This window comes from Variovorax sp. DXTD-1, from assembly GCF_003984625.1.
Lineage (GTDB): Bacteria > Pseudomonadota > Gammaproteobacteria > Burkholderiales > Burkholderiaceae_C > Variovorax.
On the sequence record NZ_RWKH01000013.1, the window covers coordinates 54,449 to 162,220 of the forward strand.

93 protein-coding genes and 1 pseudogene (1 of these 94 running past the window's edge) are annotated in these 107,772 nt (G+C 66.7%); 47 read left to right on the forward strand and 47 right to left on the reverse strand.

From position 1 onward, the window contains the following. A protein-coding gene (locus tag EJI00_RS13990) for an NADP-dependent malic enzyme (RefSeq protein WP_126748110.1) crosses the window boundary here: on the reverse strand, positions 1-1,671 show its 5' portion. The gene continues 633 nt to the left of window position 1, outside the view; the window shows 1,671 of its 2,304 coding nt (coding positions 1-1,671); the start codon lies at positions 1,669-1,671; its stop codon lies beyond the left edge, outside the window. A 247-nt stretch (positions 1,672-1,918) separates the two neighbouring features. Here EJI00_RS13990 and EJI00_RS13995 point away from each other — a divergent pair, with 247 nt between their 5' ends. After that, complete coding sequence (locus EJI00_RS13995) at positions 1,919-3,259, forward strand: NAD(P)/FAD-dependent oxidoreductase (RefSeq protein ID WP_126748111.1); 1,341 nt, start codon at positions 1,919-1,921, stop codon at positions 3,257-3,259. A gap of 9 nt (positions 3,260-3,268) precedes the next feature. Here EJI00_RS13995 and EJI00_RS14000 read toward each other — a convergent pair whose 3' ends face one another. The 3 genes from EJI00_RS14000 to gcl are packed head-to-tail and all read right to left on the reverse strand — an operon-like array spanning position 3,269 to position 6,806. Continuing rightward, positions 3,269-4,177, reverse strand: a complete 909-nt coding sequence (locus tag EJI00_RS14000) for a 2-hydroxy-3-oxopropionate reductase (protein ID WP_126748112.1) — start codon at positions 4,175-4,177, stop codon at positions 3,269-3,271. 32 nt (positions 4,178-4,209) lie between these two features. Continuing rightward, complete coding sequence (hyi, locus tag EJI00_RS14005; RefSeq protein WP_126748113.1) at positions 4,210-4,995, reverse strand: hydroxypyruvate isomerase; 786 nt, start codon at positions 4,993-4,995, stop codon at positions 4,210-4,212. A 17-nt stretch (positions 4,996-5,012) separates the two neighbouring features. Then, positions 5,013-6,806: a glyoxylate carboligase gene (gene gcl / locus EJI00_RS14010; RefSeq protein WP_126748114.1), complete on the reverse strand. Its 1,794-nt coding sequence runs from the start codon at positions 6,804-6,806 to the stop codon at positions 5,013-5,015. 112 nt (positions 6,807-6,918) lie between these two features. Between gcl and EJI00_RS14015 the strand changes: the two genes are divergently transcribed. After that, positions 6,919-7,821, forward strand: coding sequence for a LysR family transcriptional regulator (locus EJI00_RS14015; protein ID WP_126748115.1), 903 nt, complete (start codon positions 6,919-6,921; stop codon positions 7,819-7,821). 22 nt (positions 7,822-7,843) lie between these two features. Here the strand turns inward: EJI00_RS14015 and EJI00_RS14020 are convergent, their stop codons facing one another. The 7 genes from EJI00_RS14020 to EJI00_RS14050 form a co-directional block, all read right to left on the reverse strand. Beyond that, positions 7,844-9,343, reverse strand: a complete 1,500-nt coding sequence (locus EJI00_RS14020; RefSeq protein ID WP_126748116.1) for a carotenoid oxygenase family protein — start codon at positions 9,341-9,343, stop codon at positions 7,844-7,846. A gap of 7 nt (positions 9,344-9,350) precedes the next feature. Continuing rightward, the gene (locus tag EJI00_RS14025; RefSeq protein WP_126748117.1) at positions 9,351-9,788 is read right to left on the reverse strand and encodes a DUF2141 domain-containing protein; all 438 of its coding nucleotides are present in this window, start codon (positions 9,786-9,788) and stop codon (positions 9,351-9,353) included. Between the two features lie 164 nt (positions 9,789-9,952). Beyond that, positions 9,953-11,044, reverse strand: coding sequence for an AI-2E family transporter (locus EJI00_RS14030; RefSeq protein WP_126748118.1), 1,092 nt, complete (start codon positions 11,042-11,044; stop codon positions 9,953-9,955). A 62-nt stretch (positions 11,045-11,106) separates the two neighbouring features. Continuing rightward, positions 11,107-11,814, reverse strand: coding sequence for a GntR family transcriptional regulator (locus EJI00_RS14035; RefSeq protein WP_126748119.1), 708 nt, complete (start codon positions 11,812-11,814; stop codon positions 11,107-11,109). An 8-nt stretch (positions 11,815-11,822) separates the two neighbouring features. Then, entirely contained in the window at positions 11,823-13,151 is a 1,329-nt protein-coding gene (locus EJI00_RS14040) for a C4-dicarboxylate transporter DctA (RefSeq protein WP_126748120.1), read from the reverse strand. Positions 13,152-13,327: 176 nt separating this feature from the next. After that, positions 13,328-13,540, reverse strand: coding sequence for a hypothetical protein (locus tag EJI00_RS14045; RefSeq protein WP_260590723.1), 213 nt, complete (start codon positions 13,538-13,540; stop codon positions 13,328-13,330). A gap of 115 nt (positions 13,541-13,655) precedes the next feature. Next, a complete protein-coding gene (locus EJI00_RS14050; RefSeq protein ID WP_126748121.1) occupies positions 13,656-14,063 on the reverse strand; it encodes a Fur family transcriptional regulator in 408 nt (135 codons plus the stop codon). 74 nt (positions 14,064-14,137) lie between these two features. Between EJI00_RS14050 and EJI00_RS25600 the strand changes: the two genes are divergently transcribed. The 6 genes from EJI00_RS25600 to EJI00_RS14075 all read left to right on the forward strand — a co-directional run bounded on the left by EJI00_RS25600 (position 14,138) and on the right by EJI00_RS14075 (position 21,595). After that, positions 14,138-14,500, forward strand: coding sequence for a DUF2946 family protein (locus EJI00_RS25600; RefSeq protein WP_409514022.1), 363 nt, complete (start codon positions 14,138-14,140; stop codon positions 14,498-14,500). Positions 14,501-14,628: 128 nt separating this feature from the next. Further along, the gene (locus EJI00_RS14055) at positions 14,629-16,683 is read left to right on the forward strand and encodes a TonB-dependent receptor (RefSeq protein WP_260590724.1); all 2,055 of its coding nucleotides are present in this window, start codon (positions 14,629-14,631) and stop codon (positions 16,681-16,683) included. 8 nt (positions 16,684-16,691) lie between these two features. Further along, positions 16,692-17,426: an ABC transporter ATP-binding protein gene (locus EJI00_RS14060; protein WP_126748123.1), complete on the forward strand. Its 735-nt coding sequence runs from the start codon at positions 16,692-16,694 to the stop codon at positions 17,424-17,426. Then, entirely contained in the window at positions 17,423-18,844 is a 1,422-nt protein-coding gene (locus EJI00_RS14065) for an ABC transporter permease (protein WP_126748124.1), read from the forward strand. Before EJI00_RS14060 ends, EJI00_RS14065 begins: the two co-directional genes overlap by 4 nt. Then, positions 18,841-20,241, forward strand: coding sequence for a DUF3526 domain-containing protein (locus EJI00_RS14070; RefSeq protein WP_126748125.1), 1,401 nt, complete (start codon positions 18,841-18,843; stop codon positions 20,239-20,241). Before EJI00_RS14065 ends, EJI00_RS14070 begins: the two co-directional genes overlap by 4 nt. A gap of 496 nt (positions 20,242-20,737) precedes the next feature. Then, positions 20,738-21,595, forward strand: coding sequence for an aldo/keto reductase (locus EJI00_RS14075; protein WP_126748126.1), 858 nt, complete (start codon positions 20,738-20,740; stop codon positions 21,593-21,595). Positions 21,596-21,610: 15 nt separating this feature from the next. Here the strand turns inward: EJI00_RS14075 and EJI00_RS14080 are convergent, their stop codons facing one another. The 7 genes from EJI00_RS14080 to EJI00_RS14110 all read right to left on the reverse strand — a co-directional run bounded on the left by EJI00_RS14080 (position 21,611) and on the right by EJI00_RS14110 (position 29,130). Beyond that, entirely contained in the window at positions 21,611-23,107 is a 1,497-nt protein-coding gene (locus EJI00_RS14080; protein ID WP_126748127.1) for a nucleobase:cation symporter-2 family protein, read from the reverse strand. Between the two features lie 140 nt (positions 23,108-23,247). Then, a complete protein-coding gene (locus EJI00_RS14085; RefSeq protein WP_126748128.1) occupies positions 23,248-24,012 on the reverse strand; it encodes a GntR family transcriptional regulator in 765 nt (254 codons plus the stop codon). A gap of 48 nt (positions 24,013-24,060) precedes the next feature. Beyond that, on the reverse strand, positions 24,061-24,798 hold the full coding sequence (locus EJI00_RS14090; RefSeq protein ID WP_126748129.1) for an aspartate/glutamate racemase family protein: 738 nt from the start codon (positions 24,796-24,798) through the stop codon (positions 24,061-24,063). Between the two features lie 29 nt (positions 24,799-24,827). Beyond that, positions 24,828-26,318 carry an NCS1 family nucleobase:cation symporter-1 gene (locus tag EJI00_RS14095; RefSeq protein ID WP_126748130.1) on the reverse strand — a complete coding sequence of 497 codons (1,491 nt, stop codon included), beginning with the start codon at positions 26,316-26,318 and terminating at the stop codon, positions 24,828-24,830. A 379-nt stretch (positions 26,319-26,697) separates the two neighbouring features. Next, a complete protein-coding gene (locus EJI00_RS14100; RefSeq protein ID WP_126748131.1) occupies positions 26,698-27,897 on the reverse strand; it encodes an MFS transporter in 1,200 nt (399 codons plus the stop codon). A 22-nt stretch (positions 27,898-27,919) separates the two neighbouring features. Beyond that, complete coding sequence (locus EJI00_RS14105) at positions 27,920-28,816, reverse strand: TauD/TfdA dioxygenase family protein (protein WP_126748132.1); 897 nt, start codon at positions 28,814-28,816, stop codon at positions 27,920-27,922. Positions 28,817-28,839: 23 nt separating this feature from the next. Beyond that, entirely contained in the window at positions 28,840-29,130 is a 291-nt protein-coding gene (locus tag EJI00_RS14110; protein ID WP_126748133.1) for a hypothetical protein, read from the reverse strand. Positions 29,131-29,402: 272 nt separating this feature from the next. On the opposite strand from EJI00_RS14110, the gene EJI00_RS14115 reads away from it, so the two are divergent. From EJI00_RS14115 to EJI00_RS14140, 6 genes are all read left to right on the forward strand, one after another. Continuing rightward, entirely contained in the window at positions 29,403-30,350 is a 948-nt protein-coding gene (locus EJI00_RS14115; protein WP_260590725.1) for a LysR substrate-binding domain-containing protein, read from the forward strand. A gap of 207 nt (positions 30,351-30,557) precedes the next feature. Continuing rightward, a complete protein-coding gene (locus tag EJI00_RS14120) occupies positions 30,558-30,911 on the forward strand; it encodes a cupin domain-containing protein (RefSeq protein ID WP_126748134.1) in 354 nt (117 codons plus the stop codon). 33 nt (positions 30,912-30,944) lie between these two features. Further along, positions 30,945-32,363, forward strand: coding sequence for an aldehyde dehydrogenase family protein (locus EJI00_RS14125; protein WP_126748135.1), 1,419 nt, complete (start codon positions 30,945-30,947; stop codon positions 32,361-32,363). A 35-nt stretch (positions 32,364-32,398) separates the two neighbouring features. Next, positions 32,399-33,724 carry an NAD(P)/FAD-dependent oxidoreductase gene (locus tag EJI00_RS14130; RefSeq protein ID WP_126748136.1) on the forward strand — a complete coding sequence of 442 codons (1,326 nt, stop codon included), beginning with the start codon at positions 32,399-32,401 and terminating at the stop codon, positions 33,722-33,724. Positions 33,725-33,732: 8 nt separating this feature from the next. Next, positions 33,733-34,623, forward strand: coding sequence for a GNAT family N-acetyltransferase (locus tag EJI00_RS14135; protein ID WP_126748137.1), 891 nt, complete (start codon positions 33,733-33,735; stop codon positions 34,621-34,623). 52 nt (positions 34,624-34,675) lie between these two features. Next, a complete protein-coding gene (locus EJI00_RS14140; RefSeq protein WP_126748138.1) occupies positions 34,676-35,953 on the forward strand; it encodes an NAD(P)/FAD-dependent oxidoreductase in 1,278 nt (425 codons plus the stop codon). Positions 35,954-35,974: 21 nt separating this feature from the next. Here EJI00_RS14140 and EJI00_RS14145 read toward each other — a convergent pair whose 3' ends face one another. Both EJI00_RS14145 and EJI00_RS14150 read right to left on the reverse strand, forming a co-directional pair. Further along, positions 35,975-36,445: an SET domain-containing protein gene (locus EJI00_RS14145; RefSeq protein WP_185868136.1), complete on the reverse strand. Its 471-nt coding sequence runs from the start codon at positions 36,443-36,445 to the stop codon at positions 35,975-35,977. Between the two features lie 28 nt (positions 36,446-36,473). Continuing rightward, positions 36,474-37,418, reverse strand: a complete 945-nt coding sequence (locus EJI00_RS14150; protein ID WP_126748201.1) for a LysR family transcriptional regulator — start codon at positions 37,416-37,418, stop codon at positions 36,474-36,476. 146 nt (positions 37,419-37,564) lie between these two features. Between EJI00_RS14150 and EJI00_RS14155 the strand changes: the two genes are divergently transcribed. Next, complete coding sequence (locus EJI00_RS14155; RefSeq protein WP_126748139.1) at positions 37,565-38,458, forward strand: amino acid ABC transporter substrate-binding protein; 894 nt, start codon at positions 37,565-37,567, stop codon at positions 38,456-38,458. 2 nt (positions 38,459-38,460) lie between these two features. Further along, positions 38,461-39,777, forward strand: a complete 1,317-nt coding sequence (locus EJI00_RS14160; RefSeq protein ID WP_126748140.1) for an aminotransferase class V-fold PLP-dependent enzyme — start codon at positions 38,461-38,463, stop codon at positions 39,775-39,777. Here EJI00_RS14160 and EJI00_RS14165 read toward each other — a convergent pair. The 5 genes from EJI00_RS14165 to EJI00_RS14185 form a co-directional block, all read right to left on the reverse strand. Then, a complete protein-coding gene (locus EJI00_RS14165) occupies positions 39,740-40,654 on the reverse strand; it encodes an alpha/beta fold hydrolase (RefSeq protein ID WP_126748141.1) in 915 nt (304 codons plus the stop codon). The genes EJI00_RS14160 and EJI00_RS14165 overlap by 38 nt on opposite strands. 109 nt (positions 40,655-40,763) lie before the next feature. Next, entirely contained in the window at positions 40,764-41,990 is a 1,227-nt protein-coding gene (locus EJI00_RS14170) for a M20 family metallopeptidase (RefSeq protein ID WP_126748142.1), read from the reverse strand. Between the two features lie 11 nt (positions 41,991-42,001). Then, entirely contained in the window at positions 42,002-43,780 is a 1,779-nt protein-coding gene (gene uraD / locus EJI00_RS14175; RefSeq protein WP_126748143.1) for a 2-oxo-4-hydroxy-4-carboxy-5-ureidoimidazoline decarboxylase, read from the reverse strand. Then, entirely contained in the window at positions 43,777-44,748 is a 972-nt protein-coding gene (gene puuE, locus EJI00_RS14180) for an allantoinase PuuE (protein ID WP_126748144.1), read from the reverse strand. The genes uraD and puuE overlap by 4 nt, the downstream gene beginning before the upstream one ends. 15 nt (positions 44,749-44,763) lie before the next feature. Next, on the reverse strand, positions 44,764-45,429 hold the full coding sequence (locus EJI00_RS14185; protein ID WP_225612662.1) for a GntR family transcriptional regulator: 666 nt from the start codon (positions 45,427-45,429) through the stop codon (positions 44,764-44,766). A gap of 103 nt (positions 45,430-45,532) precedes the next feature. On the opposite strand from EJI00_RS14185, the gene uraH reads away from it, so the two are divergent. Then, entirely contained in the window at positions 45,533-45,883 is a 351-nt protein-coding gene (gene uraH / locus EJI00_RS14190) for a hydroxyisourate hydrolase (protein WP_126748146.1), read from the forward strand. 3 nt (positions 45,884-45,886) lie between these two features. Here uraH and EJI00_RS14195 read toward each other — a convergent pair whose 3' ends face one another. Continuing rightward, the gene (locus tag EJI00_RS14195) at positions 45,887-46,390 is read right to left on the reverse strand and encodes a hypothetical protein (protein ID WP_185868137.1); all 504 of its coding nucleotides are present in this window, start codon (positions 46,388-46,390) and stop codon (positions 45,887-45,889) included. Between the two features lie 53 nt (positions 46,391-46,443). Here EJI00_RS14195 and xdhC point away from each other — a divergent pair, with 53 nt between their 5' ends. From xdhC to EJI00_RS14215, 4 genes are all read left to right on the forward strand, one after another. Then, entirely contained in the window at positions 46,444-47,250 is an 807-nt protein-coding gene (xdhC, locus tag EJI00_RS14200) for a xanthine dehydrogenase accessory protein XdhC (protein WP_126748148.1), read from the forward strand. 223 nt (positions 47,251-47,473) lie between these two features. After that, entirely contained in the window at positions 47,474-48,679 is a 1,206-nt protein-coding gene (locus tag EJI00_RS14205; RefSeq protein ID WP_126748149.1) for a urate hydroxylase PuuD, read from the forward strand. 84 nt (positions 48,680-48,763) lie between these two features. Further along, entirely contained in the window at positions 48,764-50,104 is a 1,341-nt protein-coding gene (locus EJI00_RS14210) for a glycerate kinase (protein WP_126748150.1), read from the forward strand. Positions 50,105-50,278: 174 nt separating this feature from the next. Next, positions 50,279-51,721: an NAD-dependent succinate-semialdehyde dehydrogenase gene (locus tag EJI00_RS14215; RefSeq protein ID WP_126748151.1), complete on the forward strand. Its 1,443-nt coding sequence runs from the start codon at positions 50,279-50,281 to the stop codon at positions 51,719-51,721. A 367-nt stretch (positions 51,722-52,088) separates the two neighbouring features. Here EJI00_RS14215 and mgtA read toward each other — a convergent pair whose 3' ends face one another. From mgtA to EJI00_RS14260, 9 genes are all read right to left on the reverse strand, one after another. Further along, positions 52,089-54,815, reverse strand: coding sequence for a magnesium-translocating P-type ATPase (gene mgtA / locus EJI00_RS14220; protein ID WP_126748152.1), 2,727 nt, complete (start codon positions 54,813-54,815; stop codon positions 52,089-52,091). A 203-nt stretch (positions 54,816-55,018) separates the two neighbouring features. Then, positions 55,019-55,225 carry a hypothetical protein gene (locus EJI00_RS14225; protein WP_126748153.1) on the reverse strand — a complete coding sequence of 69 codons (207 nt, stop codon included), beginning with the start codon at positions 55,223-55,225 and terminating at the stop codon, positions 55,019-55,021. 358 nt (positions 55,226-55,583) lie between these two features. Then, the gene (locus tag EJI00_RS14230) at positions 55,584-55,796 is read right to left on the reverse strand and encodes a hypothetical protein (RefSeq protein ID WP_126748154.1); all 213 of its coding nucleotides are present in this window, start codon (positions 55,794-55,796) and stop codon (positions 55,584-55,586) included. 62 nt (positions 55,797-55,858) lie between these two features. Further along, positions 55,859-56,278, reverse strand: a complete 420-nt coding sequence (locus EJI00_RS14235) for an acyl-CoA thioesterase (protein ID WP_126748155.1) — start codon at positions 56,276-56,278, stop codon at positions 55,859-55,861. Positions 56,279-56,299: 21 nt separating this feature from the next. Then, entirely contained in the window at positions 56,300-57,301 is a 1,002-nt protein-coding gene (locus tag EJI00_RS14240; protein WP_126748156.1) for a Bug family tripartite tricarboxylate transporter substrate binding protein, read from the reverse strand. Positions 57,302-57,336: 35 nt separating this feature from the next. Next, positions 57,337-58,953, reverse strand: a complete 1,617-nt coding sequence (locus EJI00_RS14245) for an indolepyruvate oxidoreductase subunit beta family protein (RefSeq protein WP_126748157.1) — start codon at positions 58,951-58,953, stop codon at positions 57,337-57,339. Between the two features lie 8 nt (positions 58,954-58,961). Continuing rightward, positions 58,962-61,121 carry an indolepyruvate ferredoxin oxidoreductase subunit alpha gene (locus tag EJI00_RS14250; protein ID WP_126748158.1) on the reverse strand — a complete coding sequence of 720 codons (2,160 nt, stop codon included), beginning with the start codon at positions 61,119-61,121 and terminating at the stop codon, positions 58,962-58,964. A 102-nt stretch (positions 61,122-61,223) separates the two neighbouring features. Further along, complete coding sequence (locus EJI00_RS14255; RefSeq protein ID WP_185868138.1) at positions 61,224-61,835, reverse strand: c-type cytochrome; 612 nt, start codon at positions 61,833-61,835, stop codon at positions 61,224-61,226. A 44-nt stretch (positions 61,836-61,879) separates the two neighbouring features. Continuing rightward, entirely contained in the window at positions 61,880-63,079 is a 1,200-nt protein-coding gene (locus EJI00_RS14260; protein WP_185868139.1) for a sorbosone dehydrogenase family protein, read from the reverse strand. 129 nt (positions 63,080-63,208) lie between these two features. Between EJI00_RS14260 and EJI00_RS14265 the strand changes: the two genes are divergently transcribed. The 9 genes from EJI00_RS14265 to EJI00_RS14305 all read left to right on the forward strand — a co-directional run bounded on the left by EJI00_RS14265 (position 63,209) and on the right by EJI00_RS14305 (position 75,870). Further along, positions 63,209-64,114 carry a LysR family transcriptional regulator gene (locus EJI00_RS14265; protein WP_409514023.1) on the forward strand — a complete coding sequence of 302 codons (906 nt, stop codon included), beginning with the start codon at positions 63,209-63,211 and terminating at the stop codon, positions 64,112-64,114. A gap of 198 nt (positions 64,115-64,312) precedes the next feature. Then, positions 64,313-65,926, forward strand: a complete 1,614-nt coding sequence (xdhA, locus tag EJI00_RS14270) for a xanthine dehydrogenase small subunit (protein ID WP_126748161.1) — start codon at positions 64,313-64,315, stop codon at positions 65,924-65,926. A 2-nt stretch (positions 65,927-65,928) separates the two neighbouring features. Then, positions 65,929-68,394 (forward strand): xanthine dehydrogenase molybdopterin binding subunit, encoded by a 2,466-nt coding sequence (gene xdhB / locus EJI00_RS14275; protein WP_126748162.1) that lies wholly within the window; start codon positions 65,929-65,931, stop codon positions 68,392-68,394. A gap of 112 nt (positions 68,395-68,506) precedes the next feature. Further along, complete coding sequence (locus EJI00_RS14280) at positions 68,507-69,490, forward strand: LysR family transcriptional regulator (protein WP_126748163.1); 984 nt, start codon at positions 68,507-68,509, stop codon at positions 69,488-69,490. 176 nt (positions 69,491-69,666) lie between these two features. Then, positions 69,667-70,950 (forward strand): NCS2 family permease, encoded by a 1,284-nt coding sequence (locus tag EJI00_RS14285; RefSeq protein ID WP_185868140.1) that lies wholly within the window; start codon positions 69,667-69,669, stop codon positions 70,948-70,950. Between the two features lie 101 nt (positions 70,951-71,051). Further along, positions 71,052-72,581 (forward strand): ABC transporter ATP-binding protein, encoded by a 1,530-nt coding sequence (locus EJI00_RS14290; RefSeq protein WP_126748165.1) that lies wholly within the window; start codon positions 71,052-71,054, stop codon positions 72,579-72,581. Continuing rightward, positions 72,574-73,722, forward strand: a complete 1,149-nt coding sequence (locus tag EJI00_RS14295) for an ABC transporter permease (RefSeq protein ID WP_126748166.1) — start codon at positions 72,574-72,576, stop codon at positions 73,720-73,722. The genes EJI00_RS14290 and EJI00_RS14295 overlap by 8 nt, the downstream gene beginning before the upstream one ends. 1 nt (position 73,723) lies before the next feature. Continuing rightward, positions 73,724-74,644 (forward strand): ABC transporter permease, encoded by a 921-nt coding sequence (locus tag EJI00_RS14300; RefSeq protein ID WP_126748167.1) that lies wholly within the window; start codon positions 73,724-73,726, stop codon positions 74,642-74,644. A gap of 50 nt (positions 74,645-74,694) precedes the next feature. After that, the gene (locus tag EJI00_RS14305) at positions 74,695-75,870 is read left to right on the forward strand and encodes a BMP family ABC transporter substrate-binding protein (RefSeq protein WP_126748168.1); all 1,176 of its coding nucleotides are present in this window, start codon (positions 74,695-74,697) and stop codon (positions 75,868-75,870) included. Positions 75,871-75,957: 87 nt separating this feature from the next. Here EJI00_RS14305 and EJI00_RS14310 read toward each other — a convergent pair. Then, positions 75,958-76,902, reverse strand: a pseudogene (locus tag EJI00_RS14310) (DJ-1/PfpI family protein); the annotation flags it as partial. 37 nt (positions 76,903-76,939) lie between these two features. On the opposite strand from EJI00_RS14310, the gene EJI00_RS14315 reads away from it, so the two are divergent. Then, the gene (locus tag EJI00_RS14315; protein ID WP_126748203.1) at positions 76,940-77,938 is read left to right on the forward strand and encodes a GlxA family transcriptional regulator; all 999 of its coding nucleotides are present in this window, start codon (positions 76,940-76,942) and stop codon (positions 77,936-77,938) included. After that, positions 77,925-79,109, forward strand: a complete 1,185-nt coding sequence (locus tag EJI00_RS14320; protein WP_126748170.1) for an amylo-alpha-1,6-glucosidase — start codon at positions 77,925-77,927, stop codon at positions 79,107-79,109. Before EJI00_RS14315 ends, EJI00_RS14320 begins: the two co-directional genes overlap by 14 nt. A gap of 1 nt (position 79,110) precedes the next feature. On the opposite strand, the gene EJI00_RS14325 is transcribed toward EJI00_RS14320, so the two are convergent. After that, positions 79,111-80,124 (reverse strand): zinc-dependent alcohol dehydrogenase family protein, encoded by a 1,014-nt coding sequence (locus tag EJI00_RS14325; protein WP_126748171.1) that lies wholly within the window; start codon positions 80,122-80,124, stop codon positions 79,111-79,113. 136 nt (positions 80,125-80,260) lie between these two features. Here EJI00_RS14325 and EJI00_RS14330 point away from each other — a divergent pair, with 136 nt between their 5' ends. Then, positions 80,261-81,163 (forward strand): LysR family transcriptional regulator, encoded by a 903-nt coding sequence (locus EJI00_RS14330; protein WP_126748172.1) that lies wholly within the window; start codon positions 80,261-80,263, stop codon positions 81,161-81,163. 44 nt (positions 81,164-81,207) lie between these two features. After that, positions 81,208-82,758, forward strand: coding sequence for a serine hydrolase domain-containing protein (locus EJI00_RS14335; protein WP_126748173.1), 1,551 nt, complete (start codon positions 81,208-81,210; stop codon positions 82,756-82,758). 14 nt (positions 82,759-82,772) lie between these two features. Here the strand turns inward: EJI00_RS14335 and EJI00_RS14340 are convergent, their stop codons facing one another. The 3 genes from EJI00_RS14340 to EJI00_RS14350 form a co-directional block, all read right to left on the reverse strand. After that, entirely contained in the window at positions 82,773-84,011 is a 1,239-nt protein-coding gene (locus tag EJI00_RS14340) for a glycosyltransferase (protein WP_126748174.1), read from the reverse strand. Further along, entirely contained in the window at positions 84,008-84,652 is a 645-nt protein-coding gene (locus EJI00_RS14345; RefSeq protein WP_260590727.1) for a TetR/AcrR family transcriptional regulator, read from the reverse strand. Before EJI00_RS14345 ends, EJI00_RS14340 begins: the two co-directional genes overlap by 4 nt. Before the next feature lie 127 nt (positions 84,653-84,779). Then, positions 84,780-85,676: an amidohydrolase family protein gene (locus EJI00_RS14350; protein ID WP_126748175.1), complete on the reverse strand. Its 897-nt coding sequence runs from the start codon at positions 85,674-85,676 to the stop codon at positions 84,780-84,782. 109 nt (positions 85,677-85,785) lie between these two features. Between EJI00_RS14350 and EJI00_RS14355 the strand changes: the two genes are divergently transcribed. Next, positions 85,786-86,847: an adenosine deaminase gene (locus EJI00_RS14355; protein ID WP_126748176.1), complete on the forward strand. Its 1,062-nt coding sequence runs from the start codon at positions 85,786-85,788 to the stop codon at positions 86,845-86,847. Here the strand turns inward: EJI00_RS14355 and EJI00_RS14360 are convergent. Further along, positions 86,808-88,121, reverse strand: a complete 1,314-nt coding sequence (locus EJI00_RS14360; protein WP_126748177.1) for an MFS transporter — start codon at positions 88,119-88,121, stop codon at positions 86,808-86,810. The two genes, EJI00_RS14355 and EJI00_RS14360, sit on opposite strands and share 40 nt — an antisense overlap. Positions 88,122-88,217: 96 nt before the next feature. On the opposite strand from EJI00_RS14360, the gene EJI00_RS14365 reads away from it, so the two are divergent. The 6 genes from EJI00_RS14365 to EJI00_RS14390 all read left to right on the forward strand — a co-directional run bounded on the left by EJI00_RS14365 (position 88,218) and on the right by EJI00_RS14390 (position 95,006). After that, the gene (locus EJI00_RS14365) at positions 88,218-89,162 is read left to right on the forward strand and encodes a LysR substrate-binding domain-containing protein (RefSeq protein WP_126748178.1); all 945 of its coding nucleotides are present in this window, start codon (positions 88,218-88,220) and stop codon (positions 89,160-89,162) included. Positions 89,163-89,249: 87 nt separating this feature from the next. Beyond that, the gene (locus EJI00_RS14370; protein ID WP_126748179.1) at positions 89,250-90,350 is read left to right on the forward strand and encodes a BMP family ABC transporter substrate-binding protein; all 1,101 of its coding nucleotides are present in this window, start codon (positions 89,250-89,252) and stop codon (positions 90,348-90,350) included. 95 nt (positions 90,351-90,445) lie between these two features. Next, the gene (gene guaD / locus EJI00_RS14375) at positions 90,446-91,732 is read left to right on the forward strand and encodes a guanine deaminase (RefSeq protein ID WP_126748180.1); all 1,287 of its coding nucleotides are present in this window, start codon (positions 90,446-90,448) and stop codon (positions 91,730-91,732) included. 77 nt (positions 91,733-91,809) lie between these two features. Beyond that, positions 91,810-92,376, forward strand: a complete 567-nt coding sequence (gene dcd, locus EJI00_RS14380) for a dCTP deaminase (RefSeq protein ID WP_013542862.1) — start codon at positions 91,810-91,812, stop codon at positions 92,374-92,376. 150 nt (positions 92,377-92,526) lie between these two features. Next, positions 92,527-93,408 carry a neutral zinc metallopeptidase gene (locus EJI00_RS14385; RefSeq protein WP_126748181.1) on the forward strand — a complete coding sequence of 294 codons (882 nt, stop codon included), beginning with the start codon at positions 92,527-92,529 and terminating at the stop codon, positions 93,406-93,408. Positions 93,409-93,539: 131 nt separating this feature from the next. Continuing rightward, positions 93,540-95,006 carry a DEAD/DEAH box helicase gene (locus tag EJI00_RS14390; protein ID WP_126748182.1) on the forward strand — a complete coding sequence of 489 codons (1,467 nt, stop codon included), beginning with the start codon at positions 93,540-93,542 and terminating at the stop codon, positions 95,004-95,006. Between the two features lie 96 nt (positions 95,007-95,102). Here the strand turns inward: EJI00_RS14390 and EJI00_RS14395 are convergent, their stop codons facing one another. Genes EJI00_RS14395 through EJI00_RS14410 form a run of 4 tightly spaced genes read right to left on the reverse strand, consistent with a single transcriptional unit; the run spans position 95,103 to position 99,563 of the window. Next, entirely contained in the window at positions 95,103-96,725 is a 1,623-nt protein-coding gene (locus EJI00_RS14395) for a rhodanese-related sulfurtransferase (protein WP_126748183.1), read from the reverse strand. Beyond that, positions 96,722-97,342 carry a cysteine dioxygenase gene (locus EJI00_RS14400; RefSeq protein ID WP_126748184.1) on the reverse strand — a complete coding sequence of 207 codons (621 nt, stop codon included), beginning with the start codon at positions 97,340-97,342 and terminating at the stop codon, positions 96,722-96,724. Before EJI00_RS14400 ends, EJI00_RS14395 begins: the two co-directional genes overlap by 4 nt. Further along, entirely contained in the window at positions 97,339-98,322 is a 984-nt protein-coding gene (locus EJI00_RS14405; protein WP_126748185.1) for an ABC transporter substrate-binding protein, read from the reverse strand. Before EJI00_RS14405 ends, EJI00_RS14400 begins: the two co-directional genes overlap by 4 nt. Continuing rightward, positions 98,319-99,563, reverse strand: a complete 1,245-nt coding sequence (locus tag EJI00_RS14410; protein WP_126748186.1) for an acyl-CoA dehydrogenase family protein — start codon at positions 99,561-99,563, stop codon at positions 98,319-98,321. Before EJI00_RS14410 ends, EJI00_RS14405 begins: the two co-directional genes overlap by 4 nt. 109 nt (positions 99,564-99,672) lie before the next feature. Here EJI00_RS14410 and EJI00_RS14415 point away from each other — a divergent pair, with 109 nt between their 5' ends. The 4 genes from EJI00_RS14415 to EJI00_RS14430 are packed head-to-tail and all read left to right on the forward strand — an operon-like array spanning position 99,673 to position 103,656. Then, positions 99,673-100,677 carry an ABC transporter substrate-binding protein gene (locus EJI00_RS14415; RefSeq protein WP_126748187.1) on the forward strand — a complete coding sequence of 335 codons (1,005 nt, stop codon included), beginning with the start codon at positions 99,673-99,675 and terminating at the stop codon, positions 100,675-100,677. A 35-nt stretch (positions 100,678-100,712) separates the two neighbouring features. Continuing rightward, positions 100,713-101,822 carry an LLM class flavin-dependent oxidoreductase gene (locus EJI00_RS14420; protein ID WP_126748188.1) on the forward strand — a complete coding sequence of 370 codons (1,110 nt, stop codon included), beginning with the start codon at positions 100,713-100,715 and terminating at the stop codon, positions 101,820-101,822. 3 nt (positions 101,823-101,825) lie between these two features. Next, entirely contained in the window at positions 101,826-102,650 is an 825-nt protein-coding gene (locus tag EJI00_RS14425; RefSeq protein WP_126748189.1) for a class II aldolase/adducin family protein, read from the forward strand. Positions 102,651-102,678: 28 nt separating this feature from the next. Then, positions 102,679-103,656, forward strand: coding sequence for an ABC transporter substrate-binding protein (locus EJI00_RS14430; protein ID WP_126748190.1), 978 nt, complete (start codon positions 102,679-102,681; stop codon positions 103,654-103,656). Positions 103,657-103,669: 13 nt separating this feature from the next. On the opposite strand, the gene EJI00_RS14435 is transcribed toward EJI00_RS14430, so the two are convergent. Next, positions 103,670-104,512: a symmetrical bis(5'-nucleosyl)-tetraphosphatase gene (locus tag EJI00_RS14435; protein ID WP_126748191.1), complete on the reverse strand. Its 843-nt coding sequence runs from the start codon at positions 104,510-104,512 to the stop codon at positions 103,670-103,672. Between the two features lie 23 nt (positions 104,513-104,535). Between EJI00_RS14435 and EJI00_RS14440 the strand changes: the two genes are divergently transcribed. Continuing rightward, positions 104,536-105,846: a hemolysin family protein gene (locus tag EJI00_RS14440; protein WP_126748192.1), complete on the forward strand. Its 1,311-nt coding sequence runs from the start codon at positions 104,536-104,538 to the stop codon at positions 105,844-105,846. Between the two features lie 47 nt (positions 105,847-105,893). Next, positions 105,894-106,565, forward strand: coding sequence for an FABP family protein (locus EJI00_RS14445; RefSeq protein ID WP_260590728.1), 672 nt, complete (start codon positions 105,894-105,896; stop codon positions 106,563-106,565). A gap of 12 nt (positions 106,566-106,577) precedes the next feature. Here EJI00_RS14445 and EJI00_RS14450 read toward each other — a convergent pair. Further along, positions 106,578-107,772 (reverse strand): autotransporter outer membrane beta-barrel domain-containing protein (locus EJI00_RS14450; RefSeq protein WP_126748193.1); only part of this gene is annotated, 1,195 nt, incomplete at its 5' end.

Genomic DNA, 107,772 nt, shown 5'->3' on the forward strand with positions numbered 1-107,772 from the left:
TGCATCGCCCAGGTGCAGCATCAGCGCGGCAATGATGGTGTTGGAGCGGCGCACCATGGTCTTGGCGGCCTCGGGCGTCACGCCGCTGCGGCCCATGAGCTTGTGGAAGCTCTCCCAGTAGATGCGAAAGCGCGGATCGTCCTCGGGATCGACAATTTCTACATCAGTGCCCACGCGGATGTGCAGGCCGGCCTTCTTGATGCGCGCCTCGATCACCGCGGGGCGGCCGACCAGGATGGGCTGCGCCAAGCCTTCGTCCACGGCCAGTTGCGCCGCGCGCAGCACGCGCTCGTCTTCGCCTTCGGCATAGGCCACGCGCTTGGCGGCCGCGATCTTGGCGGCGCTGAACACCGGGCGCATGAACATGCCGGTCTGATAGACGAAGCGCGTCAGGTGCTGGCGGTAGGCGTCCATGTCTTCGATGGGCCGCGCGGCCACGCCCGATGCATGCGCCGCCTTGGCCACGGCCGGCGCAATGCGCAGGATGAGCCGCGAATCGAAGGGCTTGGGAATGATGTAGTCGGGCCCGAACGACAGCTCTTGACCGGCATAGGCGGTGGCCACTTCTTCGCTGATGTCGGCCTTGGTGAGCTCGGCGATCTCGCGCACGCAGGCCAGCTTCATTTCTTCCGTGATCTTGCTGGCGCCGCAGTCGAGGGCGCCGCGGAAGATGTACGGAAAGCACAGCACGTTGTTGACCTGGTTCGGGTAGTCCGAACGGCCGGTGGCAATGATGCAGTCGGGCCGCACGGCCTTGGCAAGTTCGGGCCGGATCTCGGGCTCGGGGTTGGCCAGGGCCAGGATGATCGGCTGCGTGCCCATGGTCTTCACCATCTCGGCGCTCATCACGCCGGGGGCCGAGCAGCCGAGAAAAACGTCGGCGTCCTTCACCACGTCGGCCAGGGTGCGGGCGCCGGTGTCTTTTTGCGCGTAGCGTGCCTTGGAGTCGTCGAAGCCGCCCGCGCGGCCCATGTAGATCAGGCCCTTGGAGTCACAGGCGTAGATGTTGGCCGGCTTGGCGCCCAGGCCCACCATCACGTCGAGGCAGGCGATGGCCGCCGCCCCGGCACCCGAAACAGCGATCTTCACGTCCTCGATCTTCTTGCCGACCAGCTCGAGCCCGTTGATCAGCGCCGCGGCCGAGATGATGGCCGTGCCGTGCTGGTCGTCGTGGAACACCGGAATGTTCATGCGCTCGCGCAGCTTCTTCTCGATGTAGAAGCACTCGGGGGCCTTGATGTCCTCGAGGTTGATGCCGCCCAGCGTGGGCTCCAGCGCCGCAATGATGTCGACCAGCTTGTCGGGGTCGGTCTCGGCCAGTTCGATGTCGAACACGTCGATGCCGGCAAATTTCTTGAACAGGCAGCCCTTGCCCTCCATGACCGGCTTGGCGGCCAGCGGGCCGATGTTGCCCAGGCCCAGCACCGCCGTGCCGTTGGTGACCACGCCCACCAGGTTGCCGCGCGCGGTGAAGTCGGCCGCCAGCGAAGGGTCGGCCGCGATATCGAGGCAGGGGTAGGCCACGCCGGGCGAATAGGCCAGCGACAGGTCGCGCTGGTTCAGGAGCGGCTTGGTCGGCGTGATGGAAATCTTGCCCTTGACGGGCGAGCGGTGGTATTCGCGCGCTGCATCGCGAAGAGCTTCTTCTGCGGGGGAGAGGGGTGCAGCCATGAAATGTCTCCTTGTTTCTGACGGGCAATGAGGCTACCGCAAAAGCATGGCTTGTTCCCAAAAGGGAAATGCCGAAAACGCCTGAACCCATAGCCTGCGCGGAACCGAAGCGCCGGTTCGCTAAACTCCGAAAGTGTTAGCCAAGGTCACCCAAGGTTAAACAAGGCAAGGCAATGCAAGGCCGTGCAGCCAAGGCCGCCGGCCATCGTCAATCAAGACACACAAAAGACAACGAAGAGGGCAGCGCATGACACCCGGAGCTTTCACCACCACCGACCCCGACGTCGTGGTCATCGGCGGCGGGCCTTCGGGCTCCACCGTGGCGGCGCTGCTCGCGGACAAGGGGCACGACGTGGTGCTGATCGAAAAGGCGCAGCATCCGCGCTTTCACATCGGCGAATCGCTGCTCCCCATGAACATGCCGCTGTTCGACCGGCTGGGCGTGCGCACCGAGGTCGAGGCGATCGGCATCAAGAAGCATGGCGCCGAGTTTGTCTCGCCCTGGCACGACCATTCGAGCCATTTCGACTTCGGCGAGGCAATGGACAAGAGCTTTCCGTACGCCGTGCACGTGCGCCGCTCCGAGTTCGACGAACTGCTGTTCCGCCACGCCGGCAAGCTCGGCGCGCGCACCTTCGAAGGCCAGCGGGTTACCGGTGTCGACATGGACGCCGGCAAGGGCACGGCCGACAACCGCCCGCTGGTGAAGGTCAAGGCCGACGACGGCACCGAAACCCAGTGGCGCCCGCGCTTCGTCATCGATGCGAGCGGCCGCGACACGCTGCTGTCGAGCCAGTTCGACGCCAAGCAGCGCAACCGCAAGCACGCAAGCGCCGCGCTCTACGGCCACTTTGCCAATGCGGAGCGCCGCTCCGGCCGCTTCGAGGGCAACATCTCGCTCTTCTGGTTCGACCACGGCTGGTTCTGGTACATCCCGCTGAAGGACGGCACCGTGAGCGTCGGTGCCGTGGCCTCGCCTGCGTACTTCAAGGGCCGCCAGGGCAAGTCGCTCGAAGACTTCCTGATGGAGACGATTGCGCTTGCGCCCAAGCTGGCCGCGCGCCTGAAGAGCGCCACGCTGATGGAAGGCGCCACCGCCACCGGCAACTACGCCTACGACTCCAAGTTCTGCCGCGGCGACCGATTCATGATGGTGGGCGATGCCTACGCCTTCGTCGACCCGATGTTCTCGTCGGGCGTGTACCTGGCGATGAACAGCGGCTTCGAGGCCGCCAAGGCAGCCGACCTGTGGCTCAAGGGTGAGGCGAAGGAGGCCGAAAAGGCCTTCCGCCACTACGAGAAGGTGATGAAGCGCGGACCGAAGATGTTCTCGTGGTTCATCTACCGCATCACTTCGCCGGCCATTCGGCGGCTGTTCATGGCGCCGCGCAACATCTGGCGCATGCAGGAGGCGCTCTTGTCCATATTGGCGGGCGACCTGTTCCGCGACACGCCCATCGGCCCCCGCTTCTGGGGCTTCAAGGTGACGTACTACGCCTCGTGCATCGGCATCCTGCCGCAGGCCGTGAAGACCTGGGCATGGCGCCGGCGCAACCTCAAGGAATCCCTGGAGGCTGCAAAGACCTGAGCCGCAGGCTCAGTCCGGCGTGACGGTGTGCTGGGCGAGCGCCTCGAGCGCGCGCACCAGCGCCGAGTGGTCCTGCTGGCCATGGCCGAGGGCCGCACAGGCATTCATCAGCTGCGCCGCGCCCGCCGTCTGCGGCAGGGCCACACCCAGGGCCCGCGCACTCTGCAGCGCCAGGTTCAGGTCTTTCTGGTGCAGCGAGATGCGAAAGCCCGGTGCAAAGGTGCGCTTGATCATGCGCTCGCCATGCACTTCGAGAATGCGCGAGCTGGCAAAGCCGCCCATCAGCGCCTGTCGCACCTTGGCCGGATCGGCGCCGGCTTTGGAGGCGAACAGCAGCGCCTCGCCCACGGCCGCGATATTCAGCGCCACGATGATCTGGTTGGCCACCTTGCAGACCTGGCCGTCGCCCACGTTGCCGACCAGCGTGACGTTCTTGCCCATCTTCTCGAGCAGGGGCCGCACCTGGCCGAAGGTGCCTTCATCGCCGCCGCACATGATGGTGAGGCTTGCGGCCTTGGCGCCCACTTCGCCGCCCGAAACCGGCGCGTCGATGTAGCCGCAGCCCAGCGCGATGATGCGCTTGGCGAAACCCTTGGTGGCAATCGGATCGATGGAGCTGCAGTCGACCACGATCTTGCCGCGCGAATCCTTCAGGCCTTCGGCCACGCCCTGCGTGCCCGGCTCGCCGAACAGCACTTTCTCCACGTCGGGCGTGTCGGGCACCATGATGAAGATCACGTCGGCCTGGCGCGCCACGTCGGCGGCCGAGGCGCAGATGGTCGCCTTGGAGATGAAAGGCTCGGGCGTGTTGCCCTGGGTGTTCACGAACAGCTGGTAGCCCGCTTCGAGCAGATGGCCCGCCATGGGCGCACCCATGATGCCGAGGCCGATGAATCCGATTTTTTGAGATTGCGACATGTCTTCAGTTTCCTTGGATGCTGTTGTCTGGTTCACTTCTGCTGCGTCAGGGCCTGCTGCCATCCGAGACCGTCGACGGTGTCGCTGCGCGGCTTGTATTCGCAGCCGATCCAGCCGTCGTAGCCGATCGAATCGATGTGCCCGAAGAGCCACGGGTAATTGATTTCTCCCGTGCCCGGTTCGCCGCGCCCGGGGTTGTCGGCCAACTGGATGTGGCCGATGCGCGCGAGGTTCTTCGACAGCGTATTGCCGAGCTCGCCTTCCATGCGCTGCGCGTGATAGATGTCGTACTGCACCCGCAGGTTGGAAGAGCCCACCTCGTCGATCAACGCCAGCGCCTGGTCGGTGCGCGTGAGAAAGAAGCCCGGAATGTCGAAGGTGTTGATGGGCTCGATCAAGAGCCGGAGACCTGCCGCCTCGAGCTCTCCGGCAGCAAGGCGCAGGTTCTCGACCACGGTCTTGTGCGCGGCCTCGGTGCTCACGCCGGCCGGCAGCTTGCCGACCAGGCAGTTGAGCTGCGGGCAGCCCAGGGCCGTGGCGTAGTCGATGGCCATGGCAATGCCTTCGCGGAATTCGCCGGTGCGGTCCGGGTGGCAGGCAATGCCGCGCTCGCCCTTGTCCCAGTCGCCGGCGGGCAGGTTGTGCAGCACCTGCTGCAAACCGTTGGCCCGCAGCGCGGCAGTGAGCTCCTTCTTTTCGAAGGGGTAGGGAAACAGGTATTCCACCGCTTCGAAGCCTGCCTTGGCGGCGGCTTCGAAGCGCTGCATGAACGGCAGCTCCGTAAAGAGCATCGTGAGATTGGCTGCAAACTTGGGCATGGTGCGTGTCTCCTTGCTCAGTCCAGCATCTCGGCCGCAACGGCCGTCGGTGCATCGGCCGGGTGTTCGGCCAGGGGCTCGAACTCGGTGATGTTGTCGATCTCGGTGCCCATTGCGATGTTGGTCACGCGCTCGAGCATCACCTCGATGACGACCGGCACGCTGAACTCGGCCATCAGCGCTTCGGCGCGCTGGATGGCTGGTGCGATCTCTTCCTGCTTGTTGACGCGGATCGCTTTGCAGCCCAGGCCCTCGACCACTTTCAGGTGGTCCACGCCGTAGCTGCTCTCGATGCCCGCATCAGGGCCCGCGTTGATGTTGTCGAACGCGAGCTGCACGCAGTAGTCCATCTCGAAACCGCGCTGCGCCTGGCGGATGAGGCCGAGGTACGAGTTGTTGACCACGATGTGGATGTAAGGCAGCTTGAACTGCGCGCCCACCGCCAACTCTTCGATCATGAACTGGAAGTCGTAGTCGCCCGAGAGCGCGACGATCTTGCGCGACGGGTCTGCGGCGCGCACGCCCAGTGCGGCGGGAATGGTCCAGCCCAGCGGCCCGGCCTGGCCGCAGTTGATCCAGTGGCGCGGGTTGTACACATGCAGGAACTGCGCAGCCGCGATCTGCGAGAGCCCGATGGTGCTCACGTAGCAGGTGTCGTTGCTGAAGTTGTTGTTCATGCACTGGTACACGCGCTGCGGCTTCATCGGCACTTCATCGAAGTTGGTCTTGCGCAGCATGGTTTTCTTGCGCTCGATGCAATCCTTTGCCCATTGCCGGCGCTCGGGCAGCTTGCCCGCGGCCTTCATCTCCTCGGCCACGGCCACGAACTGCTCGAGTGCGGCCTTGGCGTCCGACACGATGCCGAAGTCGGGCGTGAACACGCGGCCGATCTGCGTGGGTTCGATGTCCACGTGCACGAATTTGCGGCCCTTGGTGTACACATCGACCGAACCCGTGTGCCGGTTGGCCCAGCGGTTGCCAATGCCGAGCACGAAGTCGCTGGCGAGCATCGTCGCGTTGCCGTATCGGTGGCTGGTCTGCAGGCCGCACATGCCCGCCATCAGCGGATGGTCGTCGGGAATCGCGCCCCAGCCCATCAAGGTGGGTATCACCGGAACGCCGGTGATCTCGGCAAAGCGCACCAGCAGGTCGGACGCATCGGCGTTGATGATGCCGCCACCGGCCACGATCAGCGGGCGCTCGGCCGCGTTGAGCATGCCGATGGCTTTTTCGATCTGCGCCCGCGTGGCGGCGGGCTTGTAAGGCACGAGCGGCTGGTAGGCGTCGATGTCGAACTCGATCTCTGCCATCTGCACGTCGAAGGGCAGGTCGACCAGCACCGGGCCGGGGCGGCCCGAGCGCATCAGGTGAAAGGCCTGCTGGAACACCTGCGGCACCTGACCCGGCTCACGCACGGTCACGGACCACTTGGTGACCGGCTTGGAGATCGACTCGATATCGACCGCCTGGAAGTCTTCCTTGTAGAGCCGTGCGCGGGGCGCCTGGCCGGTGATGCAGAGGATGGGAATCGAATCGGCCCAGGCCGAATACAGGCCCGTGATCATGTCGGTGCCCGCCGGCCCCGAGGTGCCGATGCACACGCCGATGTTGCCCGCCACGGCGCGGGTGTAGCCCTCGGCCATGTGCGAAGCGCCCTCGACGTGGCGCGCGAGGATGTGCGAAATGCTCCCGCGCTGGCGCAGCGCCGAATACATCGGGTTGATGGCCGCGCCGGGCACGCCGAAGGCCTGCGTCACGCCTTCTTTTTCCATCACCAGTACTGCGGCCTGAACCGCTTTCATCTTTGCCATTGGACTGTCTCCTTGAGTGGAGCCCACTGTAGGAAGCACGGGCCATTCGAAGAAGACGGCTGTGGACCATATAGCCTATTCCAGATTGGAATAAATGATTAGGATGCCGACCATGGACAGATTGTTGGCAATGGAAATGTTCGTGCGCGTGGTCGAGACCGGCAGCTTCTCGAAAGCGGCCCTCGAGTTCCACACCACGCAGCCCACCGTCACCAAGCAGGTTGCGGCCACCGAGGCGCGCCTGAAGGTGCGGCTGCTCAACCGCAACACGCGCGGCGTGAGCCTGACCGAACCCGGCGCGCTCTACTACGAAAAGTGCAAGAACATCGTGCGCGAGTCCGAGGAGGCCGAAAGCATCGTGCAGCTGCGGCAGAACCAGGCCCAGGGCCTCTTGCGCGTGGGCACCTCGGTGGCCTTCGGGCGGCGGGTGGTGGTGCCGCTGGCGCTCGAGTACATGCGCCGGCATCCGCAGGTGCAGCTCGACCTGAGCTTCGAGGACCGCTATGTCGATTTGATTGCACAGGGCATCGACGTGGCCATTCGCATGGGCAAGCTGGCCGATTCGTCGCTGGGTGCACGCTACCTTGGCACCAACCCCTGGGCCATGGTGGCGGCGCCGGGCTACCTGAAGAAGCACGGCACGCCCAAGCGCGCGCAGGACCTGAGCGCGCACGTGGCGCTCATCTACAGCAGCGTGGTGGGCGACGAGTTCTGGCGCATGCACACGCCCAAGGGCGATCCGGTGACGGTGCCGGTCTCCGGGCGCTTTCGCTCGAACAACCTTTCCGCGGTGTTGGCCGCGGCGCGCGACGGCCTGGGCATTGCGCTCATGCCGCGCTACGTGGCGAGCGAATCGCTGGCCTCGGGCAAGGTGATCGAAGTGCTCGGCGACCATGCGTTGCCCGAGCAGGAAATCCACGCCGTCTTTCCCTCGCCGAAGCTGGTGCCGGGCAAGGTGTCGGGCTTCGTGGCTTTTCTGCAGGGGCGGTTTGCCGAAGGGTGGTGGGGCGGCTGACGCGCTCCACCATCTTCTTCTTTCAGGCCGGCACGAAGGCGCCGTGCAGGCCCAGCGGCAGCGCATAAGGCAGCGTGGCCTGCGCCACCGGGCCGGCCGCCAACCTGTCGGCCGCAAAGCACGAGAGCAGGGTCTTCTGCTGGCCGAAGTCGAGCACCGTGCCCAGAACCCAGCCTGGCTTGGTTCCATCCGGAATGAAGACGTGCTCTTCCACGATGGCCTGCTTGCCGTAGGCAAAGCGTTGGCTGCGGCCGGTCTCCACGTTGGTGCGCGCCACCGCGGCAAAGCCGGGGCGGTCCGGCATGCCTTGTGTTGCGTGGATCAGGTGGCGGTGGCGCAGGCCAACGCGGCGCGGATCGATGCGCGGAAACTCGGCGTCGAGCGCCAGTGCGTTCTGGCTGGCACGCCCGGTGCGCAGGTTCAACGTGGCGACTGTCAGGTGCGGGTCGGCGCGCTTCACCCAGCGCCCGCGCATCACCTCGCGGTTGGTGGTGAACACCGGGTCGGGGTTGTCCGAGCGCATGTAGTCGATGTGGATCAGCGTGCCGCCGGGCGTGTCTTCCTCCCAGGCGTTGCCCACGTGAAAGAGAAAGCCGGCCGGCAGCGTCAGTAGCTGGCGGCGGTCCCAGTCTTTCTTGTCGACCACCATCACGCGCATCCCGAGCTCGGGCCGCCAGACATGCGCATCGAGAAAGCTCGCACCGGCTTCCTTGCGCTTGCCGTCGTACACCAGCGGCGGCATCAGAAAGACCAGGTGCCGCTCGGTCACGGCAAAGTCGTGAATCATCGGCAGGTCGGCCACCGGCGTGGCGCTTGCGCGGCGCAGCGCCCCGTCGGGCGCGATCTCGTAGAGCGCCAGCATGCTCTGGCCGGCGCTTACGCCGAAGTTCCACACGGTGCCGTCCGGATCGACCCTGGGATGGGCCGAGAAGGGCATGCCCGCGAGATCGGGGCGCCAGGTTTTCACGCCCAGCGTTTCCAGCGTGCGCGCGTCCAGCCGCGTGGCCGAACCGCCTTCCCACAGCGCCAGCAGCTCGCCCTGCATCGGCAGCACGTTGATGTTGGCCACGTTGATGCTGTCCGGTGAGCTTGGCGGTTCGGCGCCTGGCGGCATGGTGCCGAAGCCTTCGGTCAGCCGGCGGTCGGCCCTCAGTTCGGCCACGCGCTTGGGCGTGGCGACATAGCGGCCCTGATGCCGCACGTCAGTGCCTTCGATCATGAAGCGGTGCACCATGCCGTCGCCGTCGAACCAGTGTCGGTAGCGCTGGCCGCCCAGGTCGTGCCCCGCGGGGCCGTTGCGAAACAGCGTGCCGGCGACGGCATCGGGAAAGCGGCCGCGCACCTTGGCGCGGGTGAGCGGCAGGTCGTCGGCCGGCGTGGCGAAGCCGGATTTCCACGGCGTGCCGGCGGCATCGAATTCGGCCTGCCAGGCGTCCGGGCCCTCGGCGGCGCGGGCAAGGGCGGGCAGCAGGGGCAGGGCGCTGGCCGTTGCCAGCAGGCGCAGAAGTTCGCGTCGTTCCATGCGAACCTCAGCGCAGGTGAATGACGGTCTGCACGTCGGCTTCGACATTGAGCGCGGCGGCTTCGAAGTCCGGCGCGCCGCGGTTGCCCTTGGCGTCGTTCGAGAAGCCGTAGCGCTCGATGGGCATGCCCACGGGGTTGGTGTCGAGCTTGCCGTTGCCGTTTTCGTCGGCGAACACGCGCAGCGCGTAGCGGCCGGGCGCCAGCCCGGTGAACCGGAGTTGGGCCGCGCCGCCGCGCAGGGGCGTGGTCTGGGCCGCGAGCGACTTGCTGCCGGCAAAGCCCGCGGCGCTGTCGTACAGCGCCACGTAGAGCGTGGCTTCGGCGGCGGGCCCGTCGGCCACGCTCAGGCTCAGGTCGCCGGCAAGCGCGCCCAGCGGCGCGAGAAGTACGGCGCCGCACAGGACGTGGGCGCCAGGCCGGGGCAGGAGGGCAAGAAAGTGCATTGGGAGACCTCGTCTTGGAAGTTGGAGGTCCCGACGATCCCGCAGGCGCCTTGTGCTGCCCAGCGCCATGCGACGAAATGCAAAAACACCCGCGCCAAATGCACGCTGCAGGCGCAAGGCGCGCCCGCTCCAGCCGCTCCAGGCTGGCGGCGGCGCGGCGTGGTTCAGCTGTTCTTCTTGTCGTCGCCCGCGTCGGCGGGCGGGTTTTCCCATTGGCCCGATTCCACGAACAGGCTCCATGCCGCCATGAAGAGCGCGGCAATCACCGGGCCGACCACGAAGCCGTTGATGCCGAAGATCGCCATGCCGCCGATGGTCGACATCAGCACGATGTAGTCGGGCATCTGCGTGTCCTTGCCCACCAGCACGGGCCGCAGGATGTTGTCGACCAGCCCGATCACGAACACGCCCACGAAGATCAGGATGCCGCCCTGCCAGAAGTGGCCCGTGGCAAGGAAGTAGATGGCCACCGGCCCCCAGATGAGCGCCGCGCCCACCGCCGGCAGCAGCGAGAGAAACGCCATCAGCACAGCCCACAGCAGCGCGCCCTGCACGCCCAGCAGCCAGAAGGCGATACCGCCGATGGCGCCCTGCGCAATGGCCACTGCCACGTTGCCCTTCACGGTGGCGCGGATCACGGTCGTGAACTTGTTGAGCAGGTAGTGCGTGTGCGGCTTGGCAAGCGGTACTGCTTCGCGCATGGTCTTGGAAAGCGCCGAGCCGTCGCGCACCAGGAAGTACAGCAGGTACAGCATCACGAAGAAGCTGATGAGGAAGTCGAAGGTGTTCTGGCCGATGGTGAGCGCCTGGCCCGCGATGAGCTGGCTGCCCTGCGCCGCGCCGGCGGAAATGCGCTCCTGCCAGGCTTCCATATCGCCCAGGTTGAAGCGGTCGAAGATGTTCATCAGCCATTGCGGCATGGCGTTGAGGATCTGCTGGAAATAGGCCGCGAAGTTGATCTGCCCCGAACGGATGCTCTGCGTGACCTGCACGATTTCCTGCACCAGCGACACCCCGACCATGGCCAGCGGAAGAATCACGATGAAGAGGCAGATGGCCAGCGTCGAGAGCGCTGCGGCGTTGTGCCAGCCGGGCATTTTCTTCAGCAGCCGCTTGTAGAGCGGCGTGAACAGGATGGCCAGCGCAACCCCCCACAGCACTGCGCCGAAGAACGGCATCAGCACCCAGAGGAAGGCGACAGTAACGATGGCGAGCAGGGCGAGGAACACGCCGCGCTGGAGTTGGGGTGAATTCATAGGTGATTCGGACTGTAGCCGAGCCTGAACGCACCTTTGTGTCGGTCGAAATGCCTAGTCGGCTAGCGCCTTGCGCGCGGCAGCGCCACCGGCGACAGGGTGGCGCGCAGGCGGGCCGGCGCGTCGGGCGCGGCGGCGGTGTCTACCTCGAGCGAACGCTCGACATTGCCGATGTGGTCGATCATCAGCTTGCGCGCGGTGGCGGTGTCGCCGGCCTCCAGCGCGGCGACGATGGCGCCGTGCTCCGCGCAAGACTGCCCGGCCTCGTGCTTCGACTGGTAGAGCGTGGCCGCCAGCGTGGTGCGGGCCGTGAGGTCGCGCAGCACGTCGACCAGCAGCTGGTGCCCCATCTGCTCGGCCAGGCACACGTGAAAGTCGGCCAGCAGAAACGCGCGCGTGGCGGCGTCGGCCCCCTCGATGGCGCGCCGCTCGTCGGCAATGTGGTCGCGCAGCTTGCGTATGACTTTTTGCAGCGGCCGGCCTTCGCTTTCGGCCAGGATGCCCGCTTCGACGATGCGGCGCGCCGAAAAGGCATCGCGCGCTTCGTCGGCCGAAGGCTCCACCACGTACCAGCCGCGGCGCGACTGCACCTCGACGAAGCCGCGCGCCTGCAACTGCATGAGCGCCTCGCGCACCATGGTTCGGCTCACCGCGAAGTTCTCGGCCAGCGCCTGCTCGCCCAGCCGCTCGCCCGGCGCGAGTTTTTGCGCCAGGATGGCCTCGACCACCCGCTCGGCAATGGACGTGGGGTTGACGGCGTCGGCGGTCATCGTTGTTTTCAACGGCCGCCCGCGCCCAGCGGCGCCGTCGGCAGTTCGGGCTCGGCCAGCGGTTCGTCGTCGGGCGAGTAGGAGCCGTCGAGCACGGCATGGGCGCGCTCGCGGTCGATGTCGCCCTCCCAGGCCGCGATGGCCACCGTGGCCACGCAGTTGCCGATCAGGTTGCCCAGCGCGCGGGCAATGCCCATGAACCAGTCGACCGAGAGCACCAGCACCAGCCCGATGGCCGGTATGGCGGGAATCGCGTGCAGCGTGGCGGCCAGCACCACGATGGCCGAGCCCGGCACGCCGTGCGCGCCCTTGGACGTGACCAGCGCAATGGCCAGGATGGTCAGCAGGTCCGCCATCGAAATGGGTGTGTTGGTGGCCTGCGCAATGAACACTGCCGCGAGGGTGATGTAGATCGAAAACGCGTCCAGGTTGAACGAGTAGCCCGTGGGAATCACCAGGCCCACTGTGGAATCGCGAATGCCCATGCGACGCAGCTTGGCCATGATCTGCGGCAGCACGCTGTCCGACGAGGTGGTGGCGAAGACGATGGCAAGCTCTTCGCGCAGGTAGCGCAGCAGCTTCCACAGGCTGAAGCCCGACATGCGCATGACCAGCCCGAGCACCACGAACACGAAGACCAGCACCGCGCCGTAGAAGAGGGCCACCAGCATGCCCAGCTGCTTGAGCGAGCCGATGCCGTACTTGCCCACCGTGAAGGCAATGGCGCCCAGCACGCCGAGCGGCGCCAGCTTGATGATGATGCCCATGATCTTGAACAGCACCAGCGAAAGCGCGTCCACCACCACGCCCACCGGCTTGCCGCGCTCGCCCAGCAGCGACAGCGCGCAGCCGAACAGCACGGCGAACAGCAGCACCTGAAGCACGTCGCCGGTGGCAAAGGCGGCGACCACCGTGGTGGGAATCAGCTTCATCAGGAACTCGACCGTGCCGCCGCTGGTGAGCTTGTCGGCGTTCGAGGCATAGGCGCTCATGGCGGCGGCGTCGAGCTTGCCCGGGTCCACGTTCATGCCCACGCCGGGCTCGAACACGAAGGCCAGCACCAGGCCCATGGCGAGCGCAATGGTGGTCAGCACCTCGAAGTAGATCAGCGCCTTCACACCGACCCGGCCCACGCGCTTCAGGTCGCCCGCGCCCGCGATGCCGTGCACCACCACGCAGAACACCAGCACCGGGATGATCATCTTGATCAGCTTGATGAAGCCGTCGCCGAGTGGCTTGAGCTTGACGGCGAACTCCGGCACGAAGAGGCCGGCCAGCACGCCGAGCACCAGCGCGATGACGACCTGGCCGAAAAGGGATTTGACGAAGCGGGGCATGGAGGAACCTTCCATTGGGTTGAATGCAAGATTGCGGAAATCTTGTATGCAAGCAATGTAGGCAAGAATACGTCGAAGTGCAGCAGGGTATTCCCGGCTGGGAGGTGGCTACGAATTCAATTGACGCGGCATACGGCGTGAGGTTGATCCCGTTGCATCTCACGTTGCAGCGCGCATCAGCCTATTCGGATTGCCGCGGGCCTTGGTACCTCGATGCGCGCCAGCCACAATCCACTCGCAACGATCAACGCGCCGCCACCCGGCGTCCATGCATCGGGCGTGGCTTGCCAGAATGCCCAGTCCAGCACAAGCGCCCAGGCGAGGGCGCTGTATTCGAAGGGGGCGATGGCCGCGGCCTGGCCGTGGCGGAAGGCTCCGGCGATGGCCATCTGCCCCAGAAAGCCGCTGATGGAGTCGGCCCAGCATGTTCGACAGCGCGTAGCAGACTGCGGCCACCAGGATCGCCAGAGCGCCCACAGAGTTCCTGTCGAGGCATGCTCAGCGTCACCTGCGGGAGCGGGCACTCGCGCAATCCGCGCATCGCCCGTGCAGCGTCAGATCGTGGTGCTGCACCAGAAAACCCTGGGGCGCCAGGTCTTCCATGCGCCCGGGGCAGCCGTGAATCGGAAACACGCGCCCGCAGCCGCCGCAGTGGAAGTGATGGTGATGGTGGCCGGGCTCGCCATGATCGGACTCGCACAGCGCCTCGTAGCGCGTGGCCTGGCCCGGCAAATCGACGCCCACGATTTCGCCGTCCTCCAGCAGGCTCTTCAGCTGCCGATAGACCGTTGAAAGGCTCAGGCGTGGGACCGAGCGCTGCGCAAGCTCGCAGATCTCCTGCGGGGTAAGAGACCGCCGGCTGTCGGACAGCGCGGCCAGCACCGAATCGCGTTGGCGTGTATGACGTTCCACGCGCCCATGGTAATCGCAAATGAGAATGGATTTGCAATTAGCGGGTTCGTCGCTATGATCCACGCTTTTCCGCCATGCGCATTTCTCGTTTTCTCCTCTGGCTGGTTCTTGCGGTCGCGTTCATCAGCGCGGGCGCGGGCACGCCGCATGGTGCGGAAACGGGGGGCGGACATCAGGCTTCGGCGTCCGGGCATTTCCAGCATCTCCACAGCGCGGATGGCGGAAGCGAAGACGGCGGCGACGAAGGTGCCGAGGCTCCCTGCCATTGCAGCGGATGCATGGCGCACGCCCATCAGGTGCTGCTGGCTTCCAGGCCTGAGCTTCCGGCCAGCCCACCGCCTGCACGTCTTCAGCGCCAGCGCCAGGCGCCGGCGCACGTCATTGCAGCCCCCGTGTATCGGGGCGCCTCGCCTCGGGGCCCGCCACAGAGCGTCTGAGGCCGCCGCGCAAGCCGCGCGGCCTGTCCGAGTTCGTTGCAGACGCTGGCCGCGCGCCAGCGTGGCTGCTGCCTGACGTCTTCTTTCCTCCTTTCATGAACTCACCATCTCCGGGGTGCCGGGCACCCATGGCTTTCGCATTCGCCCTTGCGACGCCGCTGCTTGCTTCAGCGCAGGCACAAGCGCCGGCCGGAACGCTGAACGAAGTGCGCGTGACCGCCGAAGGCGACCGTGTCGACCTTCAAGGCAAGCGCACGCAAGTCACCACCGACAGCACCGGCCTGCCCGCGGGCGTCACCGTCATCACGCCCGAAGAGCTCGGCACGCTCAACGTCGGGCGGGACATCTCGAACATCTTTCGCCGCGTGCCCGGCGTGGTCGCCAACAACATCGACCAAGGCGACACGGGCAACGGCTTTCGCATGCGCGGTTTCGCCACGCAGGGAACGCACGGCGCGGACACCGCGGTGTACGTGGACGGCGTGCCCCAGAACATGCCGTCGAGCCAGGCCGGCGCCGGCCATGGACCGGCATTCCTTGAATGGCTGACGCCGGACATGATCGGGCGCATCGACGTGATCAAAGGGCCCGTTTCGGCGTTGTACGGAGACCAGAACCGCGCCGGCGCGGTGGGCATCACGACGCAGACGGTTCCCGCCTCGTCGAGCGTCGGGGTCTCGCTCGAAAGCTACGGCGGGCGCCGCGGGTCGCTGGTGCTGTCCAACCGCTTCAACAACGTGCAGTCGCTCTTCATCGCCGATGCCTACCGCACCGACAGCTATCGGCGTGATGGCCGCATCGAGCGGGACAACCTGTTCTGGAAGCTTTCGACCCAGCTGGGCGATGGCCTGTACAGCCTGCGCGTGAACCACTACCGCTCCGAGTCGAGAGCGCCCGGCTACCTGCTGCTGTCCGATCTGCAGCGCGGTACCGTGGACCCCCGATCGACCCAATTCAACCTGCCGGGCTTCGGCAGCGGCGAACGCACGGCACTGGTCTTCAATCGCACACCGGCCAGCGGCGAAGCGGGCTGGTATGCCACGGCCTACGGCGAGACTTTTGAACGGGTGCGCGGCACCTCGACGAGCAGCGTGCTGCAAACGGTGGGCGAGGACGACCGCCATTTTTACGGCGGGCGGCTGGCGCAGAACTTCGTCTTCGGTGATGCGGCCTCGCTTTTCGTGGGCGGCGAACTGCGGCGCGACAAGGGCGATGCGCTGCGCCGCGTGTGGCGCAATGGCGTGCCGACGGCCAGCTACATCAACAACCAGGAGCTGGATCTGCTGACCTATGGCCTGTTTGCCCAAGGGCAGTACAAGCTCGCGCAGAACTTCAAGCTGCTCGGCGGTGTGCGGCGCGACTGGTTCGACTACGACATCGGAAACCGCAAACTGCCCGCTGCCTCCACCGGCTACACCCGTGCCGTGACAACACCGAAGATCGGCGCTGTGTGGAGCGTGACGCCAACGCTCGACATCTTCGCCAACATTGCCGAGGGCTTTCGATCACCCGCCGCGGAGCAGATCAGCAGCAGCGGCGCCACCGGACCGCTGGGCGCGCGGGGTGGCACGGTGTTCGACGTGGCGCCTTCGAAGGTCAAGTCCCATGACCTGGGTTTCACGGTGTCGCCCACCGCATCGTGGAGCGCTTCGGGCGTGGTCTATCACACGCTCAACCAGGATGAAATCGTCGCGCAGGCGGACGGCTCGTTCAAGTCTGTGGGCGAGACCACGCGCAAGGGCTTCGAGCTCGAGTCGCGGCTGCGGATCGACAGCGCATGGTCGGTCTACGGCAGCTACGGCCGCGTGCTCGAGGCGCGCGTCAACAACCCGCTGCCCAACACCGGCGAACGGCTGTCGGTGCCGCGGCACCAGGTCAAGCTGGGGGCGGAGTACCGCCGGCGTCTGGGCGAAGGCCGGCTCACCGTCAATGCCGACGCGTATCTGACGTCCGGCAATCCGTACTACGAAGGCACGCCGCAGACCCAGCTGCGGACCATGCCGACCTATACCCGCTACGACCTCAAGGCAACCTACGACTGGCAGCAGTTCCAGTTCTCGGTCTTCGCGATCTTTCAGCCGCGGCGGTTTGCGAGCGACATCGCCTACGGCACCGCGGCCGGCTTGCTGGTGTCGCCGCAGCCGCGCACACAGGTCGGCGCGTCCATGCGCTATTTTTTCTGAGGCGCCGCATGAATCAGGAAGTGCTCTCGGCGCGAGGGCTGGTCGTCACCTTGGCCGGGCGCCGCGCAATCGACGGACTCGACTTGAGCGTGCCGGCCGGCAGCGTCTACGCGCTGCTCGGCGGCAACGGGGCGGGCAAGACAACCACGCTGAACGCACTGCTGGGTTTCGTGGCGCCGGCCGCCGGAAGCGTCCAGGTCGCCGGGGTCGATCTGCGCCGCAACGCTGCTGCGGCGCGGCGCCATCTGGCCTATCTGCCCGAGAACGTGGCGTTGTATCCGTACCTGAGCGGCATCGAGAACCTTCAGTACTTCTGTGCACTGGGTGGCGTGCCGCTGGCCGACGCGGCCGCACGTGCCCTGCTGGACCAGGCCGGCCTGCAAGCGGCGTCGCACGCAGCGCGTGTCGCGACGTACTCGAAGGGCATGCGGCAAAAGGTCGGCCTCGCCATTGCGCATGCCAAACGTGCGAAGGCGATGCTGCTCGACGAGCCCACCTCGGGCCTCGACCCTGGTGCCGCGAACGACTTTGCACAGCGCGTGCGCGCCGCTGCCGATACCGGCATGGCCGTGCTGATGGCCACGCACGATCTGTTCAACGCCAAGCAGGTCGCGGACTGCATCGGAATCATGAAGGAAGGGCGTCTCGTCGCGCAGTTCGATACGCACACCGTCAGCCACGACGAGCTGGAGCGCGCCTATCTGGCCCACACGCGCGCGGCGCCCTTGGAGCGGGCCGCATGACGGCCGCCGCCGTGCTGCGAAAGGAATTGCGCGCGCTCGTTCGAGACGGGCGTTTCGTTGTGCTTGCCGTCTCGATATCGCTGCTGCTGGCCGGCCTGCTGTTCGCTTCGGCGCAGCAGCAGCAACGCCTCGCGCACGAGAAGGCGCAAGTCAGCGAACTGGTGCGCCAGCAGTGGGATTCGCAGGGCGACAAGCACCCTCATCGCGGGGCGCATTTCGGCCTCTACGCATTCCGCCCCGACTCGCCGCTGGCCGTGGTCGACCCCGGGCTCGGCCCCTACCTGGGCCAGGCGCTCTGGCTCGAACCGCATCGGCGCAACATGACGCGCTTTCGTCCTGCGGCCGACGAGCCGCCGTCGGTGCGCTTCGGGTCCTTCACGCCGGCCTTCGTGCTGCAGGCGCTGCTGCCGCTGCTGATCGTCGCCCTGGGTTTCAACGCCGTCAGCCTGGAACGGGAAAGCGGAACCTTGCGCATGCTGCACAGCGCCGGCTTGCCCGGCCGCGCGCTGCTGGCGGGAAAGTTCCTGGCGCTGCTCGCGGTGGTCTCGCTGGTTCCGCTGGCCGCAGTGGGGGCGGGTCTTGCCCTGGTGACGGCAGGCGCAGGGCCTGGCGCGGACACTGTATGGCGCGCAATCGTTCTGGCGGGCACCTTCTTGATCTACTGCGGTGTCTTTGCAGCCTTGGCACTGGCGGTGTCAACCATGGTGGCGAGCAGCCGGCGCGCGCTGTTCGTCTTGCTGGGCCTGTGGATCGCCTTCGTCTTCGTCGTGCCGCGCCTGGGTGCCGCGGGCGCGCAGGCCGCTGCACCGCTGCCGACGGCCGAGCGCTTCTGGGGCGACATCCAGCGCGACTACGCCGAAGGCCTGCCGGGCGATGGCGCGCTGGCCGTGCGCAACGAACGTTTCGATGCGGAACTTCTGCGCCGGCACAACGTGCGTCGCCTGGAAGACCTGCCCTTCGGCGCCTATGCGCTGCGCCGGATGGAGCGCGACGCCTACGCCGACCGCGTGCACGCGATTCACTTCGGCCGCCTCTGGGACCGCTACGCAATGCAGGAGAGAATTGCGCGCGTTGCCTCGGCACTCAGTCCGACGACGGCCATGCGTGCCATTTCGATGAAGCTCTCGGGCACCGACCTCGCGCATCAGCGCCACTTCGAGGAGGCAGCCGAGCAGTACCGCCGCCGCGTGAACATCAAGATCGACCAGTGGGACATGGACAACACCCGCGGGCTGACCTCGTTCGAGGACAAGTACGCCGACGACACGTTGTGGCGGTCGGTCGGCGCGTTCCACTACACGCCGCCCAACATCGCTTTCGCATTGCGCGCGGCATTGCCCGACCTTGGCGTGCTGCTCGCCTGGGCGATGACGGCCTGCGGCTTGCTGGTGCTTGCAGCGCGGAGGCTGCGGCCATGATGAACCTCATCTTGCGTGCGGAATGGCGGCGCTTCGTTCGCCAGCACACGCATCTCTGGGTGTCCGGTGTTTTCGCCGCGCTGCTGTGCGTGAGTGCGCTCTGGTCAGGGCTTGCCGCCAGGGAATTGCGGCTCCTGGATGCGCAGCAGATGGCCACGTGGGAACAGGCGCGAACACAGGCGCGCGACGCGGCAGCCAAAACGGGCGCCGCCACGCCGGGGGGCGACACCAAGGCAATGATGGCCGCATTCCAGTTCGCCCGGCTCAATGCGCCTCCCGTGCATCTGCCAGCGCTCGGCGGCCTTGCCCTTGGAACCGGAACATTCGATCTGCTGAGCCCGACGATGCGCGTCACGGTCGAGAGCCGGCACACCGACACCCGCAAGAGCGACCGGATCTCGAACCCGCTGCTCGAAGACCTGGGTCCGCCTGATTTCGCGACACTGGTCGCGCTGCTGCTGCCGCTCGCCATCCTGGGGCTTTGCTACGGACTGGTGCAAGAGGACCGGGAGCAAGGTAGGTGGCGGCTCGTGGTCGCGCAATGCGCGCAACCCTGGAAAGTGCTCGCGATTGCGCTTTGTATTCGCGCGGCGGCGGCCTGGTCATTGGCCGCCAGCGCGTCGTTGCTGGCGTTCGCGCTGGACCCGGGCTCGACCTGGCACGCCGGGGTGGTCTGGCTGGCGACGCTGGGTGCGTTCACCGTCTGCTGGACTGCGTTGGCCGGGCTGTTCTGCCTGCTGCCGGTGTCGTCCGGCGCTGCGGCACTCGGCATGCTCGGTGCGTGGCTGCTGGCCACGTTCGTCGTACCTGCGGCCTTGGCGGGCATTGCCGACAGTGAAGCACCGATGCCATCGCGGCTGACGGCGGTTGCCGAACTGCGCGCCGCGCAGCAGGACGCCGAAGTGCATATGGAGGAGCACCTGGCCGCCTGGTACGCGGCCCACCCGGCTGACCGGCCGGCCGGGCGCAGCACCCACACCTGGCCAGTCAGCTTCCTGCCGAGGTACCTGGCCCAGGACCGCGAGATCCGGCCACTGATGGCGGCGTTCGACGAAACCCGCGCGCGCCGTTTTGTTCTGCTCGAGCGATGGTCCTGGCTTTCGCCTGGCATGGCGCTCGCGATGACGGCCGACCGGCTTGCCGGCATCGATGCTCCACGCTACGCGCGGCATGTGAAAGCCGTGAATTCATACGAAGACGCCTGGCGTGCCTATTTCGTGCCCCGGGTCATGAGCTACCGCGGGTTGACCGCGGAGCATTACGACAAGCTGCCCATGTTCGAGCCTGTGGCAGCAAGCCCGGATAGTGCGGCCTGGCGAAGTGCGATGGCGTTGAGCATTCTCGCGATCGGGCTGATTGCCGCCTTAGGCCTTGCGCGCGCCGGCCTTCGTCCTTGAAGGCGGAGCCGCCGCCTCCGCGTCAGTTCATTTCTTCGAGGCACCACATGATTTCAGCGACGACTGTGCCGGCTTTGCGTTCGCCTCAGAGGATGCGAATATCTCCGTTTGGACAAGCGCCTGTCGCAAATTGCGCGCGTGTTGACCCCGTCTTAGGGGTGCGTGCCTGCGTGCCGGGAGGATGGGTGTTGGTGGCCCATTGTGTTCTCCTCGTGATGGCGGAACGGGCGAGGGGCGTGGTGTGCTTTTCATGTCATGCGCTTTGGCCCACGAGCGCGGCTCATTGGCTTGTCCGCCGGCATGTCTGGCTGCGGGTACATCGTGCCTGCTCTATTCCACAAAAAGCACTGTCCGGACCCAGAGGAGCTCACCACGTCCGAAACCAGACTGCGCCGTTGGAGCCTTGGCTTCTGTCAGCGGGATGCTGAAGCCGTGTAGGAAATGACCCGACAACCGACGGTCTTGCCTTGGGCATGCGACCCGCTACGATTTGGCCATGCGAACACTCCCTCTCTCCAATGCCCGCGACATTCCGGTGCTCGGTCTCGGCACCTGGCGCATGGGCGAGGCGGCGAACCGCCGCGCGGCGGAAGTGGCAGCGGTGCGCGAGGCCATCGCCATGGGCTACCGGCTGATCGACACCGCCGAGATGTACGGCGAAGGCGGCGCCGAAACCGTGCTCGGCCAGGCGGTGGCCGAAGCCCTGCGCGCCGGCGACGTGCGGCGCGACGAGCTCTTCATCGTCAGCAAGGTCTACCCGCACAATGCAAGCCGCCGCGGCACGCCCGAAGCCTGCGAGCGCAGCCTGAAGCGCCTGGGGCTCGACACGATCGACCTCTACCTGCTGCACTGGCGCGGCAGCCATCCGCTGCGCGAAACGGTCGATGCGATGCAGGCGCTGGCGGCCAAGGAGCGCATCGGCCACTGGGGCGTCAGCAACTTCGACACGGACGACATGGAAGAACTCGCGCAGGCCGTGGGCCCAGGCCCTGGCTGCGCGGCCAACCAGGTCTACCTTTCGCTCGGTGAACGCGGCCCGGAATTCAGCCTGTTGCCCTGGCTGCGCGAACGCGGCATGCCGCTGATGGCCTACAGCCCGATCGACCAGGGCGCGCTTGCTTCGGACAAGGCTTTGGGAGCGTTGGCTGCGCGCCTTGGCGTGACCGCCGCGCAGCTCGCCCTTGCGGCCGTGATCGCCAGGCCCGGCGTGGTCGCCATTCCGAAGGCGGTGCGCAGCGCCCATCTGCAGGAGAACCTCGCTGCCGCCGACCTCGAGCTGGACGCGGCAACGCTCGCCGAACTCGACCGCCTCCATCCACCGCCCCGGCGCAAGGCGCCGCTCGCGATGATCTGACCTGACGGGCGGCGGCTAGTGCGCTTCGGCCTGCTTGGCCGCGGCAATCACCGCCTGCTCGTCGTGCTTCGCACCGTTCAGGAACAGGTTCAGCAGCACCGCGCTGATCGAGGCCAGCAGAATGCCCGATTCGACCAGCGAGTGGATCGCATGCGGCATCCACTGCTTGAAGTTGGGTGCAATGAGCGGAATCATGCCGATGCCGATCGACACCGCAACGATCATCGCGTTGTGACGGTTGCCCTTGAAGTCCACGCCCGAAAGAATGCGGATGCCGGTGGCGGCCACCATGCCGAACATCACCAGCCCCGCGCCGCCAAGCACCACCGTGGGCAGCGATTCGATCAGCGCCGCCATCTTGGGCAGCAGGCCGAGCACGACGAGGATCACGCCGCCGGCCACGCAGACAAAGCGGCTCTTCACGCCCGTGACGGCCACCAGCCCCACGTTCTGCGAAAAGCTGGTGTACGGAAAGGTGTTGAAGATGCCCCCGATGAGCGTGCCCAGGCCGTCGGTGCGCAGGCCCTTGGCAAGTTCCTTCTGCGTGATCTTGCGGTCGGTCATTTCGCCGAGCGCGAGGAACATGCCGGTCGACTCGATCATCACCACGATCATGATGAGCGTCATCGTGAGGATCAGGACCGGGTCGAACTGCGGCATGCCGAAGTGAAAGGGCAGCACCACGTCCACCCAGGCCGCCTTGCCCACCTTCTCGTAGGTCATGAGGCCCGTGATGGAGGCCACCACCGCGCCGATCACGATGCCCAGCAGCACCGAGATGTTGGCGATGAAGCCCTTGGCGTACTTCACGATCAGCAGGATGGACACCAGCACCAGCGCCGCCACGCCGAAGCCCGGGAGGTCCGCGTACTTGGGGTTGGGCACCGTGGGCATGATGGCAAAGCCCTTGGGCACCGCCGGGATCGAACTGCCCGGCGACGTGACCTCTGCGAGCCATTTGGCGTACACCGGGTCCACCAGCGCGGGCGCGGTCGGCCCCACCGGATTGCCGAAGATCCAGTTGATGCCCACGCGCATCAGGCTGATGCCGATCACCGCGATGATGGTGCCCGTGACCACCGGCGGAAAGAAGCGCAGCATGCGGCTCACCAGCGGCGCGATGAGTATCGACACCACGCCCGCGCCGATGATCGCGCCGAACAGCAGCTGGGCACCGTTCTGCCCGGGGTTGGCGTTGGCAATGGCCACCATGGGCGCCACCGACGCGAAGGTCACGCCCATCATCACCGGCAGCTTGATGCCGAACCACTGCGTGGCGCCCAGCGCCTGGATCAGCGTAGCAATGCCGCAGCAGAACAAGTCGGCCGAGATCAGCAGCGCGACCTCGTCAGGCGACAGCTTGAGCGCGCGCCCCACGATGAGCGGCACCGCGACGGCGCCCGCATACATCACCAGCACATGCTGAAGGCCGAGCGCCGCGAACTTGCCTGAAGGCAGCCGCTGGTCCACCGGATGAACTGTGTGAACAGGGGAAGAGGTCTCGGCCGTCATCGTGCATCTCCTGGCGAAGCAAGGGAAACATGCGTGGGCGGCGCGGCTTGGCGTGGCGTCCACAATGTGTGTACGCCAAACTGTATACAATTTATGCCGCAATCTGGATGCAGGAAAACCCGCACCGCGGCGGCTGCTTTCTAGGCGAGCAGCGCCTTCACCAGGTCGAGCTGCCGGTCGGGCTTTTCGGTGCCCAGTTCCAGGCTGGCCTCGATGCGCTGCAGATGGTCGATCATGCAAAGCACCGCACCTTCCACATCGCCCTTGCGGCAGATGCGCAGAAACTCCGAGTGCTCGTCCGACGAGCAATGCGGGTCGTTCGACGAGTGGTAGAGCATGGCTATGAGCGAACTGCGCGCCACCAGTTCGCGCACCAGTTCGGCCAGGGTCTTGTTGCCCGTGGCCTCGGCCAGCGCCACATGAAAATCGCCCAGCACCTTTTCGCGCACGGTGCCCGTGGTGGTGGTCTGGCGCAGGGCCGTGCGCTCGAAGCGGATGTGCTGCTCCAGCACCTGGTAGTCGCGCGTGCGGGCGTTGGCAATGAACAGGCGCACCACTTCGCTTTCGAGAATGCGGCGCACCGCGAACACCTCGCGTGCCTCTTGCACCGTGGGCTGGCACACGAACGCACCCTTGTCGGGAATGATTTCGATGAGCTTGTCCTTCGACAGCATGAGCAGGGCGGCCCTGATCTTGGTGCGGCTCACCGCATAGACGCGGCCCAGCGCTTCTTCACGCAGCCAGGTGCCGGGAGGCAGGCGCTTCTCGACGATGGCGGTGGCAATGTCCTGCGCGATGCTTTCGATGGAACTTCCCTTGTCCGCGGCAGGTGTGCCGTTTTCTGCCGCGGCGGCAGCAGCATCAGGAGTGGGAGAGGCGGATGGTTTGGAGCTGGCGCGAGGCATGCGGAGATTGTGGCCCAGCAAGGCCGTTGCCGCGTCCCGAACGCCCCGCTACCTGGGCAGGGTAAAACCCTCGAGCGCACCCTTCATGGTCTTGGGCAGCGGATGGGCCAGTTCGCCGCGCTTGCTGGTTTGCAGCTTCAGCGTCACCAGCGACTCGATGAGCTTGGTGCCCGCGGCCACGCCATCGATCACCGGCACGCCGAGCAGCCCGCCGATGTGCTCGCACAGGTCGGTCATGCCGGCGCATCCGAGCACGATGCAGTCGGAACCGTCTTCCTCCAGCGAGCGGCGGCATTCGTCCACGATGCGCTCGCGCGCGTTGGAGCCGGGCTCTTCGAGTTCGAGCACCGGCAGTTCGCAGGCGCGCACGTTGGCGCAAAAGCGCTCCATGCCGTAGATCTCGGCCAAGTGCCAGGCCTGCCCCATGGTGCGGCCCAGCGTGGTCACCACGCTGAAGCGGCTTGCCACCATGCTGGCCAGGTGCATCGCGGCCTCGGCAATGCCCACCACCGGCCCGCGCGCCAGTTCGCGTGCGGCCTTCAGGCCCGGGTCGCCGAAGCAGGCGATCACGTAGCCGTCGATGCCCTCGCGCTCGCCGGCCGCAATTTCCTGCAGCAGGCCGGGCACGGCCAGCGCCTCGTCGTAGTGGCTTTCGATGGAAACCGGCCCCATGGCCGGGCTCACAGCGACGATTTCGGTTCCGGAGTGCGCCACCGCTCGGGCGCAGGCGCCGATCTTCTCGGTCATGCTCCAGGTGGTGTTGGGATTGATGATCTTGATGCGCACGGCGCGGCCCTTTCTTCTCTTTCAGTATTTCAGGTCTTGCTGCGGTTCAGCAGGGCATAGATGACAAAGCCCAGGCCCATGCCGATGAACCATGCATAGTTCGCGCCACCCCGTAGCGCGGGCACCATCACGCAAAGAATCGGCACCAGCGCGGATGGGATCATGGCTTGTATGGCCTTCGGGTTGTAGCCGCCGCTGTACCAGTACTCGCCCTTGGGGCTCATGGTGTAGAGGGCGTCCACGTCGATGCGCTGCTTGCGCACGATGTAGTAGTCGGCAATCAGGATGCCGAACAGCGGGCCGATGAACGAGCCCAGCACGTCCAGCGTGTAGTGAATGACCTCGGGGCTGTTGTAGAGGTTCCACGGCGTGAGGAACACCGAGCCCACCGCGGCGATCATGCCGCCCGTGCGCCAGCTGATGTGCTGTGGCGCCACGTTGGAGAAGTCGAAGGCCGGCGAGACGAAGTTGGCCACGATGTTGATGCCGATGGTGGCGATCATGAAGGTCAGCGCGCCCAGCACCACAGCCGTGGTGCTGTCGATCTTGCCCACGGTGTGCACCGGATCGGTGATCAGTTCGCCGAACACCGGCAGCGTGGCGGCGGTGGTGATCACCGTCAGCAGCGAGAAGAACACGAAGTTGATCGGCAGGCCCCAGAAGTTGCCCTTCTTCACCGCGTCGAAGGTCTTGCCGTAGCGCGAGAAGTCGCCAAAGTTGAGCATCGGGCCGCTGAAGTAGCTCACCACCAGCGCAATGGCCGAGAGCATCACGGGCAGCGCGTCCCAGCCCTGGAACTTGATGCCGCCCAGGTTCAGGTCGATGTTGCGCCAGCCCGCCTTCCACACCAGCCAGCCGCAGAGAATGGCCATCACCACATACACGGCCGGGCCGGCCCAGTCGATGAACTTGCGGATCGCTTCCATGCCGTGCCAGAACACGAAGGCCTGCAGCACCCACATGATCATGAACGCCACCCAGCCCAGCGTCGACAGGCCCGCAAAGCCGTGCTGCGCCACGTCGGCATAGGGTGCGAGGTTGGGGAACATGTGCAGTGCCAGCACCATGAAGGCCGCCGACGCGAGGTACGTTTGCACGCCGTACCAGGCCACCGCAATCAGCCCGCGGATGATGGCCGGGATGTTGGCGCCCAGCACGCCGAACGAGGCGCGGCACACCACGGGGTAGGGCACGCCCGTCACCTGGCTGGGCTTGGCCACCAGGTTGCAGAAGAACTGCACGATCACGATGCCCACCAGCAGCGACACCAGCACCTGCCAGCTGGAGAGGCCCAGCGCAAACAGGCTGCCGGCCGTGATGTAGCCGCCCACGCTGTGCACGTCGGACATCCAGAACGCAAAGATGTTGTATTGGCCCCAGGTCTGTTTCTTGAGGGGAGCCAGGTCTTCGTTGGTCAGCCGCGGGTGGTAGCCCGGCTTGATCAGCGCGTTGGATTCGGCATGCGGCGCATGGCCGGCTTCGCTCGCCCCCGCGGGGGCCTGGCTGACAACTGTGCTCATGGTCTTTCCTCGTGCGAATGGTGGGTTGAGGGACCGCTTTTCCGGCGCAAGTGGGGCGCCGTGGAATCGGGTGCGTTATTTGTATACAAAAACAGTGTGCAATCAACCCCATCCGGCAAATCATATATCCGTAGATTCCCTGAGATCCCGTCGCGGTGCTCCTCCTGAATAAGGCGCGTCGGGAAAACAAGGGTGTCGACAAAACGGTCCCAGCGGTGCACCTGCGGTTTGTGAGGCGCAAGCGATGGACCGTGTCCGGTCATTCAGAGGGGCAGCTCACCGACTGTGTGGCTGCTACCAGGGTTGGCGCGGCTTGGGACCGAGTAGAGCGTTTGCTGCATGGCAAAGCCCGCGCTATGCCCGCCACGTTCAACTGAATTCACGCACGAAGCGCTGCTCCCGTGTTCGAGGGTGCCAAGGCCAGAAGAGCGAAAAGCGGAACGAAAGCCAAGAACAATGGCTGAGGCGCAATCCAATGTTCCATCAAGCCGCCCAGCAGGCCCCCGAAGACGCCTCCGCTGGGACCCGCAAGCGCGTTGACCGATGCGGCCTGACTGAAGCCGATCGTCTCGCCCAAAGCGGCGAACTCCGTGAGGTTGATGATCTGCAATAGACCCAGAGCACACCCCAGCAACGAGGCGTACAAATACATCTCCGCCGTCGCACTTGATGTTGCGAGCCCGATCAGGGCGCCCATCACCATCAATCCGCCAAGAATCCGGCCGCCGCGCGGGTAGACGATCGCGATTTTTCCGGCCATCACCAACGTGAAGACGAACGCCAGGCCTTGTGCCGCGACCAAGAAACCGGCCGCGCGCGCGGGCATATGCAAGTAGCGCAATGCGATGATCACGATGTAGAAGGCAAAGTAGGCATTCAGCGACTGGATAGAAAATTCCTTGATCGCCACCTGTTTTGCAAGTGTCGACTTGAACAGCTGCCGCAACGAACTTCGCCTGCCCGTTCGTTGATCGTCGTGTTTCGCCGTCCTGTCGCGACCGATGCCCAGCAGGAACACCACGATGTTCAGGCCAAAGATCAAAGCGGCTCCCCAGAAGGCAAGTACCGGTCCATACATAGGAAACAGCGTGGTCGCCAGCACCGCGCCCAAAAACGTCATGCCGATGACATGAGCCGCGCGAAACCATCCGGCGCGTTGTTTGCCAAGTTCCTGGAGCCGACTGAGAAAGATGGTGTTGATCGACACGAACCGAGGTGGCATGGCCAGGCTTGCGGCTGCGGTGAACAGCAGCAGTGCTGCGAAGTTCGGTACCAGCGGCGTCAGCAGACAGACGCCCATGCCCCATGCCGATCCCACAATGAAGACGGCACGTGCGCCGTGAGCATCAACCCACCGCCCGGCCGACGTGGCCAGTATCAGCATGCCGATGCTCTGGGACACGGCGACTGCGGCAAGCATCCAGCCCTGCGCGTCCATTTTTACGGCGTAGAGCGTCGTGATCACCCGGGAATAGCCGATGCTCAAGCCCATCAACAAGGACAGGCCGACCAGCCCGTGCAAGAAGCCACGTGTGCCCGACACGCTGGGCGCATTGCTTCCGGTGGCATGACTGGTCATGGCAGCCAGCGGCAGCTACGCGTCATTGCTCATGCACTCGACTCGAAGAACCATCCAAAGATACTGGCACATCCCCCACGATCGTGACGCGCCGCATCACACGGGTCCTGTCGCCATAGTCATTGATCGCGTAGTGCTGCGTCGACCGGTTGTCCCACATGGCCACGTCGCCCGGTGCCCAACGCCACCGGATGGTGTTCTCCAGGCGGGTGATGTGCGCCTGGAAGATCTCGTACAGACGGTCTGACTCGAAGGTGTTGCAGTTCACGAAGCGCTGGGCGTAGTGGCCCAAAAGCAGGCTCCTCTCACCTGTGTCGGGGTGCACACGCACGACGGGGTGCTCGGTCTTGATGACCTGCGCGGCATACTGCCGACGGTACTTCTTGGATGTCTCGTCATGCAGCAGCTCGACGCGGCTCGCGGCGTAGTCGAAGTCATTGCCATGCACCGCCCAAAGCTCTTCTGCCAACGCCTTCAGGTTGCTGGGCAACCGGTCGTATGCGGCGACCGTGTTCGCCCACACTGTGTCGCCTCCAAGGTCAGGGAGCGTGACAGCGCGAAGAATGGAGAGCTTGGGTGGGCGCAGATCGAAGGTGACGTCGGTATGCCACGAGTTGGCGCGCCCGCCGCGGTGCGAGTGGAGTTCGAGGATCGCCGGCTCTTCCTGGGCGGCGACCGTCGGATGGCTGACGATCTCGCCGAAGTTGCGGGCGAAATCCCTTTGCGACTGGTCCGTGATCTGGTGCTGATTTCTGAAAAATAGCACCCGATGCTTCAAAAGCATCTGATAGATGAAGTGAACTTCTTCTTGCGGCATATGGCTGTGAATGAACACGCCGCGCAATTCGGCTCCAAGGCCGCCGGAAATTGGAAGAGCCCGCAAAGGCTCTTCTTGCCGAACAGTTGCAGTACCCGACATTGTCAATTTCCCTTCGTTATTGGTTATTTGTAATGAGCCAGTCCGTCGAGGGCTGCATCACACTTCGCTTTAATTGAAAATATGGCTTGAGTGTCCGTTGCTCCTGGATTTTTCTTGCGGACAAAGGAGATGGCTGCGTCCATCGCTGCCTGGTAGCGCGTCAGGAAAGTCCCGCTCTCGTTTTCCGGGAGGGAGGCCATGTATGCACAGAACTCTTTATCGGCAACGAACTTATCCACGGGCGACTGCGGCGCAGACATTGCGCTCGCCGCCCAGCAGGCACCGATAAGGAGGATTGCAAATTTCTTGATCATTTATGGCGTTAACTAAGGTTGCTGATGTGTCTCTTCTTGAAAGCATCGTATTTGTTGGCGCTGGGGTGCGGCAAACAATTAATGTTTATGCATCGCATAACGGTTCGTGATGTTCTTCAAGATCTGAGCAACTCCCTATTTGATGTCGAAGGCAACCAAAGCCGAGTGTGAGCGCTGAAATCGCCGTCTCATTGGCACTGCGGTGCATGCGCATTCGGCTGGCGCGTTCGCGTAAACTGACCTCGTGGGGAGTAGCTGAAGGGACAAAAGAGATGACCGCAGACGCCGAATTGCAACCGCCGTTGTGCCCGAGGGAGCAAGGCCAGGCTGCGGATCGCAAGGACATGCTCCGAGGTCGCCTGTTAGCTCCTGAACTGCTGCGGGCGTTTGTTGCGGTGGTCGAATGCAACGGCTACACGCCCGCAGCGCAATACCTGCATCGCACCCAGGCTGCGATCAGCCAACAGATCGCGCGCCTTGAAGATTGCACCGGAATCGATCTGTTCGAGAAACCGACAAGGCAGCTGAGGTTGACGGAGCAGGGCAGGGTGCTGCTCGACTACGCCCGGCGATTGCTGGCCCTGAACAACGAGGCGATGGACAAGTTGCGGCCTGGCGTTGTCAGTGGCTCGGTCCGCATGGGAGCGACGAATCTCTATGCAACCACTGTGCTGCCGTCCCTGCTGGCCGAGTTCTCTGAGCTCTATCCGGCCATTCACATCGACTTGCAGGTGGGCGTGGCCGAAGAAATGCAACGAAAGCTCGGACCGGCGTTCGATCTCACGATCAACGCTTTTCGGGGCGGTGAAGGCAACGGTCTCCTTCTTCGCAAAGATCCGGTGGTGTGGGCAATTTCGAAGAGAGCTTCGCCTCAGCACAAGCGGCCCGTCCCCCTCGCGCTGCTCCCACAAGGATCGCTTCTCAGGCGATGGGCGGAGGAGGCGCTGACGGCTGTCGGACAGCCCTGGGTGGTGGTGCAGGAGAGTTCCAGCGTCGAGGTGCTGAAGGCCTCCGTTCTGGCGGGATTGGCGGTGGGGGTTTTCCAAGAAGCGACGATTCGCCCTGTAGCGGACATGCGGGTGTTGACGCCCGAGGAAGGCTTCCCGAAGTTGCCATCTTCCGAAATGTGGCTGGAACGGGCGAACCGAGAACTGCCGAGAGCGGCCAAGTGCCTGTACGAGTTCCTGTTGGAGCAGTTGCCTCCGTGGGTTGCTGAATGACAGTGTTTCCCAAGCCTAGACGGTAAAGATTGCGAATCCAAGGGGCGCTGCAGCGCCCCTTTTTTCAAAGGCAGCAGCGGCACGATCCACTGTTGGACGCCCGCAATCGCACATTTCGCGCCTTTACAGGGGCCCGGTTCAGCATCGGCCCGGCCGGTGCTTTCTTTAGCATTGGCCCACCATCAGACCTCTGCGAACAGGCACCCAATGTCCAATCTTCTCGTCCCCTTCAAACTCGACCAGCTCGGTGAACCGCGTGAATACCGCCCGCCGGCGGAGCGCGTCATCGAGGGCGATGTCGTGTGCCGCAACTGGGACGTCGACAGCGCGAAGGACGGCGCGGTGCGCGCCGGCGTGTTCGAGTCGACCGTCGGCGTCAACCACTCCATCAAGGGCGACACCTGGGAGTTCTGCCACATTCTTTCCGGCGTGGTCGAGATCACCGAGCAAGGCCAGCCGCCGCAGACCTACAGGGCCGGCGACTGCTTCATCATGAAGCCGGGCTACGTCGGCACATGGCGCACCATCGAGACCGTGCGCAAGGTGTGGGTCACCGCCTGAGCGGAAAGCACCGTGATTACAGCCGAGCCACGCATGGACGACACCCGCTTCTACATCGACGGGGCCTGGCAGGACCGGGCCAATGCCGCACGCATTGCGGTCGTCAACCCGTTTTCCGAAGAGATCGCCGGGCACGTTGCGGCCGGCTCGCCGACGGATGTCGATCTTGCCGTTGCGGCGGCCCGGCGCGCCTTTGAGAGGTTTTCGCAAAGCACCGTCCGCGACCGGATAGCACTGCTGGGCCGCATCCTGGCGCTGCTGGAAGAGCGCGCGGAGCTTTTCGCGCAAGCCATCGTGGCGGAAATGGGCGCTCCCATCGCCTTCGCCCGAGCCGCCCATGTGCCGTTTGCGATCGCGCACGTCCGCACCCAGATGGAAGTGCTGCAACGCTACGGGTTTCTTTCCGTTCAAGAGGGCTTCGCCATTTCGAAAGAACCGATCGGCGTGTGCGCGCTGATCACGCCGTGGAACTGGCCGCTGTACCAGATCACCGCCAAGGTCGCCCCCGCAATTGCCGCGGGCTGCACGATCGTGCTGAAGCCCAGCGAGCTGTCTCCCTACAGCGCGCAGCTCTTCGCGCAAGTGATGCACGATGCCGGCGCGCCACCCGGTGTGTTCAACCTGGTCGGCGGCACGGGCGAGGTTGTCGGTGCGGCATTGGCGGCGCACCCCGGTGTCGACATGATCTCCATCACCGGATCGACGCGCGCGGGCGTGCTCGTGGCCCAGGCGGCGGCGGTGACGGTCAAGCGCGTGGTGCAGGAACTGGGCGGCAAGTCGCCGAACGTGTTTCTCGACGACGCCGATTTTGAACAGGGTGTCGCCAAGGGCGTGCTGGCCGGCATGCGCAACGCGGGCCAGTCGTGCAGCGCGCCAACGCGCATGCTGGTGCCCGCGTCGCGCCTGGCCGAGGTGGAAGCATTGGCCGCAGCAGCCGCGGCCGGCATCACGCTCGGCGACCCGCGCGACGGACAAACGACGATGGGCCCCATTGCAAATGCCGCGCAATACGCGAGGGTGCAGGCGATGATTGCCACCGGCATCGAAGAGGGCGCCAGGCTGGTGTGCGGCGGCCTGGGCAGGCCTGCCGGCCTGGCGCACGGCTACTTTGCGCGCCCCACGGTGTTCTCCGGCGTGACACCCGACATGCGGGTGGCACAGGAAGAAATATTCGGCCCCGTGCTGGTCATCATTCCCTACCGCGACGAGGCCGAGGCGATCGCAATTGCGAACGACACGGTCTATGGCCTCGGCGCCAGCGTGCAGTCTGGCGACCGCGAGCGGGCACGGCGCGTGGCGGGACAACTGCGCGCAGGCCAGGTGCACATCAATTACCCGCCACGAAGCAGCCATGCGCCGTTCGGGGGATACAAGCGGTCCGGCAACGGGCGCGAATACGGCGTGCATGGTCTCGAGGAATATCTCGAGACCAAGGCGGTCGTCGGCTACTGACCAGTTTCATCGATCCCTCAACGGACATCCCGAGAATGCCTGCACCTCTATTTCCAGTCGAGTCGAGCCCGGACCTGCCGACGCATGCGGACGTCGTCGTGATCGGCGGCGGCATCATCGGCGCCTTTGCCGCCTACTACATGGCCAAGCGCGGCATGAAGGTCGCGCTGGTGGAAAAGGGACGCGTCGGCGCCGAGCAATCGAGCCGAAACTGGGGCTGGTGCCGCCAGCAGAACCGCGATGCGCGCGAATTGCCGATGGCCACGAAAAGCCTGGACCTGTGGGAACAGTTCACCGCAGAAACCGGCGAGGTGACGGGCTTCCGGAGATGCGGGTTGCTCTACCTCAGCAACAGCGAGAAAGAGCTGGAAGGCTGGGCGCGGTGGGGCGAGTTTGCGCGCACCGTCGATGTCAAGACCCAGATGCTGACCGCGGACGAAGCGGCGCAGCGCGGCCGCGCAACCGGCAAGCGCTGGAAGGGCGGCGTCTTTGCGCCGACCGACGGCACTGCCGACCCATCGCGTGCGGCGCCGGCCGTGGCGCGGGCTTTCATGAGATTGGGCGGCACGGTCCACCAAGGCTGCGCCGCGCGCGGCGTCGAAACCGAGGGCGGCCGGCTCTCGGCGGTGGTCACCGAAAAGGGAACCATCCGCACCAAGGTCGCGGTGCTCGCCGGCGGCGCCTGGGCGTCCTCGTTCTGCCGCCAGTACGGCATCCGGTTTCCGCAGGCCGCCATCCGGCAGACGGTGCTGTCGGTTACCACGGGCGGCAAGGACATACCGGCTGCGCTCCACACGACGGGCGTTTCCATGACGCGGCGCGTGGACGGCGGATATACCCTGGCCATCAGCGGCCGGGGACGCGTGGATCCCACGCCGCAGCTGCTGCGCTTTGCGCCGCAGTTTTTGCCCATGTTCCAGCGGCGGTGGCGCAATCTCGCGCCCGGCGGGCTCGAAGGCGTCCGCTCGGGGCATGAGGGCTGGTCCCGCTGGCGGCTCGACAAGCCGACGCCGATGGAGCGCATGCGCGTTCTCGACCCGAAGGTGGACGCATCGGTGGTGAGCCTCACCTACAAGCGCGCGGTGGAGCTGGTGCCGGAGCTGAAGCAGAGTTCGGTCAGCGCTGCCTGGGCCGGCTATGTCGACAGCACACCCGACGGCGTTCCCGGAATCGGCGAGATGTCGAACCTGCCCGGCTTCGTGCTGGCGGCCGGGTTCAGCGGCCATGGCTTCGGCATCGGCCCCGGGGCCGGCCATCTGATTGCCGATATCGTCAGCGGCGCCGAACCCATCGTCGATCCGCGCCCCTACCACCCGGACAGATTCCTGTCGTCGGCGTGGGGCAAGGTCGCGGACTTCTAAAGACAGCCATGACGCCGCGGCTCACCGCGCTGCGCGCGGATCACTTGCCCGACGCTGTCCGGCAATCGGCCGCACTGGGGTGGCCCTATCGCGAGGCCGACTGGCGCTTTGCCTTCGATCTCGGCGGGGGCTTCGCGGCGGAAGCCGATGGCCGCCTGGTGGCCACGGCGATGTGGTGGCCCTATGGCGAGGCCCATGGCTCGGTGGGCATGATCATCGTCGACCCCGCCATGCAGGGGCGCGGCCTGGGACGTGCCCTGATGGAGAAGCTGCTCCACGAGGCAGGCAACCGCACCGTGTTCCTCAACTCCACCCAGGAAGGGCTTCCGCTCTATACGCAACTCGGGTTTGTCGCCTGCGGGCAGGTGTTCCAGCACCAGGCTGCACTGCCGCCTGAAGCCGCTCTGCCTGCCGCGCTGTCGCACCTGCGGCCCATGCAGCCGGCAGACGGCGAGAGCCTGCGCCGGCTGGATCGGGCTGCCACGGGGATGGACCGAACCGCTTTGCTCGATGCATTGCTCGCGGCCGGAACGACGATGGTCGTCGACCGCGGTGCCGGTGTGTCGGCCTACGCCTCGGCAAGGGAGTTCGGGCACGGCGTGGTGATCGGCCCGGTGGTCGCATCGGGCGCCAGCAGCGCGGCCGATTCGAGGGACCTCATCGCCGCGCTCGCCGGCCGCTTTCGCGGCCGGTTCGTTCGCATCGACGTGACGGAGGGCAGCGGCCTGTCTCCGTGGCTTATCCGGACGGGGCTGCCCTGCGTCGGCCACGCGGTGCCGATGGTGCGCGATGTCCAGCGTCGCACGACCGACGCCGGTCCTGTCGCAGATGCCCTGGCAGATGCCCTGGCAGGTGCGCACCCGCGCCTGTTCGCCCTTTCGAACCAGTCGTTCGGCTGAGCCGCCGACTCGGCACACCCAAGCGTCTCCCTGACATGACGGAGATCCACTTATGAAGCTGATGCCCTACTGGCTGGATACCGCGCCCAGGTTTACCGGCGGCCACGCCGAGGCGCCCGGCGGCGATGTCGATGTGGCGGTGGTCGGTGCGGGCTTCACCGGCTTGTCCGCGGCCATCGCACTGGCCAAGAAGGGCGCAAGCGTTGCGGTGTTCGACGCCGGAAACGTGGGCAGTGCCGCCTCGGGCCGCAATGGCGGCATGTGCAACAACGGCTTCGCGCAAGACTATTGCGCGCTGTCGGGCAAGCTCGGGCGCGCGCGGGCCAACATGCTCTATCGCGCGTTCGACGCGGGCGTTTCCAAGGTGGAGTCGCTGATCGCGGAGGAGGGCATCGATTGCGACTTCAAGCGTGTCGGCAAGCTCAAGCTCGCCGCCAAGCCGGAACACTACGACAAGCTGGCCCGCTCGCAAGCGCTGATGGCCAAGGAATGCGATCCCGACACCCACATGGTGACGCGGGCCGAACTGCGCAGCGAGATCGGGTCGGACCAATATTTCGGCGGCATGGTCTTCGGCAAGAGCGCGGGCATGCACGTGGGGCGCTACGGCCATGGCCTTGCCGTAGCGGCCGCGAAGCGCGGCGTGCGCATCTACGAGAACGCGCCCGTCGTCGGCCTCAAGCGGCAGGGCGGTTCGGTGCATCGGGTCGAAACACCCGGCGGCAGCATCCGCGCCCGGCAGGTGCTGCTTGCGACCGGGACATCGGCCGTGGGGCCGCTCGCGTGGTTCCGCCGCCGCATCGTGCCCGTGGGCGCATTCATCATCGTGACCGAGCCGCTCCCGGTCGAAGTGCTCGACCGGCTGACGCCGCGCCGCCGCATGACGACGGACACGAAGAACTTCGTCAACTACTTTCGCGTGACGCCGGACAACCGCCTGCTGTTCGGTGGCCGCGCGCGTTTTGCGGCGACCAACCCCAAGTCGGACGTGAAGAGCGGCGCCATCCTGCAGCGGTCGCTCGTGCAGGTCTTTCCCGAGTTGAGAGACACCCGCATCGACTACTGCTGGGGCGGCATGGTCGACATGACGCGCGACCGCCTGCCGCGCGCCGGAGAGCGCAACGGGCTTTTCTATTCCATGGGCTACAGCGGGCACGGAACCCACATGTCGACCTACATGGGCGCGATCATGGCGGAGGTGCTGGACGGCCGCGCTGATCTGAACCCGTGGCGCGATTTCGACTGGCCCGCGATTCCCGGGCATTTCGGCAAGCCGTGGTTTCTTCCGATCGTCGGTGCCTACTACCGCTTCCAGGACCTGGTGCGCTGAACAGCTTCCGCGCCCAGGCGGTCATTCCGCCTCGACCGGCGCCAGCATGGTGCCGCGGCAGTTGGGCGAGCCGCAATGGCAGGGGTATTTGGAGGCCGGCGAACCGTCGTCGGCGGTCAGGGAATAGTCGATGAACAGCTCGTCGCCCGCGTCCACCGGCACGATGGTCTGGAACTTCAGCACCAGCTCGCCCGCATCGTCGTACTCTTCGACCGCCTCGCAGTTGGGATCGCAGGCATGGTTGAGGTGGCGCGTGCCGTTGCCGCCCTTGCCGCCGTCGATGGTCTCGTGATTGGAGAGGGTGAACAGGTAGGTGAGCTGGTCGTTCCACGCGCCGGCGGCGATCTCCTGCTGCGTGTAGCGGCGGCCTTCGTAGAGCCCGAGGAATGCGTAGGCGGGCAAGTCGCGCGTTGCAAAGGCGCCGAGCCCATGCACTCCGCTGGGCCCGACGCGGATGAACGGCGTGGACGAGGTTTGCTTGCGGCGTTTCATGGGCCCCAGTGTGCACCAGCCACCTTGCTCAGGGCTTGCGTTCTTCCTCGCGCTTTTTGTCATGCTCTTCATCGGCTTGGGCCTGGAACATGCGCGTGAAGTCGCAGCACTCCTGCGCCAGCATCACGATCGACGAGGTGAGCGCGCTGCGGTGCTCGCCCTTGTGCATGGCCACGTAATGCACCGCGGGTAGCGCGGGCACCACGTCGATCACGGCGAGCATGCCGGCCGAAACGAGCGGGTCGAGGCACTGGCGCGGCAGGTAGCTCACCCCCAGGCCCGATACCGTGAGCCCCGTCAGCGCCACGAGGTTGCTCACCACGATGGTGTCGGAAGGCTGCACGCCCTGGTCCTTCATCCACGCGTCGTAGGCGCGGCCCGTGCCTGAGTTGCTGCCTTGCACCAGCATGCGGTGCCGGGCGAGTTCGTGCAGTCGCACGGTGCCGGCGGCGGCCACCACGCCCGGCTTGCACATCCAGGCGCTCTGCACCTTGCCGATGGCCTTGCTCTGCATGCGCGAATCGGCAAAGGTGTCGGGCACGATCACCAGGTCGAGTTCGTCCGCCAGCAGCTTGTCGCGCAACTGCAGGCTGTCGTCCACGTCGGGCTCGAGAATGACCTTGGGGTAGTGCCGCTGGATCAGCCCCACCAGCCGGGGCAGCCAGGTCATTGCGGTGAGCTCCGTCACGCCGATGCGCAGCCGCCGCTCCACCACGCCCGGCTTGCTGAACTGCTCGACGGCGGCATCGCGCTGCTCGAGCAGCCGGGCCGCAAGCACGAACATCTCTTCGCCTTTTTCGGTCAACCGTGCGGTGCGCTGGGTTCGGTCGAAAAGCTCGGTGTCGAACAGCAGCTCGAGTTCATGCACCCGCTTGGACACGGCCGATTGCGAGGTGTGAAGCTGATTGGCCGCCTGCGCAAAGCCGCCGAGCCTGGCGATCCAGTACAGGGCCTCAAGCTGCTTGAAGGTCATCACGTGCGTGCGGCTCCTTAACTGAATACTTTTATTCATGTAATTCAATCACAAAAAATCGCTTTTGGAAATTTGAAGCCGCGCCGAAGATTTGCACCGTGCTGCTGCTCCGTGTACTTCCTGCTTCATCTTCAAAGGAACATTCCATGAACTTCAAACTGTCCCTCCTGCTTGGCGCCGGCATCGCGCTGGCTTGCGGTGCCGCGGCGGCGCAAGAAAGCCCCACGCTGCGCAAGATCAAGGAAAGCGGCACGGTGCAGATCGGCAGCCGCGACACGCAGATTCCGTTCTCCTACAAGACGGGCGCCGAGAGCGCGCCCATCGGCTTCACCAACGAGATCTGCCTGAAGGTGGTCGACGCCATCAAGGCCAAGCTGGGCATGCAGAAGATCGACGTGCGCTACACGCTGCTCAACTCCACCAACCGCATTCCGCTGGTGCAGAACGGCACGGTCGACCTGGATTGCGCGACCACCACCAACACCGTGCAGCGCCAGCAGCAGGTCGACTTTGCGCCGAGCCACTTCGTCACCAACATCACCGCCGCGGTCAAGAAGAACTCGGGCATCAACTCGATTGCCGACCTGCAGGGCAAGACCGTGGCCACGGTGGCCGGCAGCACCTCGATGCAGCTGCTGCGCGGCTTCCGCAAGACCGAGAACATCGAGGTGCAGGAGATCGCGGGCAAGGACACGGCCGACGCCTTCCTGCTGCTGGCGAGCGACCGCGCCGTGGCCTACGTGCTCGACGACGTGCAGCTGGCCGGCCTCATTGCCAACCAGCCCAATGCCTCCGACTACAAGCTGCTGAAGGACGTGCTGCGGCAAGAGCCCTACGGCATCATGATGCGCAAGGACGACCCCGAGTTCAAGGCCATCGTCGACCAGGCCGTGACCGAATTGATGAAGTCGGGCGCCATCGACAAGCTCTACGCCAAGTGGTTCATGTCGCCCATTCCGCCGCGCAACGTGAACCTGAATTTCCCGATGTCCGACGCGGTGCGCGAGGCCTACAAGAACCCGAACAACAAGGGCGTTTGAGGATGCCGGCCACCAAACACCATGCCAACGGGCTGGCGTTTCCCGAAGCGCTCATGCGCGCGGTGAAGCAGCGCTTTCTCAACGTCGACCACGACCACCACGGGCGCGAGCGCCTCTACTTCGACAACGCGGGCGGCTCGTTCCGGCTGAAGGCGGCCGTCGAGCGGTTTGCGCAGGTCGACGCCATTCCCGACAACGCGGAGCGCATTCACGCCACCGCTGCCGAGCTGCAAGAGATCCAGGCCCGGGGCACGGCCGACGTACGCACCATCTTCAATGCGCAGGGCGGCAGCGTCTATGCATCGCTCACCGCATCGGGCGCCATGTTCGACATGGTGCGCGCGGTGGCCGAGAACGTGCCCGGCACGAACATGGTTACCACCGTGCTCGAGCATCCCTCGTCGTTCGACGCGATGAGCCTCTATGCCCAACGGGCTGGCCGCGAGCTGCGGGTAGCCAGGAGCAACCCCGAGACCGGCGGCGTCGATGCCGACGAGATCGTGCGGCTGGTCGACAAGGAAACCTGCCTGCTCAACGTCATCTACGCATCGAACATCTCTGGCGCCAAGCTCGACCTGGAGCAGATCGTGCGGCGCGCAAGGGAGATCAAGCCCGACCTCTACATTGTGGTCGACGCGGTGCAGCATGCGCCGCACGGGCTGATCGACCTGCAGAAGACGCCGGTGGACGGCATCAACATGGCGCCGTACAAGTTCTTCGGTTGCCGGGGCTCGGGCCTGTCGTGGGTGTCGGACCGTGCGGCGCTGCTGCCGCACCACAAGCTTGCAGGCAAGAAGCCCGACTTCTGGGACCTGGGAAGCTCGGCCCCATGGCAGTTTGCGGTGGTTACCGAAGTCGTCGACCACGTGTGCTGGCTCGGCGGCCATTTTTCGGACGCTGTCGAGCGGCGGGCGCTGTTCGAGGCGGGCATCGCGCACATCGAACTGCACGAGCGGGCCTTGCTCGCGGCGCTGCTCGACGGAAGCGGCGAGGCTACGGGCCTGCGCAATATCGAAGGCGTGAAGGTCTTCCTCGATCACCCGGACCTGACGAAGCGCGACCTGATCATTGGCATCGGCTTCGATCACCTGGATTGCACGCAGGCCGTGCTCGAGTACGGCAAGCGCGGCGTAACGGTGTACGAGCGCGTGGCAAGCAGCATCTACTCCAAGCGCATGCTCGACTCCTTCGGGCTCGAAGGCACGGTGCGCGTCTCACCGCTGCATTGCAACTCGCTGGCCGACATGGAGAAGTTTCTCCATGTGACGCAGGAGATTGCCCTCAGCGCGAAAGGGCTGCGGACAGGAACCGCCGGATGACGGGAACCACCTGCTCGAGGTGCGTTTCGAGCAGCCAGTGCCCGCCGTCGGTCAGCACCAGCTCGGCTTTCGGAATGTCGCGCAGGTAGGCACGTGCGGAAGCCTCGGGCATGTAGCCGTCGTTCGGCCCCCAGACGATGAGGGCGGACGGCTGGTGTTCGCGCAGATAGGCCTGGTAGCGCGGAAACCACTCGAGGTTCTGCTTCAGGCCTTCCATCAGGTTGAGCGACAGCTTGCGCCGCGGCGGCGTGTTCATCAGCGGCCAATGCAGCTTCCACAGGTCGGGCGGGATCTGCGCAGCCTGCGCTTCGGACACCTCGCCAACGAACTCCGCGCGAAAGCCCTCCTCGCTCACCGCCTCTTCGAGCACCGCCCGGTTCTTTGCCGACGGATCGCGCCAGAATTCCTGGATGGCCTTGTACTTGGGGCCGAGCGTGTCTTCGTAGATATCGCCGTTCTGGATGATGAGCGCAGTGACGCGCTCAGGATGGCGAATCGCCAGGCGCAGGCCGATCTGCGAGCCGTAGTCGTGCAGGTACAGGCCGTACCTGCCGATCTCCAGCTTGTTGCAGAAGGCCTCGAGAAAGCCCGCATAGGCGTCGAAGTCGAATCCGAAGGCGTTGGCAGGCGGTGTGTCGCTCAGACCAAAGCCGGGATAGTCCGGCGCCACCAGGCGCCACTTGTCGGCCAGGGCCGGCATGAGCCGGCGGTACTGGAAAGACGAGCACGGATAGCCGTGCGGAAGCAGCAACACCGGCGCATCCCGCGGGCCGGCTTCGCGGTAGAAGATCTGCGTCCCGTCGACATCGATGAAGCGATGCGAAACCGCATGCGCATCGGCGGGCAGCGGGGACGTGGAGGAACTGCGTTCGGTCATGCGCCCCATGCTGCGCGCCGGTGCCTGCCGGCGGGTGTAGGTGGCCGCTGATGCGCTGCGTCGGACGGCCGCAACGCAGGCCGGTGGGCAGATGGCCCCGCCCGGAGGCTCAGGCCAGCAGGTCGCTCAGCGTGCGGGCAATCACCTTGGTGGCGCGGCGCAGGTCCTCGAGCACCACGCGTTCATCGCTGCGCTTGGCATGCGATTCGAGCACCGTGCGCGGGCCGGCGCCGTAGATCACGCCCGGAATGCCGGCTTCGCCATACAGGCGCACGTCGGTGTAAAGGGGCGTGCCCATGGCCTTGATCGGTTCGCCGAACACGTCGTGGCCGTGCTTCTGGATGGCATCGACCAGCGGCTTGTTGCCCGCGAGCGGCTTCATCGAGTTAGCGAGCAGCAGGCGCTTGATCTCGACCGTGATGCCGGTGCTCTGCGCGGCCGCATCCGCAATCACCTTGCGGATCGTGGCTTCGACCTCGACCGGGTTTTCTTCGGGAATCATGCGGCGGTCGAGCTTGAACACCACCTTGCCGGGAACCACGTTGGTGTTGGTGCCGCCTTCGATGCGGCCCACGTTGAGGTACGGGTGCGTGATGCCCTCGACCTTCGATGTCACCTGCTGGTAGAGCGTGTTCTGCGCATACAGCGCGTTGAGGATCTTCACCGCGCCCTGCAGCGCATCGACGCCGGTGGTGGGAATGGCCGCATGGGCCATCTTGCCGTGCACCGTCACTTCCATCTGCAGGCAGCCGTTGTGGGCGGTGACCACTTCGTAGCTGAAGCCGGCCGCGATCATCAGGTCGGGCTTGGTGAGCCCCTGCTTGAGCAGCCAGCCCGGGCCGAGGATGCCGCCGAACTCTTCGTCGTAGGTGAAGTGCAGTTCCACGCTGCCCTTGGTCGGCTTGGCCACGGCTTCGAGCGCGCGCAGCGCGAAGGTAAAGCTCGCGAAGTCGCTCTTGCTCACGGCGGCCGCGCGGCCGTAAAGGCTGCCGTCGGCAATTTCGCCGCCGTACGGGTCATGCGTCCAGCCTTCGCCGGGGGGCACCACGTCGCCGTGCGCATTGAGGGCCACGGTGCGGCCGCCGGCGCCGTAGGGGCGGCGCACGATCAGGTTGGTGATCGACTCGAGGCCGTAGTCCTTCACCTCTTGCTCCGGCACGGCGTGCTTCTCGGCGTCCAGGCCGAAGTCCTTCAGCAGTTCGGCCGTGCGCTCGGCGTGCGGTGCGTTGTTGCCGGGCGGGGTGTCGGTGGGCACGCGCACCAGTTGCTGCAGGAACTGCACTTCTTCGTCGAAGTGGGCGTCGATCCAGGCGTCGAGCTTGGCGTAGTCGGTCATGTGTTTTCTTTTCAGTGCGCTTGTTCGGCGGCGAGGTCGTTCAGCAGGTTCTGGAACGCCTGCACCGCGAGCTGAATGTCGTCGTTGGTGCTCGATTCGAGCGGGTTGTGGCTGATGCCCGAGTTGATGCCGCGCACGAAGAGCATGGCCTGCGGCATCACCTCGTGCAGCTTCATTGCGTCATGGCCGGCGCCGCTGGGCATGCGAAAGAGCGGAATGCCCAGTGCATCGACTGCCTTTTCCCAGCGCTGCTGCCAGTCCGGCGCGCTGGGCGCGGCGGACGCGCGCATCGTTTCTTCGAGCTCATGGCGCACGCCGCGGCGTTCGCAGATGGCCTTGAGTTCGGCCAGCACATCGTCGGCCAGCGCATCGCGCTGCGCATTGTTCGGCGCGCGCAGGTCGAGGCTGAACTTGCAGCGCCCCGGCACCACGTTGATCGACCCGCTGGGCACTTCGAGCATGCCCACGGTGCCGACTGAGTCGCCGTCTTTCGCGGCGCGCTGCTCGGTGTACAGAATGAGTTCGGCCACCGCGGCGGCCGCGTCGCGGCGGCGGTCCATGGGCGTGGTGCCCGCGTGGCTGGCCGTGCCGATGATCTCGCCTACGTAGCGCACGCCGCCGTTGATGGCCGTGACGATGCCCAGCGGCAGGTCGAGCTCGGTGAGCACCGGGCCCTGTTCGATGTGCACTTCGACAAAACCGAGATACCGCGCCGGGTCGCGCTGGATCTTCGGAATGTCGGCTTCGTCCAGGCCCGCGTGCCGCATGGCTTCGCGCATGGTGATGCCGCCGGCGTCCTTCTGGTCGAGCCAGCGCGGATCGAAGTGCCCGATGAGCGCGCCCGAGCCCAGGAAGGTGGCCTTGTACCGCTGGCCTTCTTCCTCGGCAAAGCCCACCACCTCGAAGGCGAAGGGCAGGCGCCGGCCCTGGCGCTTGAGTTCGCGCACGCAGGCCATGGGCACGAAGATACCCAGGCGACCGTCGTACTTGCCGCCGTTGCGCACGGTGTCGTAGTGCGAGCCGGTGAGCAGGGTCTTGGCATCGGGCGTTGAGCCTTCATAGCGGCCGACCACGTTGCCGACCGCATCGATGTGCACGGAGTCGAAGCCGCAATCGCGCATCCAGCTCGAAATCTGCTGCGCGCAGGCGCGGTGCGCGTCGGTCAGGTAGGTCACGGTGAGCTGGCCTTTTTCGGCGTAGCCCGGGTCGGTGTGCGCCGAGAGTGCCTCGTGCCAGTCCCACACGTCGTTGCCAAGCGAGATGTCGGCGCCGAACTTGTCGTCCAGGCGAATCTCGGCAATGCGGTGGATGTTGCGCAGCGCCTCGCCGAGTTCGAATTCGGGGTGGTTGAAGAGGCGGCGCTCGAAGGTGTCGATGATCTCGCGCTTCGAAAGACCCGTGCCGCGCGGCCCACGCACCGCAAGAATGAAGGGAAAGCCGAACTTCGCGTTGTAGTCGGCGTTGAGCTTCTGGATTTTCGCGAACTCTTCGGGCGTGCAGTCGGTGAGGCCGGCCTTGCTCTGCTCGTTGGTCGATTCTGCCGTGAGCGTCTTGCTCACCATGGCCTTGCCCGCGAGCTCGGGGTGGGCGCGAATGAGGCCGATCTTTTCGTCGGCCGACGAGGCGGCCAATGCCTGCACCAGCGCATGCTTCAGGTGCGCAAGCGAGCGGAAGGGGCGCGCGGCGAGTGCGCGTTGCGCAATCCAGGGCGAGTGCTCGTAGATGCCGTCGAGCAGGGCCACGGCTTCGGCCGGTACGGCCGCGTTGAGTTGGGCAATGGTGAGGCTCATGGTCGGCTTCCTGAGGCGGCAGATTCGAAGGGATGCGCCTGCTTCCAGTGCCGCGCGATGTCGACGCGCCGGCAGACCCACACGCGGTCGTGCTGGCCGATGTGGTCGAGAAAGCGCTGCAGCGCGGTAATGCGGCCGGGCCGCCCGAGCAGCCGGCAGTGCATGCCGATGCTCATCATCTTGGGGCTGTTGTCGCCGGCGGGGTCGCCTTCGGCATAGAGCGCGTCGAAAGTGTCCTTCATGTACTGGAAGAACGGGTCGGCATGCGAGTAGCCCTGCGGCAGCGCAAAGCGCATGTCGTTGCAGTCGAGCGTGTAGGGCACGATGAGCTGCGGCACCACGGTGCCGTCGGTCTTCCGCACCTTCATCCAGAAGGGCAGGTCGTCGCCGTAGTAGTCGCTGTCGTATTCGAAGCCGCCGTAGTCGGCCACGAGGCGGCGGGTGCGCGGGCTGTCGCGGCCGGTGTACCAGCCGAGCGCGCGCTCGCCGGTCAGCTTTTCGATCGCTTCCATGCCCAGGCGCATGTGCTCGCGCTCGGTGGCTTCGTCCAGGTTCTGGTAGTGAATCCAGCGCCAGCCGTGGCAGGCGATTTCATGGCCGAGTTCCTTGAAGGCGGTGGTGAGCTCGGGGTAGCGTTCCAGCGCCATGCCCACGCCGAACACCGTGAGCGGCAGGCCGCGCTTCTCGAATTCGCGCAGGATGCGCCACACGCCAGCACGCGAGCCGTACTCGTAGATGCCTTCCATGCTGATGTGCCGGTCCGGAAAGCTCGCCGGGTTGAACATTTCGGAAAGGAACTGCTCGGAGCCCGCGTCGCCGTGCAGCGTGGCGTTCTCGCCGCCCTCTTCGTAGTTGAGGACGAACTGCACCGCAATGCGCGCGCCGCCAGGCCATTGGGCATGCGGCGGGTTGCGGCCGTAGCCGACGAGGTCGCGCGGGTAGGGCAGGGTGGTGTCGTAGACGGTCATGAGGTCAAAGGCTTTTCAGGACAGTGCAAGCGAGATGTCGTTGGTCGGAACCTTGCGGTCGAACGTGAGGTTGGCCTCGACGTGTTCCAGGTGTTCGGTCATGAGGCGCACGGCGCGCTCTTCGTCGCGGGCGGCCAGTGCCTTCACGATGTCGGCGTGCTCGTCGTTGGAGTGCTCGGCGGCGCTGGTGCTCTGGTACATGAGCGTGATGAGGGCACAGCGCGAGATCAGCTCGCCGAGTATTTGCGCCAGCACCTGGTTGCCCATGAGCTCGGCCATGCGCACGTGGAAGTCGCCCAGCAGCTCGGTGCGGCCCGAAATGTCTTCGCCCGACACGGCGGACTTTTCGAGCGCCACGTGTTCCTTCAGCGCCTTGATCTTCGCGGGCGTGACGGTGCGCACGAACTCGCGCGTCATCTCGGCCTCGAGCATTCGGCGCACCGCGAACACCTGGCGTGCCTCGTCGACCGCCGGTGCCGCCACGAAGGCACCGCGCGCGGGCTCGAGGCGAATGAGCTTGTTTTGCGACAGCTGGAACAAGGCCTGGCGCACCAGCGTGCGCGACACACCGAAGTGGTCGGCCAGCTTCTGCTCGGCCAGCTTGGTGCCGGGCTGCAGCCGGTGCTCGACGATCGCCTTGGTGAGCGCGTCGACGATCGAACGGGTGGTGGAGGACTCCATGTTTTTCATGATAGACCCAAAGCCGGTAACTGTATACACTTTTGTCCACCGGAATTTCCCGCCCCGACCGGAACCTCAAGGTTCATCATTGAAGGAGCGCCCCATGGGCCTGAGCACCCACGTACTCGACACGATGCACGGCGGCCCCGCCGCCGGCATGGAGGTGGCGCTGTACACCACCCAAGGCGACGATGCGACGCTGGTGAAGCGTTTCACGCTGAATTCGGACGGCCGCAGCGACGGGCCGCTCTACGACAACAACTCGCTCAAGGCCGGCACCTACAGGCTGGTGTTCGACGTGGCGGGTTACTTCAAGGCGCGCGGCGTGAAGCTGCCCGAGCCCAATTTCCTGAACAAGGTGTCGCTGGACTTCGGCGTGGCGCACACCGACCAGCACTACCACGTGCCGCTGCTCGTGAGCCCGTGGAGCTACTCCACGTACCGCGGCTCCTGAGGGTCAGTCGCCTTGCAGCTGCCCTTCGGTGAGCGTGTCGAGCTGGAAGCGCCCGCTCTTGTCCCACAGCCAGGTGTCGGTCCACGTGACCGCGCCGAGGCGCGTGGCCGCAGGGAAGGGCGCGGCCTGCAGCACGAAGCGTTCGATCTCGGCGATGACCTCGGGCGCGTGCTTGGGCGCGCGCATCCAGTGCAGCGACACCACCTTGCCGCCGGCATCGAGGTTGACCTGCAGCGTGCCGACCGCGTACAGCAGGGGCGGCAGCTGGCCGCTGTAGATGCGCGACCTGTTGGCTTCGTAGATGTGGCGCGCGGCATCGCGGCGGTACTCGCGCGCGGTGGCGGCATTCGACGCACGGGGCAGGGCACCCGCTCCGCCGCGATCGGTCTTGACGTCGCTCAGCTGTCCCGGAACAGTGCCGGTGCTCCCGCAGCCGGCAAGCCAGAGAGCGCAAGAAAGAACGGATGCCGCCAAGGCAAGGCGACGGGGCGTAAGCTGACGATTCATCGCCGGGTTTATACCGTGAGTCTCGTGCAACCCCGCAACCGAAGGTATCGGAAATGAACGGCATGGTCGATCAATTGCTGGCGCGCCTTGCGCGCGAAGACGCGGTGCTGGTGCGCGTCGAATCGACCCAAGGATCGGCGCCGCGCGAGGCGGGCACCTGGATGGCGGTGTGGGCCGAAGGGCTCACGGGCACCATCGGCGGCGGCCAGCTCGAGTTCCAGGCCACGCAGGAAGCGCGCGAACTGCTCGCGGGCCAGCGCGCCATCGACGGCACCCAGCGCTATCCGCTCGGCCCGAGCCTGGGCCAGTGCTGCGGCGGTGTGGTGTTTCTCTCGTACCGCCGCATCACGGCCGCCGATGCGCCCGTGTTGCAACGCGACCTGGTCGCGCAGCTCAAGCCCGTGGCGCTGTTCGGCGGCGGCCACGTGGGCGCGGCGCTCGCGCGGCTGCTGGCCACCCTGCCGTTTACCGTGCGCTGGATCGACAGCCGCGACGGCGTGTTCCCCGGGGCGCTGCCGGCGCAGATCGACACCGAGCATTCCGAGCCCGTGCAAAACGCCGTGGCCGCGCTTGCGCCGGGCAGCCGCGTGCTGATCATGAGCTTCAGCCATGCCGAAGACCTGGACATCGTCATCGCGTGCCTCAAGCGTTTGCGCACGCGCAACGACCTGCCCTACATCGGCCTGATCGGCAGCAAGACCAAGTGGGCCACCTTCAGCCATCGGCTCGAGGCGCGGGGCTTCACGCCCGAAGAACTGGCGCGCATCACCTGCCCGATCGGCGTGCCCGGCATCACCGGCAAGGAGCCGGAAGTGATTGCCGTGGCGGTGGCGGCACAGTTGTTGCAATCGCTGGGTTGAACAGGGTTTTCCCGGCGGCGACGCCTTCAAAAAAGCAAACCGCCACTTGCCAAAACTGTATACACTTTCAGTCCACAACAAGCCGCAGCGGAGCGAGGCCCATGTCATGGAGCCTGCGTTCGCGGCACTTTCTCTGCTTACAGCGCCCGCAGTGGTGAGCAGGCTGAAGAAACCCCTTGGCGGCGCCCCCACGCGCCCAAGGGGTTGAGAGAGAGCACCTCACATGGAAAGTTACTACCTCGACTGGGCCAACCTGCTGCTGCGCTGGGTCCACGTCATCACCGCGATTGCCTGGATCGGCGCCTCCTTCTACTTCGTGATGCTGGACAACAGCCTCGAGAAGCCGCAGGACCCCGAGTCGCTCGACAAGGGCGTGGGCGGCGAGCAGTGGGCCGTGCACGGCGGCGGCTTCTACAACATGCAGAAGTACGCGCTGGCGCCCAAGAAGCTGCCGGACCACCTGCACTGGTCGTACTGGGAGAGCTACAGCACATGGATCACGGGCTTTGCGCTCTTCACCATGTCGTACCTGTGGAACGCCAGCACCTACCTGATCGACAAGAGCAAGATGGACTGGCAGCCCGGCGCGGCCATCAGCGTGGCGCTGGCCTTCTTCGTCGTGTTCTGGATGGTGTACGACGGCATCTGCCAGATCTTCGGGCGCCGCAAGCACGGCGACACCATCGTGGGCGTGCTGATCGCCATCTTCATCGTCTTCGCAACCTGGCTTGCCTGCCAATGGTTTGCGGGCCGCGCGGCCTTCCTGCTGGTGGGCGCCATGATGGCCACCACGATGAGCGGCAATGTGTTCTTCTGGATCATTCCGGGCCAGCGCAAGAACGTGCAGGCACTGCGCGAAGGCCGGCCGGTCGATCCGGTGCACGGGCAGCGCGGCAAGCAGCGCAGCGTGCACAACACCTACTTCACGCTGCCGGTGCTGTTTGCCATGCTGAGCAACCACTACAGCTTTACCTACACGCACAAGTACAACTGGATCGTGCTGCTGCTCATCATGCTGGGCGGCGCGGCCATTCGCCAGTTCTTCGTGGTGCGTCATCGGTTCAAGCTCGGCAACGCGGGCAACCCGCTGCCTTACGCGCTCATCGGCATCGTGGTGCTGGGGCTCACCATCGTGTGGATGAAGCCCGAGCCGGCTGCCGCACCCGCGGCTGCCGCAGCAGCGCCCGCCGTGGCGTTCAAGGACGTGCAGAAGGTGCTCGAGCAGCGCTGCTTCATGTGCCACGGCGCGGCCACGCAAATGAAGAACGTGCGTGTCGACACGCCCGACCAGGTGGCGGCGCATGCCCAGGCCATCTACCAGCAGGTGGTGGTCACCAAGATCATGCCGATGAACAACGCAACCGGCATGACGGATGAAGAGCGCGCGCTGGTTGGCCGGTGGTTCCAGGCCGGCGCCAAGACGAACTAGGTAGAGAGACAGAAGAGATAGACCGCGGTCAAGAGAGCCGGCCGCCGTTCGCCGCACAATCGCCGGATGGAGACAAAGCAAGCCATGACCGCATCGAGCCCTTCTTTCGGCCCCACGCCCGATCCGCGCGAAGCACCGCGCGCCTTCCTCGAACATCTCTACCGCGTGGCGGTGGACCGCGCATTGCCGCTTTCCACCCTGGGTGCCCATCTGCCGAAACCGCCCAAGGGCCGCACGCTGGTGCTCGGCGCGGGCAAGGCAGGCGGCTCGATGGTGCAGGCGCTCGAAGCCCTGTGGCCGGGCGACGCGCCGCTGTCGGGCCTCGTCGTCACGCGCTACGACCACATTCCACCGCGGCCCGAAGGCGTGCCCGAGCGTATCGAACTCGTCGAAGCTGCGCACCCGGTGCCCGATGCGGCGGGGCAGCAGGCGGCGGAGCGCATCCTTGCGCTGACCCAAGGCCTTACGGCCGACGACCTGGTGCTGTGCCTCATATCGGGCGGTGGCTCGTCGCTGCTGGTGCTGCCGGCCGAAGGCCTCACGCTGGAAGACAAGCAGCGCATCAACAAGCAATTGCTCGACAGCGGCGCGCACATCGGCGAGATGAACTGCGTGCGCAAGCACCTTTCGCGCATCAAGGGCGGCCGGCTGGCCGCGGCCTGCGCGCCGGCGCGCGTGGTCACGCTCACCATCAGCGACGTGCCGGGCGACGATGCGGCCGTCATTGCGAGCGGCCCCACGGTTCCAGACGCCACCACCTGCGCCGAGGCGCTGGCCATCCTCGACCGCTACGGCATCGAGGTGCCGGCGCCGGTGCGCGCGCAACTCGAAAGCGGCGAACTCGAAACCCCGAAGCCGGGCGATGCGGTGTTCAACGGCCATGAAGTCCACATGATCGCCACGCCGCAGCAGTCGCTCGAAGCCGCGGCCAAGGCGGCGCGCGAGGCCGGCATCGAGGCGCACATCCTCAGCGACGAAATCGAAGGCGAATCGCGAGAGGTCGGCAAGATGCACGCCGCGCTCGCACGGGCCGTGGCGAACCGCGGCCAGCCCTTTGCGCGGCCGTGCGTCATTCTTTCGGGCGGCGAAACCACAGTGACCATCCGGCCGCGGCAGCCCGGGCAGGCCAAGGGCAGGGGCGGGCGTGCCGGCGAGCTTTGCATGGGCCTGGCCGGCGCGCTCATGGGCCAGCCGCAGGTGTGGGCGCTGGCGGCGGACACCGACGGTATCGACGGCGTGGAAGACAACGCGGGCGCCTTCGTCACGCCCGACACGCTGGCGCGCGCGGCCACGGCCGGCCGCAAGCTGTCGGACCACCTGGACCGCAACGATGCGTACGGCTACTTCGACGCGATCGGCGACCTCTTCGTGACCGGGCCCACGAACACCAACGTCAACGACTTTCGCGCGCTGCTGATCCTGTAGCAGCAGGAGGGGCCGGTTTCCCGGCGCCTGCGGGCTTCGCGAACTCGGGTTAATCTATGCACCCGGCGGCAAATTGCCGCCGCTGTCGCAAGCGCACCTGTCGGGTGCCGCGCCGCGCACCCCAGATTTTCCCCCTTTTTTCACCATCATCCAGTCCCGAAGGAAAAGTTCGCCATGACCGCCACCTACACCGACACCCGCCTGCTGATCGACAACGAATGGGTCGACGCCACCGGCGGCAAGACGCTGGACGTCGTGAACCCGGCCACCGGCAAGGCCATCGGCAAGGTGGCGCATGCGAGCATTGCCGACCTCGACCGTGCCCTGGCCGCCGCCCAGCGCGGCTTTGAAAAATGGCGCAACACGCCCGCCAATGAGCGCGCCGCCATCATGCGCCGCGCCGCCGGCCTGATCCGCGAACGCGCCCCTGAAATCGCCAAGCTGCTCACGCAAGAGCAGGGCAAGCCGCTGGCCGAAGCCAAGGGCGAAACGCTGGCCGCCGCCGACATCATCGAATGGTTCGCCGACGAAGGCCGCCGCGTCTACGGCCGCATCGTGCCCTCGCGCAACCTGGCTGCACAGCAACTGGTGATCAAGGAGCCGCTCGGCCCCGTCGCCGCCTTCACGCCCTGGAACTTCCCCATCAACCAGATCGTGCGCAAGCTCGGCGCCGCGCTGGCCACCGGCTGCTCGTTCCTGGTGAAGGCGCCCGAGGAAACCCCGGCATCCCCCGCCGCGCTGCTGCAGGCTTTTGTCGATGCCGGCATTCCGCCCGGCACGGTGGGCCTGGTGTTCGGCAACCCGGCCGAAATCTCGAACTACCTGATCTCGCACCCGATCATCCGCAAGGTGACCTTCACGGGCTCCACGCCCGTCGGCAAGCAGCTGGCCGCGCTGGCCGGCGCGCACATGAAGCGCGTCACCATGGAACTGGGCGGCCACGCACCGGTCATCGTCGCTGAAGACGCCGACGTCGCCCTGGCCGTCAAGGCCGCGGGCGCCGCCAAGTTCCGCAATGCAGGCCAGGTCTGCATTTCTCCCACCCGCTTCCTGGTGCACAACAGCCTGCGCGAAGAATTCGCCCGCACGCTGGTCAAGTACACCGAAGGCCTGAAGCTCGGCGACGGCCTCGCCGAAGGCACCACCCTCGGCCCGCTCGCCAACGCACGCCGCCTCACGGCCATGGCCCATGTGCTGGACGATGCGCGCAAGAAGGGCGCAACCATTGCAGCCGGCGGCGAACGCGTCGGCGACACGGGCAACTTCTTCGCCCCCACGGTGCTGACCGACGTGCCGCTCGATGCCGACGTGTTCAACAACGAGCCCTTCGGTCCCATCGCAGCGATCCGCGGTTTCGACACGCTCGAAGAAGCCATCACCGAAGCCAACCGCCTGCCGTTCGGCCTGGCCGGCTATGCGTTCACCAAGTCGATCAAGAACGCGCATCTGCTGAGCCAGCGGCTCGAACTCGGCATGCTGTGGATCAACCAGCCGGCCGCACCTTCGCCGGAAATGCCGTTCGGCGGCGTGAAGGATTCGGGCTACGGCTCCGAAGGCGGCCCCGAGGCGCTCGAGGCTTACCTGAACACCAAGGCTGTTTCGATCATGAGCATCTGAGCGGTTCGCTCAGATCGCCCAGGTTTTTTTGTAAGGCGGCATCGCTTCGGCGGTGCCGCTTTTTTTGTGCTGTCGTTGTTCAGGGCGGCGCACCCGCCGACGGGGTACCTTGCTCCGCGAATGTCCCCCGGCCTGCGGCCTCCTCCTTTATTTCGCTGCGCAAGGCACCCCGCCAGCGGGTGCGATGCAAAGAGCGGTCGTTGATCAGCGAAGCACCAGCAGCGTGCCCAAGTGCACAGGGCATCGGGTGCTCCGCGCAGCGAAATAAAGGAGGAGGGGCGCAGCCCCGGGGGACATTCGCGGAGGGGAGTACCCGGTGGCCTTTGCACAAGCCCTGAACTGCAGCACCCGGAACAGCGCCAAAAAATCACTGCCACCCATACCGCCGCGCATACCACCCCTTGACCGCCTGCGTCAGCGTCGCATACCCAGCCAGCATCACCGCCAGCCACGGAAAGTAAGCCAGCGGAAGCGCCTGCAGCCTGAAGTAGTGTGCGAACCGACCCATTGGCAGCCAGATGCCCGCTGCGGCGATGGCGGCGCCCATTGCCAGCAGCGGCCATGCGGCGCGGCTCTGCAGGAACGGGATCTTTCGCGTGCGGATCAGGTGCACGATCAGCGTCTGCGACAGCAGACCTTCGACGAACCAGCCCGACTGGAACAAGGTCTGGTGAGCAACAGTGTTGGCCGAGAACACGAACCACATCACTGCGTAGGTCAGGATGTCGAACACCGAACTCAGCGGCCCGAAGAACACCATGAACCGGCCCAGGTCTGCCGGGTTCCAGCTCTGTGGCTTGCGCAAGAATTCCGGGTCGACGTTATCGAACGGAATCGCGATCTGCGACACGTCGTACAGCAGGTTCTGCACCAGCAAGTGCAGCGGCAGCATCGGCAAGAAGGGCAAGAATGCGCTCGCCACCAGCACCGAGAACACATTGCCGAAATTCGAGCTCGCCGTGAGCTTGATGTACTTGAGCATGTTGGCGAACGTGCGGCGCCCCTCGATCACGCCCTGCTCCAGCACCATCAGGCTCTTCTCCAGCAGGATGATGTCCGCCGATTCCTTGGCCACGTCCACCGCGCCGTCCACCGAAATGCCGATGTCCGCCGCACGCAGCGCAGGCGCATCGTTGATGCCGTCGCCCATGAAGCCGACCACATGCCCGTTTGCATGCAGCGCGTGCACGATGCGCTCCTTGTGCGCCGGCGTGAGCTTGGCGAACACCTGGTGCTGCTCGACCAGCTTGCGCAACCCCGCGTCGTCCAGCGCCTCGATCTCGCGGCCGAGCACCACATGGCCGGCCTCGATGCCCACGTCGCCGCAAACCTTGCGCGCAACCAGTTCGTTGTCGCCCGTGAGCACCTTCACCGCCACGCCATGCTCGGCCAATGCTCGCAGCGCAGGCGCGGTCGATTCCTTCGGCGGATCCAGGAAAGCGACGTACCCCAGCAGCGTGAGCCCTGATTCATCGGCCACGCCGTAGGCAGGCTTGCGGGCGTCGGCTCTCAGTGCACGGCTGGCAACGGCCACCACGCGCAGCCCTTGCGCGTTCAGCTCCGATGCCACGCGGTGGATGCTCGCCAGCAAATCACTGTCGAGCGCAAGCACTTCCGCGCCGCGCTCGACCGCGGTGCACACCGAAAGAATTTCTTCCAGCGCACCCTTGCAGATCAGCAGGTGCTCGCTGCCACCGTTCTCCACCACCACCGACATGCGGCGGCGCGAAAAGTCGAACGGCACTTCGTCGATCTTGCGCCAGGCCGTCTGCAGGCGGGTCTCGGGCTGCATCTCGGCGTGGTTCAGCACGGCCTTGTCGAGCAGGTTCTTGAGACCCGTCTGATGAGAGCTGTTCAGGTAGGCCAGTTGCAGCACGCGGTTCGAGGCCTCCCCCCAGGCGTTGGTATGGCGCTCCAGCACGATGCGGTCCTGCGTCAGCGTGCCGGTCTTGTCCGTGCACAGCACGTCCATGGTGCCGAAGTTGTGAATCGCCTCGAGCCGCTTCACGATCACTTTCTGGCGCGACATCACCACCGCGCCCTTGGCCAGCGTGGCGGTCACGATCATCGGCAGCATCTCGGGCGTGAGGCCGACGGCAATGGAGAGTGCGAATAGCGCCGCCTCCCACCAGTCGCCCTTGGAGAGGCCGTTGATCACCAGCACCAGCGGCGCCATCACCAGCATGAAGCGGATCAGCACCCAGCTCACGCGGTTGATGCCGGCCTGGAACGCGCTCGTGCCCTGGTCGGCCGCGGCCACGCGCTGCGCGAGCGCGCCGAAGAAGGTGCGGTTGCCGGTGTGCACGATCAGCGCGGTGGCGGTGCCGCTGATCACGCTGGTGCCCATGAACAGAAGGTTCTCGCGCTCCAGCACGCCGGCTTCGGGGCTGCCCCGGTCGGTGGCGGGAAATTTTTCGACCGGCATGGCTTCGCCCGTCAGCGCGGACTGGCTGATGAACAGGTCCTTGGCGCCCAGCAGGCGGCAGTCGGCCGGAATCATGTCGCCGGCCGAAAGCGCGATCACGTCGCCCGGCACCAAGTCGCGCATCGGCACTTCGACGCGCGGCGCGCTCGCGGCGCCGGGGGCCGGCCGCAGCACGGTGGCGGTGTTGCTCACCATGGCCTTGAGCCGCTCGGCCGCCTTGTTGGAGCGCGACTCCTGCAGAAAGCGCAGTACTGTCGACAGCCCCACCATGCTGCCGATCACGAGCGCGGCCTTCATGTCCTCGGTCACGTACGAAACCAGCGCCAGCACCGTGAGCAGCAGGTTGAACGGATTGCGGTAGCACTGCCACAGGTGCGTCCACCACGGCAGCGGCTGCTCGTGGCGCACCTCGTTGCCGCCAAGGCGCTTGCGCAGCGCCTGTGCCTGGTCTTCGCCCAGGCCCTGGGGCGAACTGCCGAGCGCTGCGAGCAACTCGCCGGCATCGGCATGCGATGCGGCGGCCAGCGCCTTTGCAATGTCGGTCGGCATGGCGGCGGAGGCTACGCCGGCGGGCTTCGAGCCCAGCATGGTTTGCCAGCGCTCGAAGTGATGCAGCATGCGGCGGCTGCGCAGGAAGCTCTCGAAAACGGACTTCAGGACGTTCTTCATTCTTTTTTCCTTCACGGCGCGGGCCGCGAAGGGAAGAACCTCCCGCGTCAATCAGGCGTGGGAATCCCCTTGCGGCGCGATGCGCTGCAAACTGTTGTTATCGATGGGTCGGAACATGGGCGGCGCGCAGGGGCGCCAATGAGAAGCGGGGTCCATGGAAGGCCTCCTTGTTTCGTGCGTGCCGGGCTGTGCGGTGCGGCGCTTCAGCGTTGCGTGGTGCGGGAGGGTTGCTCCAGCAGCAGGAAGAAGCTGCGGATGCGCCGCGTGGTCCAGAGCGCGGCGGCGCGGTCCAGCATCTCGTTGTCGAGGTCCTGCCTGCTGGCCGCTCCGCGCGCAGGAACGTGCGCCGACGGGCGAGCGGCGTCCTGCACCGGCTGCGGGTGCTGCTGACGAGATTGGAATTGACGCATGGCAAGGCTCCTTCGCGGTGAAGGGCCTCGCGCACGGACGCACGCAAGCTGACTGAAAAAGTCAGTGACACAGAACGGCGGGATTCGGAAGGGGAGAACCGCTGGCCAGATTGGCGAACGGGTCACGCTGCGTGCACGGCGGCCGCAGCGCAAGAGAGCCTGCGCTAGAGGGCCGGATGTGTCACGCCTGCCGAGGCACGCGTCTTGTCACTGATCCAACTGGCACTGTCCACGCACGAGGCTCCGAAGTGAAGATCTTGCGATTGTTGCACTGCGTCATGAGTCGCGTCAACCCTTGGCGGCATATTCCGCGCCGCCAGCACGGTGGCTCCGGCGGTGCGGGAGCGGCCTGCTGGCTTCAGTCCGCGATGCACTGGAACAGCACGCCCGATTCGGCCGGCGCCCTGCCGAGCCACTTGGGCGTTGCATTGCGTGCGCTGCAGTAGTCGGTGGCCTGCACATAGGTAACGGCGCGCAGCACGCCGTCGCGGAACGGCACCACCTGGTTGGGAGGCGAGGAGCAGCCGGTGACGACAAGCAAGGCGAGCGGGAAAAGGAGGTGCCGGTTCATCCGGCCATTCTAAGTAAGAGAGAGTAAGAGCAGGCGCTTCGCCGCCCGGCGGCGCGGCGCACTTATTCGCACAGCGCGCGAATTTCCGGCGGAATCGGCACCGCGCGGATGCCGCCGCCCTCGCGCCTGGCCGCAAAGATGCGCACTTCCTCGCACTCGAGAATCAGCTCGCCGCCCCGCGCCACGCGGTAGGTCTGCACAAAGCTCTTGTCGCGCCACTCGGCAACGCGCACCGCAATGTGCAGCGTGTCGCCGTAGCTCGCCGCCTTGACGAAGCGCGTGTGCGTGTCGACCAGGGGCGTGCCGATCACGCCGAGCGTTCTGGTGGTTTCTTCCCAGCGCGGCACGCCGCATTCCGCAAAGAAGTGACGCGAGGCCGCATCGATCCAGCGGAAGAAGTTGGGAAACCAGACGATGCCGGCCGGGTCGCAGTCGCCGAACTCGACGCGCGCGGTGTAGGTGATTTCTTTGCTGCTGCTCATCTGTTCATTGTCGCGGTGTGCTCAGTCGGCAACGATTTTCCGTTCGCGGATCAGCGCGCCGAAGCGCTGCGAATCGGCCGCGGCGCGCTGCTGGAACTCGGCCGGCGAGCCCGGCAAGGCTTCGCCGCCCAGTGCGGCAATGCGCTCCTTCACGGCCGGCAGCGCGAGCGCGCGGTTGATCTGCGTGTTGAGCTGCGCCACCACTTCGGGCGGCGTGCCCGCCGGCGCGTAGAAGCCGAACACCGTGTCGGCGTCGAAGCCGCGCAACCCGGCCTCGTCGAGCGTGGGCACGTCGGGAAACTGCGGCGACCGGTGGGGGCTGCCCACCGCCAGCAGCCGGAGCTTGCCGGCGCGCACCTGTTGCAGGCCGATGCCTGGATCGAACGCATAGTCGATCTGCCCCGCGAGCAAATCCTGCAGCGCGGGCGCCGCGCCGCGGTAGGGCACATGCAGCGCGAAGACGCCGGCCTGGCTCTTGAACATTTCGCCCGCCAAGTGCGGCGAGCTGCCGTTGCCCGGTGAGCCGTACGAGAGCTTGCCCGGGTTGGCCTTGAGGTACGAGATGAACTCGCGCACGTTGGTGGGCGGCAGCGAAGGCTTGGCCACCAGAAAGACAAGCACGCGCGCGGCGGCGGCCACCGGTACCAGGTCCTTGGCCGGGTCGAAGCTCATGCGCGAATACAGGTGCGGGTTGACCGACACCATGCCGCCCGAACTCATGAGCAGCGTGTAGCCGTCGGCCGGCGCGCGCGCCACCGACTCGCCGCCGACGTTGCCGTTGGCACCGGCGCGGTTCTCGATGACCACGGGTTGCTTCAGCGACTCCTGCAGCGGCTGCGAAACCGCGCGCGCTATCTGGTCCGCGGCGCCGCCTGGCGGAAAGTTGACGACGACCTTGATCGGCTTGGCGGGCCATGCGCCGGGTTGCGCCTGGGCATGCGTCTGCGCATGCGTGCAGGCCAGCAGCGCGCCGGCGGCGGTCAAAAGAAGGCGGCGTCGCCAGGGAAGGGCGGAATGGGGCATGGTGTTATGTCTCCTTGGTTGTTATGAAAATCGCATCAGGCGGTGGTGGAGGGCGGCCGTTTCATCCAGCGGACAGGCTGCGCCTGCAACGGCCTTGGCGCGGCGCCGTGGCGCACCAGCGCAGCGTCGAGCGCCTTGCCGCCTTCGTCTGCCAGGGCCGCCTCGCGCGCTGAGGCAATCGCCTCCGCGCGCTTCGTTGCAGGCAAAGTCGTACGGCTCGCGAGTTCGTCGATCACGTGCAGCAGGTTGTGCTTGCCTCGCTCGTTGGTGCTGCCGTAGCCCTTGATGAGCCGCCCGCACAGGGCCACTTCCCGGCCCAGCGCCCAGGCTTCGCGCGTGCCGCTTTCCACGGCCGCGAGCCAGCGTTCGATCAGCGCCTGTTCCTCCGCAAAGCGCTGGCCTCTGCGGCGCAGCCATTTGAGCGAAGACAGAAGGCGCAGCGACGCCATGCCGAACACCGAGTGGCTGCCCACCTTGAGCGGCAGCGCCCAAGGCTCGCGGCCGCGCGCCTGGCGGGCGCGGTCCCACGCGGTCACGCGGCGCGAAAGGCCGGGCGGCAGCAGTGCGGCGAACTCGGCCGCGCCGGGCTTGAAGTGGTCGTAGACCTTCACGATGTCTTCATCGGTGGCTCGCACCTCCTGCCGCACGCGCTGCGCACGGCTTGCACGGCCCTTGAGCGCGGCCACGCGAACGATGTCGTCGAAGGCCATCCACAGCGCGAGCCAGCGCGCGGCCTCGCGGGTGACGGCAAAGCCCTGTGCACCGGCCGGGTCGGCGGCGCGCTCGGCATCGAGCACCCTGGCCAGCCGATCGGCATAGAGCGCGGCGTAGGCAGCGTCCTGGTAGTCGAGCACGCGCGCATGGCCGAGCGCGAGCATGTCGTGCACCGCCGTCGGAAAGCGCCGGGCCACGTCGTCGGGCAGCGCGCGCGCCGGTGGGGGCGCGTCGGCCGTGTCGCCGGACAGCACGCTGCTCACAAAGGCGGCCTGCGCGCGCGGCGCGCTTACCGCCTCGAAGGCGGCGGCAAAGCCGCGCAGGCTCGCCGCCGCCATCTTGTTGAGCTTTTCGGGCGCGCTGGTGTCGCCGCCGCGCACCACGTGCTCATACGCTTCACGTGGGAACGGAAAGAGGCCGCTGCCCGCAATGGCGCCGAGCATCACGGCGCTGACCACCGTGCCGGTCTCCCGCGCCACGGCGTTCATGTCGAACACATGGTGCTCGCGGCTGAAGGCCTTGACCACGTCGAGCAGGTGCTGCGCGTCGGCGCGGCCATCGCCGGGCGGCATGCGCTCGGCCGTTGTGAGGATGCGCGCCGAAGAGCTGATGACCAGCGTGCGCAGCGGCGCGCTCATGCCGTTGCCGATCTGCCGCGCGGTCTCGAGCAGTTCCGACGACACGATGGCGTCGAGCGCACCCGGCACCGGGCTCAGGCTGAACACCGGCCGCCTGCCGGCGAGCTGCGCGAGCGGCACCGGAAACACTTCGATGTAGTAGGTGGTGGCGCCGGTGCGCTGCGCGACGCCGGGAATCGAGGTGCTCTGCGCGGCATAGCCGGCGTGGCGGGCAATGTCGACCAGCCATTCGGTGAGTACACCGCCGCCTTCGCCGCCCAGGGCGCAGACGAGAAGGGTGATGGGCCGGTTCTTTTCCATGGCGTATCTCATGCGGGTTGCAGTGCACGCACCACCGCACCGCGTAGGCCGTGCAGCAGGCGTTCGTGCCATTTCGGGTTCTGCACCACCTCGGCCCGATAGAAGCTGGGGCACAGCGTGGCCGCGTGCGCGTTCTCCCCGCACAGGCCGCAGCCCACGCAGCCGTCGATCACGGTAGCCACCGGGTCGACCTTGAGCGGATCGGGGTTGTCCTTGAGCGTGAGAGTGGGGCAGCCCGAAAGGCGGATGCATGCGTGGTCGCCGTTGCACACGTCTTCGTCGACGCCGTATTTCACTCGCACCACGCGCTTGCCTTTTTTGAGCAGGCTTGCAATCCAGGGCTTGATGCGGCGCTGGCGCTCCAGCTGGCACTCGCCCTCGGCAATCACCACCTTCAGGCCGTTGAAGTCGCTGGTGAGCGCCTCCGTCAGCGTCTTGCGCATGCGCTCCACGTCGTAGGTGGTCACGGTGCGCATCCACTTCACGCCCAGGCCCGTCAACGTGGCTTCGATGGTCTGGTTCTTGTCGACCAGGCTCTGCTGCTTGTCGACCGCACGTTCCTTCATCTCTTCGTCGGGCGTGGAGATGATGTCCTGCGTGCCCGTCGCGGAGGTGTAGCCGTTCTTGAAGATCAGCAGCACCGCATCGTCGCCGTTGAAGAGCGCGCTCTGCACCCCGGTGAGCAGGCCGTTGTGCCAGAACCCGCCGTCGCCCATGATCGACAGCGTGCGGCGGTTCATCATCGGCGCCACGCCCGCGCGGCTTGCCAGGCTCATGCCGTAGCCGAGGATCGAATGCCCCATCGAGAACGGTTCGAAGGTGCCGAAGGCATGGCAACCGATGTCGGCCGCAATGTGCACGGGACCCGTCTGCTGCTGGGCAAGCTTCAGGGCCGAGAACACCGGACGCTCCGGGCAGCCGACGCAAAAGCTCGGCGGCCGGTTGGGCAGCGGCGTGGAGAGCTGGCGCGCCACGGCCTCGCGCCGCTCGCGGTTGCCGGCCAGCCAAGCCGCGGCGGACGAAGAGGCTTCGCCCGGCCCGATGTATTTGGCCGCGAACACGCCGATGCCGCCCGCGAGCACTTCCACCCCGTATTCACCCGCCGACGGCAGCATGTCCTTGCCGTGCAGCGGCGTCTGGATGTCGCGCCGGCGCAGCAGGGTGGCGATGTCTTGCTCGATGTATTCGGGCTGGCCTTCTTCCACCACCAGCACCGCGCGCTTGCCCACGCAGAAGTCGGCCACCTGCTCGGGCACCAGCGGGTAGGTCACGTTGAGCACCAGGATCGGGATGTCCGTCTCGCCGAAGGCGTCGGCCAGGCCCTGCTGCTGCAGGCTGCGGATCAGCGCGTTGTACAGCCCGCCCTGCACCACGATGCCGAGGTCCGCATGGCGCCCGCCCGGAACGAGTTCGTTGAGCCCGTGCGCCACGATGTAGCGCCGCGCCGCCGGAATCCGCTCATCGCCCTTGAGCTTTTCGTGGCGAAAGGTGACGGGCGGGTGCGCCAGCCGCATGTAGTCGAAACCCGCGGGTTCCGTCATCAGCGCCCGGGTCGAGACGGCGGGCGCGATGTTGTCCTTGCATTCGAAGCTGCCGCGCACGTGGCAGGTGCGGATGCGCAGCTCCATGAGGCAGGGCATGTTCGATGCTTCCGAGAGGCGGAAGCCGTGTTCGACCATGCGCACCATCTGGCCGAGGTCGGGCCGCGGATCGAGCAGGCACATGCTCGATTTGAGCGCGTAGGCATGCGTGCGCTCCTGGATCACGCTCGCGCCTTCGCCGTAGTCCTCGCCCACCACCACCAGCACGCCGCCCGTCACGCCGGGCGACGAGAGATTGGAAAGCGCATCGGCCGCCACGTTGGTGCCGACGATGGACTTCCATGTCACGGCGCCGCGCAGCGGGTAGTGGATGGATGCGCCGAGCATCGCGGCCGCGGAGGCTTCGTTGGAGCAGGCCTCCACGTGCACGCCCAGCTCGTCCATGTATGTCTTGGCCTGCACCATCACGTCAAGCAGGTGCGAAACCGGCGCGCCCTGGTAGCCGCCGACATAGGCCACGCCCGATTGCAGCAGGCCTTTGGTGATCGCGAGAATGCCCTCGCCGTGGAATGTGTCGCCGGCGCCCAGGCGCAGCGATTGCACTTCCTTGCTGAATGAAACTTCCAAGAGATTCGGCTCCGTTGGGTTGATGTGGGTTGAAGGGTTCAAGGCGAAGGCACGCGTCCCCCGCGCCGCGCTTGCGCCGGCGTTGCGCTGCGGTATCGGTGGCTACTTGCCGGGCGGCTTGGCGGGTGCGCCGGGAAAGCGCGCCACGTAGTAGGCAAGGGTGTCCAGGTCCTCCGGCGGGATGCCGCTCACGGCTTCGGTCATCGCCTGCGTGTAGCCGGGCCGCTTGCCGGTGCGAAAGCCGTGCAGCGTCATCTGCAGGTAGTCCTCGCGCTGCTGCGCGATGCGCGGCACCTGCTGCCCGCCGCTCAGGTCGGCGCCGTGGCAGATCACGCAGCGGTGCGTTTGCGCCAGCGCCTGCCCGCGCGCCATGCGGGCGGCATCGGGCGGCGCGGCAGCGGGCGGCGCGGGCACGGCCGGCAGTGTGGCGATGAACTCCGAGAATCCGCGCAGGTCTTCGTCCTTCATGGTCTTTGCCACCGCCGTCATCGCGGGGTTGTCGCGCCGGCCTTCGCGAAACAGGAACAGCTGCGTGATGGCATAGAACGAATGCTGGCCCGCGAGCACCGGTGTTCCCGCCATGTCGCTGCGCCCGTTGGCACCGTGGCACGAGGCGCACACCGCCGCATAGCGCTGCGCATAGGTGCCCTGCGCGGCCTGCGTGGCTTGGGCACTGGCGGAAGGCGCAGCCGAAGCGAGGAGCGTCATGGCCATGGCTGCGACTGCCTGCATGAAAGCCGCAAGAACGACACCCCTGCTCATCGGCCGCCGTAGCTGATGCGGTAGATCGCGCCCGCGTGGTCGTCGCTCACGAGCATGGAGCCGTCCTTCAGCACCAGGAAGTCCACCGGCCGGCCCAGGTAGTTGTTGTTCTCGACAAAGCCCGTCATGAACGGCTCGACCTTCGCGCCGCCCTTGCCGTCCGGCCAAGCCACGGCAATGTCGGCGTACTTGACGGTGCGGTTCCACGGACCATGGCGTGCGATGAACATGGCGCCGCGGTACTTGGTCGGGAACATCTTTCCCTTGTAGAAGGCGAGGCCCAGCCCGGCCGCATGCGGGCCGAGCAGCGCGGCGGGCTTGGTGTATTCGCCGCAGTTCTTGCCCCAGCCGAACTCGGGGTCGGCAATGTTGCCCTGGTGGCAGTACGGGTAGCCGAAGTGCTGGTTGGGCGCCGTCACCACGTTCAGTTCGTCGTTCGGCAGATCTTCGCTGAGCCAGTCCCGCCCGTTCTCCGTGAACCAGAGATTGCCCGTCTTCGGGTCGAAGTCGAAGCCCACCGTATTGCGCACGCCGCGGGCCACCGTCTCGATGCCGCTGCCGTCCAGGTTCATGCGAAAGATGCGCGCATGCGCCTCGTCCGGGTCGCAGATGTTGCAGGGCGCACCGATCGCGTAGTAGAGCTTGTCGTTGTGCACCCGCAGGTAGCGCCAGCTGTGGTCCTGTCCGCCGGGCAGCTTGTCGTTGAGTACCACTGGCGTGCCGGCGTTGTCGAGCTTGTCCTCGATGCCGTCGTAGCGAACGATCTGCTTGTGCGTGGCAAGGTACAGCGCGCCCTTGTGATATTCGATGCCGGTGGCGAATTCGGTCTTGTCGACGATGGTCTTCGGCTTGCGGTCGCCCTTCTCGGCGATGGCATACACCTTGTTGCCCACGAAGAGCGTGCTCACGAACACCGTGCCCTTGTCCCCCTGGCGCAGCGACCGTGCATCCAGCACGCCCGAGGCCCAGGTCTCCACCTTGAAGCCCGGCGGCAGCTTGAACTTGGCGGTGGGCAACTGGTCGGCCGCAGTGGGAATGGGGAAGGAAGGCACCGGCGCCATGCGCGTGGCCGCCTCGGTCTTGGGACGCCCCTTGGCCCAGCCCGGCTCTTCGGCCGGAGGCTGCTGGGCCCATGCGGCGGTGGTGGCAATGCAAAGCAGGGCGGCAATTGCCGCATGCGGACGCAGTCTGGCCATGTCTTGTCTCCTTCTCGTGGGTGGGCTCTTCGTGTTCGCCGAACGTCGGATCGACCGGCAACGGCGGCCAGTGTGCGAGCCCTGCGCCGGGTCTTCAATAAAATAATCGAGCTAAGTAATATGCATGTCATGCATATACAAACGATAGACCTCAACCTCCTGCGCCTGTTCGATGCGGTCTATCGCGCGCGCAGCGTGAGCCGCGCCGCCGAAGAGCTGGGCCTCACGCAGCCCGCCGCGAGCCACGGCCTCGGCCGCCTGCGCCTGCTGCTGAAAGACGCGCTCTTCACGCGTGCGCCCGGCGGGGTTGCGCCTACGCCCCGCGCCGATCGGCTGGCCGTTGCGGTGCAGGCTGCGCTCAATACACTGGAAGAAGCACTCCAGGAGCCCGGCCGCTTCGACCCGCAGGCCTCGCGCAAGACCTTTCGCATTCACATGAGCGACATCGGCGAAGGCCGCTTTCTGCCTTCGCTCATGGCGCGGCTTGGCGAGCTGGCGCCCGGCCTGCGCGTGGAGACCCTGCCGCTGGCGCCCACTGAAATAGCGCCCGCGCTCGACAGCGGCCGCATCGACTTTGCCTTCGGCTTCTTGCCCAAGGTGCGCGACACGCAGCGCAAGCACCTGCTGAAAGACCGCTATATCGTGCTGCTGCGCAAAGGCCATCCGTTTGCACGCGGGCGGCGCAACAGCCAGGCGCTCATCGAGGCGCTGCAAACGCTCGAATACGTGGCTGTGCGCACGCATGCGGAAACGCTGCGCATATTGCAGTTGCTCAACCTGGAAGAGCGGGTACGGCTCACCACCGAGCACTTCATGGTGCTGCCCGCCATCGTTCGCGCCACCGACCTTGCGGTGGTGATGCCGCGCAACATTGCGCGCGGGTTTGCAGAAGAGGGCGGCTACGCCATCGTGGAGCCGGCCTTTCCGCTGCGCGACTTCACGGTGTCGCTGCATTGGAGCAAGCGCTTCGAGGCCGATCCGGCCAACCGGTGGCTGCGGCAGGTGATCGAGGGGCTGTTTTCGGACGGCGTTTGACGAGAAACGGTGCCCCAGCACGAGATGGTCCGGGAAGGGCCCGTCTGGCCCAGGAATTGCTCACTGGCTCAAGGGTTTCCCCGTAGCTTGCATACCAGCCCCCACATACGCAATATGGGCGCTGCGGTATGTACCCGGCGGCGCAAGCCGCTAACGTCAACGCTTGGCCGAAACGAGCCGCCCACGAGCACGAAGAGCATGAGCACCGAGAGCAGCAACAAGATCCAACCCATCCGGTTTTTCCACCGCGGAAAAACCGTCGACGTCAGCGGCGTCCACCCCACGCGCTCCGTGCTCGACTGGCTGCGCGAGGACGCGCACTGCACAGGCACCAAGGAAGGCTGCAACGAAGGCGACTGCGGCGCCTGCACCGTGGTGATCGGCGAGCTGGCCGAGGCCGGCGGCCTCAAGCTGCAAACGGTCAACGCCTGCATCCAGTTCTTGCCCACCTTGCATGGCAAGGCACTCTTCACGGTCGAAGACCTGAAGGACCAGTGCCAGGCCCATGCGGCCGGTGAGACCGAAGTGCAGGCGCAGGACAAGCGCCCGCATCCCGTGCACCGCCTGCACCCGGTGCAGCAGGCCATGGTCGATTGCCACGGCTCGCAGTGCGGCTTTTGCACCCCGGGGTTCGTGATGTCGCTGTGGTCCACCTACGAGCATCACCAAGCCGAGGGCACGCTGCCCACGCGGCAGCAGCTGGCCGACGATCTTTCGGGCAACCTGTGCCGCTGCACCGGCTACCGGCCGATTCTCGATGCCGGCCAGCGCATGTTCGACCTGCCGTCGATGCGGCTCGATGCGCAGCCGGTGGTGGCCGCGCTCGCAGCCCTGCAAGGGAATTTGCAGCAAGAGGGCCTCGACTACGCCGCGCCGCTCGGCGCCCGCATCGACCGCTTTCATGCACCCAGAACGCTCGCGCAGCTGGCGGCACTGCGCGTGCAGAAGCCGGGTGCGCAGCTGCTCTCGGGCTCCACCGACGTCGGCCTGTGGGTCAACAAGCAGTTTCGCGACCTGGGCGACATCATCTACGTGGGCGACGTGGCTGAAATGAAGATCGTCGAGGCCCGTGCCGAGGAGCTCTACATCGGTGCCGGCGCATCGCTCGAATCCGCATTCGAAGCCCTGGTGCAGCGCGTGCCCAGCCTGCAGGACGTGTGGCTGCGCTTTGCGTCGCCGCCCATCCGCCATGCCGGCACCATGGGCGGCAACGTGGCCAATGGTTCGCCCATCGGCGATTCGCCGCCGGTGCTGATGTCGCTCGACGCAGAGATCGAGCTGCGCCGCGGCGACGTGGTGCGCCGCATGCCGCTGCCCGATTTCTATATCGACTACATGAAGAACCAGCTGCAGCCCGGCGAGTTCGTGCAGGGGCTGGCGGTTCCGCTCGCGGCCATGCGCCGCCAGGTGCGCGCCTACAAGATCAGCAAGCGCTTCGACTGCGACATCTCCGCGCTGTGCGCCGGCTTTGCGGTGGAGCTGGAAGAGGGCGACGACACGGTAAAGGCCGTGCGCCTGGCTTTCGGCGGCATGGCCGCCACCGTGAAACGGGCCGCCCAGGCCGAGGCCGCGCTCGTGGGCAAGCCCTGGACGCAAGCCAGCGTGAACGCCGCCAAGCTTGCGCTCGCGCAAGACTTCAAGCCGCTGTCGGACATGCGCGCATCGGCCGACTACCGGCTGCAGGTGGCGCAGAACCTCATCCAGCGCCTCTGGCTCGAAACCCGCGCCGACGACGCACTCTCGCTCGAAGAGACCAGCGTCTGGAGCGTGATGCCCCATGCCTCGGCCAAGGCCGCGGCGGAAGGAGTCTGACCATGAACAAGCCTATCGACGCCCGCCTGCTGCAGCCCGCCGAGCCCTTTGCCGACTACCTCAAGAACACCGCCGCGCGCATCGACCCCGCGGCCGAGGCGGTGGCGCACGAACTCGGCGCGCGTGTCGGCATCAGCCGCCCGCACGAATCGGCGCACCTGCACGTGGCCGGCGAGGCCACCTACATCGACGACATTCCCGAGATTGCCGGCACGCTGCACTGCGCGCTGGGCCTCTCGCCCGCAGCCAACGGCCGGGTGACGGCGCTGTCGCTCGACGCCATCCGCGCGATGCCGGGCGTGGTGTCGGTGCTGACAGCCGACGACATTCCTGGCACCAACGACTGCGGCTCGATCGTGCACGACGACCCGATATTGCTTTCGCTGAAGGACGGCGGCCAGATCCGCTACCTGGGCCAGCCGGTGTTTGCGGTGATTGCCGAAAGCCGCGATGCCGCGCGCCGCGCCGCCGCGAAGGCGAAGGACGCCATCGCCGTCGAGGCCGAACCGCCCGTGCTCACGCCGCAAGAGGCGCACGCCCGCGGCCAGTACGTGGTGCCGCCAATGCACATCGTGCGCAGCGGCGGCGCGGCCAACGAAGGCGACGAGGCGGCGGTGCGCGCAGCCATTGCCGCGGCGCCGCACCGCCACAAGGCCACGCTCGACGTGGGCGGGCAGGAGCAGTTCTATCTCGAGGGCCAGATCAGCTACGCCATCCCGAAGGAGGGCGGCGCGCTGCACATTCATTGCTCCACACAGCACCCGAGCGAGATGCAGCACCTGGTGGCGCATGCACTGCACCTGCAGTCGAACGAGGTGCATGTCGAGTGCCGGCGCATGGGTGGCGGCTTCGGCGGCAAGGAGTCGCAATCGGCGCTGTTCGCCTGCGTGGCCGCGGTGGCGGCCAGCAAGCTGCGCCGCCCGGTCAAGCTCAGGCTCGACCGCGACGACGACTTCATGATCACCGGCCGTCGCCATTGCTTCTGGTACGAGTACGACGTGGGCTACGACGACGAGGGCCGCATCCTCGGCGCGGAGATCACCATGGTCTCGCGCGCCGGCCACTCGGCCGACCTTTCGGGCCCCGTGATGACGCGGGCGCTCTGCCACTTCGACAACGCCTACTGGCTGCCCAACGTGGCGATGCACGGCTTTTCGGGCAAGACCAACACGCAGAGCAACACGGCCTTTCGCGGCTTTGGCGGCCCGCAGGGCGCCATTGCCGTCGAGAACATCCTCGACTCGATCGCGCGCGAGCTGAAGAAAGACCCGCTCGATGTGCGGCGCGTCAACTTCTACGGAAAGGCGGAGAACAACGTCACGCCCTACCGGCAGACGGTGACCGACAACATCGTGCACGAGCTGGTGGCCGAGCTCGAAACGAGCAGCGACTACCGCGCGCGGCGCGAAGAAATCGCCGCCTTCAACCGGAAGAGCGTGGTGCTCAAGCGCGGCCTGGCGCTGGCACCGCTCAAGTTCGGCATCTCGTTCAACGTCAAGCACTTCAACCAGGCCGGTGCGCTGGTGCATGTGTACACCGACGGCTCCATTCTGGTGAACCACGGCGGAACCGAGATGGGGCAGGGCCTCAACACCAAGGTGGCGCAGGTGGTGGCGCATGAACTGGGCGTGAGCTTCGAGCGCGTGCGCGTGACCGCGACGGACACCACCAAGGTGGCCAACACCTCGGCCACGGCCGCATCGACCGGCGCCGACCTGAACGGCAAGGCCGCGCAAGATGCGGCGCGGCAGATCCGCGAGCGGCTTGCGCAAAGCGCGGCCGAACGCCATGGCGGCAAGGCGGGCGAAGTGCGCTTTGCCAACGACAAGGTCGAGGTCAACGGCCGCACGCTGGCCTTCAGCACCGTGGTGGGGGAGGCGTATCTCGACCGCAAGCAGCTCTGGTCCGACGGCTTCTACGCGACCCCCGGCCTCAGCTGGGACAAGGAAAAGATGCAGGGCCGCCCGTTCTACTACTACGCCTATGGCGCGGCGGTGAGCGAGGTGGTCGTCGACACGCTCACCGGCGAATGGAAGCTGTTGCGCGCCGACATCCTGCACGACGCGGGCAAGTCGCTGAACCCGGCCGTGGACATCGGCCAGGTCGAAGGCGCCTTCATCCAGGGCATGGGCTGGCTCACCACCGAGGAGCTGGTGTGGCATCCTGCCGACGGCTCCAGGAACGCGGGCAAGCTCACCACGCACGCACCTAGCACCTACAAGATTCCGACCGCGAACGACTGCCCACCCATCTTCAACGTGCGCCTGTTCGAGGGCCAGAACGTCGAGGACTCCATTCACCGCAGCAAGGCCGTGGGCGAACCGCCGCTGCTGCTGCCGTTCTCGGTGTTCTTCGCGATCCGCGACGCGGTGTCGGCGGCCGGCGGCCACAGGGTCGATCCGCCGCTGAAGGCGCCGGCCACGAGCGAATCGATTCTTCGCGCCATCACGGCCGTCCAGTCCGCATAGTCCACCCGTAGACTTTGGCGCATGTCCAAAGTTCTTCCAATGCCCTATTCCCTGATCTCCTTCGCGAAACACCGCGGAACCGGCTTCGCCGGGCCGGGGGAGGGAGAGCGCCATGCGTGACCAGGCGCTTTTCGACAAGATCGATCTGCACCTCATCCGGGTGCTGCACACCGTGCTGACCGACCGCAGCGTTTCTCGCGCCGCCATTCGCCTGGGCATGTACCAGCCGGCCGTGTCGGCCGCGCTGAAGCGCCTGCGCGAACTCTCGGGCGATCCGCTCCTGGTGCGCTCGGGCTCGGGCATGGTGCCGACCGATGCGGGGCTGCGGATGATCGAGCCTGCGGCCAGCATCTTGCGCGCGGCCGAGATGCTGTTCTCCGATGCACGCGGTTTCGAGCCGCAGTCGGCGGCCACCACCTTTCGCATCGCGGCCAGCGACTACATGGACCCGCTCTTCCTGCCGATGCTGGTGGCGCACGTGAAGCGCGAGGCGCCGCTGTGCCAGATCGAGATCCATGCGCTCACACCCGATTCGGACTATCACGGCCACCTCGCGCTCGGCCAGGTCGACCTGGTGATCGGCAACTGGCTCAAGCCGCCCGAAGACCTGCACATGGCCCGGCTCTTCGGCGACGAGGTGGTGTCGCTGGTCAACCAGGACCATCCGGCCGTGCGCCGCGGCTGGGACCTGGAGACCTGGCTTGCGGCCGAGCACATCGCGCCCACGCCCATGCACCCGGGCGGGCGCGGCATCATCGACCAGATGCTCGACGAGCTCGGGCGGCAGCGCAACATCACCGCGCGCTGCGCGCACTTCAGCCTCATTCCGGACATGGTGGCCTCGAGCCTCCTGGTGCTCACCACCGGGCGCCAGTATTGCGAGCGCTTTGCCGCACGCCTCCCGGTGAAGATTCTCGATTGCCCGGTGGCGCTGCCGCGCCTCATGTACTACCAGCTCTGGCACGAGCGCACCCATTCGTCGAGCTCCGCGCGCTGGCTGCGCGAATGCATCAAGGACGTGGCGGCCTCGCTGCGGCCCGCCTTCACCACGCCGGGCCAGCGGGCCCTCGCAGCGGAGGCTCCCGACCCGCCCTGACGAATCCTTCGGCCGCGCCGGCGTCGCGGCCGGGGCGACGATGAACGAACCGCCAAATACAACAGCTGGAGACAAGCGACATGAACAGGTTTGAAGAGGTGCCCAAGGTCACCGATCCCCACGCCTCGGGGACAGCCGCGCGCACGGCGCCGCGTAATGCGGGCTTGCTTGAACGCATGTTCAAGCTCACCGAGCACAACACCACCGTGCGCACCGAGGTCATCGCAGGGCTCACCACCTTCCTGACGATGGCCTACATCATCTTCGTGAACCCGTCGATCCTCGGCGACGCGGGCATGCCGAAGGGCGCGGTGTTCGTGGCCACGTGCCTGATCGCGGCGCTGGGCACGCTGATCATGGGCCTGTATGCCAACTACCCGATTGCCATGGCGCCGGGCATGGGCCTGAACGCCTACTTCGCCTACGTGGTGGTGCTGGGCATGGGCTACACATGGCAAGTGGCGCTGGGTGCGGTGTTCATCTCGGGCTGCCTGTTCCTCATCGTCACGGTCACCGGGTTGCGGGAGCTGTTCATACAGGGCATACCGCAGTCGCTTCGAACGGCAATCACCGTGGGCATCGGCATGTTCCTTGCGCTCATCGCGCTCAAGAGCGCGGGCGTGGTGGCTGCTTCGCCGGCCACCTTCGTCACGCTGGGCGACCTGCATTCGCCGCCGGTGGTGCTGGCCACGGTGGGCTTCCTGGTGATCGTGGCGCTCGACCGGCTCAAGGTGCGTGGCGCGATATTGATCGGCATCATGCTGGTGACGGTGCTGTCGTTCTTCTTCGGCGGCAACAAGTTCCATGGCGTGTTCGATGCGCCGCCGTCCATTGCGCCCACGTTCATGCAGCTGGACATCCTGGGCGCGCTGAAGGGCGGCATCCTGAACGTGGTGCTGGTGTTCTTCCTGGTCGAAATGTTCGACGCCACCGGCACGCTGATGGGCGTGGCCAAGCGCGCGGGCCTGCTGGTGCCCGGCAAGATGGAGCGAATGAACAAGGCGCTCCTGGCGGACAGCGGCGCCATCTTCGCGGGCTCGCTGCTGGGCACATCGAGCACCACGGCCTACGTGGAAAGCGCCGCCGGGGTGCAGGCCGGCGGCCGCACCGGGCTTACCGCGGTGGTGGTGGCGGCGCTCTTTCTTGCCTGCCTGATGATCTCGCCGCTCGCGGGCTCGGTGCCAGCCTACGCTACCGCCCCGGCACTGCTCTTCGTGGGCTGCCTGATGCTGCGCGACCTGGTCGAGCTCGACTGGGAAGACACCACCGAGGTGATTCCCGCGGCGGTGACCGCGCTGGCCATGCCTTTTACCTACTCGATTGCCAACGGCCTGGCCTTCGGCTTCATCACGTATGCGGTGCTCAAGCTGTTCACCGGCCGGGCACGGGAAGTGCATGCGATGGTCTGGGTGATCGCGGCGATTTTCCTGTTCAAGTTCGCCTACATCGGCGGACACTGATCGAAGCGCCGTCGGGCGCCGATGGATGCGGAAGCCGCTATTAAACTTATAGCTGCTTCCGCTTTGTTGCTGTTGAACGAGACAAACCCACGAAACCCGGCATGACAACCCCCAGACTCCAGCTCGCGAACATCACCAAGCGCTACCCCGCGGTGGTGGCGAACAGCGACATCTCGCTGGCCGTGGCGCCCGGCGAAATCCATGCCGTGCTCGGCGAGAACGGCGCCGGCAAGTCGACGTTGATGAAGATCATCTACGGCTCGGTCAAGCCCGACGAAGGCACGGTCGTCTTCGACGGCCAGACCGTCAACCTGCGCAACCCGCAGCAGGCGAGGGCGCTGGGCATCAGCATGGTGTTCCAGCACTTCAGCCTGTTCGACACGCTCACCGTGGCCGAAAACGTGTGGCTGGGCCTCGACAAGTCGCTGCAGCTGGCCGAAGTGGCGCGCAGCATCACGGCCAAGGCGAGCGAATACGGGCTCGACATCGATCCTTCGCGCCCGGTGCACACGCTCTCGGTGGGGGAGATGCAGCGCGTGGAGATCATCCGCGCGCTGCTCACCAACCCCAAGCTGCTGATCCTCGACGAACCCACCTCGGTGCTCACGCCGCAGGCGGTGGTCAAGCTCTTCGGCGTGCTGAACAAGCTGGCTTCGGAGGGCTGCAGCATTCTCTACATCAGCCACAAGCTGCACGAGATCCGCGAGCTGTGCACGGCGTGCACGGTGCTGCGCGGCGGCAAGGTCACGGGCGTGTGCAATCCGCAGAACGAAAGCAACGAGTCGCTCTCGCGGCTGATGATCGGCGCCGAGCCGCCGCCGCTCAAGCACCGGCCCGTGCATGCGGGCGCGGTGGCGCTGCATGTCGACAAACTGTCCCTCGCGCGTGAAGACCAGTTCGGCGTCGACCTCGACGGCATTTCGTTCGAAGTGCGGGCCGGCGAGGTGGTCGGCATTGCGGGCGTGTCCGGCAACGGCCAGAAGGAACTGCTCTACGCGCTCTCGGGCGAAGACGCGCGTGCCGAGCCCGCGATGGTGCGGGTGTTCGACAAGCAGGCCGGCCGGCTCAGGCCCCGTGCGCGGCGCGCGCTCGGCCTGCACTTTGTGCCCGAAGAACGGCTGGGCCGCGGCGCGGTGCCCACGCTAGGCCTTGCGCACAACCTCCTGCTCACGCGCGGCAATGCGGTGGGCAAGGGCGGCTGGATCCGCACCTCGGCGCTCGAAAAACAGGCCCGCGGCATCATCGAGCGCTTCAACGTGAAGGCCGGCGGACCGAATGCGGCTGCGCGGTCGCTTTCGGGCGGCAACCTGCAGAAGTTCATCGTCGGCCGCGAGATCGACGCCAACCCCAAGCTCTTCATCGTCGCGCAGCCGACCTGGGGCGTGGACGTGGGCGCCGCCGCGCTCATTCGCAGCGAAATTCTCGCGCTGCGCGATGCGGGCTGCGCCGTGCTGGTGGTGAGCGAAGAGCTCGACGAGCTGTTCGACATCAGCGACCGGCTGCACGTGATTGCCAAGGGCCGGCTTTCTCCTTCGATCGACCGCGCGGCCGCCACGCTGCCGCAGATCGGCGAGTGGATGAGCGGCCTTTGGGATAACAAGAACAACAACAAGGAGGCGGCCCATGCTTAAGCTCGAACCTCGTCCGGAGCTTTCGCGCTTCTGGACCTTCGCCTCGCCGATCCTGGCGCTGCTGATCACCGTGCTCATCGGCGTGGCACTGTTCGCCGCACTGGGCAAAGACCCCGTCAAGGGCCTGCTGGTGTTCTTCTACGAGCCCATCAAGAGCGGCTACGCCATCGGCGAGCTCACGATCAAGGCCACGCCGCTGCTCATCATCGCGCTCGGCCTGGCGGTGTGCTTTCGCTCCAACGTGTGGAACATCGGCGCCGAGGGGCAGTTCGTGTTCGGCGCCATTGCCGCAGGCGGCGTCGCGCTCATGGCCGACAAGACCACCGGCTCATGGATCGTGGTGGCCATTTTGGTTGCGGGCACCCTCGGCGGCATGGTGTGGGCCGGCATCGTGGCGTTCTTGCGCGACAAGTTCAACGCCAACGAAATCCTCGTGAGCCTGATGCTGGTGTACGTGGCCACGCTGCTGCTCGGCTACATGGTGTTCGGCCCGTGGAAAGATCCGCAGGGCTACAACTTTCCGCAGTCCAAGACCTTCGAAGCCGTGACGCAGATTCCGCGGCTCTTCAAGGGGTCGCGCGTGAGCATCGGCCTGATCATCGCGCTTTTAGGCGTGGGTGCGCTGTGGGTGTTCCTGTTCCGCACCCGGGCGGGTTTCGCGCAGCAGGTCGGCGGGCTTGCACCGGCGGCCGCACGCTACGCGGGCTTCTCGGCACGGCGCGCCATCTGGATCGCGCTGCTCACCTCGGGCGGCGCGGCGGGCCTGGCCGGCGCGCTCGAAGTGGCCGGCCCTCTCGGCCAGCTCACGCCGTACGTGCCGGCGGGCTACGGCTTCGCGGCCATCATCGTGGCCTTCGTCGGCCGGTTGCATCCGGTCGGCATGGTGTTCTCGGCCATCCTCATGAGCATGTTCTACATCGGCGGCGAGCTCGCGCAATCGCGCCTCGGCCTGCCCAAGTCGCTCACCGGCGTCTTCCAGGGCCTCCTGCTCTTCACGCTCCTGGCCTGCGACACGCTCATTGCCTACCGCATCCGCCGCAAGGCAGCGACCAAGGCCGCCGCCACCCACGCAACGAGCTCGCTGCAAGCCAGCACGCCGCTCACGGCTCCCGCCGCGCGGTCGACCGAAGGAGCCCTCTGACATGGACAGCTACGCACTCCTGCTGGGTTCGACCCTCAGCGCCGGCACCGTGCTCGCCATCGCGGCACTGGGCCTCCTCATCAACGAGAAAGCCGGCATCGTCAACCTCGGCGCCGAAGGCATGATGCTCTGCGCCGCCATCGCGGGCTTTGCGACGGTGGTCATCACGCACAACCCCTGGCTCGGCTTCCTGGCCGGCATGGCGGCCGGCGCATTGCTTGCGGCCTTCTTCGGCGTGCTGGTGATCTGGCTCAACACCAACCAGTACGCCACCGGGCTTGCGCTCAGCCTGTTCGGCGTCGGCTTCTCCGCGTTCGTGGGCATCAACTTCGTGCAGGCCAAGCTGCTCGAAAGCGTGTCGTATGCGGTACCAGTGTTCAGCGACATTCCGCTCATCGGACCCGCGCTGTTCCGGCACCACCCGATGGTGTATTTCGCGGTCGTCCTGACCGTCGGCCTGATCTGGTTCTTGTACCGCACCCGCGCCGGCCTGGTGTTGCGCTCGGTGGGGGAGTCGCCTGAATCGGCGCATGCGCTCGGCTACCCGGTGCGGCGCATCCGCTTCATGGCCGTGATTGCGGGCGGCGCGCTGTGCGGGCTGGCGGGCGCGTACCTCTCGACCGTCTACACGCCGCTGTGGGTCGAGGGCATGGTTGCGGGCCGCGGCTGGATCGCGCTCGCGCTCACCACCTTTGCCACCTGGCGGCCGATTCGCGTGCTGCTGGGGGCCTACCTCTTCGGCGGCGTCTCGATGCTGGGCTTTCACCTGCAGAGCAGCGGCGTCGACGTGCCGCCGCAGTTCCTCAGCATGCTGCAGTACATCGCGCCCATCGTGGTGCTGGCCCTGATTTCGCGAAACCCTGGGTTCATTCGCATCAACATGCCGGCATCCATCGGAAAGCCGTTCTACCCCGGCTCATAATCTTATTTTTCGTTTCCCGCCAACCTGTCCTTTTTTGAGGATTTCCGACAATGAATGATCTGAACAAGCGCTCTTCCCTGCTCAAGCTCGCCGCCCTGACCGCGGTGGCTTCGGCAGCCCTGATCGGCTGCGGCAAGAAAGAAGAGGCAGCGGCACCGGCTGCAACGCCCGCACCGGCTCCCGCGCCTGCAGCCGCCGCACCGGCCCCGGCCACGCCGCTCAACATCGCATTCGCATACATCGGCCCGGTGGGAGACGGCGGCTGGACCTTCGCGCACGACAACGGCCGCAAGGCGCTCGAAAAGGAATTCGGCGACAAGATCAAGACCACCTTCGTCGAGAGCGTGCCCGAGGGCGCCGACGCCGAACGCGTGTTCCGCGACATGGTCGGGCAAGGCAACAAGCTGATCTTCGGCACCACCTTCGGCTACATGGAGCCGATGCTCAAGGTGGCCACCGACAGCAAGGACGTGAAGTTCGAGCATGCCACCGGCTACAAGACCGCCGAGAACATGCGCACCTACGACAGCCGCACGTATGAAGGCGCCTACATGGCCGGCGTGATTGCCGGTGCCATGACCAAGACCAACACGCTCGGCGTGGTCGGCTCGGTGCCCATTCCAGAGGTGCTGCGCAACATCAACAGCTTTACGCTGGGCGCGCAGTCGGTCAACCCGAAGATCACGACCAAGGTGGTGTGGGTGAACGAATGGTTCAGCCCGCCGAAGGAAACCGAGGCCGCCACCGCCCTCATCAACGGCGGTGCCGACGTGCTGTTCCAGAACACCGACTCGCCGGCCGTGCTCAAGACCGCACAGGAAAAAGGCAAGCGCGCCTTCGGCTGGGATTCGGACATGACCGCCTACGGCCCCAAGGCCCACCTGGCTTCGGCCACCATCAATTGGGCTCCGTACTACATCAAGGCCACGCAAGACGCGCTCGACGGCAAGTGGGCCACCGGCCCAAGCTGGTGGGGCGTGAAGGAAGGTGCCATCGACATTGTCTCCATCGCCGAAGACGTGCCGGCTGACATCAAGACCAAGGTCGAAGAAGTGAAGAAGGGCCTGAAAGACGGCAGCTTCGTGATCTGGAAGGGCCCGATCCTCGGCCAGGACGGCAAGGAAGTGGTCGCGAAGGACGCCGTGGCCGACGACAAGTTTCTCTCGGGCGTGAACTTCTACGTCAAGGGCGTGGAAGGCAAGGTGCCGGGCGGAGACAAGAAGTAATCGCTTCGAGCCTCGCATCCAGAAAAGGGTCGCCTCAGGCGGCCTTTTTTGTTTTCAAGCGGCTGAAGATCAGCTTGGGCAGCCGCTCACCGGCCCTGAATCCGACACCGCCTCCACGCTGGCGCGCCCGCTGCGCGACCAGGCATCGGCCACGAGCGCAAGGGCGATGTCGTCGCTGCCCTGGCGTACCTCGATGCTGCGCCGCTCCTGGCGCCAGAAAGCGGCCTTGTTCAGCAGAAAGTCGGCTCTGCGGCCTGCGTCGAGATAGAACGGCGTGCTGTCGTGCTCGGGGCTCCAGGAGGCCACGCCCAGCTCGGTGGCGACTGCCTTTGCCTTCTCGGGCCCGCCGATGGCTTCGAGCAGTGCGAGCATCGTCGGCACCGACGCGGTGATGCCGGTGGTCGTGGCAACGCCGCGGTCCACCACGTAGCGCTGGTGCGGCACGTAGGTGGCGCCCGGGTGGCGCTTATGCAGCGTGCCGCGATCGTACCAATGGCCCGCAAAGCGACGCCCATCGAGCAGGCCGGCGCGGCCGACCACCAGCGCCCCGGAGCAGACGCCGATCACGCGCGCGCCCCGCGCCGCCTGCTGCTTCAGCCATGCGGAGACAGCGGGATCGTCGTCCGTGATCATCGCGGGCACGATCACGTAGTCGGCGCCCGAAGGGTTCTGCCGGTCGAAGCCGGCAAAGTCCTGCGCGCCGTCGATCTCCAGCGCGGGATACAGGGTCACCCGTCCGCTGCGCGGCGCCACGATGCGCACCTCGGCCACATCGGCACGCCTGAGCACCGCATGCGGCAGCAGCAGGTCGGTCATCTCGGTGCCTTCGTTCAGCGCGAGCACGGCAATCACGGGCCTGCCGGCACGAACCGGCTTCAGCGCATCGACAAAGGCCTGCTGTGCGCGCGCGAACATGGCCGCATCGGCCGGCGGCGGCGGCAGCAGCGGGGTGGCGCTTCCGCAAGCTGTTACCGCCAGCACGGCCAGCGTTGTAATACTTGCCTCTGCCAGCACTCGTAGTAACCTAAACATGCTGTCCCTCGATGACCGTGATGTCTTGAGCCTACGAATACCCACGCCCACCCACAAGGACGAAGAAGCCGCGGTTTCTGCCAGCGATGTGGTGCTTGTCGCGTTCGACGGTGTCGAGGCCATCGACGTCGCCGGCCCGGCGAGCGTGTTCAGCAAGGCCGAACTGCTGCGCCCCGGCAGCTATCGTTTGCACATCGCCTCGCCATCGGGCGGCAATGTGCTGACGAACGGCGGCCTGAGCTTTGCCGGAACCTGCAACCTGCGGCAATTGCCCGCGGCGATCGACACGCTCGTTGTCGCGGGCGGGGACGAACCGGGCGTGCGGACGGCCATCGTGGAGCAGCGCATCGGCGCATGGCTCGCAGAGGTTGCGCCCGGCGTACGCCGCGTTGCCAGCGTGTGCAGCGGGGCGTTCGCGCTTGCCGCGGCCGGCCTGCTCGACGGCCGCGAGGCCACCACGCACTGGCGCGCCTGCGACCAGCTGCAGGCGCTGTGGCCGCAGGTGCGGGTGCAACGCGAACGCATCTACGTGCATGACGGGCCGGTGTGGACATCGGCCGGCGTCACCACCGGCATCGAGCTGGCGCTCGCGCTGGTCGAAGACGATCTCGGCCATGCCGTGTCGATGGAGATTGCCCGCACGCTGGCATTGCCCATGCTGCGCGGGGCCGAGCAGCCGCAACTGAGCCAGGCGCTCGAGGCGCAGGCTTCGGCGAGCCATCGGCTGCGCGAACTGGTGGCGTGGATCGGCACGCATCCGCAGGACGATCTCTCGGTGGAGGCGCTGGCCGGGCGTGTGCAGATGAGCCCGAGGAATTTCGCGCGCGCCTTCGCGGCGGAGACCGGCCGCACGCCGGCGCGCTTTGTTGAACAGATTCGCGTGGCAGCCGCCGCGCAACTGCTGCGCCAGACGCAGTGGCCGCAAGACCGGATCGCGAGCCTCAGCGGCTTCGGATCGGTGGATGCACTGCAGCGTGCCTTCGCGCGGCAGCACGGCCTGACGCCGCAAGCCTATCGAACCCATGACCAAACTTGACGCTACCGCCCTTGCACTGATCGACAACTGCGCCCAAGCTTCCATCCAGCTCCTGGAACGCAACCTGACGCCGCACGGGATTTTGGCCGCGAGCCCCACCGAGGCGGCCGTGGCGCGGCGCTACACGCGCATCTTCGGGCGCGACGCCGCGATCTGCGTGATGGCGATGTGCGGCAGCGGCGTGCCCGCGCTGGAGAAGGGCGCCGTCGCCAGCCTCGATGCGCTCGCGGCGCAGCAGGCGGCCAACGGGCAGATTCCCAAATACGTCGACCCCGAAGGCCTCGACGCCGACTTCTGGTACCTGGGCTGCATCGATGCCACGCTGTGGTGGCTGATTGCTGTTGACCATGTGCGCCGCCATGGCCAGGTGGGTGCCTCGCACTGGAGCGGCGAGGTGGAGCGCGCCATTGGCTGGCTGCTGGCGCAAGAGCACCAGCATTTCAGGCTGCTGCAGCAGAACGAGGCCAGCGACTGGGCTGACATCATGCCCCGCTCGGGCTATGTGCTGTACACCAACGCGCTCTGGTACGAGGTGAAGCGCCGCTTCGCGCTGGAGCACGCCGAGGCCACCGAGCATCACTTCAATCACCTGTTCAATCCGTTCCAGCAAGACCTGCCCGAATACCATCGCGCACGGTTGCTTCGCCATTACGCGCGACGCGGCCGCGACGACCCGGGCCTGTATCTCAGCTTCGTCAATCTTTCATTCGTGGGCAACGAGGGCGATGTATTCGGCAACGTGCTGGCCATACAGAGCGGGCTGGCCGACGCTCCCATGGCGCGCCGCATCGTCAAGACCATCGTGGCCGCACGCGCTGCAGAACCTTACCCCGTGCGCGTGGTGCTGCATCCGCTCACGCGCGAGCATGCGCTGTGGCGGCCGTACATGGCGCGCCATCAGCAGAACGTGGTGCACCAGTATCACAACGGCGGCATCTGGCCCTTCGTCGGCGGCTTCTGGGTGATGGCGCTCGCGCGCATGGGCCTGCACGACCTCGCCTGGCCCGAGCTTGCGCGCCTGGCGCACGTGAACGAACTCGGCGGCTGGCGCTTTACCGAGTGGTTCCATGGCCGCACGCTGGTGCCGATGGGCATGGCGGGCCAGAGCTGGAACGCCGCCACCTTCCTGCTTGCGCAGCGTGCCCTGCAGGGCGGTGAGGCGGCCTGGTAGCTCAGACTGTGAGAACGATCTTGCCCACGTGCCCCGCGCGTTCGAGGTACTGGTGAGCCTGCACCACGTCGTCGAGCGCAAAGCTGCGGTCGATGCGCATCTGCAAGGCGCCGCTGGCCAGGCCCTCGTTGACGAAGCCCAGTCCGCGGCCGAACGCGTCCTCGTCGCGCGGCAGACCCATGGTGGGCGAACCGATGAACTCGAGAACCGTATAGACGTGGAAGCGCCAGCTCTTGCGAAACTGCGCAAGAACCGGGTACCTGAGCTCCGCGCCGCCGGAGAGCCCGTACAGCACATACCAGCCGCGTTGCGCGACCACGCCGCCCAGCCGCTCCAGCTGCGCACCGCCCACGCCGTCGTACACGAGGTCGACGCCGCGGCCATCGGTGAGCGCCAGCACGCGCCGGGCCACGTCTTCGTCCTGGGTGACCACCACATGCGACGCGCCCGCATCGAAAAGCGCCTGGCGCTTGGCGGCCGTGCGGGTGGTTGCAATGGCAATGATGCCGGCCGCGCGCGCCATCTGGAGCGCCGCAATGCCCGTGCCCGATGAGGCGCCTGTGACGAGCATCGTTTGCCCGCGCTGTAGCCGCGCCATCTCGAACATCGGAAAGTAGCCCGTCAGGTAGGCCATGTAGGCGCCGGCGGCTTGCGCGGGTGGGAGCGTTTCCGGGTAGCGGACCACGTGGGTCGCGGGAAACAGGATGCTCTCGCCATAGGTAGGGTAGCGGCCCTGATTGGCGCCGGGCAGAACCGCAACCCGGTCGCCGATGGAGAAGCCGCTGACACCCGCGCCCACCGCCTCGATGGTGCCGGCCGCCTCGTTGCCCAGCCCGGCCGGCAGGGTCGCGTCTTCGATGTACAAGTTCTGCCGCCACAGCGCATCGGCCCAGTTGAGGCCGATCGCCTGCACGGCGATGCGCACTTCGCCGGCGCCGGGCGCGGGCGTTTCGACCTGCTCAACCTTCAGCACCTCGGCGCCGCCGAACTCGTGGAAGCGGACCATCTTGCTCATGCGAAAAATCTCCGTTGAAAGACCGCGGCTGCGAAATCGCAACCGACCACGCCAATCTAGAGGCTCCGAGACAATCAAGGAAATCGATTCGCACGATATTCGGTATGCACACAATCGATAGCTTCAAGGCGCCTGAATGAAACCCTTCGAACTCAGTCGTATCGACCTGAACCTGCTCACTGTGCTGGCCGCGCTCATGCGCGAGCGCCACGTGAGCCGCGCCGCCGAGCGCCTGAACCTGGGGCAACCCGCGGTGAGCCACGCGCTCGCGCGGCTGCGCGAGCTCACCGGCGATCCGCTGCTGGTGCGCCAGGGGCGGATGATGGAGCCGACCGAGCGCGCGCTGGCGCTGATGCAAGGGCTTGGTCCCGCGCTCGAGCAGATCGAGGCAACGTTTCGGGCGCAGGCGGAGTTCGAACCCGAACGCGCCGCGCCGGTGTTTCGCATCGGCCTCACCGACGACCTGCAGATTGCCATGCTGCCGCGGCTGCTTCGCGCGCTCGGTGCCGAGGCGCCGCGCGCCAGGCTGGTCACGCTCACCGTCTGCTACCGCAACGCTGCGCAGCACCTGGACGACGGGCAGGTCAGTGCGGTGATGAGCTTCCTGAAAGACCTGCCCGCGGGTGCGAAGGTCCGCAAGGTTCGCACGGCGCGTTTCGCACTGCTGCGCACCGACACCGCCGCCGGAAAAATTTCGCTCGACGATTACTGCCGCCGCCGGCATGTGCTCGTGACCTACGCGGGCGACCTTTGCGGCACCGTCGACGAGACACTGGGCGCGCTCGGCAGGCAGCGCGATGTGGCCTTCTCGGTGCCGCAGTTCGGCAGCCTGCCCGCGGTGCTGGCCGGCACCGAGTTGCTGGCCACGGTGCCCGAGCATGTGGCGCAGGCGCTGTCGGCGCAGGGCGGGCTTCGCTACGAGGCCTTGCCGTTCGAAAGCCCGAGCTACCAGATCAAGCTGGCATGGCGCGCCGTAACCGACAAGGACCCGGCGGAGGCGTGGCTGCGCAAGGCGATGCTGCGCGCCTTTGGCGATTGAAGCAGCGCCGATATGATCGGCGCCAAACTCACTGGGAGACCGGTATGCGAGTGCACGGCAAGACAGGTTTTCTGGCCAGCCTGGGGGCCGCGCTGCTCTTTGCAGCCTTGCCGCTCAGGGCCGCATCGGCGGACGAGCCGGCCGTCTGGCCGACCGCCGGGTGGTTGACAAGCACACCCGAGGCGCAAGGCATGGATTCCGCCGCGGTCGCCAGGCTGGTCGACTTTGGCGCCGCGAACGCAATGGACAGCCTGCTCGTCACGCGCCATGGAAGGCTGGTTGCCGAGGCCTACTACGCACCCTACCGCGCCAATCTCAAGCATGCGGTGAACTCCACCACCAAGGCCGTTGTGGGAACGCTCACCGGTATGGCGATCCAGGACGGGCTGCTGGCTTCGCGCGACCAGCCGGTGATCGACTTCTTTCCCGAGCGAAGCATTGCGAATCTCGATGCTTCCAAGAAGGCGGTGACCATCGGGCACCTGCTCGACATGACTTCGGGCATCGACTGGAAGGAGAAGCTTGACGATTCGGTACCCGAGACAGCACTGCAGTTCGGGCGCAGCCGCGACTGGCAAGGCTTTGTGCTCGACCGCCCGATGGCACAGCCGCCCGGCGGAAGCTTCAACTACAACAGCGGCAACACGCATCTGCTGTCGGCCATTCTTGCGAAGAAGACAGGCGGCAGCACGCTGGCCTATGCGCAGCGCAGGCTGTTCCAGCCGCTGGGCATCGGCGACGTTCGCTGGCGCAAGGACCCGCAGGGCATCGAGACCGGCGGCTTCGGTCTTTACCTGCATCCGCGCGACATGGCGAAGATCGGCTACCTCTATCTGCGCAAGGGCCAATGGGAAGGGCGCCAGTTGCTGCCCACCGCGTGGGTGGACCAGGTCTTTCAAGCATCGGTGGACATGGGCTTCAAGAATGGGCCCGTCTTCCGTTATGCGAATGGCTGGTGGACCATTCCGGAAAAGCGCGCCTACATTGCGGCGGGCATGAACCGGCAGCTCGTCATCGTGATGCCGGACATCGACGTGGTTGCGGTCGTCACGGGAAGGCGCAACTACCTGCTGCCTCCGTTCATCGACATGATCGCGGGCTCTGTCCGTTCGGGCCGGCCGCTGCGCGACGACGGCGCTGCGCAAGCCCAGTTGGCCGATCGCATTCGCGCTGCGTCCGTAGAAAAGCAAAGTCCCGTGGCGCCCGCGCCGGAGCTTGCCGCGGCGGTTTCGCGCAAGGTCTGGCAATTCGACCGCAATGTGCTGGGGGTGAAGCGGCTGATGCTCGATCTCACGGCGGCCAACCCAAGCTACGAAATACTCTTCGACAACGGCCGCGCCGATGCGCCGGCCGAGCCGGTGACCGGGCCGCTGGGGCTCGACGGCTACTACCGCATCAACGAGAAGGTTGCCGACGCACCGGTCGCGGTCAGGGGCGACTGGACCGACCCGCAGAGCTTTCGCATCTTCTCGCGTTCGCTGAGCGATGGCGACGTGTCGATGTACCTGCTGCGCTTCGATGGCGCCAGGCTTAACGTGGCTTTCGAAAACAACCGCGGCTTCAAGGCCCAGGTGCAAGGCAGGGCCGCGGACTAGCGGCAGCCCTCGAATCAGGCAGCAGTCGCCGCGATTTTCTCGATGGCCTCCACGGCCCGGGCCAATCCGTTCTCCGCACGCATCTGCTCGCCCAAGGCATGCGCCTTGGCGCGCACCTCCGGGCGATCTGCAAATGCAATCGCCCGCGCCAGTTCATCCGCGCCCAGGCGGCTGCCTGCAACCGCCGCCGGCGCAACGCCTGCCAGCGCCAGCCGGTGCGCCCAGAAGAACTGATCGCCCGCAAAGGGCACCACCACCGACGGCACCCCCGCGCGTGCGGCCGAATGCGTGGTGCCCGAGCCGCCGTGATGCACCACCACCGACATTCGCGGAAACAGCCAGTCGTGCGGCATGTCGCCCACCACATGGAAGTTGGCGGGCAGCGACTGCACGTCGATGCCGCTCCACCCGGGGTTGAACACGGCGCGCCGACCCCCGACGGCATCGACCACCACCTGGCGCAGGCGGCCCGCATCGAAGCCGGTCATGCTGCCGAAGCCGATGTAGACCGGTGGCTCGCCCGCGGCGAGAAAGGTACTCAGCGGCTGCGGCGGTTGCCATTCCGGCGCCGGTGGAATCCACTGGCCGCAAACGGCTGCGTTCGCGGGCCAGTCGGCCGGCCGCGGCAAAACGCTGGGCGAAAAGCCGTAGAGCGCCGGGTGCGTGCTCCAGATGCGCCGGCGCGGCGGCAGGCCGCACACTTCGGCGCGCGCTGCATTCAGCGCCTGCCGGAATGCACGCCACAGCATTGCAGTGACCAGGTGATGGCTGGCGCGGTTCAGAACGCGCGGCACGCGCGAAGGCGGCAGGAAGGGTGATGCGAACTCACGCGTTGGGGTGAGCGGGAACATGCCGGCGCCAATGGCGGGCACATCGAGTGCTTCCGCCGCCGACAGCCCCACGAAAGCGGCGAGCCCTGCACACACGATGGCATCGCACCCGCGAGCGGCCTCGGCCGTTTGCCGCAGCCAGGCCGCGGCTTGCGCGTTGGCGATGTCCGCGAGCGCCTTGGCTGCCGCGCCGGGCCGGTCGCTCTGCGCCACCACGTTGGCAATGGCCCCGCCGGTGCCCAGCGCGCCGCGGATGTCGCCCGCCAAAGCGTGCGAGCGCACGCCGAGCCGCTGCGCGGTGCCCAGCGTGGATGCGTCCGCCAGCAGCACCGAGGCATGGCCTGCGTTGTCGAGCGCATGGCACAGCGCTGCGAGCGGACGGGTATCGCCCTCGGTGCCGTAGGTGACGATGGCGATCTTCATGCGCGCTTTCTCCGCAGTGGCTTGCCGGCGGCACGGGCGCCGCTGACAAAGATTTCGACAATGACCGCAAACTCGTCGCCGAGCACCAGGCCCGGCTGCGTGAGCCATCGCATCAGCGCGCCGAAGTACAGGTGGTGCAGCAGCGAAGCCAGGTGTTCGGCCGGCAGGTCGGCGCGCAGCGTGCCGTCTTGCTGAGCCTGCGCGATCAGCAGCGCAAAGAGCCCTGCAAGGTCGCGCGGGCGCCCTTGGGCATCGCCGGCGTCGAGCTCGTCCTCGATGTTGAGAAAGCGAAACCGGAAGTAGTCGAGCAGATAGGCCCGGTAGCGCTCCGACCATTCGGCCGACGCGTCGAGCAGCTGCATCAGCCGCGACTCGAAGCTGCCGGGCTTCTCGGCCAGGCGGCTCAGCCGTTGCGTGTCCTCGGCCAGCTCCTTGTGCACCCAGTGCGCGAGGATCGCTTCCTTGGTCGGAAAGTGGTTGTACAGCGTGCCCTTGGCCACATCGGCCTGCAGCGCGATCTGCTCCATGGTGGTGGCGTTGTAGCCGTTGGCTTCGAAGAGCCGCATGGCAATGGTTGCCACGCTGTCGAGCGTTTGGGCGCGGCGCCGCTCGCGCCTGCCTGTAGGTTCTGCGTCTGCCAAAGGTCAGCCATTGAAATATGAACGTCGTTCAAGTTTATACGATGTTCACGTTTGACGCGGGACGGTCGGGCGGTTGCGGGGAGAGCCACGCTCAAACTGCCGGTCGAGACCAAGGCAGCCGCCCCGCTCAGCGCAGGTTGAACAGCGCGGCCGCGTTGCCCCATGCAATGCGCTGCGCCACGTCGGGCGGCAGGTCGCCAAGCCAGGTGCGGTAGCCGCGCATGATCTCGTCGTAGGCGCTCCAGCGCTGGTTGACCCACGTGTCGGAGCCGACCACGAATCGGTCCGGGTACTTGAGCAGAAGCGCACGCCATTCGGGGCACAGCTTGCCGCCTTCGCAGGTGAGGCCGGGCCGGTAAGAGAGCTCGCCCATCAGCAGCGGATAGCGCTCCAGCAACGCCTGCACCCGCTCGATCGGCGCGCCGCCGATGCCCGTGTGCGCCCAGATGAGGCGCAGCGACTGGCCCTTCGAGGGCGCGTTGGCCATCAGCAGGTCGATTGCCACGTCGTCCACGTGCGCAAGCACCGCGAGCTTCTGCCGTTCCGCCAGCGCAATGAGCTTCCTGGCGACAGGGCCGTTGGCATTGGCGCTCTCGTACAGGTGGAATTCGCCGATGCCGCGATAGGGCCCGCTTGCGGTGCCGCGCGCCAGTTCGGTCTGCACCATCTCGTGGATGGTTTCGTCGCGGAACCAGTTGCTGTAGTCGTCGCGGTTACGGTACAGGCGCACGAAGGGCACCACGGTAACGCCCGCCTCGCGGGTTTCACGCGCCGCCGCCAGGGTTTGCGTGCCGGCGTTGGGCCGCGAGTTGGCGATGATCGCCTTCACGTTGTTGCGCTGCATGCGCGCGAGCGCTTCGGCCGGAGGATACGGCCCGGTATTGCCGTCCCAGGCTTCCTGGTTGTAGTGCAGGTGCGTGTCGAACAGCGGGCCGGCGTAGGGTGTCTGCGCAAAGGCGGAAGGCACGGCAACCGCCGAGCAGGCGGCCAGGAGCAGGGCTGCAATAGGCGCAATGGCTCTCATGGAATCCTCATGCGGGTAGATGCCCGATTATCCGGGCCGCGGCGGCCTCGCGCACGGGCGCGGCAGCGCTTATGCTGTGCGCAAATCACAACGCCTGATTTGCCCCACCATGACCGATTACCGACCCGTCTTCGACAAGAGCTTCGGCAACATTGCCGCCGACCGCCTGCCCGAACTGCTGCGCGCCATGCCCAAGGCCGAGCTGCACATGCACATCGAAGGCTCGCTCGAGCCCGAGCTGATCTTCGCGCTCGCGCAGCGCAACGGCGTGAGCATTCCCTACGCGAGCGTGGAAGAGCTGCGCCGCGCCTATGCCTTCACCAACCTGCAGAGTTTTCTCGACATCTACTACGCCGGCGCCAGCGTGCTGCTGAAGGAGCAAGACTTCTACGACATGGCCTGGGCCTACCTGGAGCGCGCCGCGGCCGACAACGTGGTGTGCACCGAGATGTTCTTCGACCCGCAGACGCACACGGCGCGCGGCGTGCCGATGGAGGTGGTGGTCAACGGCCTGCATCGGGCCTGCGTCGACGCGCTGCCCAAGCTGGGCGTGAGCGCGGCGCTCATCCTGTGCTTTCTGCGCCACCTGAGCGAAGAAGAAGCCTTCGAAACGCTGGAGCAGGCCCTGCCGTACCGCGACAAGTTCATCGGCGTGGGGCTCGATTCGAGCGAAGTGGGCCATCCGCCCGAAAAGTTCGCGCGCGTGTTCGCGCGCTGCCGCGAGCTGGGCTTTCACCTCGTCGCGCATGCGGGCGAGGAGGGCCCGCCAGAGTACGTGTGGAGCGCACTCGACGTGCTGAAGGTCGAGCGTGTCGACCACGGCGTGCAGAGCGCGAAAGACCCGGCGCTGATGAAGCGGCTTGCGCAAGAGCGCATTCCGCTCACCGTGTGCCCGCTGTCGAATCTCAAGCTCTGTGTGTTCCCCGATCTGGCACAGCACAACCTCGGCGCGCTGCTCGACGCGGGGCTGGTCGCCACCGTCAACTCGGACGACCCGGCCTACTTCGGCGGCTACATGAACCAGAACTTCACGCAGACCTTTGCGGCCACCGGGCTCAGCGTTCAGCAGGCATGGCAGCTCGCGGCGAACAGCTTCGAAGGCAGCTTCATCGACGCCAGCGCCAAGCGCGCCTACGTCGACCGGCTCAACGCCGTCTTCGCAACCTTCTGACCGCCGGCATCCGCGGCGGCATGTTGCCGCGGAACCAGCAGCGGCATTGCCACCAGCGCACAGGCACTGGCCGTGAGCCACACCAATGCCCAGCCCTGCAGGGTGAGCAGGTGCGGAATGGAAAAGGGCGTGACAAAGCACACCAGGAACACGCTGGTGTTCGCCATGCCCAGCGCGGTACCCGCACGCGCCGCACCGGCCAGCGTGGCCAGTTCCGTGTAGGCCACGCCGTGCCAGGCTGATACGCAGACCCCGCTAGCTGCCAGCAGCACTACCAGCGCGATGCGCAGCGCCGCTGAATCGGCCGTGTGCGTGCCAGCCGCCATCACCAGCCCCGCAAGGGCCGCGAACAGCAGAACGCTCAGTGCACTGCAGGCGCGCAGATAGGCGGGGCGGTTGCTGCGGCGGTCGGTCCAGCGGCCGCTCCAAACGCGCATGACCATGGCGCCGATCTGTATGAGCACCATCGTGGCGGTGATGGTTGCAAGCCCGGCATGGCCGAAGTCGTGCAGGAACACGGTGCCGAAAGAAAGCACCGCGAACTGCGGCGCGCACAGAATGCCGATGCCGGCCACGATGCGCCAGACGCGCGCGTCGCGCAGCGGGCCGCTCTGCGGTGAAGCCGGCGCTTGTGCAGTGCCGGCCTTTGTGCGCGGCGCAATCGGCGGCTCATGCACCCAGGCCCAGCTCATCACCGCGCTCAGCAGGCACAGCACCGCCAGCAGCCCATAGAGCGCGGCAAAGCCGAAGTGCAGCGCCACAAAGGGCAGCACCAGCGCGCCGATGCCGCCGCCCAGCGGCACGGCGGTCTGGCGGATGCTCATGGCGAGCCCGCGCTCGCCGGCCTCGAACCACGTCATCACCGCTCGGCCGCTCGCACCATTGACGCTGCCGCCGAGCAGGCCCACCAGCAGCAGTCCCGCGCCCAACGAGCCCAGGCCGGGAATGTGCTGCGCGCTGGGGGCGGCCCAGAGCGCCATTGCCGTGAGCGCCACGGCGGTGCTGCCCAGGCCCGTCAGCAGCACCGGCCTGTCGCCCCAGCGGTCGGTCAACAGGCCCCAGGGCAGCTCGCTCACCGCAATGCCCAGGCCCATGAGGCCCAGCACCAGGCCCAGCGTGGCGTTGTCGAGCTGGTAGCCCGTGCGCATGAGCACCGCGGTCATCGGAATGCCGCTGAAAGCCACGGAGAAGGCTGCGTTGGCGGCCACGCCCGCGGCCAGCACCTTCCAGCGGTGGCTGGGCCGGAACGAAGAAGAGGAGGTCGATGGGTTCATTTGCGGCGGAGTTTCCGCCGTTGCAAAGGTTTTGAAAATCAGAAAATAATGGGCGAACCGTCCAAAAAAGCAGGACGATCGTTGAAAGGTGAATCCATGTCCCAGGTGATGTTCGATCTCGACGTGCTGCGCAGCTTTTCCACCGGCATCGCACTGGGCAGCTATGCGCGCGCGGCCGACCGGCTGGGCCGCTCCACATCGGCGGTGAGCGCGCAGCTCAAGAAGCTCGAGGCGCAGGCCGGCACGGCGCTTTTCCGCAAGGCCGGACGCGGCCTGGAGCTCACCGATGCGGGCGAAACGCTGCTTGCCTACGCGCACCGCATGCTCGAACTCAACGAAGAAGCCGGTGCCGCCATGCGCGGGGCCGACTTGCAAGGCTGGGTGCGGCTCGGCCTGCAGGAAGACTTCGGCGAAACGCTGCTGCCCGCCGTGCTCGGGCGCTTTTCGCGCGCGCACCCCAAGGTGCGCATCGAAGCCTTCGTGGCGCGCAGTGCCGAATTGCGCGAGCGGCTCGAGCTTAGGCAGCTCGACCTGGCGCTGGCGTGGGACACCGGCGAGCAGATGACGGCGCACGGCGAACGTGTGGCGCGGCTGCCGCTGCAGTGGATCGGCCCAAGGGCGCCCGATGCGCTCGACGCGCCCTGGTGGAAAGAGCGCGAGCGCCGCCCCGGAGCGCGCAAGAGCAAGGAGCCGCTGCCACTGGTGCTGCTCGATGCGCCGTGCCCGCTGCGCGAGATCGTCACCGCCGCGCTCGACCGAGCGGGCACGCCGTGGCGGCATGCGTTCACCAGCGCCAGCCTTGCGGCCTTGTGGGCGGCCACCTCGGCGGGCCTCGGCCTTTCGGTGCGCACGCCGTTCGGGCTGCCAGCGCATGTGCGCCCCATCGACCGCACGGCCGTGGGTCTTCCGGCGTTGCCGCAGATGTCGCTCATGCTCTACCGCGCGCAGGCCGCGGCCGAGACCCCGGTGGAGCGGCTTGCCACGCTGCTGCTGGAGGCCGTGCGCCAGCATGTGCAGCTGGAGTCGGCGCAGCTTCATTGAGCGGCCCCGCTAGAATCCGCACCCCGCAGCAGGGCGTCCCGGCCTGCTGCGGGTTTTTGCTTTTCCGGGGCCATGTAGAGGACCACCATGTACAAAAACCTCGCGGGCCGCGCCGTTCTGGCGTGGGCAGCCGCCTGTTTTTTATTTCCCGCCTTTTCGCAACCGCAGGCTCCCAAGGAGCCGCTGAAGATCGGCTTCGTCTACGTGACGCCGGTTACCGATGCCGGCTGGGTGCGCCAGCACGAAGAAGGCCGCAAGGCCGTCGATGCGGCGCTCGGCGGCAAGGTCAAGACCACCTTCGTCGAGAACGTGCCCGAGGGGGCCGATGCCGAGCGCGTGATCCGCGACCTTGCGCAGCAGGGCAACCGGCTGATCTTCACGCCCAGCTTCGGCTACATGGAGCCGACGCTCAAGGTGGCGCGCGACTTTCCCGATGTGAAGTTCGAATCGGTCACCGGCTACAAGGCCGCGCCCAACGTGGCAACGGCCAACGCGCGCTACTACGAGGGCCGCTACCTCGCGGGCATTGCGGCCGGCCGCATGACCAGGACGAACGTGGCCGGCTACGTGGCGGGCTTTCCGATTCCTGAGGTGCTGCAGGGCATCAATGCCTTCACGCTCGGCATGCGTTCGGTCAACCCGAATGCGAAGGTGGTCGTGGTGTGGCTCAACGAATGGTTCGATCCGCCGAAGGAGCGCGACGCGGCCATGGCGCTGTTCAACCAGAACGCCGACGTCGTCGCCTTCCACACCGGCTCCACCGCGGTGATGGCCGCGGCCCAGGAGCGCGGCAAGATGGCCGTGGCCTACCACTCCGACATGCGCAAGATCGCGCCCGATGCGCAGATCGTCGCGGTCACCCACCAGTGGGGCGGCTACTACACGCAGCGCGCGCAGGCGGTGCTCGACGGAAGCTGGAAGAGCGGCAACGTCTGGGGCGGCGTGAAGGAAGGAATGATCCGCGTCGGCGACTTCGGCACCAAGGTGCCCAAGGCCGTGCAGCAGGAAGTGCTGGCGCGCCAGCAGGACATTGCCGCGGGCAAACTGCAGCCGTTTCGCGCGGTGAACAGCGACGTGCGCGACAACGAGGGCCGTGTCGTCATCGCGAAAGGTGCGCAGTTGAACGACGAGCAGATCCTGAAGATGAACTGGCTTGCCGAAGGCGTGCAGGGGCGCGTCACGCGTTAGCCGGGCGGGCTGCGCCTGTTGAGCGTTGGCATATAGCACTCATACGCGCATGGAAATCGCGGCGCTGCCGGGCTGGTTTACCCTCCGCAGCAACGATGAAAAAAGCCTACCGCGCCTCCCTCCTGCGATTCGACGACGCCGGACTGCCCGTTTTCGATGAAGACGGCCTGCTGGTCGTCGCCCCCGACAGCGCCGGCCGCCAGCGCGTGCTCGACGCCGGCAGCCATGCCGCGGTGTCGCCGCGCCACCCCGATGCCGAGCTGACCCACCTGCCGGGCCGCATCCTCGCGCCGGGCTTCGTGGACATGCACATCCACTTTCCGCAAACGGACATCATCGGTTCCCCCTCGCCGGGGCTCCTGCCCTGGCTGGAGAACTACACATTCCCGGCGGAAGCAAAATTCATCGACCCGTCGCATTCGAACGAAGTGGCCGGCGTGTTTTTCGACGAACTGCTGCGCAACGGCGTCACCACGGCGCTGACCTTTGCCACGTCGCATGTGGCGTCGGTCGATGCTTTTTTTGAAGGCGCCCAGCGCCGGGGCTTGCGCATGATCAGCGGCAAGGTGCTGCAGGACCGGCATTCGCCCGACGGCGTGCGCGACGAAACCGAGCAGAGCCTCATCGACTCGGAAGCGCTGATCCGCAAGTGGCACAACGCCGGCCGCCTGGGCTACGCCATCACACCGCGCTTTGCGCCCGCGAGCACCGACGCCCAGATGCGCGGTGCCGGCGAGCTGGCCGCCAAATACGCGGACACATGGATCCAGTCGCACGTGGCCGAAAACCGCGACGAGGTGGCGTGGGTGCGCGAGCTGTATCCGCAGGCACGTTCGTACCTCGACGTGTATGCCGGCTTCGGGCTGATGCGCGAACGCGCCGTGTATGCGCACTGCATCTACCTGGACGACACCGACCGCGAGCTGATGCGCGACACCCGAACGGCCGCCGCGGTAAGCCCCACCAGCAACCTGTTCCTGGGCAGCGGCTTCTTCGATTTCGGCGCGGCCGACCGCGTCGGCTACCCCTACGGCCTGGCCAGCGACGTGGGCGGCGGCACCAGCTTCAGCCCCTTCCACACCATGATGGCAGCCTACTACGTGGGCCGCGAAGGCCAGACCAAGACCGGCCTGAGCATTGCGCCTTCGCAGCTGTGGTGGCGCCATACCGGCGGCGCGGCGCGCGCGCTGGGGCTCGAAGGCGTGATCGGCAACCTGCAGCCCGGCTGCGAAGCCGATTTTCTGGTGCTCAACCCCCAGGCCACGCCTTTGATGGCCCGCAAGGCTGCCCGCGCGAACAACCTGGAGGAACTGCTGTTCTCGATGATCGTGCTGGGCGACGACCGGCTGATCGAGCGGACGGTGATCTCGCAGGCGGAATAGCTGCAGCCGGGAAGGCGAGGCATGGCACATGCCACAATTCGCGCCATTCCTCCCCGCAGCAGCATCAGCGACCGCATATGAGCATCAAGAGCGACAAATGGATCCGGCGCATGGCCGAGCAGACCGGCATGATCGAGCCCTTCGAGCCCGGCCAGGTGCGCGAGGCCTCTGGCCACAAGATCATCAGCTACGGCACTTCGAGCTACGGCTACGACATCCGTTGCGCGCCTGAATTCAAGGTTTTCACCAACATCCACAGCACCGTGGTCGACCCGAAGAACTTCGACGAGAAGAGCTTCGTCGACATGCACGGCGACTACTGCATCATTCCGCCCAACAGCTTTGCGCTGGCGCGCACGGTCGAATACTTTCGCATCCCGCGCAACGTGCTCACCATCTGCCTGGGCAAGAGCACCTATGCACGCTGCGGCATCATCGTCAACGTGACCCCGTTCGAGCCCGAATGGGAAGGCTACGTGACGCTCGAGTTCAGCAACACCACGCCGCTGCCCGCCAAGATCTACGCGGGCGAGGGCTGCGCGCAGGTGCTGTTCTTCGAGAGCGACGAGGTCTGCGAAACCAGCTACAAGGACCGCGGCGGCAAATACCAGGGCCAGCGCGGCGTCACGCTCCCCAAGACCTGAGAGGCCTCGCGCGGGGGTACCCCTCGCGTCCCTCCGCTTCCGGCGGCGTTGCCACAGGCATGCAAAAGCCTGTTTTGCTTACAAGGAACCGGCGCGGACAAAGTACCATCCAGCGACGCTCCGGCACAACTGCCCGGCAAGGAGACTGCGATGAGATGGGAAGGCAACGAACAATCGGACAACGTCGAGGATCGGCGCAGTGGGGGCGGCGGCGGTGGTGGCGGCTTCATCGGCGGCCGCAGCATCGGCATCGGCACCATCGCGGTCGCGCTGATTGCCGGCTGGATCTTCGGCATCAACCCGCTCACGGTGCTCAGCCTCCTGAGCGGCGGTGGCGATCCCGTCCAGGTGCAGCAGCAACAAGGGCCCGCACCCAAGCCGCCATCGGGCGACCGCGAGGCGGCCTTCGTCTCGACGGTGCTCAAGAACACCGAAGTGGTCTGGACCCACATCTTCCGGCAGAACGGCGGCACCTACCAGCCGCCCCGGCTCGTGCTGTTTCGCGGTGCCACGCCCACGGCCTGCGGCACCGGGCAATCGGCCATGGGGCCGTTCTACTGCCCGGGTGACAAGAAGGTCTACATCGACCTGAGCTTCTACGACACGCTGAAGAACCAGCTCGGCGCGCCGGGCGAGTTTGCACAGGCCTATGTCATTGCGCACGAGGTAGGCCATCATGTGCAGGACGAACTCGGCGTGACCGCCAAGGTGGACGGCATGCGCGGCCGCCTCAGCCAGTCGCAGAACAATGCGCTGAGCGTGCGCGTCGAGCTGCAGGCCGACTGTTTTGCCGGCATCTGGGCGCACCATTCGCAAGAGTCGAAGAAGTGGCTCGAGCCGGGCGACATCGAGGCGGCCATGAACGCCGCGCAGAAGATCGGCGACGACGCCTTGCAGCGTTCCGCGGGCCGCGCGGTGGTGCCCGACAGCTTCACCCACGGCTCCAGCGCGCAGCGCCAACGCTGGTTCGGCGCGGGGTATCAGAGCGGCGATATCAAGTCTTGCGACACCTTCAACGCGCGCACTCTTTGAGCCTTGGTGCGCTGCGGGGCGCATGGTTGCTGCAGATGATGCTATAGAATAAATAGCAATGTGGCCGGCGCGGACGTTGTCACGGCGCCGTCACTGCCATTTTTTGCGGCAATGCGACAATAGAAGGCTTAATGACAAGCTCCTTCTCCAATCTATCGCTGGCGGAACCGCTGGCGCGCGCCGTAGCCGAAATGGGCTACGAGACCATGACTCCCATCCAGGAGCAGGCCATTCCGGTCGTGCTTTCGGGCCAGGACGTGATGGGGGCCGCGCAGACCGGCACCGGCAAGACCGCGGCGTTTTCGCTGCCGCTGCTGCAGCGCATGCTCAAGCACGAGAACTCGTCCACCTCGCCCGCGCGGCACCCGGTGCGTGCGCTGGTGCTGCTGCCCACGCGCGAACTGGCCGACCAGGTGGCCCAGCAGGTCAAGCTGTACGCCAAGTACACCAACCTGCGCAGCACGGTGGTGTTCGGCGGCATCGACATGAAGCCGCAGACACTCGAGCTGAAGAAGGGCGTCGAAGTGCTGGTGGCTACGCCGGGCCGGCTGCTCGATCACATCGAAGCCAAGAACGCGGTGCTCAACCAGGTGGAGTACGTGGTGCTCGACGAGGCCGACCGCATGCTCGACATCGGCTTTCTGCCCGACCTGCAGCGCATCCTGAGCTACCTGCCCAAGCAGCGCACCACGCTCTTGTTCTCGGCCACCTTCTCGCCTGAAATCAAGCGGCTGGCCAGCAGCTACCTGCAGAACCCCGTCACCATCGAAGTGGCGCGGCCGAACGAAACGGCGTCGACCGTCGAGCAGCACTTCTACAGCGTGAGCGACGACGACAAGCGCCGCGCGCTCAAGCAGATCGTCAAGCAGCGCGGCATCACGCAGGCTTTCGTCTTCGTCAACAGCAAGCTCGGCTGCGCGCGCCTCGCGCGCTCGCTGGAGCGCGACGGTCTTCGCACCACGGCGCTGCACGGCGACAAGAGCCAGGACGAACGCCTGAAGGCGCTCGCCTCGTTCAAGGCGGGCGAAGTCGACCTGCTGGTATGCACCGACGTTGCGGCCCGCGGCCTCGACATCAAGGACGTGCCGGCGGTCTTCAACTTCGACATTCCGTTCAACGCCGAAGACTACGTGCACCGCATCGGCCGCACGGGCCGTGCCGGCGCCTCGGGCCTGGCCGTGAGCTTTGCCAGCGGCGGCAACGATGCGCGGCTGGTGGCCGACATCGAGAAGCTGATCAAGAAAAAGATCGAGCTCGAACCGGTCGAGTTCGAAGAAGACAAGCCGCGTGGCCGCATCAACGACGGACGCCGCCACTGGCGCGAAGAGGGCGAGGCCGGCGACGCACGCGACGTGCTCGATCAGCCGCGCGAGCGCAGCAGCATCGGCGTCGATGCGCGCCGCGGCGGCGGACGCCCGCATCGCGCGCCTTCCGCACCGCGCGATCCGTTCTTCGACAAGCCCTATGAGCCGGGCGAGCGCGAAGCCGCTCCCGACTGGGAAGCCGCCGCCAAGGCTGCGCCCGCGCGCGGCATCTCGAGCAACATCAAGACCAAGCGCAAGGTTGCGGCGCTGTTCAAGAGCGCCGAGACGAACTGACGAGGCTCGAGGCCTGCTTCGGCGAGGTTTCCCGTCCACAAAAAAAAGCCGGCGAATGCCGGCTTTTTCTTTGGGCCAATAGGCAGTGCGAAACGCTCAGATCACGTGAAAGTGGTGCGTGCCGTCGCGCGCCAGTTGTGCCACCAGCCCGAATTCCCAATCGAGGTACGCCTGCATCGCTTCGGCGGGCGCATCGGTGCCTTCGTACGGGCGGCGATAGCGGTCGGTGCGCGGCGTGGCCAGCCGCGTCTCGCCTGACTCGGGCTCCAGGCCCGCGGCAAACCACGCCGCATTGCCGCCGGCCAGCACCAGCACTTCCGCATCGCGCTGGCCGCGCGCATCGAGCAAGGTGCGCAAGTCGGCCGCGGCATAGCGCGCGAGCAGGCTGCTGCCGCAGGTGAGCACGTAGCGCTGCGACGGCGGAATGGCCGTGCTTGTGGCCTGCGCCAGTTGCGCGCGAATGGCGTACCAGGCGCCGGGAATGTGCCGCTTCACGTAGTTGGCGCTGGTGGTCACGTCGATGACCGCGGTGCCGGGCTGCGAAAGCAGCGCTGCCAGCGCCTTCGGCTCGATCTCGGCGACGGCGGCGGCAACCGGTGGATAGACAGGCGAAGGTGCCGCGGTTTCAGTGAACGACGAAGCCGCGGGCACCGCATCGGGCACATACACCTCCCAGCCCATCTGTGCGAGCCATGACGCGCTCATCGAGGCCCGCACTCCGTCGTCGTCCGCCAGCACGATGCGTGCGCCGCGCACCGGCACCTGATGGTCGGTTTCCTGCACCAGCTGACCGCCAGGCGCACTTGCAAACCCGGGCAGGTGTCCAGCCTCGTATTCCTCGGGCGTGCGCACGTCGAAGCGGTAAAGCGTGCGCTCCGGTGCTTCGAGCGTGTGCAGCGCATCGAGCGCGATGCGCCGCACGCCGGCCTTGTCGGCCACGCGGCGCGCATCGGCCTCGGCCTGTACGCGGTGCGCATCGGACACGGCACCGGGCGCGCGGCGGCTCGCGCCATGGTCGAGCACCTGCCCCGCGAGCTTCCAGCCGATGGTGCCGTTGCGCAGGGCAGCCACGGGGTTCGGAATGCCCGCGTTCACCAGCGATTGCGTGCCGATGATGCTGCGCGTGCGGCCGGCGCAATTGACGATCACCTGCGTGGCCGGGTCGGGCGCGAGTTCCCGCACGCGCAGCACCAGCTCCGCGCCGGGCACGCTGGTGGCCGAAGGAATGCTCATGGTCTGGTATTCGTCGAAGCGGCGTGCGTCGAGCACCACCACGTTCGCCTTGCCTTCGACCAGCGCCTTCACCTCGGGTGCAGAGAGCGAGGGCGTGTGCCGCTCGTGCTCGACCAGCTCTCCGAAAGACTTGCTCGGCACGTTCACGTCGCGAAACAGCTCGCCGCCGGCCGCGCGCCAGCCTTCGAGGCCGCCTTCGAGCAGGTGCACGTTCGTGTAGCCAAGCGCAGCCAGTGTTTGCGCGGCGAGCGGCGCCAGGTCGATGCCGCCGTGCGTGCCGTAGAGCACGATGAAGGTGCTGCGCCGCGGAATGCGCCGCCAGGCCTCGATCTCGATGCGCGAGAGCGGCAGGTTGGCGGCCCACAGCGGATGCTCCTGCGCGAAGGGATCTTCCTCGCGCACGTCGAGCAGCGCGGTTTCTTCGCGTGCGAGCAGGCGCGCGCGCACGACGGCAAAGGGCAGCAGGGGAAAGGCGGTGGTCGTCATGCGGATGTCGATCGGAGTTCGGCGGAGCGGTCCCACAGGTTGGGAAGAAGCGTGTTGGAGTAACCCGAAACAAAGGGCTTGCGTCCGCCCTCTGCGGGGTAAGTATGCCGCCGCACGGCGCCGATGTTGGCGCCGTACACGTGGATGCTGATGGAAACGCGGTCTTCATGCGCGTTGTGCACGCGGTGCAGGTCGCCCACGGTGGGCGACACGGCCTCCACGTCGCCGGCGTCGAGCCGCACGGCATCGCCTTGCGCGCGTGCCCGGCCGTCGCTGCCGACCGCATAGCCCTGGCTGTATTCGGCACCGCGCAGCATGCCGATCAGGCCCCACACGGTGTGGTCATGCACCGGCGTCGCCTGCCCCGGTCCCCAGACAAAGCTCACGATCGAGAAGCGCTCGGTGCTGTCGGCATGAAGCAGAAACTGCCGGTAGTGCACCGGGTCGGGCTGCGCGAAGGCATCGGGCAGCCAGTCGTCTCGCGCGACCAGCGTGCGAAGCAGCGCGCGGCCTTCGGAAAGAATGCGCGGCTCGCCGGGTGCGCTGTCGAGCAGCCGGCCGAACGCACCGACGAATTCACGCAGCGGCGCGATGGCCGCAACTTCGGCCACCGTCATGCCGGCCGTTTCCAGAGTTGCGCATCGGTGATGGCGCGCACGTCCACGCGCACCGGCAAGATGCCGTCGCGCGCCGAGCGGTCGGCCACCGCCTGCAAGGCAACGATGTCGGCTTCGGCCACCGGCCGGCCCGTGACCGAGGCACGCGCGGTGATGATGCGCGCCGACTCGATCGGCAACCGCGTGAGCTTGCTGTAGGCCTGCGCATACGCCTCGGGGTTGGCCAGCGCCCATTCGCCCGCGCGCGCCAGCCGGTCGAGAAACTGCACGATGGCAATGCGCTTGGCCGGATCGGCCAGCGAAGGCTCGCTGGCGGTGATGAAGCCCAGGGCCGTGTTGATGCCGCGCCCGTCGCGCAAGATGCGCCCGCCCTGCTGTAGCGCGATCGTGTAGTAGGGGTCGAACACGGCCCACGCATCGATCTGCTTCGAAGCAAAAGCGGCGGCCGCATCGGTCGGCAGCACGAACTTCACCGTGACCTCGCTGCGCGGCACGCCGGCTTCTTCGAGCGCGCCATACAGCTGGTACTGCGAAATGCTTCCGCGCGCGGACGAGACGATGACCGTCTTGCCGCGCAGGTCGGCCACAGTGCGCAAGGGCGAATCGGGTTGCACCACAATGCCCAGCGCGTCGGCCTTGCCCACGCGTGTGGCAACGATCTTCAGCGGCGTGCGGCCGACGGCGGCGGCCAGCACCGGCAGGTCGCCGGCCACGGCGGTATCGACCGCCGCACTGCGCTGCGCTTCGAACAGCGGCGCGGCACCCTGGAAGTTGGCCCAGCGGTAGGCGAAGGGCGCCTCGTCGAGCACCTTCGATGCCTCGAAGAGGGCGCGCAGGCCTCCGGCCTGGTCGCCGAGCACCAGCGTGGTCTGCGGCTGCTGCGCCCATGCACGCATGGAGCCGGCAGCCGCGAGGGCGAGTGCGGTGCCCTGCTTGAGCCAGCTGCGGCGCGACGCCTTGGAGAAGAGGAGGTCGGTCATGCGGTGGCTCCCGAAGACTGCAATGCGCGAGCGCCCGCCGCAACCAGGATGGCGTCGTTCTGCGGGGTATGGATGCGGCTGCACAGCACGTCGCGGTGGTGCCGCTCCAGCGGGTTCTGCCGTGCGAGGCCGTGGTTGCCGCTCAGTTGCAGCGCGATTTCGACTGCGCGCACCGCGTTGCCGGTCACGGTGTACTTGAGCAGGCCGCTCTCGGTGGCGGGCTGCGCGTGGCCTTCGTCGACGGCGCGGGCCGCATCGTCGAGCAGCACGCGGTTGGTGCGCAGCAGCGCGGCGATTTCTCCCACATGCTCCTGCACGCGCGGCAGGCTCACAAGCGGCGCGCCCAGGCTGCCGGGCGCGCGCTGGTTCAGGAACCCCGTCAACCAGTCATTCGCGGCCTGCGCCACCGCGTCGTAGAGGCTGCCGAGCAGCACGGCCATCCAGGCCTGCTGGGTGGCGTGTGCGTCGATGTCCGTCTGGCTGCCGGCATCGGGCGCCCAGTCGGCCGGAGCGCGCAGGTCGACAGCCTGGTCCAGGTCGATCGCGACGTTCTCGAACACCACTTCATGGCTGCCCGAGGCACGCAGGCCCAGATGGTCCCAGCTTGCGATCACGCGCACGCCGGGCGCATGGCGCGGCACCAGGAACACGCCGGTGCGCGGCGCGGCTTCGTCGGTGCGCGCCCATACGGCAAGCCAGGAGAGACCCTCGATGCCGGTCGTGTAGAGCTTGTGGCCGTCCATCTTCCAGCCGTTGCCTTCACGGCGAGCCACGGTTGCGGGCAGCCCGCCGCGCGCCGGCGAGCCGAGCGCGGGCTCCACGCGCAAAGCATTGATGAGCGCGCCGTGCTCCACCGCGTCGCGCAGCACGCGTTCGCGCAGGTGCAGCGGCCAGCGGCTGTCGCTGCGCGCAAGGGCGTGGTGCTGCAGGTAGGTCATCGTCAGGATCAACGCAGTGGCGGGCTCGCCGCGCGCCACCGCCGCAATCACGCGCCGCGCAGTGGCCAACGTGGCGCCGCCACCGCCTTGCGCCGCGGGCGCCACCAGGCCGATCAGGCCGTGCGATTGCAGCACCTCGAAGTTCTGGCGCGGAAAGGCGCCGCTTCGGTCGTGGTCGGCCGCAGTCGCCGCGAACTGGGCCGACAGGCGCGCGAGAAGGGCGCCGCCGACTGCGGCCGGAGCGGCGTTTGCCGTGGGGAGGTCGTTGGTGGCCGGCGGGCGGCGCAAGGGGAGTGCACTCATGGTTGCGCACAGTACCGGCCGCGCGCCGCGGCGGAAACGACGCATCCCGCATATGCAAACTCGTTTTTCTGCGTTCGCTTTTGCTGCGTGCGCCGGTACGGTCCGGTGCATGAAACCTGAATTCCCACTCGACAGGCGACGCCTGCTGCAGGCCGCCGCGGCCTGGAGCGCCATGGCCGCTGCAAGCGGCGCAGCGCGGGCCGCGGCACCGGCACGCGACCTCTCCGGCGTGACCCTTCGCGTGGGCACCTACAAGGGCCTGTGGCGGCCGCTGCTCACGGCCTCGGGCCAGGCCGACACACCCTACAAGATCGACTGGCGAGAGCTCAACAACGGCGTGCTGCACATCGAGGCCATCAACGGCGACGCACTCGATCTGGGCTCGGGCAGCGAGATTCCGCCGGTGTTCGCGGCGCGGCAGAAGTCGAGCGTGAAGCTGGTCGCCGTGACGCATGAAGACCTGAACAACCAGGCCACGCTGGCGCGCAAGGATTCGCCGATCCGCAGCATTGCCGATTTCAAGGGCAAGCGCGTCGGCTATGTGCGCGCCACCACTTCGCACTACTACCTGGCCAGGCAATTGGCGGAGGCAGGGCTCTCGTTCAGCGACATCCAGGCCGTGAGCCTCACGCCTGCGGATGGCCTTTCGGCCTTTGCGCGCGGCGATCTCGATGCCTGGGCCATCTATGGCTACAACGGCCAGCTTGCGCGCACGCAGTACGGCGCGCGCACCATCAAGACCGGCGTGGGTTATCTGTCGGGCAACTTTCCCATCTATGCCAACCCGCGCGCGCTGGACGATGCGCTGCGCCGCGCGGCATTGAGCGATCTGCTGCAGCGCCTGCAGCGCTCGTTCGCGTGGATCAACGGCAACTTCCTGGCTTACGCGCGTGCGCAGTCGGCCGAGACGCGCGTGCCCATCGGCGACCTGGTCGAGCTCTTCAACGGCCGCAGCGGCGACTACAGCCTGGGCCCCGTCACCGATGCGGTGGTGCGCAGCCACCAGCAGGTGGCCGACACCTTCCTGAAGATCGGCGTGCTCGACGGCCCCGCCGACGTGAAGCCCCTGTGGGACCGCAGCTTCGAAAGCGTGCTGCGCCTGCCTGCCGCCTGAACAACCACGCATCCACCTGAAAACACGAGGACACCATGAGCCAGAACGACGTTGAATTCATCGGCATGATCCAGGGCCAGAAGGTCTCGGAGATCCATGCCGCCAAGGGCCCCGCGATCGACCGCGACTACGTGCGCGCCTTTGCGCAGGCACATGAGAACGCGGGCTTCGACCGCGTGCTGGTGCCGCACCATTCCACCAGCCCCGATGCAACGCTGACGGTGGCCTATGCCGCCTCGGTCACCGAACGCATCCACTTCATGCTGGCGCATCGCCCCGGCTTTGTGGCGCCCACGCTGGCCGCGCGGCAGTTTGCGTCGCTCGACCAATTCAGCGGCGGGCGGCTCGGCGTGCACTACATCTCGGGCGGCTCCGACGAGGAACAGCGCCGCGACGGCGACTGGCTCGACCACGACCAGCGCTACGCACGCACCGACGAGTACCTGGAGGTGCTGCACAAGGTGTGGACCAGCGAGAAACCCTTCGACCACGAGGGCGCGCACTATCGCTTCCAGAACGCGTTCTCGGAAGTGAAGCCGGTGCAGACGCGCAACGGCAAGCCGCATGTGCCGGTGTATTTTGGCGGTGCCTCGGAGGCTGCGATTCCCGTGGCCGGCAAGTACGCCGACGTGTATGCGCTGTGGGGCGAATCGCTCGACCAGGCGCGCGAGCTCACGGCCCGCGTGCGGGCTGAGGCCGCGAAACACTCGCGCAGCGTGCGCTTCTCGGTGTCGTTCCGGCCGATCCTGGCGGAGACCGAAGAAGCCGCATGGGCGCGCGCCGAGAACATCCTGGCCGAGACGAAACGCCTGCGGGTGGTGCAGGGCTACAACCGCGGCGGGCCGCAGCAGAGCGAAGGCGCCAAGCGGCTGCTGGCCGCGGCCGAGAAGGGCACGCGGCTCGACAAGCGGCTGTGGACCGCGGTGGCGCAAGAAATTGGCGGCCGCTCGAACAGCACGGCGCTGGTCGGCACGCCCGAACAGGTGGCCGATGCGCTGCTCGACTACTACGACCTGGGCGTGACGACGTTCCTGATCCGCGGCTTCGATCCGCTGGAGGATGCGACGGACTATGGGCGCGAGTTGATTCCGCGCACCCGCGAACTGGTGGCGCAGCGCCTGCAGTCTCAACGCAAGGCGGCCTGAGCTATGAGTGCAGTTCTATCGATCGACTGGGATGCCGGCTTCGCGCTTCGGCGCAACCCGAATCCGCAGCAAAAATACTGGTTCGACCCCATCCCGCCGCGCACCAGCGTGCAGGCCGAGCGCCGCCACCGGCAGGAGCGCCTGGCCGGCGCCTTCCGCCTGTTCGCGCGCTTCGGCTTTGCGCAGGGCCTTGCCGGCCACATCACCGCGCGCGACCCGGAGCTCACCGACCACTTCTGGGTCAACCCGCTGGGCACCCACTTCTCGCGCATCAAGGTGTCCGACCTGCTGCTCGTCAACTCGAAAGGCGAGACCGTGATCGGCGACAAGCCGCTCAACAAGGCCGCCTTTGCCATCCATGCCGCGATCCACGAGCAGAACCCGAAGATCGTTGCCGCGGCCCACACGCACTCGACCTACGGCAAGGCCTGGTCCACGCTGGGCCGCAAGCTGGACACCATCACGCAGGACAGCTGCGTGTTCCACGAAGACGTGGCCCTGTTCGACGACTTCACCGGCATGGTGGTCGATACCAGCGAGGGCGATCGCATTGCACAGGCGCTGGGCGACAAGAAGGGCGCCATTCTCAAGAACCACGGCATCCTGACGGTGGGGCCTACGGTGGAGGCTGCCGCGTGGTGGTACATCGCGCTCGACAACGCCTGCCATACGCAGCTGCTGGCGGAGGCGGCCGGCAAGCCGCAGTCCATCGACGAAGCCACGGCACGCCACACCCACAGCCAGATCGGCGGCCCGGAGGGGGCCATCCATTCCTTCGACAGCCTTTACCAAGGCCTTGTCGAAGCGGAACCCGAACTGCTGGACTGAAGAAAACCTCTTGTCAGAGAGACCGACGATGAACCGACACCCGAACCGCTTGCGCCGGCAGATCATCACGCACGGCCTTGCCGCGGCCGCATCGGGGGCCTTGCCCACCTTTTTATTGAAGGCGAATGCGCAGGGCCGCCCAGTCCTCAAGGCCGGTGACCAGAAGGGCGGCCTGCGCGCATTGCTCGAAGCGGCCAACGGCCTGGAAGGCCTGGGCTACGACATCCAGTGGTCCGAATTTCCCGCAGCGGCGCCGCTGGCCGAGGCGCTCAATGCGGCCGCGGTCGACTCGGGCCCCATCGGCGATGCGCCGCTCATCTTCGCGCTCGCCGCCGGCACGCGCGTCAAGGCCATCGGCGCGAACCGTTCGGATTCCTACGGCACCGCAGTGCTGGTGCGGCCCGACTCGCCGCTCAAGACCGCCGCCGACCTCAAGGGCAAAAGCATTGCGACGAACCGCGGCTCCATCGGCCACTACGTCACGCTCAAGGCCATCACCGCGGCCGGCCTGAAACCCGAGGAGGTGAACATCCGCTTCCTCGCGCCGGCCGACGCCAAGCTCGCGCTCACGCAGGGCTCGGTCGATGCCTGGGCCACCTGGGAGCCCTACACCGCGCTGGCCGAGGTCAGCCAGCATGCGCGCGTGCTCGTCAGCGGGCGCGGGCTGCTGCCGGGGCTCAGCTACCTGGCGGCCACCGATGCGGCCATTGCCGCCAAGCGCCCGGTGCTGCAAGACTTCTTGCAGCGCGTGGTGAAAGCGCAGCTCTGGTCGTACCGCAATGTCGATGCCTACTCGGCTGCGCTGGCGCGCATCATCGGCATTCCGCCCGAGGCGGCCAAGCTGCAGTTCGAGCGCCGCCGGCAGAAGTGGATACCGATCGATGCGCAGGTGATTGCCGACCAGCAGGGCACGGCGGATTTCTACCGGCAGGTGGGGCTCATCAAGCAGCCGCTCGATGTGAAGGGCACCTTCGACACGGGCTTTGGGGTGGCCGCGGGCGCCTAGCCGCGCGGGTCGATCAGCCCGGCTTCTGCGCCTGCTCGCACGTCACCTGGATCAGCTCGCGCTCGTCCAGCGTGGCACCGATCCGCACCGCGCTCAGGCAGCCGCCCCAGACGCAGCCGGTGTCGGTCGAAAGCAGGTCGGGCCGCGAAAGCCAGCCCAGCGTGGACCAGTGGCCGAACGCGACCGTGGCGTTCGCGGTCTTGCGGCCGGGCACATCGAACCAGGGCATGAAGCCATCAGGGGCCGTGGCGGCGCCGTCCTTGCTGTCGAACTCCATCACACCATCGGCCGAGCAGAAGCGCATGCGCGTGAGCGCGTTCACGATGGCGCGCAGCCGGGCGCTGCCGCTGAGCTTGTCGTTCCATTGCGCCGGCTCGTTGCCGTACATGGTGAGCAGGAACTCGCCCAGCGCCGGGCCGCGCAGCACCGATTCGACCTCGGCCGCCAGCACCAGCGTGTCGCCCACCGTCCACTGCGGCAGCACGCCCGCGTGCACCATGAGCAGGTCGCCGCCGTCGATCTGCATGTGCAGCGCCATGTGCTGCTGGCGCACCCATTCGAGCATGGCTTCGCTGTCGGGCGCCTCGAGCAAGCCGGCCAGCGTGTCCTTGCGGCTGGGCTTGCGCGCGCCGTGCGCCACGCCCAGCAGGTGCAGGTCGTGGTTGCCCAAGAGGCTGAGCGCGGAGGCGCCGTAGCCCTGCACGCGGCGCAGCACCGCCGCTGAATCGGGGCCGCGGTTGACCAGGTCGCCGAGCAGCACGACGGTGTCGCGGCTGGGAGAAAAACCGATGTTGTCGAGCAGTTTCTGGAGGGCGGCGTCGCAGCCCTGGATGTCGCCGATCAAGTAAAGTGCCATTTCCTTATTTTCACCCCCTGTTCATGGACGTTCTCCTGCTGGCCTTGCTGACTTCGCTGAATGCGTTGTTCGCAATGTCCGAAATGGCCCTTTCAACCAGCCGGCGCGCGCGCCTTGCCGCGCTGGCCGAGACGGGAGATACCGGCGCGGAAGCCGCGCTCCGATTGATGGAGGAACCCACCCACTTCCTCTCGACCGTGCAGATCGGCATCACATCGATCGGCATGCTCAGCGGTATCGTGGGCGAGGCCGCCTTTGCCGCGCCGCTCGCCCTCTGGATGGAAAGCCTCGGCATGGGCCGCGGCACCGCCAGCGTGGTTTCCACTGCGGTGGTGGTGACCGGCATCACTTTCTTCACCATCATCTTCGGCGAGCTGGTGCCCAAGCGCATCGGCCAGCTCTACCCAGAGCCCGTGGCGCGCTGGGTGTCGCGCCCCATGCGCGGGCTGGCCAAGGGGGCCAAGCCCTTCGTGTGGCTGCTGGCGGGCGCCACGGCCACCGTGCTGAAGCTGCTGCGCATCGACGCCAATGCCGCCCGCTCCATGACCGAGGAAGAAATCTCGGCCAGCCTGGAAGAGGGCGTGGACGCCGGCGTGATCGAGCAGCACGAGCATCAGATGGTGCGCAACGTGTTCCACCTGGACGACCGGCGGCTGTCGTCGCTGATGATTCCGCGCGCCGACATCGAGTGGCTCGACGCATCGGACACCGTGGCGCAGGCGCTGAAGAAGGTGGCCGATGCGGGTGCACTCAACATCGTGCATTCGTGGTACCCAGTGTGCCGCAATTCGCTCGACGACGTGGTCGGCGTGATCAGCGTGGCGCATCTGCTGCGGCTGGGCACCGAGCACGCGGGCGTGCTCGGGCAAGAGGCTGCGCCGGCGGTGTTCGTGCCCGAAACCCTCACCGGCATGGAACTGCTCGAGCAGTTCCGCGAACGCGGCGGCCGGCTGGTGTTCGTGGTCGACGAATACGGCGTGGTGCAGGGCCTCATGACGCCGCGCGACATGCTCGAAGCCATCACCGGAGAGCTGCAGCCCGGCACCCTTACCGACGCCTGGGCCCGCGAGCGGCCCGATGGCGTGTGGGAGCTCGACGGGCTGATGCCGGTTTCGGAGCTGCGCGCGCGGCTCGGCATTCGGGAGCTGCCCGACGAAGAGCGCGGGCGCTACAACACCGTGGCAGGTTTGCTGATGGCCGTCTCGGGCCATCTGCCCAAGGCGGGCGAGGTGATCGAATGCGCGGGCTGGCATTTCGAAATCGCCGCGCTCGAGGGCCGCCGCATCGACCGCGTGCTGGCCGCGCCCGACAAGTCGGCGGCGCACGGCGACTAGCGCCTGCGCACTCCATCAGAATTCCAAGAAGACCACCAAGCGATCGCATGATCGCCAGCTCCACTATGACCGAAGACATCTACACCGAGCCGAGCGCCGACCCCGACACCCTTGCCAACCTGGGGCCGCTGCGCGCCATGGCCGGCATCTGGGAGGGCAGCCGCGGCGTGGACGTGAAGCCCAAGCGCGAAGGCCCCAAGACGCAGGTCTACGTCGAGCGCTACGAGCTGCAGCCCATCGATCCGCAGACCAACGGCCCGCAGCTGCTGTATGGCCTGCGCTACCACACCTACATCCACAAGCCCGGCCTCACCAAGATGTACCACGACCAGGTGGGCTACTGGCTCTGGGAGCCGGCCACCGGCACGGTGATGCACACGCTGGCCATTCCGCGCGGCCAGGTGGCCATGGCGAGCGGCCATGCCAAGGCCGGCGACACGCGCTTCACGCTCAGCGCCGAGCGCGGCAGCCTGGTGAACGGCATCGTGTCCAACCCGTTCATCGAACAGGCCTTCACCACGCTGGCGTGGAACATCACGGTCATCATCAATGCCGACGGCACATGGTCCTACGACCAGGACACGGTGATGCAGATCCAGGGGCGGGCCGAGCCTTTCCATCACACCGACCGCAACACGCTCACGCGGGTGGCGGAGCCGGGGCTCAACCCGTTGGCGATGCCCGACGCGCCTGCTGCGGTGGTGGTCTCGCCAAGATAGCGTCGGCAATCCTTACCACCGGATCTTCACGCCCACGCTGCCGTTCACGCCGCTCTTCGTGCGAGGCCCGCCGCCCGATGCCCAGTACTTGCCCAGCTCTCCGTACAGGCTCATGTTCTGGGTCAGCCGCAGCGTGGCGCCGGCCGCCAGTTCGGTGCTCGTGCCGCCCGTGCGGCTGGCAATGTCGGTGTAGGCCGCGGGCCCTGTGAAGCGGGTCACGTCGGTGCCGCTGCTGCTGCGGTAAACGTTGAGCCGCGCATAAGGTTGCAGCGGCCCTGCGGCGGTGGTCAGCTCGCCCTTGATGCGCACGCCGGCGCGCACCAGCCAGCCGCTGTGGCTGTCCTGCTGCACCACGGCGCCGACGATGCCGGTGTCGTCCAGGCTCACGCGCTGGTGCACCAGTTGCAGCTGCGGCTCGACGATCCACTCCGGTGAAATGCGGAAGGCTTGGCCCACCTCGATGGAAGCCAGCAGGCTGTGGCCCTTGCCCGAGCTGGAGGCGCCCAGGTCCGTTGCCGTGGTGTAGCGGTGGCGGCCGGCCTGCAGCACGCCGTCAACGTACAAGCCTCCGTCGTTCTTCCAGGTGGCGTAGGCGCCCAGGTATTGGCTGCGCAGGTCGTTGGAGCCGGCCGCGTAGCCCTGCACGCCGCGTGCAAAGCCGCTCACGCGCACGTCGCCCTCGAGCTGGCCGACGTAGATGCCGACGCGCCAGTTCGGATCGGCCCACAGGTCGTTGCCGGCCTGGAAGCCCGTGAGGCGCCCTTCGCTGCTGGGGCTGACGGTGCCGCCCTGGCTCACGGTGCGGTCCATGCTGATGATGCGGGCCCAGCCCTGGCGGAGGCCCTGGTTGGGCGTGGCAATGCCGGGCCCGCCCGCGTTTTCGTCGCCCACGCGCTGGTGGAGGTTGCCCACCATGGCCAGGTTGGACTGGCGGAACTGCTCGGGCAGGGCGGCGTAGAGCGGCACTTCGGCGCGGTAGGTGGGCACCGTGATGCCCGCCGGCGCGTTGGGAGAGCCGCCGTCACCGCTCAGCGGGTTGCCGTCGTCCAGTGCAGGCGCAGGCGCAGGCGCAGGTGCAGGTGCAGGTGCAGGTGCAGGTGCAGGTGCAGGTGCAGGCGCTGGTGGTCCCGGAGGAGCAGGAGGAGGCGGCGGCGGTGGCGGCGGAGGGGGCGGTGGCGCAATGATGATGCCGGACCGCAAATACCAG

Excerpts from the sequence above, each read along its gene's own strand:
- EJI00_RS14145 (WP_185868136.1), bottom strand. The coding sequence starts at position 36,445 with ATGAAACGCCGCAAGCAAACCTCGTCCACGCCGTTCATCCGCGTCGGG.
- EJI00_RS14160 (WP_126748140.1), top strand. The coding sequence starts at position 38,461 with ATGCCGGCCACCAAACACCATGCCAACGGGCTGGCGTTTCCCGAAGCG.
- EJI00_RS14260 (WP_185868139.1), bottom strand. The coding sequence starts at position 63,079 with ATGGCCAGACTGCGTCCGCATGCGGCAATTGCCGCCCTGCTTTGCATT.
- EJI00_RS14110 (WP_126748133.1), bottom strand. The coding sequence starts at position 29,130 with ATGATCAAGAAATTTGCAATCCTCCTTATCGGTGCCTGCTGGGCGGCG.
- EJI00_RS14290 (WP_126748165.1), top strand. The coding sequence starts at position 71,052 with ATGACAACCCCCAGACTCCAGCTCGCGAACATCACCAAGCGCTACCCC.
- EJI00_RS14235 (WP_126748155.1), bottom strand. The coding sequence starts at position 56,278 with ATGAGCAGCAGCAAAGAAATCACCTACACCGCGCGCGTCGAGTTCGGC.
- dcd (WP_013542862.1), top strand. The coding sequence starts at position 91,810 with ATGAGCATCAAGAGCGACAAATGGATCCGGCGCATGGCCGAGCAGACC.
- EJI00_RS14125 (WP_126748135.1), top strand. The coding sequence starts at position 30,945 with ATGGACGACACCCGCTTCTACATCGACGGGGCCTGGCAGGACCGGGCC.
- hyi (WP_126748113.1), bottom strand. The coding sequence starts at position 4,995 with ATGCCCAAGTTTGCAGCCAATCTCACGATGCTCTTTACGGAGCTGCCG.
- EJI00_RS14100 (WP_126748131.1), bottom strand. The coding sequence starts at position 27,897 with ATGACCAGTCATGCCACCGGAAGCAATGCGCCCAGCGTGTCGGGCACA.
- EJI00_RS14150 (WP_126748201.1), bottom strand. The coding sequence starts at position 37,418 with ATGACCTTCAAGCAGCTTGAGGCCCTGTACTGGATCGCCAGGCTCGGC.
- EJI00_RS14195 (WP_185868137.1), bottom strand. The coding sequence starts at position 46,390 with ATGAATCGTCAGCTTACGCCCCGTCGCCTTGCCTTGGCGGCATCCGTT.
- EJI00_RS14020 (WP_126748116.1), bottom strand. The coding sequence starts at position 9,343 with ATGGAACGACGCGAACTTCTGCGCCTGCTGGCAACGGCCAGCGCCCTG.
- EJI00_RS14350 (WP_126748175.1), bottom strand. The coding sequence starts at position 85,676 with ATGAGAGCCATTGCGCCTATTGCAGCCCTGCTCCTGGCCGCCTGCTCG.
- EJI00_RS14080 (WP_126748127.1), bottom strand. The coding sequence starts at position 23,107 with ATGACGGCCGAGACCTCTTCCCCTGTTCACACAGTTCATCCGGTGGAC.
- xdhB (WP_126748162.1), top strand. The coding sequence starts at position 65,929 with ATGAACAAGCCTATCGACGCCCGCCTGCTGCAGCCCGCCGAGCCCTTT.
- EJI00_RS14165 (WP_126748141.1), bottom strand. The coding sequence starts at position 40,654 with ATGACCGAACGCAGTTCCTCCACGTCCCCGCTGCCCGCCGATGCGCAT.
- EJI00_RS14385 (WP_126748181.1), top strand. The coding sequence starts at position 92,527 with ATGAGATGGGAAGGCAACGAACAATCGGACAACGTCGAGGATCGGCGC.
- EJI00_RS14335 (WP_126748173.1), top strand. The coding sequence starts at position 81,208 with ATGCGAGTGCACGGCAAGACAGGTTTTCTGGCCAGCCTGGGGGCCGCG.
- EJI00_RS14355 (WP_126748176.1), top strand. The coding sequence starts at position 85,786 with ATGACCGATTACCGACCCGTCTTCGACAAGAGCTTCGGCAACATTGCC.
- EJI00_RS14445 (WP_260590728.1), top strand. The coding sequence starts at position 105,894 with ATGATCGCCAGCTCCACTATGACCGAAGACATCTACACCGAGCCGAGC.
- guaD (WP_126748180.1), top strand. The coding sequence starts at position 90,446 with ATGAAAAAAGCCTACCGCGCCTCCCTCCTGCGATTCGACGACGCCGGA.
- EJI00_RS14030 (WP_126748118.1), bottom strand. The coding sequence starts at position 11,044 with ATGAATTCACCCCAACTCCAGCGCGGCGTGTTCCTCGCCCTGCTCGCC.
- puuE (WP_126748144.1), bottom strand. The coding sequence starts at position 44,748 with ATGACCGTCTACGACACCACCCTGCCCTACCCGCGCGACCTCGTCGGC.
- EJI00_RS14240 (WP_126748156.1), bottom strand. The coding sequence starts at position 57,301 with ATGCCCCATTCCGCCCTTCCCTGGCGACGCCGCCTTCTTTTGACCGCC.
- EJI00_RS14340 (WP_126748174.1), bottom strand. The coding sequence starts at position 84,011 with ATGAAGATCGCCATCGTCACCTACGGCACCGAGGGCGATACCCGTCCG.
- EJI00_RS14065 (WP_126748124.1), top strand. The coding sequence starts at position 17,423 with ATGACGGCCGCCGCCGTGCTGCGAAAGGAATTGCGCGCGCTCGTTCGA.
- EJI00_RS14015 (WP_126748115.1), top strand. The coding sequence starts at position 6,919 with ATGGACAGATTGTTGGCAATGGAAATGTTCGTGCGCGTGGTCGAGACC.
- xdhA (WP_126748161.1), top strand. The coding sequence starts at position 64,313 with ATGAGCACCGAGAGCAGCAACAAGATCCAACCCATCCGGTTTTTCCAC.
- EJI00_RS14130 (WP_126748136.1), top strand. The coding sequence starts at position 32,399 with ATGCCTGCACCTCTATTTCCAGTCGAGTCGAGCCCGGACCTGCCGACG.
- EJI00_RS14135 (WP_126748137.1), top strand. The coding sequence starts at position 33,733 with ATGACGCCGCGGCTCACCGCGCTGCGCGCGGATCACTTGCCCGACGCT.
- EJI00_RS25600 (WP_409514022.1), top strand. The coding sequence starts at position 14,138 with ATGCGCATTTCTCGTTTTCTCCTCTGGCTGGTTCTTGCGGTCGCGTTC.
- xdhC (WP_126748148.1), top strand. The coding sequence starts at position 46,444 with ATGAACGGCATGGTCGATCAATTGCTGGCGCGCCTTGCGCGCGAAGAC.
- EJI00_RS14035 (WP_126748119.1), bottom strand. The coding sequence starts at position 11,814 with ATGACCGCCGACGCCGTCAACCCCACGTCCATTGCCGAGCGGGTGGTC.
- EJI00_RS14320 (WP_126748170.1), top strand. The coding sequence starts at position 77,925 with ATGACCAAACTTGACGCTACCGCCCTTGCACTGATCGACAACTGCGCC.
- EJI00_RS14390 (WP_126748182.1), top strand. The coding sequence starts at position 93,540 with ATGACAAGCTCCTTCTCCAATCTATCGCTGGCGGAACCGCTGGCGCGC.
- EJI00_RS14070 (WP_126748125.1), top strand. The coding sequence starts at position 18,841 with ATGATGAACCTCATCTTGCGTGCGGAATGGCGGCGCTTCGTTCGCCAG.
- EJI00_RS14440 (WP_126748192.1), top strand. The coding sequence starts at position 104,536 with ATGGACGTTCTCCTGCTGGCCTTGCTGACTTCGCTGAATGCGTTGTTC.
- EJI00_RS14420 (WP_126748188.1), top strand. The coding sequence starts at position 100,713 with ATGAGCCAGAACGACGTTGAATTCATCGGCATGATCCAGGGCCAGAAG.
- uraD (WP_126748143.1), bottom strand. The coding sequence starts at position 43,780 with ATGAGCCTCACCATTGCCCAACTCAACGCGGCCGTACCGGCCGAAGCC.
- EJI00_RS14230 (WP_126748154.1), bottom strand. The coding sequence starts at position 55,796 with ATGAACCGGCACCTCCTTTTCCCGCTCGCCTTGCTTGTCGTCACCGGC.
- EJI00_RS14425 (WP_126748189.1), top strand. The coding sequence starts at position 101,826 with ATGAGTGCAGTTCTATCGATCGACTGGGATGCCGGCTTCGCGCTTCGG.
- EJI00_RS14000 (WP_126748112.1), bottom strand. The coding sequence starts at position 4,177 with ATGTCGCAATCTCAAAAAATCGGATTCATCGGCCTCGGCATCATGGGT.
- EJI00_RS14205 (WP_126748149.1), top strand. The coding sequence starts at position 47,474 with ATGGAAAGTTACTACCTCGACTGGGCCAACCTGCTGCTGCGCTGGGTC.
- EJI00_RS14215 (WP_126748151.1), top strand. The coding sequence starts at position 50,279 with ATGACCGCCACCTACACCGACACCCGCCTGCTGATCGACAACGAATGG.
- EJI00_RS14295 (WP_126748166.1), top strand. The coding sequence starts at position 72,574 with ATGCTTAAGCTCGAACCTCGTCCGGAGCTTTCGCGCTTCTGGACCTTC.
- EJI00_RS14395 (WP_126748183.1), bottom strand. The coding sequence starts at position 96,725 with ATGACGACCACCGCCTTTCCCCTGCTGCCCTTTGCCGTCGTGCGCGCG.
- EJI00_RS14245 (WP_126748157.1), bottom strand. The coding sequence starts at position 58,953 with ATGGAAAAGAACCGGCCCATCACCCTTCTCGTCTGCGCCCTGGGCGGC.
- EJI00_RS14285 (WP_185868140.1), top strand. The coding sequence starts at position 69,667 with ATGTTCAAGCTCACCGAGCACAACACCACCGTGCGCACCGAGGTCATC.
- EJI00_RS14280 (WP_126748163.1), top strand. The coding sequence starts at position 68,507 with ATGCGTGACCAGGCGCTTTTCGACAAGATCGATCTGCACCTCATCCGG.
- EJI00_RS14415 (WP_126748187.1), top strand. The coding sequence starts at position 99,673 with ATGAAACCTGAATTCCCACTCGACAGGCGACGCCTGCTGCAGGCCGCC.
- EJI00_RS14120 (WP_126748134.1), top strand. The coding sequence starts at position 30,558 with ATGTCCAATCTTCTCGTCCCCTTCAAACTCGACCAGCTCGGTGAACCG.
- EJI00_RS14400 (WP_126748184.1), bottom strand. The coding sequence starts at position 97,342 with ATGACGGTGGCCGAAGTTGCGGCCATCGCGCCGCTGCGTGAATTCGTC.
- mgtA (WP_126748152.1), bottom strand. The coding sequence starts at position 54,815 with ATGAAGAACGTCCTGAAGTCCGTTTTCGAGAGCTTCCTGCGCAGCCGC.
- EJI00_RS13995 (WP_126748111.1), top strand. The coding sequence starts at position 1,919 with ATGACACCCGGAGCTTTCACCACCACCGACCCCGACGTCGTGGTCATC.
- EJI00_RS14060 (WP_126748123.1), top strand. The coding sequence starts at position 16,692 with ATGAATCAGGAAGTGCTCTCGGCGCGAGGGCTGGTCGTCACCTTGGCC.
- EJI00_RS14435 (WP_126748191.1), bottom strand. The coding sequence starts at position 104,512 with ATGGCACTTTACTTGATCGGCGACATCCAGGGCTGCGACGCCGCCCTC.
- EJI00_RS14405 (WP_126748185.1), bottom strand. The coding sequence starts at position 98,322 with ATGACCGACCTCCTCTTCTCCAAGGCGTCGCGCCGCAGCTGGCTCAAG.
- EJI00_RS14225 (WP_126748153.1), bottom strand. The coding sequence starts at position 55,225 with ATGCGTCAATTCCAATCTCGTCAGCAGCACCCGCAGCCGGTGCAGGAC.
- EJI00_RS14430 (WP_126748190.1), top strand. The coding sequence starts at position 102,679 with ATGAACCGACACCCGAACCGCTTGCGCCGGCAGATCATCACGCACGGC.
- EJI00_RS14085 (WP_126748128.1), bottom strand. The coding sequence starts at position 24,012 with ATGCCTCGCGCCAGCTCCAAACCATCCGCCTCTCCCACTCCTGATGCT.
- EJI00_RS14325 (WP_126748171.1), bottom strand. The coding sequence starts at position 80,124 with ATGAGCAAGATGGTCCGCTTCCACGAGTTCGGCGGCGCCGAGGTGCTG.
- EJI00_RS14045 (WP_260590723.1), bottom strand. The coding sequence starts at position 13,540 with ATGGCCATCGCCGGAGCCTTCCGCCACGGCCAGGCCGCGGCCATCGCC.
- EJI00_RS14330 (WP_126748172.1), top strand. The coding sequence starts at position 80,261 with ATGAAACCCTTCGAACTCAGTCGTATCGACCTGAACCTGCTCACTGTG.
- EJI00_RS14170 (WP_126748142.1), bottom strand. The coding sequence starts at position 41,990 with ATGACCGACTACGCCAAGCTCGACGCCTGGATCGACGCCCACTTCGAC.
- EJI00_RS14155 (WP_126748139.1), top strand. The coding sequence starts at position 37,565 with ATGAACTTCAAACTGTCCCTCCTGCTTGGCGCCGGCATCGCGCTGGCT.
- EJI00_RS14210 (WP_126748150.1), top strand. The coding sequence starts at position 48,764 with ATGACCGCATCGAGCCCTTCTTTCGGCCCCACGCCCGATCCGCGCGAA.
- EJI00_RS14410 (WP_126748186.1), bottom strand. The coding sequence starts at position 99,563 with ATGAGTGCACTCCCCTTGCGCCGCCCGCCGGCCACCAACGACCTCCCC.
- EJI00_RS14075 (WP_126748126.1), top strand. The coding sequence starts at position 20,738 with ATGCGAACACTCCCTCTCTCCAATGCCCGCGACATTCCGGTGCTCGGT.
- EJI00_RS14055 (WP_260590724.1), top strand. The coding sequence starts at position 14,629 with ATGGCTTTCGCATTCGCCCTTGCGACGCCGCTGCTTGCTTCAGCGCAG.
- EJI00_RS14040 (WP_126748120.1), bottom strand. The coding sequence starts at position 13,151 with ATGCCCCGCTTCGTCAAATCCCTTTTCGGCCAGGTCGTCATCGCGCTG.
- EJI00_RS14140 (WP_126748138.1), top strand. The coding sequence starts at position 34,676 with ATGAAGCTGATGCCCTACTGGCTGGATACCGCGCCCAGGTTTACCGGC.
- uraH (WP_126748146.1), top strand. The coding sequence starts at position 45,533 with ATGGGCCTGAGCACCCACGTACTCGACACGATGCACGGCGGCCCCGCC.
- EJI00_RS14025 (WP_126748117.1), bottom strand. The coding sequence starts at position 9,788 with ATGCACTTTCTTGCCCTCCTGCCCCGGCCTGGCGCCCACGTCCTGTGC.
- EJI00_RS14265 (WP_409514023.1), top strand. The coding sequence starts at position 63,209 with ATGCATATACAAACGATAGACCTCAACCTCCTGCGCCTGTTCGATGCG.
- gcl (WP_126748114.1), bottom strand. The coding sequence starts at position 6,806 with ATGGCAAAGATGAAAGCGGTTCAGGCCGCAGTACTGGTGATGGAAAAA.
- EJI00_RS14370 (WP_126748179.1), top strand. The coding sequence starts at position 89,250 with ATGTACAAAAACCTCGCGGGCCGCGCCGTTCTGGCGTGGGCAGCCGCC.
- EJI00_RS14105 (WP_126748132.1), bottom strand. The coding sequence starts at position 28,816 with ATGTCGGGTACTGCAACTGTTCGGCAAGAAGAGCCTTTGCGGGCTCTT.
- EJI00_RS14300 (WP_126748167.1), top strand. The coding sequence starts at position 73,724 with ATGGACAGCTACGCACTCCTGCTGGGTTCGACCCTCAGCGCCGGCACC.
- EJI00_RS14255 (WP_185868138.1), bottom strand. The coding sequence starts at position 61,835 with ATGGCCATGACGCTCCTCGCTTCGGCTGCGCCTTCCGCCAGTGCCCAA.
- EJI00_RS14115 (WP_260590725.1), top strand. The coding sequence starts at position 29,403 with ATGACCGCAGACGCCGAATTGCAACCGCCGTTGTGCCCGAGGGAGCAA.
- EJI00_RS14185 (WP_225612662.1), bottom strand. The coding sequence starts at position 45,429 with ATGGAGTCCTCCACCACCCGTTCGATCGTCGACGCGCTCACCAAGGCG.
- EJI00_RS14095 (WP_126748130.1), bottom strand. The coding sequence starts at position 26,318 with ATGAGCACAGTTGTCAGCCAGGCCCCCGCGGGGGCGAGCGAAGCCGGC.
- EJI00_RS14305 (WP_126748168.1), top strand. The coding sequence starts at position 74,695 with ATGAATGATCTGAACAAGCGCTCTTCCCTGCTCAAGCTCGCCGCCCTG.
- EJI00_RS14360 (WP_126748177.1), bottom strand. The coding sequence starts at position 88,121 with ATGAACCCATCGACCTCCTCTTCTTCGTTCCGGCCCAGCCACCGCTGG.
- EJI00_RS14365 (WP_126748178.1), top strand. The coding sequence starts at position 88,218 with ATGTCCCAGGTGATGTTCGATCTCGACGTGCTGCGCAGCTTTTCCACC.